Genomic DNA, 113426 nt, shown 5'->3' on the forward strand with positions numbered 1-113426 from the left:
ATTACTTTGACACGCTGTGTGTGGAAGTGGCTGATAAAGCTGCGGTACTGGCGCGTGCGGAAGCGGCGGAGATCAATCTGCGCAGCGATATTCATAACGCGGTAGGTATCACCCTTGATGAAACCACCACCCGTGAGAATGTGGCGCAGTTGTTCAATGTTTTGTTGGGCGACAGTCACGGTCTGAACATTGAAACACTGGATAAAGACGTGGCGCTTGATAGCCGTTCCATTCAGCAAAGTATGCTGCGCGACGATGCGATTCTGACGCATCCGGTATTTAACCGTTTCCACAGCGAAACCGAGATGATGCGCTACATGCACTCGCTGGAGCGTAAAGATCTGGCGCTGAATCAGGCGATGATCCCGCTGGGTTCCTGCACCATGAAGCTGAACGCCGCCGCCGAGATGATCCCTATCACCTGGCCGGAATTCGCTGAACTGCACCCGTTCTGCCCGCCGGAACAGGCCGAAGGATATCATCAGATGATTAGCCAGCTTTCTGACTGGCTGGTGAAACTCACCGGGTACGACGCCGTCTGTATGCAGCCTAACTCCGGCGCACAGGGGGAATACGCGGGGCTGCTGGCGATTCGTCACTATCACGAAAGCCGCAACGAAGGGCATCGCGATATCTGCCTGATCCCGGCCTCTGCTCACGGCACTAACCCTGCTTCTGCACATATGGCAGGAATGCAGGTGGTGGTAGTCGCCTGTGATAAGAACGGCAACATCGACCTGGACGATCTGCGGGCAAAAGCAGAACAACATGCTGCGAATCTTTCTTGCATCATGGTGACCTATCCGTCTACGCACGGCGTCTATGAAGAAACGATCCGTGACGTGTGTGACATCGTTCATCAGTTCGGTGGTCAGGTTTACCTTGACGGCGCGAACATGAACGCCCAGGTCGGCATCACCTCACCGGGTTTTATTGGCGCGGACGTTTCGCATCTGAATCTGCATAAAACTTTCTGCATTCCGCACGGCGGCGGCGGCCCAGGCATGGGACCGATCGGCGTGAAAGCGCATCTGGCACCGTTTGTACCGGGTCACAGTGTGGTGCAAATTGAAGGCATGTTAACCCGCCAGGGCGCGGTGTCTGCGGCACCGTTCGGCAGCGCCTCCATTCTGCCGATTAGTTGGATGTACATCCGCATGATGGGCGCAGAAGGCCTGAAGCAGGCAAGTCAGGTCGCGATTCTTAACGCTAACTACATTGCCAGTCGTCTGAAAGACGCGTACCCGGTACTGTATACCGGTCGCGATGGCCGTGTGGCGCACGAATGTATTCTTGATATTCGCCCATTGAAAGAAGAAACCGGCATCAGCGAGCTGGATATTGCCAAGCGCCTGATCGACTATGGTTTCCATGCGCCGACGATGTCGTTCCCGGTCGCGGGCACGCTGATGGTAGAGCCGACGGAATCTGAAGGTAAGGCCGAGCTGGATCGCTTTATCAATGCGATGCTGGCGATTCGCGCGGAAATCGATCGCGTGAAAGCCGGTGAGTGGCCGCTGGAAGATAACCCGCTGGTGAACTCGCCGCACACCCAGAATGAGCTGGTAAGCGAGTGGAATCACGGTTATAGCCGCGAAATCGCTGTCTTCCCGGCAGGTGTGGCGAACAAATACTGGCCGACGGTGAAACGTCTGGATGATGTTTATGGCGACCGTAACCTGTTCTGCTCCTGCGTACCGATGAGCGACTACCAGTAATCCGGCATTAACAATCTGTAGGCCGGGTAAGGCGCAGCCGCCACCCGGCCATATTTACTACAGATTCTCGCCGTTGCTGGCGATCACCTCTTTGTACCAGTTGAAGCTTTTCTTACGCGAACGCGACATATCGCCCGTACCGTCATCGTGCTTGTTCACGTAGATGAAGCCGTAGCGCTTGCTGTACTGACCGGTGGTAAACGAGACGCAGTCGATGCAGCCCCACGGCGTGTAGCCCATGAGATCTACGCCATCCCAGGTCACTGCTTTCATCATCTCTTCAATATGGGCGCGTAGGTAGTCAATGCGATAGTCGTCGTTGATGCTGCCATCGTCTTCTACTTTGTCGTAAGCACCAAAACCGTTTTCGACAATAAACAGCGGCTTTTGATAGCGTTCGTACAGTTCACACAATGAATAACGCAGGCCCACCGGGTCAATCTGCCAGCCCCAGTCAGAGGCTTTAACATAGGGGTTCGGTACGCTGCCTTCAAAACCGGAAATCGCATCGCCGCTACCGCCTTCGGCTTTGACCGCGTTGGTCATGTAATAACTGAAACCAAGATAATCGCAGGTGCCTTCGCGCAGCACTTCAAGATCACCATCTTCCATTTTGATGTTAAATCCGCGGCGCTCCCACTCGTTCAATACATAAGACGGGTAATAGCCGCGTAGCTGGACGTCGGTAAAGACATAGCGTTCACGCATCGACTCCTGAGCAAACATCACATCTTCTGGTTTACAGGAGAAAGGATACAGCGCGACCATCGCCAGCATACAGCCCACTTTCATCTGCGGGTTAATGCGACGTGCCGCTTTTACCGCCAGCGCGCTGGCGACAAACTGATGATGTAAGACCTGATACATGGTTTCTTCTGGATTCTCATGCTCGGTATACACCACGCCGGAACAGCAGTAGCCAAACAGCGGCGCGCGCCAGTTTCGCTGGTTGTTAATTTCGTTGAAGGTCATCCAGTATTTGACCTTATGTTTGTAGCGTTCAAACACGACTTCAGCAAAACGGACAAAGAAATCAACGACCTTACGATTGGTCCAGCCGCCGTAGTGCTGTACCAGATGTAATGGCATTTCAAAGTGGGAAAGGGTGATGACCGGTTCGATGTTGTATTTGAGCAATTCATCAAACATGTCGTCGTAGAATTTCAGACCGGCCTCGTTTGGCTGGGATTCGTCGCCATTCGGGAAGATACGCGTCCAGGCAATAGAGGTACGGAAGCATTTGAACCCCATTTCGGCGAAAAGACGGATGTCTTCTTTGTAATGTCCGTAAAAATCCACCGCCTCGTGGTTCGGATAGTATTTGCCAGCAACGACATCCTGGGTGATTTCGCGTGGCACGCCGTGTGCGCCGCCGGTTAGCACGTCGCAGATGCTGGGGCCTTTACCTCCTTTATTCCAGCCGCCTTCAACCTGGTGTGCAGCAACCGCGCCGCCCCATAAAAAATCTTTTGGCAAGGTGAGTTTTCTCATTGTTGCATAATCTCAATTTATTTAGATCCTATCTCATTAGGGCTATTTTACTTGCCATTTTGGACCTGGACAGTGCTCAAAATCCTCACGTACTACGTGTACGCTCCGGTTTTTGCGCGCTGTCCGTGTCCAAACTGGCTGCGCCAATAACGCCTACTGGGATAGGCTCTTAGTCTGTTATCATTCATTCTGCACCAAATGACATGTAAAGCGTACGCAAAATTCCATGGTGCTCGCGTGTCGGGGCAAGAACACATTCAGATCGTAACATCCACTTCAAGGGGCCATATTCAGGGGATAACCACATGCAGCCAAACGACATTACTTTCTTTCAACGTTTCCAGAATGACATTCTGGCAGGGCGTAAAACCATTACTATTCGTGATGCCTCCGAATCCCACTTTAAAGCAGGCGATATGCTACGCGTGGGGCGGTTCGAAGATGATGGCTATTTTTGCACAATCGAAGTGACAGGAACGTCAACTGTGACGCTGGATACGCTGAACGAAAAACATGCGCAACAGGAAAATATGTCACTTGATGAGCTGAAACGGGTCATTGCCGAAATCTATCCCAACCAGACGCAATTTTATGTGATTGATTTTAAATGCCTTTGATAAACATGAACGCGTGTTAGTTGAGTTTTTGTAATTAAGATATTGAATAATATAGAAAATTTAATTTTGCGAATTTATTTTGGCTAACATGTGTTCACTGGAACCATTCTCAGTTACGCTAGAGGCGCAGTTCATCGTTATGAACGTTTCTCCGGAGTAAGTTATGGTGCAAAAACCATTGGTGACGCAGGGATATTCGCTGGCTGAGGAAATCGCCAACAGTATTAGCCACGGCATTGGATTGGTATTTGGTATTGTTGGCCTGGTGCTGTTGTTGGTTCAGGCGGTAGAGGCGAATGCGGGTATGACGGCTATCGCCAGCTACAGTTTATATGGCGGGAGCATGATCCTGCTTTTTCTAGCCTCAACGCTTTATCATGCCATTCCTCATCAGCGGGCAAAAATCTGGTTAAAGAAATTTGATCACTGCGCTATCTATCTGCTCATTGCCGGAACCTATACGCCATTTCTGCTGGTAGGTCTGGATTCGCCGCTGGCGCGCGGGCTAATGATTGTGATCTGGAGCCTGGCGCTACTCGGTATCCTCTTTAAGTTGACGATTGCGCACCGATTTAAAGTGCTTTCACTGGTTACGTATCTGGCAATGGGCTGGCTGTCGCTGATAGTGGTTTATCAGTTGGCGATTAAGCTGGCGATAGGCGGCGTGACGCTGCTGACGGTAGGTGGCGTCGTTTACTCTCTGGGCGTAATTTTCTATGTTTGCAAACGCATACCTTATAACCACGCCATCTGGCATGGCTTTGTGCTGGGCGGCAGCGTGTGCCACTTCCTGGCCATCTATTTGTATGTGGGACAGGCGTAACTCCCGGATGCCCGTGCCGGATGGCGGCACTGTCGCATCTTATCCGGCCTACGACAACAGCACGTGCGAGCCTGATGGCGTTGCGCTATCAGGCTATCCGGCTTTTAACGTGATATCACTCTTCCAGCGAGTAGGGCAGCGGGACGATATGCAGGGTGTTGGCATTGTCGCGAACGCGGAAGACGCTTTCGGCTTCTAAATCGTTATTCATGACGGCCTGAACCAGTAACTGACCATCGTCCAACTGCGTCGCCGCCAGAATAGCGCCCGTACGACGCCAGTTCTCGCCCATCTGTAGCTCCAGATCTTCTCCTGCTTCCGGTACCCGGCTGGCTTTGCCCGCCAGCAACCAAAGCGCGCGTTTATTGGCGCCGCGGAATTTTGCTCGTGCGACCATCTCCTGTCCGGTGTAGCAGCCTTTCTTGAAGCTGATGCCGCCCAGCGCCTGTAGGTTAGTCGCCTGGGGGATAAACTGACCGCTGTTCGCCGCGTCAATCACCGGAATGCCTGCTTCAATATCCAACGCCAGCCACTGTTGACTGTTATTCAGTTCGGCTTCGCCATGCAACTTCTCCGTTAACATGTTGGCCGTCGCGACATCGGTGACAAGCAGGAATCGTTCCGCAGGATGTTCAAACCATAGCAGCGTAGAGGCGCCGTCTCTGACCACCTGATTTTCGCTATTGGGCAGTACGCTAAAGACATTAGCCAGCGCCGCGCGGGCCTGAAAACCTGCCACGCCAAGCAATACGCGTTCGTCATCCGGCGCGATGACCACTTTGGAAAATACGGCGTACTTTTTCAGCTCCGTTAATTGCGCTTCACGCACGCTACGGCGTTCAATCCAGGCGAAACCGTCGCGCTCACGGAACAGGCGCAGAGTGCTCCACATCTTACCTTTAGCATCGCAGTGGGCGGCGAGAAGGTGTTGCTGTTCAGTCATCTGGCTTACGTCAGCGGTGACCTGGCCCTGAATATACTTTTCACTGTCTACGCCGGTAATGGTCGACAGCGCCCAGTCGTCAAGCGCGATCAGCGTCAGCGGCAGGCGGGCTGACGATGAAGGATGACGTGGTGGAAAGGAGATAAAAGCCATAAATAATGTCCTGGTTAGCTGCAACAATAATGGTTAATGGTAAAAGAGCCATCGGTCATTGCAAGTGCTTTAAATAGCCCATTGAGAGCGGATTGATCGTTTTGCGAGGCGGTATCCAAAATGGATGAACATATTGATTCCCAGCCTTTTATTTCGCGATCGCGTTCCAGATTACTGAGATTCCCGTAAAACAACGCCAAAAACACGTTACAATAGCCCGGTACTTCATTTTCGCGAGGCAGGAAGAACATGGATATTCACAATAAAGCACGTATTCACTGGGCATGTCGTCGCGGTATGCGCGAACTTGATATTTCCATCATGCCGTTTTTTGAACATGAGTACGATAGTTTAAGTGATGAAGAAAAGCGTATTTTTGTCCGTTTGTTGCAGAGTGATGACCCGGATTTATTTAACTGGTTAATGAATCACGGTAAACCGGCTGACGCTGAACTGGAACAGATGGTCCGACTCATTCAGACACGGAATCGGGAACGTGGTCCTGTGGCAATCTGATTTACGCGTCTCATGGCGCGCTCAGTGGATCTCATTGCTCATTCATGGGCTGGTTGCCGCGGTGATTTTATTGATGCCCTGGCCGCTGAGTTATACCCCGTTATGGATGATACTACTGTCGCTGGTCGTGTTTGACTGTGTACGTAGCCAGCGCAGGATTAATACCTGTCAGGGAGAGATCAAGCTACTCATGGACGGGCGCTTACGCTGGCAGGGGCAGGACTGGACGCTCTTGCGTCCGCCCTGGTTACTGAAGAGCGGGATGGTGTTGCGTTTACGCGCAGAGTCTGGACGTCATCAGCATTTATGGCTGGCGGCGGATAGCATGGAAGAAGCGGAATGGCGTGAGTTGCGTCGGATACTGTTACAGCAGCCGATATCAGGCCAACACTGACGGAACGGCGTAAACGCGGTTCCGTCGAGAGGGAAATACAGCGAGTAAGGTTTCAGGCGTAGTGTTCGGCCATTTCGCCGAGAATTTGTTCACACCAGGTCTGTATACGCTCATCGCTGAGATCGTACTGGTTCGTTTCATCCAGCGCCAGGCCGACAAACAGTTGCCCATCCGCAATGACCGGTTTATTGCTGGTAAATTCGTAGCCTTCTGTGGGCCAGTAGCCGACAAATTTAACGCCTTTGAGGGCAAGTTTGTCATGCAACATACCCAGCGCATCCAGGAACCACTCACCGTAGCCGAGTTGGTCGCCCATACCGTAAAGCGCAACGATTTTGCCTTCCAGATTGAGATCGTCCAGTTGCTCCCAGACGGCTTCCCAGTCCTCCTGAATTTCGCCAAAATCCCAGGTGGGGATGCCTAAAATGAGCACGTCGTACTGCTCCATTAAGGCGGGGGCGTCATCCTTGAGGTTATGTAATGTCACCAGCTCCGGGCCGAGGATATCGCGAATTTTCTCTGCGGCCATCTCGGTGTAGCACGTGCTGGAACCGTAAAAAAGACCCATGTTCATTACGTTACATCTCGATTCTGCTATAGCGTTGCGGGTAGTGTAACAGAATCGCTGCATTCACGGCACAATGAGGCATAATGCACCAAAAGTAAGCGTGAAGTAGGGAGCGCGAATGGAACAGGATTTAGCGCGTATTGAGCAGTTTCTGGATGCCCTGTGGCTGGAACGAAATCTGGCGGAAAATACATTAAGCGCGTATCGTCGCGATTTATCGATGGTCGTTGCGTGGTTGCATCATCGCGGAAAAACGCTTGCGACGGCGCAGGCTGATGATTTACAAACGCTGCTGGCTGAACGGGTGGAGGGCGGATACAAAGCGACCAGCTCCGCACGCCTGTTAAGCGCTGTGCGGCGCTTTTTCCAGCATCTGTACCGTGAAAAGTATCGTGAGGATGATCCGAGCGCGCAGTTGGCCTCGCCTAAGCTTCCGCAGCGTTTACCGAAAGACCTTAGCGAGGCGCAGGTTGAACGGCTCTTGCAGGCGCCGCTTATTGATCAACCTTTGGAGTTGCGCGATAAAGCTATGTTGGAAGTGCTGTATGCCACCGGTTTGCGCGTGTCGGAACTGGTGGGGCTGACAATGAGCGATATCAGTCTGCGGCAGGGCGTGGTGCGGGTTATCGGTAAAGGCAATAAAGAGCGGTTGGTGCCGTTAGGCGAAGAGGCGGTATATTGGCTGGAAACGTATCTGGAGCATGGGCGTCCCTGGTTACTCAATGGCGTATCGATTGACGTATTGTTCCCCAGCCAGCGTGCGCAGCAGATGACGCGGCAGACCTTCTGGCACCGTATTAAACATTATGCGGTACTGGCTGGAATCGATAGCGAAAAACTATCGCCGCATGTTTTACGTCACGCTTTCGCCACGCATTTGCTGAATCACGGCGCCGACTTGCGCGTTGTACAAATGCTACTTGGGCATAGCGATCTTTCGACAACACAAATTTATACGCATGTCGCAACGGAGCGTTTGCGTCAACTTCATCAACAGCACCATCCGCGGGCATGAGTGCTGACAGGAAAGGATAGTTTATGAAAAAGCGTTTTATGATGTTCACTTTACTGGCGGCGGCGTTTTCAGGCGTGGCCCATGCGGATGATGCGGCTATCCGTCAGTCGCTGGCTAAGCTGGGCGTTCAGAGTACGGAAATTCAGGCCTCGCCAGTGGCAGGGATGAAAACCGTCCTCACTCACAGCGGCGTACTGTACGTCACTGATGACGGCAAACATATTATTCAAGGGCCGATGTATGACGTGAGCGGCGCGCATCCGGTAAACGTGACGAACAAACTGCTGATGAGCCAGCTAAATGCGCTGGAAAAAGAGATGATCGTCTATAAAGCGCCGGATGAGAAACATGTCATTACTGTTTTTACCGATATCACCTGCGGCTATTGTCATAAGCTACATGAAGAGATGAAAGATTATAACGCGCTGGGGATCACGGTACGTTATCTGGCCTTCCCGCGCCAGGGGCTGGAAAGCCAGGCGGAGCAGGATATGAAATCTATCTGGTGCGCCAAAGACAAAAACAAAGCGTTTGATGACGCCATGGCAGGTAAGGGCGTGAAACCGGCAAGCTGTGACGTGAACATTGCTGATCATTATGCGTTGGGCGTGCAGTTGGGCGTTAGCGGTACGCCAGCCATTGTATTGAGTAACGGCTATGTGGTGCCTGGCTATCAGGGACCGAAAGAGATGAAAGCGTTTCTTGATGAGCATCAAAAACAGACCAGTGGTAAATAATACGCGTGAAACAACAGAGACAACTTCGTCGGCGCGAGGCTGATGAGACGGCGGAACTCCCCGCCGATCTTCCTCCATTACTACGACGTTTATATGCCAGCCGGGGCGTTCGTAGCGCCCGCGAACTGGAGCGCAGCGTGAAAGGAATGCTGCCCTGGCAACAGCTTAGCGGCATAGATAACGCGGTGGAGATCCTCTACAACGCCTTTCGCGAAGGTACCCGCATTATTGTTGTTGGCGATTTTGACGCCGACGGCGCGACCAGTACTGCGCTAAGCGTATTGGGAATGCGTGCGTTGGGATGTGACAACATCAGTTATCTGGTGCCTAATCGCTTTGAAGACGGCTACGGTTTAAGCCCGGAAGTGGTCGATCAGGCGAAGGCGCGCGGCGCGCAGCTTATCGTCACCGTAGACAACGGCATCTCATCCCACGCCGGCGTAGCGCATGCAAAGACGTTGGGGATTCCGGTGATCGTGACCGATCACCACCTGCCTGGCGACACGTTGCCGGAGGCCGAAGCGATTATTAATCCCAATCTGCGCGACTGCGAATTCCCGTCTAAGTCGCTGGCGGGCGTCGGCGTGGCGTTTTACCTGATGCTGGCGTTGCGAACATTTTTGCGCGACAAAGGATGGTTCGACGAGCGCAACATCGCGCCGCCGAATCTGGCGGAGCTGCTGGATTTAGTGGCGTTGGGAACGGTAGCAGACGTTGTGCCGCTGGACGCTAACAACCGTATTCTGACCTGGCAAGGGCTAAGTCGTATTCGTGCCGGGAAATGCCGTCCGGGAATTAAAGCGTTGCTGGAGATATCGAATCGCGATCCGCAGCAGCTTGCCGCCAGTGATTTAGGCTTCGCGTTGGGGCCTCGCCTGAATGCCGCCGGCAGGCTGGATGATATGTCCGTTGGCGTGGCGTTACTGTTATGCGATAACCTCGGCGAAGCGCGTGTTCTGGCCAGCGAGCTGGATGCGCTTAACCAGACGCGCAAAGAAATAGAGCAGGGGATGCAGGCGGAAGCGCTTATCCTGTGCGAAAAGCTTGAGCGCAGTAGTGAAACGCTTCCGGGCGGTCTGGCGATGTATCATCCTGAATGGCATCAGGGCGTGGTCGGAATTCTGGCGTCGCGCATTAAAGAGCGTTTTCACCGCCCGGTGATCGCCTTTGCACCTGCGGGCGACGGCACGCTAAAAGGCTCAGGCCGTTCGATTCAGGGGTTGCATATGCGCGATGCGCTGGAAAGGCTGGATACCCTTTACCCTGATCTGATGATCAAGTTCGGCGGTCATGCGATGGCGGCGGGATTGTCGCTGGAAGAGCATAAATTCGAGCAGTTTCAGCAACGTTTTGGCGAGCTGGTGACGGAATGGATCGATCCTGCCCTGTTGCAAGGCGAGGTGATCTCCGATGGTCCATTAAGCGCGGCGGAGATGTCTATGGAAGTGGCGCAACTGTTGCGGGATGCCGGACCGTGGGGGCAAATGTTCCCGGAACCGTTATTCGATGGTCGTTTCCGTCTGCTACAACAGCGTCTGGTGGGCGAGCGCCACCTCAAGGTGATGGTGGAGCCCGTCGGCGGCGGCCCGCTGTTGGATGGCATCGCATTTAATATTGATACGACCTGTTGGCCGGATAACGGCGTGCGGGAGGTAGAACTGGCTTATAAACTGGACATTAACGAGTTTCGCGGCAACCGTAGTTTACAGATTATTATCGATGATATTTGGCCGCTATGATCGGGGCGATTTAACAACACTTTCGCTGTAATTAAGGGGCGAAATCCGCTAATATTTCGCCCTTATAACCGCATTTTGACAAGTCAAATAAAAGAAATCAGACCATGTTTGAAATTAACCCGGTGAATAACCGCATTCAGGACCTCACGGAACGCACCAACGTTCTTAGGGGGTATCTTTGACTACGATGCTAAGAAAGAGCGTCTGGAAGAAGTAAACGCCGAGCTGGAACAGCCGGATGTCTGGAACGAACCTGAGCGCGCGCAGGCGCTGGGAAAAGAGCGCTCATCGCTCGAAGCGATCGTCGATACGCTTGATCAAATGACTCAGGGGCTGGACGACGTTTCCGGGCTGCTGGAACTGGCGGTAGAAGCTGACGATGAAGAGACGTTTAACGAAGCCGTCGCGGAACTGAATACGCTGGAAGAGAAACTGGCGCAGTTGGAGTTCCGCCGGATGTTTTCCGGCGAGTACGATAGCGCCGATTGCTATCTCGATATTCAGGCCGGTTCTGGTGGTACTGAAGCGCAGGATTGGGCCAGCATGTTGCTGCGTATGTATCTGCGTTGGGCGGAAGCGCGCGGCTTCAAGACGGAAGTCATTGAAGAGTCGGAAGGGGAAGTCGCCGGCATTAAGTCCGCGACTATCAAAATCTCCGGCGAATATGCCTATGGCTGGCTGCGCACTGAAACCGGCGTACATCGTCTGGTGCGTAAAAGTCCGTTCGACTCCGGCGGTCGCCGTCATACCTCGTTTAGCTCCGCGTTTGTGTACCCGGAAGTGGACGACGATATCGATATCGACATTAACCCGGCGGATCTGCGTATCGACGTCTATCGCGCGTCTGGCGCAGGCGGTCAGCACGTTAACCGTACGGAATCCGCAGTGCGTATCACCCATATTCCCACCGGGATCGTGACGCAGTGCCAGAACGACCGTTCGCAGCACAAAAACAAAGACCAGGCCATGAAGCAGATGAAAGCGAAGCTTTATGAACTGGAGATGCAGAAAAAGAACGCTGAAAAACAGGCGATGGAAGACACTAAGTCCGATATCGGCTGGGGAAGCCAGATTCGTTCCTATGTCCTGGACGATTCCCGCATTAAAGACCTGCGTACTGGGGTGGAAACCCGCAATACACAGGCGGTACTGGACGGTAGTCTGGATCAATTTATCGAAGCAAGTTTGAAAGCAGGGCTATGAGGAATCAACATGTCTGAACAAAACGCACAGGGCGCTGACGAGGTAGTCGATCTTAACAATGAAATGAAGGCACGTCGCGAGAAGCTGGCTGCACTGCGTGAGCAGGGTATCCCGTTCCCGAACGATTTCCGTCGTGACCGTACCTCAGACCAACTGCACGCAGAGTTTGACGCGAAAGAAGCTGAAGAACTGGAAGCGCTGAATATTGAAGTGTCCGTCGCGGGCCGTATGATGACTCGCCGTGTTATGGGTAAAGCCTCTTTTGTTACCCTGCAAGACGTAGGCGGCCGCATTCAGCTGTATGTGGCGCGCGATGATCTGCCGGAAGGCGTTTACAACGAGCAGTTCAAGAAGTGGGATCTTGGCGATATCCTCGGCGCGAAAGGTAAGCTGTTCAAAACCAAAACCGGCGAGTTGTCTATCCACTGCACCGAACTGCGCCTGCTGACGAAAGCGCTGCGTCCGTTGCCGGATAAATTCCACGGCCTGCAGGACCAGGAAGCGCGCTATCGCCAGCGTTATCTGGATCTCATCTCTAACGATGAATCCCGTAACACCTTCAAAACCCGTTCGAAGATCCTGGCCGGTATTCGCCAGTTTATGGTTGCTCGCGGCTTTATGGAAGTCGAAACGCCGATGATGCAGGTGATCCCTGGCGGCGCGTCTGCCCGTCCGTTTATCACCCATCACAACGCGCTGGATCTGGACATGTACCTGCGTATCGCGCCGGAACTGTACCTCAAGCGTCTGGTGGTTGGCGGCTTCGAACGCGTATTCGAAATTAACCGTAACTTCCGTAACGAAGGCATCTCTGTGCGCCATAATCCTGAGTTCACCATGATGGAACTCTATATGGCGTATGCGGACTACAAAGACCTGATCGAGCTGACGGAGTCTCTGTTCCGTACGCTGGCGCAGGATGTTCTGGGCACCACCCAGGTTCCGTACGGTGATGAAGTGTTCGACTTCGGTAAGCCGTTCGAAAAACTGACCATGCGTGAAGCGATCAAGAAATATCGTCCGGAAACGGATATGGCTGATCTGGACAACTTCGACTCCGCGAAGGCGATTGCTGAAAGCATCGGCATTCACGTCGAGAAGAGCTGGGGTCTGGGCCGTATCGTCACCGAGATCTTTGACGAAGTCGCTGAAGCGCATCTGATTCAGCCGACCTTCATCACCGAATATCCGGCTGAAGTGTCTCCGCTGGCGCGTCGTAATGATGTGAACCCGGAAATCACTGACCGCTTCGAGTTCTTTATCGGCGGTCGTGAAATCGGTAATGGCTTTAGCGAGTTGAACGATGCGGAAGACCAGGCGCAGCGTTTCCTGGATCAGGTTAATGCAAAAGCGGCGGGCGACGACGAAGCCATGTTCTACGACGAAGACTACGTGACGGCGCTGGAACACGGTTTACCGCCGACAGCGGGTCTGGGAATTGGTATCGACCGTATGGTGATGCTGTTTACTAACAGCCACACGATTCGCGACGTTATTCTGTTCCCGGCGATGCGTCCGGTGAAATAAGATGTAAATTGCCGGATGGGGCATTAGCCGCCATCCGGCATCTCTTCGTTCAGGCGTAGCACCATCAGGCAATCTTTAACGCTGGCAGTAATTGAGCAGTCGTTCACGCGCTTGTTCGTCTGACGCTTGCATGACCATCCACGGGCTAAATGCCCACGGCGTAGCGAGAAGGCTTTTCCATACGCTTTTAAATTCGCTCCACTGATAGTCCATCACCTCTTCGCTGTTAACCTGTAACACACTGGTTGCCCGCGCGGCAAATACCGGACAGACTTCATTTTCCACAATACCGTTTGGATCTGTCGCCCGATAGCTGAAGTGCGGATAGACGGGGGTGAGATCGGTAATTTCCACGCCGAGTTCGAACCGACAACGGCGGATGATCGCCTCTTCGGTGGTTTCGCCTTGTTGCGGATGACCGCAAACCGAATTCGTCCACACGCCTGGCCAGGCTTTCTTGCTCAGCGACCGTCGTGTTACCAGCAACTGGCCATCTTCGTTAAATAGCCAGCAGGAGAAAGCCAGATGCAAAGGCGTATTAAGCGTATGAGCCGCATACTTTTCCAGTGTGCCGGAAGGCTTATCCTGCTCATCCAATAAAACGACATGTTCCTCAGTCATGAAAGCTCCTGAAAATTAAAATGACCCGGCAGCATGGCCAGGCCATATACTCAGACGATCAGCGTAGCGCATAACAGAAAGAAAGGCATTACCAAAACAGGCCCTGACAGAACGCAGACGAGCGCCATTGTGCCGTGAGTCGATATTATGCTGGCATATCGGATATTCGCGGCATCATCATCCACGCGGCCCCTTTCCGGCGTCAATGGATTGGGCATACGGCATTTGGCTGCTATCATAAGGCGTCTGTCAATAGAGTGAGGAATGGTTTTGAGCGCAGGACGCCTGAACAAAAATAGCCTGGGTATTGCGGTGCTGTTATGCACAGGGCTGCTGCTGGCAGGGTGTTCCAGTAATTCCGGCTCAGGAACGTATTCCGGCTCCGTCTATACCGTTAAGCGCGGCGATACGTTGTATCGTATATCGCGCGCTACGGGAACCAGCGTGAAAGAACTGGCCCGACTGAATGGCATTTCTCCGCCTTATACTATTGAGGTGGGGCAGCGAATTAAAGTGCGCGGCAGCGCAAAGAGTAGCAGTTCAGCACGCAAAACCAGCAATAAAACAGCAACAAAAACTGCTGCGGTCAGACCGTCATCTTCGGTGCCAAAATCCTCCTGGCCGCCGGTGGGGCAGCGTTGTTGGGTATGGCCTGCTAACGGTAAAGTGATTTTACCTTATTCCACCGCGGAGGGCGGAAATAAGGGGATCGATATTGCGGGCGCGCGCGGAACGCCTGTTTATGCGGCGGGAGCGGGTAAAGTTGTCTATGTCGGGAACCAGCTGCGCGGTTACGGCAATCTCATCATGATTAAGCACAATGAAGATTACATTACGGCTTACGCTCATAATGACACCATGCTGGTTAATAATGGGCAAAGCGTTAAAGCGGGGCAAAAAATCGCTACGATGGGCAGCACGGATGCCGCATCCGTAAGACTACACTTCCAGATTCGCTACCGGGCGACGGCCATCGATCCGCTGCGTTATCTGCCGCCGCAGGGGAGTAAACCGAAGTGCTGACGGTGAATTAATCGCCAGTCAGCCAGTAAGTCTCTTGCCAACCAGAGCGTAAGGTTTATAATGCCTTACGCATCTCAAAGCGGGCGTAGTTCAATGGTAGAACGAGAGCTTCCCAAGCTCTATACGAGGGTTCGATTCCCTTCGCCCGCTCCAGACAAATATCTTCTAGTATTTACTAACTCCACGAATTTACAGCAATTTTTCCTGTCGGCCCCACAGTACACAGGGTTTCAATACCTATGTCGGACGGCTATTATCAGCTGGCGACTCCGGTAATGACTTTATCATTCAGCCCGCAGCACAACGATGCCCGGTCTGGAATGCATGTATTCCATAAACGGTGTGTCCACCACTTTTCTGTTTGCGGCCAATGAGGAGGCGTTCCTGAACCACACCTGTTCATCATGGCGAACTACGATACCCACATGTGAAACGTCCAGCCCGTCAAGCGGGGAGTAGACACCGATATAATCCCCGTTTTTTAGGTGGTTCATGACCTGCTGGTTGATGGCTCTTCCGGGAATGTAATTTATTTTACGAGGATGGATGCCCAGACCAGGAATGTACTCGCCGCCATCAGGTTTATGGTTAAGCTGCTTGACAACAACGACATAATCAGGGCTGATATCCGGCGTTACATCCCGTGCATTACGCGGTGCTGCGGCGAACCAGTCAGAGAAGAAGTGCCGGCGGCTGAGATAAGCAACTTTGCCCGCGGCGTAGCGAGTCCTGGCAAGATTATGCAGAAACGATTTCTGATTATCGCTGCGGGCCAGGGCCTCAACGTAATCAGCCAGGGTAAAGCAGTCCACGCCGTTGAAATTCGCTACAAGGACTTCGGGGATGCCGGGCCCACCGATGAGCGTATTTGCCTGATAAGGTGTTCCGAGAAAAGCAGACGATACGCGGCTGATAACTTCTCCATGGTTTTCGCCTTTATAAGGAATGACATCCGACTGGATAATCCGGCTTACTTTTTCTGCCGTAACGCTGTCCATGCTGGTCTGATATTTTTCTGTGCCAGGGACGGTACAGGCCGTCAGATACGCCGATATAAGCAAAATTGTCCATGCATTTACCTTCATTATCATCTCCGGAAAGGTTCAAATCCTTTTTTACCTTTGCCGGAAATGGTTGTGATGGATACAGAAAAACGCCAGAGGTTGATTACAGGTTGAGTAATATGAACGCTGATGATGATAAATGTGAAGATCATCATACGACTTTATTCGCAGTTGTTTTTTGCCTGATCGTCAAAGCCAACATGCCCCTTCAGGCAGCGATACATACCGGTCAAATCCGTGCCGAACTGGCCCGCAAGGGAACACCTGTCGGGCCTTATGACCAGATGATTGCTGGCCATGTCCGTAGCCGCGGACTGGTCGTCGTCACAAACAATCTCCGCGAGTTTGAACGCATTCCGGGTATCCGAATCGAAGACTGGTGCTAATTTCTGCATCAGATGTTATCCCCGGATTCAAACTCTTTTCCGGATTTAGTGGCACAGTCAGTTTGGTTACCTGCTTAATGGTGGTTTGCATCACATTTTTAGCTGGTGGTATTTTTTTATGTTGACTGGAGATACCTGCCAACAGCATAACTTTTACGGCCAGATAATAAATAAAAGAGTACCAAAATGTCGTATTCTGACATGTTTACGAAGGGAGTACCGCTCCCTTCTTTTTTTGTTTCCTGGATACTCACTGAACAATGCCGTTACTGCCCGATAACTGCCGCATCCCCTCACCATAGCCGTTTCCTGCAACTTAAATCACAGACGTTGATTTACCAGGCCCATATGGCTTCTTTCCCGTTATATACCCTTCATACTTCAAGTTGCTTATGTGTTGGCTACGGATTACTCGGTCCATCCATGGGCCTCGCCCTGACGGGCCGTCGCACGCGACGTTAAAATCTGCTCCCGGCAGATTTGTCGCTCACCCCAGTCACATCGTTATCTATGTTCCTGGGGACTCACTCCCTTGCCACCTTTAAGCAACTCGAATTATTTTGGGTATATATCAGTGAACTTCTATTTTTGTCAGTTTTTATTTTTCAGTTTATTTATTATTAAATACTGTTTCTGGCCTGGATATATTTTCGTGAATAGCCTCCCGACAGCCGGAGATAAAGGTATTTGCTGGCGTAACAGCGCTCATAATTTAAAAGATTTATTTATAGTTTGTTATCACGGAAAGATTTTAACTTAATACATGCCAGTAAGGCATCAGGTAAAAATAACCGGAGAGAAGAAGATGAACAAAATGCTATTAGCCGGAAGTGCCGGTATTGTTCTGCTGTCTGCTGCAGCCAGTCCGGTATGGGCAGACGATAATGCCAGTACATTTTCACTTGGATACGCCCAGTCCCATACTAATCACGCCGGGACGTTGCGTGGGGTTCGGCTGGCAAACAACTATGAAATGTCACCGGACTGGGGGCTGACAACCTCATTTGCCTGGCTAAATGGAAGCCAGCGCTATTCCGATGAAAGCAGTAATGGTCGTGTAACAACCCGTTATTACTCCCTACTTGCAGGCCCTTCATGGAAAATAAATAACCAGTTAAGCCTGTATAGTCAAGTGGGCCCCGTATTATTGCATCAGCGTGATCACGGAATAAATGAGTCTGACAGTAAGGTCGGATATGGTTATTCTGCAGGCGTGGCTTATACCCCGGTCAGTAATGTCGCTATAAATCTGGGTTATGAGGGTGCGGATTTTGATGCTACCCATAACAGCGGAAGCCTTAATAGCAACGGCTTTAATCTTGGTGTGGGTTACCGGTTCTGAATAGGATAACCCGATAAAAAATGTTACTTTGTGGAGATGATGGATTATGAAAAGCCATATTATACCGGGCGTTGCGCTGATGGTTATCCTGTTTTCAGGAAATATTATGGCCGCAACAAACATGACTGATAACGTTACTCTGAATAATGACAAGATATCCGGACAGGCCTGGCAGGCCATGCGTGATATCGGAATGTCGCGATTCGAGTTGTTTAATGGTCGAACCCAAAAGGCGGAACAACTGGCTGCGCAAGCAGAAAAACTCCTGAACGATGACAGCACTGACTGGAATCTGTATGTCAAATCAGATAAAAAAGCCCCAGTTGAAGGAGACCGCTATATTCGGATAAATTCATCGATTACGGTAGCAGAAGATTATCTCCCTGCGGGGCAGAAAAATGATGCTATTAATAAAGCAAACCAGAAAATGAAAGAAGGAGATAAAAAAGGGACTATAGAGGCCCTGAAACTAGCAGGCGTCAGTATGATTGAAAATCAGGAACTCATTCCTCTTCAGCAAACCCGTAAGGATGTGACCACAGCGCTTTCCTTGATGAGCGAAGGAAAATACTATCAGGCAGGTCTGATACTGAAATCAGCTCAGGATGGCATAATTGTGGATTCTCAGTCAGTTCAGGAATTACCCACGGCCCCCGTGCAGCACGATTCCGCGCATTAATATCCCCAGCCTGCTGTAGATATTACAGCAGGCAGCATTATGTCTGACAGCTATTACCAGTTTGTTCTTTGCTGTCGGCATTGTTTTTAAATTTCATCCGTGAAGTTCAGTAATGTCAGGGTACCTACATTTATATCTATTGTGATGCTCATCACAAATACAGAAGAATATTATTTCATTTATTATTTTTTATCTCTTCCACTTATGGTGGTTCATAATGATTTATTAAGTTAATGTTTTGGAATTAAACTCCTTTTACTTGCGCTATATCTAGTTTTTTATGCTGCCAGTAATTTCATTGTTATATATGATTAGTATTATGTTTTGTAAATATCCAGTGTGATGGAAAAGCAAAACATACATTCCCGATAACATATTACAAAATATTTCATGTCCGCTGCGAATATCTGTCTGTTAGGTATTCACCCGCTTATAATTACATTAAAAAGTATTTCTTTGATGATTATTCTTAAATTACGATCATAATCATCGATCGTATCGATCTATTTTTATTGTTTTAATTTGAATAAGAATTTTCTTACAACTGATTAGGCATTAGCTGAAATCAATATTTTTCGATGGAAAGTTCAGGTGCTTCGTTTAACACCAGGCGTTTATTATTCATGCGAATCTTTTCTGAACGCTTTCATTAATACCCTCAGATTTGTTTTCAGCCTTTGCAAAATAATTCTCATTCACCCAAAGGACATATTATCTATGCGTAATAAAATAATACTTGCCATGGCGGCTGCCGGTATGATGTATGGCGCTTCTGTATATGCAGTCGATCCACCAACAGCAGGCCCGTTCGGCTCAGGTAAAATTACCTTTACTGGCACCATCACCAACTCCCCCTGTGATATCGCGCCGGGTGACGATGCGATCACCGTTCCGTTTGGACAGATTTCTTACCGTAAACTGAATACCGCCGACGCAACTACGGAATCAAAACCGTTCACTATTCATCTGCAGAACTGTGCTTTCGATCCGAATATCCCGGACACAGCTGGCTCCGCAGGGAAAATGTCCAAAGTGACCGTCTCTTTCTCTGGCGGAGCCAATGTCGCGAAAAAGGCTTACACCACCAGCGGCAGCGCACAGCATGTTGGTGTCCAGCTACTGAAGAGTGACAACACCGCAATTATCGAGCCCAACACCCAGATGCTGGATGGCGACGCTCAGCAACTGCAGGCCGGAAACAACGAACTCAACTTCTATGCCCGGCTAATAGCACTGGATAATGGCGTCACGCCCGGTGACTTCACCGCATCTGTCACCTACACCCTGAGATACCTGTGATTTTACGCGGTAAATAACGACAGGGAGAAGCCGTCCACGGAGGGGTTCGGACGGCTTTTATATCTGACCATGCCTGCGGGCTGTCTGTTACACGGACGACAACACGAAAGCGCCATGCCATGAAAATTACCCGGCTTGCCATTCTGATTACCCTGACATTTTCCGTCCTGAAGTCGCAGGCCACGGAGTTCAATGCCAGCCTGCTGGACAGCGGGAACCTGTCTAACGTGGACCTCACGGCCTTCAGCCGCGAGGGGTATGTGGCGCCCGGTAACTATATTCTCGATATCTGGCTCAATGACCAGCCGGTACGGGAACAGTATCCGGTCAGAGTTGTACCGGTTGCCGGACGCGACGCGGCCGTCATCTGTGTGACAACAGACATGGTGGCCATGCTGGGTCTTAAGGATAAGATTATTCATGGCCTGAAACCCGTTACCGGTATCCCGGACGGGCAATGCCTTGAGCTGCGCTCCGCTGACAGTCAGGTACGGTACAGCGCTGAAAATCAGCGTCTGACCTTCATTATCCCCCAGGCCTGGATGCGTTATCAGGACCCGGACTGGGTGCCGCCTTCACGCTGGAGCGACGGCGTCACCGCCGGCCTGCTCGATTACAGCCTGATGGCCAACCGCTATATGCCGCAGCAGGGGGAGACCTCTACCAGCTACAGCCTCTACGGCACCGCCGGGTTTAATCTCGGTGCCTGGCGGTTGCGGAGCGATTACCAGTACAGCCGTTTTGACAGTGGGCAGGGCGCATCACAGTCCGATTTTTATCTGCCGCAGACGTATCTGTTCCGTGCCCTGCCAGCACTGCGCTCAAAACTGACGCTCGGACAGACGTACCTCAGCTCCGCTATTTTTGACTCCTTCCGCTTTGCCGGGCTCACTTTGGCCAGCGATGAGCGCATGCTACCGCCCTCTCTTCAGGGGTATGCCCCGAAAATCAGCGGCATTGCGAACAGTAATGCACAGGTTACCGTCAGCCAGAATGGCCGCATTCTGTACCAGACCCGGGTGTCACCGGGGCCTTTTGAGCTTCCCGACCTGAGCCAGAATATCAGCGGCAACCTGGATGTCAGCGTCCGGGAAAGCGACGGTAGCGTCCGGACATGGCAGGTCAACACGGCCAGCGTCCCCTTTATGGCACGCCAGGGACAGGTTCGCTATAAGGTGGCCGCCGGACGTCCGCTGTACGGCGGGACGCATAACAACAGCACGGTCAGCCCTGACTTTCTGCTCGGGGAGGCCACCTGGGGAGCATTTAACAACACGTCGCTGTATGGCGGCCTCATTGCCTCCACCGGCGACTACCAGTCCGCGGCGCTCGGGATCGGCCAGAATATGGGGCTGCTGGGCGCTCTGTCTGCGGACGTCACCCGCTCAGATGCGCGGTTGCCGCATGGGCAGAAGCAGTCCGGTTACAGCTACCGTATCAACTATGCCAAAACGTTTGATAAAACCGGCAGTACCCTGGCGTTCGTCGGATACCGCTTCTCGGACCGCCATTTTCTGTCCATGCCGGAGTACCTGCAGCGTCGGGCCACCGACGGCGGCGATGCATGGCATGAAAAACAAAGCTACACCGTGACTTACAGCCAGTCCGTTCCGGTACTCAATATGAGCGCGGCCCTCTCGGTAAGCCGGCTCAATTACTGGAATGCGCAGTCCAACAATAACTACATGCTCAGCTTCAACAAAGTGTTCAGTCTCGGCGACCTTCAGGGGCTCTCGGCCTCGGTGTCGTTTGCCCGTAACCAGTACACCGGCGGGGGGAGCCAGAACCAGGTCTACGCCACCATCAGTATCCCGTGGGGCGACAGCCGCCAGGTGAGCTACAGCGTGCAGAAGGATAACCGGGGCGGCCTGCAGCAGACCGTGAATTACAGCGATTTCCATAACCCGGACACCACATGGAACATCAGCGCCGGCCATAACCGTTATGACACCGGCAGCAACAGCAGCTTCAGCGGCAGCGTGCAGAGCCGTCTGCCGTGGGGCCAGGCGGCAGCGGACGCCACCCTGCAGCCCGGACAGTACCGCAGTCTGGGCCTGAGCTGGTACGGCTCGGTGACGGCCACCGCCCACGGCGCCGCTTTCAGCCAGTCGATGGCCGGGAATGAGCCTCGCATGATGATAGATACCGGAGACGTGGCCGGTGTGCCGGTGAACGGCAACAGCGGGGTGACTAACCGCTTCGGGGTGGGCGTGGTGAGCGCCGGCAGCAGCTATCGGCGCAGCGATATTTCGGTTGATGTGGCCGCCCTGCCGGAGGACGTGGACGTCAGCAGCTCCGTCATCAGCCAGGTGCTGACGGAGGGCGCGGTGGGCTACCGGAAGATTGACGCCAGCCAGGGGGAGCAGGTGCTCGGTCATATCCGACTGGCTGATGGCGCCAGTCCGCCGTTTGGCGCCCTGGTGGTGTCCGGGAAAACCGGCAGAACCGCAGGGATGGTCGGGGATGACGGTCTGGCTTACCTGACCGGACTCAGCGGGGAAGACCGCCGGACCCTGAACGTGTCCTGGGATGGCCGGGTGCAGTGCAGACTCACCCTGCCGGAAACGGTGACACTCAGCCGGGGGCCGCTGTTACTGCCCTGCAGATAAAAATATCCCTGTCACAGAGCAGGACTAAAGGAGAAAACAGGTGAAAAACAGCAGAAGAAGCCGTGTGATTTTACTCGCACTGGCGGCAGCATGGAGCCAGTGCAGCCCGGCGGCCGTCAATGTCGACCGGACCCGTATTATCATGGATGCATCGCAGAAAACGGTGGCCATCACGCTGAATAACGATGACAAAACCACGCCGTTTCTGGCGCAGTCCTGGGTGACGGACGTTGACGGGGTGAGAACCGATGCGCTGATGGCGCTGCCGCCGCTGCAGCGTATTGATGCCGGACAGAAATCCCAGGTCCGTATCACCCAGGTTCGTGGGCTGACAGATAAGCTCCCCCAGGACAGGGAAACACTGTTCTGGTTTAACGTGCGGGGCGTTCCCCCGAAGCCGGAAGACGACAACGTCCTGCAGCTGGCCATGCAGAGCCAGCTGAAACTGTTTTATCGTCCGAAAGCCATTATCAGAAGCAGCAGTGACCAGCCGGAAAGAAAGCTGACTGCTGAGCGGAATGCGGGACACCTGACCCTCAGAAACCCGACGCCGTACTACATCACTGTGGCGTGGCTGGGAGCAGACCGTAGCCACAGGCTCAGCGGTTTCCGCGAGGGCGTGATGGTGCCGCCCTTGGGGAGCCTGCCTTTAAAGGCTGTTCTGCCGGCAGAAACCCGGACGCTGTGGGTGGGGTATATTGATGATTACGGTGGACTGCAGATGAACCGCTACGCCTGCGATGCCCTGAACTGCGCGTTTAAGGACGCAGGGGCAACATCATGACAGAATGGATTTTTAATCTGAAAACAAAACTGACCGTGCTGGTGATGATGTTGTGCTCTTTATGTGTGACTAAAGTGTATGCGGTTGAGCCAAGCCTGAATGAATGTATCATTACCTCTGGTCAGAATATTAATTTTAAAAACATAAATATAACAAACGATAATTACACCCCGGGTCCGGGGACAGTTGTCAGCACAATAACTCAGAAGTTCACTTATTCGTGTAATATATCATCTTTGATTTCAGGTAAACCACCTTTACTGTTATTAAATCAGCCTTATTTCAGAGATTTTACCAAAAAGTTAGACAGTATGGGCCTGGGTTTTCAGGTGTCCGTTACCGACGCTCCTGTCTTAACCTGGGACGATATTAAAGGGATATCGCAGGGAGGAAATGAGCCTAAAGTGGAATTTGGACAGCCTTTACCTCCAGGGCTCACGACACGAACAGCAACTGTAAAAATGGACTTCTTATATCTGACAGCCTACAAAGAGAGCAGTGCTGTGTACACTTTTTCCGGTATAAATAATGTGATGAATGTTGTTCCGGCAAATTATGCTCAAAGAAACAACGGATTTGTTTTATCTGGTTTTAATGTGAGAATTCTCAGAAACGGATTGGGTAAAGTTGACATTGTTCCATTACAGGTCAACTTTGGGCATATTTATACGACTTATGAACCTTCACAGACCAGACAGGCAAATTTTACAGTGATCGCCAGGCAGGTTTTACGACCGGCTATGGGACAGGAATTCACGATCCCGCTGGCCATCACCTTCGGGAAAGGTGCGCTGACACAGGATACCGGGCAAACTCTGAATCTTGTCAGTCTGGATGGCCCCAACAAAGGTCAGCCTAATGGACTCCGGCTTTCAATAAAAGATGATAAAGGAAAAGAGATTACTTTTGATAAACAAGAAGTACTGGGGGATATTACTATTACAGGAACTGTCACCGGTAATGTGTCGAAGGTATATACTGCAGTAATAACCCCGACCCCGGGGGGAAGTGTAAAGACAGGAAAGTTTTCTGCTGCAATACCCGTTACTGTTACCTATAACTAATCGGGGGTGACAGATAATAAAAATAAAAGAGCTGACTGAGTTATCGGGGAACTAATCCCGAATAAACCCACATTAATAATAAATACTATTTAAGAGCTGTTCTTCACCTCCGGAAAATTATTTACCCAGTTATGGAGAGGTTTTATGTGCCCTGATAATACACACGCAAAAAAGCAGTACCTTATCCCAGGTAACGATATTCATTATCCCGGACAGACCAACCATGATGCCTGTTTTATTCCGGTAAGTGTCCGCCAGTATGCCGGCGAGCCCCTGTATATCATCGTGGCACACTGGTGCCTGTTGCAGCAGAACTGGGTTCAGCGTAACCAGATAGCAGAGGCGTTTCACATCACGGCCAGACGAGCCAGCTACCTGATTGCCTATCTGCGGAGCAAAACATCGCGGGTGGTCAGCATCTGCCGTCACCAGACCCTGCCCAATAAAGCACGACGCTATGAGATTTATGTTATCCGGGTTCTTGGCAGTCCCACCCCGTCCACGCGCCGTGAAAAAGCCGGACCGCCGCTGGTATCAAAACGCCGGGTCGGTAATGGTGACAGGTCGATGGCAAATGAACTGTGGAACCGGCTGTGCAGTAACAGAAATGCGGGAAAGATCCTGAAAAAGAAGGAGGATGAGGATGACGGAACATAACCGGATGCCGGCCCGGCAGATTATCGTTTACGGTGACTGCTGGCCGGTGACGATCGCCGTGGCACACCTGGTCCGAAGATTTCTGCCGGGCTGCAACTGTGAAACCGCATACAGGCTGCCTGTTCTGTTGCAGCAATTACGTCGGAAACCGGAGGCCATACTGATACTGTGTCTGCGTCCCCGTGAACATCTCTTTTTGTTCTATTCGCTGAGGCAGATACTGCCGGACTACCCGGTTATGATTATCAGCGATGAGCTGTTTTTCAGCGACCGGGTGGTACTGAAGGTATACGGCGGCATCCCGGCGCTGCTGGAGCAGGAACTGGCGGAGATACTTATTCGGTGGCGGCGGGATGAACAGTGGGCCGGGGGCGCACGCCTGCGCAGGACAGGAGCGCTGGACGCCTTTTTGTTATCTCTGGCTCCGGTGACGGGCTTTCTGGAGGTGCCAGCGATATTTAACAATCCGAAGCGGTTGATGAACTATATGGACCAGTTGATGCACCGGGAGATACTGGCATGCGGAGTGAGCCTGGCCCAGTTACGCTTGCTTCAGGAAGTTTACCGTGGACGGGGAAGGTTGTCAGCGTTGTGTGGAAGGCTGAATACGCAGGAGAAGCAAATCTGGCAGGACAAATACCGGTTACTGGTGAAGCTGGGAATGCGGAACCGATTACGGGAACTGCTGTTTGGTACCCGGTTTTGTAAATCACTGCAGCGAACTCCGTTTATCGCTCCGCAATAACCCGCCTCCGGCGACCCTATCCAGAAACCCTGAAACGCCGGCTAAACCCGGTGGCGGTGGGGTATGTTTTGCCTGTGGTGTATGGAGTAAAATACAGAATTCAGGCGGGACGCTGAGTGTATGGCCTTTCATACCGTTTGATAAGTAAAAACGCTTCTGGAATGAAACCCGACGTGAATGATACGTCCTGAGCAGAAGCGTTACATATTTACTGTATGATCCCGGTATAGCCATGAATTCCCATATACACGCCGACCAGACCAATCAGAATGCTCGAAAAATAGGGCGCCCGCCGGGCAAGCGTCGAAAAACCACTCCAGCGCTTTGCTGCCTGTTGAACGCTTATCGCCGCGCCCACGCCTACCGTCACCAGCGTTAATGCCAGGCCAAGACTAAAGCTCAGCACCATCGTGGCGCCCAGCGTAAACGCTTTAAGCTGGATACAAATCAGTAAAACGGTGATCGCAGCCGGACAGGGGATAAGCCCTCCGGTCAGGCCGAACAGCAGGATCTGTCCATTAGTCACTGTTTGACCATCAAAACGGCGTTGAATATCAGCAGCATGGGCGCGTTCATGGGCATCCTGATACGCTTTTGACGTTGCGCCTTCCGGATGTATGTGACCATGATGGTCGTGGTCGTGGTCGTGGTCGTGGTCGTGGTCGTGATGATGATTTCCCGCCAGCCACTGCTGCTCGCCTCGCCATGTCCGCCAGAACATCCAGCACGCGGTGCTCAGAATAATAATCGCAGAAATTAACTGCAGCCATGGTTCCACTGATTGTGCGGTGAATGCCCGGCTAAGATACATCCCACCCAGCGCGATTAACCAGACGATCGCGGTATGAGAAAGCGTTGCTGCCAGACCGAGCATGACGGCCTGTTTAACCGTACCTTTAATGGCAATGATAAAAGCCGCCATCATAGTTTTGGAGTGCCCTGGTTCAAGCCCGTGCAAAATACCTAATAAAATGGCGCTGGGAATGAAGAACCAGCCGTTTCCTTGCTGAAGAAGTGTCGAAAATTCACCCATGAGAATGATTCTTAGTTGTTTTATGTGGGCGTCATTCTACTCCCCCCTAGTATGCAATACTACCCCCCAGTAGCCTCGTAATGCTATAATTTGTATTTGTTAATGTTAGTGAGGTGTTGCAATGTCACATACCATCCGGGACAAACAAAAGCTTAAAGCCAGAACCAGCAAGATTCAGGGACAGGTGATAGCGCTAAAAAAAATGCTGGATGAACCGCATGAATGCGCGGCCGTGTTACAACAGATCGCGGCGATTCGCGGCGCGGTAAATGGCTTAATGCGCGAGGTGATTAAAGGGCATCTGACCGAGCATATCGTTCATCAGAGTGATGAAGCCAGACGTGAAGAAGATCTGGACGTCATATTAAAGGTGCTGGATTCTTATATAAAATAGCCGGGAGTTATATCCCGGCTATCTTTTACTTTAGCCGAAAAACATCACTGATACGCAAAGTAAACCGACGACCAACGTAATGAAATTACCTACTGATCGGTAGGGTTTTAATGCCGGTATCAGGTACGTTGACAACGTGGGCATAATAAACAGAATCATCGCAATGAGCGGGCCGCTAATGGCATAAATCATAGAGATGGCATTCGGGTTAATACAGCAAATAATAAACGTAATCCCGGAAACCAGCATGATAGACAGCGCGCGATTGAACGCCCGGCTTTTTTTCACGCCAACCTGCTGTAGGGTGGTTCTTACCATTTCGGTTGCGCCCTCAATGACGCCGAAATAGGTACCGAGGAAAGATTTCGACATGGCCACGACGGCAACGATAATACCGGAAATAGAGAGCCAGGCCGGCGCATTGGGCATCATCGAGAGCGCGGAAAGGATGGTAACGCCTTCGTTGCGCGCGTCTTCAATGTATGACGGCGGAATGGAGAGCAGGCAGCTAAAGACAAAGAACAGCACGCTCAGACAGATAATCAGATAGGCGACCTTCATGATCTTTCTGCATTTATCCATGGCCTGATCGCCAAAATTTTCCCGTCTGTCGATGGCAAACGTCGAAATAATGGGCGTATGGCTAAAAGCAAAAACCATCACCGGAATAGAAATCCATACCTGGTGCAACGTGTGACTATCCAAAGACATCTGCCCGGTCAGTAACGAGGGTTGCCAGCTTCCGGTTAAGTAGAGCGAAAGGAACAAGAAGTAAGCGATAAGTGGAAAGACTAAAAAGCCCATTACGCGAAGAGTGGCATGTCTTCCCATTAAGAAAATCATATTCAGGATAAGTACTACGCCGAAGCTAACTGCCATCCGGATGCGAATATCTATCTGAATATGCTTCGCTAATTGCTCTGTCAGGGAATTGGTAATCGCCACAGCATAAATTAATACCACGACAAAAAACGCAATGAAATAAAGCGTGGTAATAATACTGCCGATTTTCTTGCCGTAATAATGAGTAACGGCGCCAGTAATTCCCTCACCGGCAGATGTCTTTGAGGAAAGAATAAACTGACACAGCGCCTTATGCGGCCAGTATGTTAGAGGCCAGGCGACCAGCGCGGTAATAAATAGCACGATTGCGCCTGCCGATCCCAACTGGATGGGAAGGAAAAGAGTGCCTGCGCCTACAGCCGTTCCGTATAATGCAAAACTCCAGAGAGTCTCATCTTTTGACCAAATTTTAGACATTATTTGAATTTATCAACTATAAAACCCACAAAAAGAAGCGCAATTTACCATAAATAGCGTCAGTTGGGGGCGTTTTAAGCAGATGGATGTCGTGGAGGAAGGGGGCCGGGAGCGTTGCGATCCCGGCAAAAAAGCGCAATATCATGCACTAACGCGCTGTTGGCGGCGGGTCACTATTCGCTGGCGTAAAACATCGTATGCCCAGTTGTACAGCATCGTGTACGGCAAAAAGAACAGGAAGAAACCAATTTCCAGGGTGAATGCTTGTAGCAGGCTGACATTCAGTACCCAGGCGACAATACTCACGCCAATGACAATAAACCCACTTTCAAATCCTAACGCATGGAGTGCGCGCACTTTGGCGGTTCGTCTCACCTGATGCGCGGGCCACAGTCGATCAAACAGAGCGTTATAAATGATATTCCAGATCATGGCCGTCGTTGCCAGCAATATCGTCAGGCCGCCCATCTCCAGCACCGAGCGCTGCATTAGCCAGGCGGTCGTTGGCGCCAGTATTGCAGTCGCAATACCTTCAAAACAGACAGCATGGAAAATACGCTCCGGCAGCGAGCGACGTTGTATGGCGTCATGTTGCATAAACGAAAAAACCTTACTCTTAATCAAGCTAAAGAAATTTCCGCTATTTTATCGTTTAATGTGATACCTAAAAGATAACATCCATCGATAAAGTAGATAGGTTATGCGTTACTCACCTGAAGCGTTAATGGCATTTGTTGAGACCGTCTCTTGCGGTTCGTTTTCTGCGGCGGCGCGCCGCCTGCGTAAAAGCCAGTCCACCATTAGTACCGCCATTGCGCATCTGGAGGCGGATCTGGGATTTTCATTATTTGATCGATCATCGCGCCAGCCCGTTCTGACCGAAGAAGGAAAACGGGTGCTTAGCTATGTTCAGGCTATTTTATCGGCGAGCGACCGTCTGGATGAGGTGGCGCTGACGTTATCCGGCGAGACGGAGACAAGACTCACGTTCGTCCTCTCTGATACCCTGCACCCTGACAGTCTGGAAGAGTTAATGGCGCAGTTTGATCGTCAATTTCCGCATACCGAGTTTGAATGCTTGATCGGAGAAAATGATGATGTCATCGACCTGCTGCAAAAAGGGCGCGCCCAGATAGGCCTGATTGAAGCGCGTGATGACTATCCCACAAACATTGGCGCGACGCGTCTGCCTGTTCAAAGCTGGATGGGGGTTTATGTGGCGACCACGCATCCGTTGGCGTCGCAGACGAACCTGCAATGGGAGCAACTGCATACCTGGCGCGAGCTGCGTCTGAATACCTACCTTGACTCTAACGCCAACATTACGCGCGGCCCGGCCTGGTCAGCGCCAAACTATTTATTGCTGTTGAGCATGGCGGTTCAGGGATTTGGCTGGTGCGTATTGCCCTGCGCGCTGGTGGAAGAGTTTGCGGCGGAAAAACCGCTGGCGCAGCTGGATGTTCCTGGCTGGCCGAGGGCGATTGCTATTGATTTGCTATGGAACAAGAAGACGCCGCCCGGAACGGCGGGGAACTGGCTTCGCTACCATCTGCAGCAGAAATAAGCTGCGCCACCGTCAAATCAGCGTCATTTCCTTTGTGATAAAACTCACTTTTTTTAAACAATCAAGATAACTAATTTTAACAATGCTCTACTATGGCGGTGTCATTTTGCGCTGAGGTGGTAATGAAAGAGGTTGTGATAGTGGGGGCTTTACGGACACCCATCGGCTGTTTTCAGGGAACGCTGGCCCGTCATTCCGCCGTCGAGCTGGGGAGCATGGTCGTAAAAGCGTTAATTGAGCGCACCGGCGTGGACGCTAATGCTATCGATGAGGTCATCCTCGGTCAGGTGCTGACGGCTGGCGCCGGGCAGAATCCGGCGCGCCAGTCAGCCATCAAAGGAGGGCTGCCGACTACCGTTTCCGCCATTACCATTAATGACGTTTGTGGTTCCGGTTTAAAAGCGTTGCACCTGGCGACGCAGGCTATTCAGTGCGGCGAAGCGGACATTGTTATTGCGGGCGGGCAGGAGAATATGAGCCGTGCGCCGCATGTCCTCAATGACAGCCGTAGCGGCGCGTTGCCTGATGCCGACAATCTGGTGGATAGTCTGGTACATGATGGCTTATGGGATGCCTTCAACGATTATCACATTGGCGTGACGGCAGAAAACCTGGCGCGGGAATATGGCATCAGCCGCGAGTTACAGGATGCTTATGCGCTCAGTTCGCAGCAAAAAGCCAGGGCCGCGATTGATACCGGGCGTTTTAAAGATGAGATTGTCCCCATCGTCACGCAACGTAATGGGCAGACCGCAATTGTCGATACGGATGAACAACCGCGGGCCGACGCCAGTGCGGAGGGGTTAGCCCTGCTGCATCCGGCGTTTGATAGTTTAGGTTCGGTGACGGCGGGTAATGCCTCCTCAATCAACGATGGCGCCGCCGCGGTGATGATGATGAGCGAGACGAAAGCCCAGGCGCTGGGGCTGCCGGTGCTGGCGCGCATCCGCGCGTTTGCCAGCGTCGGCGTCGATCCTGCGCTAATGGGGATTGCGCCGGTATATGCTACCCGGCGCTGTCTGGAGCGTGCCGGCTGGCAACTGGCGGAGGTCGACCTTATCGAAGCCAACGAAGCGTTTGCCGCCCAGGCGTTGTCGGTAGGAAAAATGCTGGAATGGGATGAGCGACGGGTAAACGTTAATGGCGGCGCGATTGCGCTGGGGCATCCCATTGGCGCTTCCGGCTGTCGAATTCTGGTTTCACTGGTGCACGAAATGGTTAAACGCGACGCGCGAAAAGGCCTGGCGACGCTGTGTATCGGTGGCGGTCAGGGCGTTGCTTTAGCCATTGAACGCGACTGATCCTGCGCCAGTTATCCTTTTCCTGCTTTAGTATTCCTGTCATAAAAATCCCTCTATCACGAGGGCAAAGCCAGTGACAGAACCCCCTTTTTCGTTATAGCGCAGAACGTGTTACCGCGTCGGGCATTGCAGACGCGTACCGCTTTTAATTCAATTCGCACATAAAACAAGCTCCAATTTTTATCTGAGTAACCGCATACAGCATCTGGCGCACATGTCTGAAAATCAGACATGTGTGTAAGTTTTAGCGCCGATCGTGATCGCTACAGCAGTTTTAAAAATAACCAACCATATAAATGAAACGTTGTTTTATTTATTGTTGAAAACCTTCATCCAGGCGACTATGATGCCGTTAAATAAATCAAAACAGTGTTTTGATTTTATGCCGTTGCGATCGATTTATCATTGGAGGGAAAGGTGGACGTAAGGCAAAGCATCCATAGCGAACACGCTAAAACGCTGGACACCCAGGCGCTGCGACGCGAGTTTTTAATAGAAAATATTTTTGTCGCTGATGAATATACGATGGTCTACAGCCATATCGACCGTATTATTGTCGGCGGCATTATGCCCGTCAGCCATCCCGTTGAAATTGGCGGAGAGGTGGGTAAACAGCTTGGCGTTTCCCGGTTACTGGACCGCCGCGAGCTGGGCGTCATTAATATTGGCGGCGCGGGCGCCATTATCGTTGACGGGCAGCGCCATGACATTGGCCATCGTGATGCTCTGTATATTGGTAAAGGGGCGAAAGAGCTGGCCTTCGTCAGCAATGAGGCGAGCAGACCGGCGAAGTTTTATTACAACTGCGCGCCAGCGCATACCGCTTATCCGACGAAAAAAGTGTCGCCTGCCGACGTTGCGCCCGTCACCTTAGGCGATAACCTCACCAGTAACCGTCGCACCATCAATAAATACTTCGTACCGGATGTACTGGAAACCTGTCAGCTCAGTATGGGACTCACCGAACTGGCGCCCGGCAATCTATGGAACACCATGCCATGCCATACCCATGAGCGCCGTATGGAAGTGTACCTCTATTTCAATATGGAAGAGGACAGTTGCGTTTTCCATATGATGGGGCAGCCTCAGGAAACCCGTCATATTGTGATGCGTAATGAACAGGCGGTTATTTCCCCAAGCTGGTCAATACATTCCGGCGTTGGCACCAAAGCCTATACGTTTATTTGGGGCATGGTGGGAGAAAATCAGGTCTTCGATGACATGGATCACGTTGCGGTACAAGATCTGCGCTAGTCGCGACCGGTGATAACGCCTGTGCGTGACAGGCATGACAAAAATAAGGATTAACAATGATTTTGAATGCATTTTCTCTTGAAGGTAAAGTCGCGGTTGTGACGGGGTGCGATACCGGATTGGGGCAGGGGATGGCGTTAGGACTGGCGGAAGCGGGCTGTGACATTGTCGGTATTAACATTGTTGAACCGACGGAAACTATTGCGCGCGTCACCGCTCTGGGACGTCGTTTTTTAAGCCTGACAGCCGATCTGCGTCAAATCGATGGTATTCCGGCGTTACTGGAACGGGCGGTGGCGGAATACGGTCATATTGATATTCTGGTGAATAACGCGGGTTTGATCCGTCGTGAAGATGCGATTGATTTCACGGAAAAAGACTGGGATGACGTCATGAACCTGAACATCAAGAGCGTGTTCTTTATGTCTCAGGCGGCGGCAAAACATTTTATTGCCCAGGGCAACGGCGGCAAAATTATTAATATCGCGTCTATGCTCTCCTTCCAGGGCGGTATTCGCGTTCCGTCTTATACCGCGTCGAAAAGCGGCGTAATGGGAATAACGCGTCTGATGGCGAACGAGTGGGCGAAACACAATATCAATGTAAACGCCATCGCGCCGGGCTATATGTCCACGAATAATACCCAGCAATTGCGCGCTGATGCACAACGTAGCGCCGAAATTCTCGACCGTATTCCGGCTGGACGTTGGGGGCTACCGGGCGATTTAATGGGCCCGGTAGTCTTCCTGGCATCCAGCGCCGCTGATTATATTAACGGCTATACCATAGCGGTAGATGGCGGTTGGCTGGCGCGTTAATCCGCTACCGACAAATACGTTTCTGGGAAAGTCGACTCCTGGACCGAAAAACTGATAAAGCCCTGTCCTCGTACAGGGCTTTTTTATGATCTCATTAGCATAGTCCATATTGTGGGTTTAACTTAATCCATATATCGTTAAACAATAGTCATGACCAATGCTTTAATTCATTGAAATATTGGTGGTTTGAAAAAATACCCGGCAACGGTGTTAAATTTAAAAAGTGTAATATCCATCACATATCGCTATAGCGTAGCCATTTAATCCATATTTATGCCGTTTCCAGCCTGACACTTGTGGAAGAGTATCCCGTACTTTCAGGCTATGTCTTACTCTGTTGTGGCAGGAAAATATGGTCTCTATTAATGACTCTGCTTTAACGCCGCGTTCGCTTCGCGATACACGACGTATGAATATGTTTGTTTCGGTTTCTGCAGCGGTAGCGGGGCTGTTATTTGGTCTGGATATCGGCGTTATCGCTGGGGCGCTGCCTTTTATTACCGACCATTTCGTACTGACCAGCCGGCTGCAGGAATGGGTCGTCAGCAGTATGATGCTTGGCGCGGCAATTGGCGCATTATTTAACGGCTGGCTTTCATTCCGGCTGGGGCGTAAGTATAGCCTGATGGCCGGCGCGATTTTGTTCGTGCTCGGCTCGCTGGGGTCGGCGTTTGCTTCCAGCGTGGAAGTATTGATTGGCGCCCGCGTGATACTGGGCGTAGCAGTAGGGATTGCGTCCTATACCGCGCCGCTTTATCTCTCTGAAATGGCAAGTGAAAATGTTCGCGGCAAAATGATCAGTATGTATCAACTGATGGTGACGTTAGGCATTGTGCTGGCTTTTTTATCCGATACGGCATTCAGCTACAGCGGCAACTGGCGCGCGATGTTGGGCGTGCTGGCGTTGCCTGCGGTGTTGCTCATTATTCTGGTGGTATTTCTGCCGAATAGTCCGCGCTGGCTGGCGCAAAAAGGTCGCCATATCGAAGCGGAAGAGGTGCTGCGTATGCTGCGCGATACCTCGGAAAAAGCCCGTGATGAACTGAATGAGATTCGGGAAAGCCTCAAACTCAAGCAGGGCGGGTGGGCATTATTTAAAGCTAACCGCAATGTTCGCCGCGCCGTGTTCCTCGGTATGTTGCTACAGGCAATGCAGCAGTTCACCGGCATGAACATCATTATGTACTATGCGCCGCGCATTTTTAAAATGGCCGGCTTTACCACCACGGAACAGCAAATGATCGCGACGCTGGTGGTCGGACTGACCTTTATGTTCGCGACTTTTATCGCCGTCTTTACGGTCGATAAGGCCGGGCGTAAACCGGCGTTAAAAATCGGTTTTAGCGTAATGGCGTTAGGGACATTGGTGTTGGGCTACTGCCTGATGCAGTTTGATAACGGTACGGCATCAAGCGGCCTCTCCTGGCTTTCCGTTGGGATGACGATGATGTGTATCGCCGGTTACGCGATGAGCGCCGCTCCGGTGGTGTGGATATTATGTTCGGAAATCCAGCCGCTGAAATGTCGTGATTTTGGCATTACCTGTTCAACCACGACAAACTGGGTATCGAACATGATCATCGGCGCGACATTCCTGACTCTGTTGGACAGCATTGGCGCGGCAGGTACATTCTGGCTCTACACCGCGCTGAATATCGCTTTTATCGGCATCACTTTCTGGCTGATTCCGGAAACCAAAAATGTCACCCTGGAGCACATCGAACGCAAGCTGATGGCGGGCGAGAAGCTAAAAAATATTGGCGTGTAATCACCTCACCCATGCCGGATGACGCCTGTTATCCGGCATGATGAAAAATAGACTGGAAACGGATGTGTAAGTTTGCTTCACTGCCATAATGCTTTAAAAAAGGAGAGCGCAGTGAAAACGATCGGGCTGTTGGGGGGGATGAGCTGGGAATCGACTATCCCTTATTACCGTTTAATCAATGAAGGCATTAAACAGCAGTTGGGAGGCCTGCACTCGGCGAGCTTACTGCTGCATAGCGTAGATTTCCACGATATTGAAGTATGTCAACGCCGCGGCGAATGGGATAAAGCGGGCGATATCCTGGCGCAGGCCGCGCAGGGGTTACAGCAGGCGGGCGCAGAAGGCATTGTGCTGTGTACCAACACCATGCATAAAATCGCGCACATTATTGAATCTCGTTGTTCTCTGCCTTTCCTACACATCGCGGATGCTACCGGGCGAGCCATCGCCCGTCAGGGGTTGCATCGCGTGGCGCTATTAGGGACTCGCTATACGATGGAGCAGGATTTTTATCGCGGGCGGCTGGAACAGCAATTTGCGATTGAGACCATCGTGCCGGAGGCGGACGATCGGGCGCGTATCAATCAGGTCATTTTTGACGAGCTCTGTCAGGGGACATTCACTGACGCGTCGCGCCACTATTATTTACAGGTGATCGAACAACTGGCTGCGCAAGGCGCGCAGGGCGTTATTTTTGGCTGCACTGAAATAGGTTTGCTTGTTCCCCAGACGCAAAGCGCGCTACCGGTTTTCGATACTACGGCAATTCATGCCGCAGATGCCGTGAGCTTTATGCTTTCGTCATCGGCCCCAGAATAACCTCCAGCGGTTCGACCAGGCGCGAAAGATGCGTTTGTAAATGCTTACTGAAGGCGTCAACCAGCGCGGAGGCGGGGCGGTGTAGCGGGCGAATCAGGCTGACGGTAAAGGGCACGTCAATGCTGAAGCGGCGAACGGTGACGCCGCTGGCGGCATAGTCCAGCGCGGTCAGCGGGTTAACTATCGAAACGCCCGCCCCGGCGCGCACCATCGCGCAGACGGAGGCCGCGCTATGCGTTTCCACCACCATTCTGCGCTTCACCTGATGTTCGGCAAATAACGTATCCAACAACTGTCGATAGCTGTCCAGGCGGGAGAGGCTGATAAAGTTTTCCCCCTGAAAATCGTCTGGCGTCAGTACCGTTTTAGCGGCAAGCGGATGGTCGCAGGGCAGTACGCACACTTCATTTAGCGTTAGTAACTCGGTACGGGTTGTTCCTGCCGGGGCATGAAGCGTCTCCGTCAGCCCTAAGTCGTGGCGCTGAGCGGAGAGCCACTCTTCCAGCAACGGCGACTCCTGCGGCACAATATTCAGGCTGACATCCGGATAACGCGCCAGAAAAGGCGGTAGTAGCGGCGGCAAAAAGGATTGTGAAAAGACCGGCAGGCAGGCGACAGAGAGCTCGCCCTGACGGAACTCGCGCAGACTTTCCGCCGCGCTGACGATGCGATCCAACCCATACCAGGAGCGTTGTACCTCTTCGAACAGGCGTAGCCCTTGCACCGTCGGATGCAAGCGCCCGCGTGTGCGCTCAAACAGCGTTAATCCCAGCACTTTCTCAAAACGCGCCAGCTCGCGACTGACGGTAGGCTGCGAGGTATGCAGCAGCCGCGCCGCTTCGGTGAGATTTCCGGCGGTCATTACGGCATGAAAAATTTCAATGTGACGTAAATTAACGGCAGCCATACGTTTCCCTGAATCATTTATCCCATATCATTTTTGCATAGACTGACAATAAAACGATATTTTTTATTCTTTCTAAGGTATGGCGTAATCGTTAAAAAGCCCGTTCCGGAGTTTGTTATGTCATTGCCGCATTATCACGCTGAAACTGACCTTAACGCTGAAAATTTGCTCAGATTGCCTGCTGAATTCGGTTGTCCGGTCTGGGTCTATGACGCGCACATTATTCGCCGTCAGATAGCCGCCCTGCAGCAGTTTGACGTCGTGCGTTTTGCGCAAAAAGCCTGTTCGAACATTCATATCCTGCGCTTAATGCGCGCGCAGGGTGTCAAGGTGGATTCTGTTTCATTGGGGGAGATCGAACGTGCGCTGGCGGCGGGCTACGATCCGCAAACGTGCCCTGATGATATCGTTTTTACCGCCGATGTGATTGACGCCGCCACGCTGGCGCGCGTCAGCGAACTGCATATTCCGGTCAATGCTGGCTCGGTAGATATGCTGACGCAGCTTGGTCAGGTTTCGCCTGGGCATCGCGTCTGGTTGCGCGTGAATCCTGGCTTTGGTCACGGCCACAGCCAGAAAACCAACACCGGGGGCGAAAACAGCAAGCACGGCATCTGGCATAGCGATCTTCCGGCGGCGCTGGCGGTAATGCAGAAATACCGACTGAAACTTGTCGGTATCCATATGCACATTGGTTCCGGCGTCGATTATGGCCATCTGGAGCAGGTTTGCGGCGCGATGGTACGTCAGGTGCTGGAATGTGGCCAGGATGTGGAGGCGATTTCGGCAGGCGGCGGACTCTCGATACCTTATCGTGAGGGAGAAGAGCCCGTTGATACGCGCCATTACTATGGTTTGTGGAACGCGGCGCGCGAGCAAATCGCCCGCCATCTGGGACATGCGGTCAAACTTGAGATCGAACCCGGACGTTATCTGGTGGCGCAATCGGGCGTGCTGGTGACGCAGGTGCGTAGCGTAAAACAGATGGGAAGCCGCCATTTCGTGCTGGTAGATGCGGGTTTTAACGATCTGATGCGCCCGGCGATGTACGGTAGCTATCACCGTATTTCGGCGCTGGCGGCGGATGGTCGCGCGCTTGAAAATGGCCCGTGGGTCGAGACGGTGGTCGCCGGGCCGCTATGCGAATCAGGCGATGTTTTTACGCAGCAGGAAGGGGGAATGGTTGAAACACGCGCCTTACCTGCGGTCATCCCCGGCGATTACCTCGTATTGCACGATACCGGCGCGTACGGCGCGTCTATGTCATCGAATTACAACAGCCGCCCGCTCCTGCCGGAAGTGCTGTTTGACAATGGACAGGCGCGGCTGATCCGCCGTCGTCAAACCATTGAAGAGCTGTTAGCGCTGGAGATGCTCTGAAGCGCATCATTAGGCCGGACGTTGAAAAAACGGGCCTGCGGCGACGGACTCGCGCAGAATCAGCGTGCCGGTAAAGGGCGGGATCGGGGCGACCGGCTCGCTGTTCGCCAGACGAACGGCCTGATCGATCGCGGTGGCTATCATATCCTCGATGGGTAAATAGACTGTTGAAAGCCCCGGTTCAAGCCAGGTTGCGCCCGGCGCATCGTCAAAACCAAACAGCGACACATCCTGCGGGATGCGTAATCCGGCCTGGCGCAGCGCTTTTGCCGCGCCCAGCGCCGTGTCATCATTACAGGCGAATAGCGCGCTAAACGTGACGCCTTCCTCCAGTAATTCCCGGCAGGCGTCATAGCCGCGCGTCAGCGTGTAATCGCCGTATTTCACTTTTGCCGGTTGCCAGGGAATGCCATATTTTTCCAGCGCCTTGCGATAACCCGCTACGCGTGATGTGCCGGTGGGAGTATGAACAGGCAGCGTAATACAGGCGATATCGCGATGGCCCTGCGTAATCAGATATTCCACCGCCTGGAATGCCGCCGTCTCCTGCTCGAAGAAAATAGCGCGATCGCGGGCCTGAGTGACGTTGCGATTAATAATCACCAGCGGCATTTCCGTGGCGTCAATCAACGACAAAATCGCCGGCTCATCCATATAGCGAGTGTAAAGAATAATAGCGTCGCACTGTCTGTCGGCCAACATTTGTACGGCTTTCTGCTCTCGTTCCGGCGTATCGTGACCATCGGTGACGACCAACTGCTTGTTATGAGACTCCGCCTGGCGCGACGCCCGGCGCAACAAACTGCCAAAATAGAAGCCGTCAAACGTAGAGACGACCAGACCGATGCTGCTGCTGGTGCGATTCGCCAGCGAGCGTGCCAGCAGGTTGGGGCGATAGCCCAGAGCCTGCATCGCCGTAAACACTTTCTGGCGCGTACTTTCTTTTACCTGTCCCGTTCCATTCAGCACCCGTGAGACGGTGGCCTTTGATACGCCCGCATGGCGGGAAACATCCAGCATTGTCGCCATCATGCTACCCTGATTAATCGGTTGTCGACAGGTGTCCGGTATCCGTCGGCGTGGACACCGAATGTCGGCGTACCAGTGTCGGACTAAATACATGGGTCACTTCCGGCGTAGGGCATTTCCCTGCCAGCGCTAACGCCAGCTCCGCCGCCTGTGTCGCCATGGTGACGATCGGATACCGAATGGTGGTCAGTCGGGGACGCACATAGCGTGAGACCAGTACGTCATCAAAACCGATGAGCGATACTTCGCCCGGCACCCCCACGCCATTATCATTTAATACTCCCATCGCGCCGGCCGCCATCGAGTCGTTATAGCAGGCCACTGCGGTAAAATGTCTGCCGCGACCTAATAACTCTGTCATCGCCTGCTCGCCGCCGCTTTCATCCGGTTCGCCGAACGTCACCAGCCGATCGTTAGCCGGGATATGGCTTTCCGCCAGCGCATCGTAATAGCCCCTCAGGCGATCTTCGGCATCAGAGATAGTGTGATTGGAACAGATATACCCAATACGCGTATGACCTTGCTGGATCAGATGCCGGGTCGCCAGCCATGCCCCGTAACGGTCATCCAGCGCGACACAGCGATGTTCTAACCCCGGTAAAATGCGGTTAATCAGCACCATGCCGGGGATTTGCTTCATTAATGAGGCCAGGTCCGCATCCGGAATCATTTTGGCGTGTACCACTAACGCTGCGCAACGATGACGAATCAACTGTTCAATAGCCTGACGCTCTTTTTGTTCGTTATGATACCCGTTGCCAATCAGTAAAAAATTGCCGGTGTGATACGCCACCTGTTCAACGGCTTTCACCATCGCGCCGAAAAAAGGATCGGAAACGTCGCCGACCACCAGACCGAGGGTTTCCGTTGCCTGCTGTGCCAGCGCGCGCGCGTTGGCGTTAGGGTGATAGCTCAGGGACTCCATTGCGCTGGTTACCGCCAGCCGGGACGCTTCGCTGGCTTTTGGCGAATCGTTAATAACGCGAGAAACGGTGGCGACTGAAACACCGGCCAGTCGGGCTACATCTTTTATGGTCGCCATGATAATACCTATAGTGGGTAAACGCTTACATTACGCCAGTTTTACGGAAAATGAACCTCTGTTCAAGCCTCTTGCCCCGCCGTGTCGGGCAAATGTGACCTGCACGGGAGAAATGCGTCTGTAAAGTGACAATACAAATCTTTCGTTACAGTTTGCGAAGCGCTGTTGCGATTGTCTGCTGGCAGGCCAGCGAGTCAGGTTGATAGAGTGGTGATCCCAGAGGTATTGATAGGTGGAATCAACGTCATTGTTGATCACACGAATTACACCAACCTGCGTAGAGATGCGCAGGTTTTTTTTTGTTTCGCCTGAACCTGTAACAGTAACGGATAATTTACACAACTCGTTGCATTTCCGTTTATTCCTTTGCGTTTTCGGACTGGCGATGCAGACGCGCGAAGCCCACAATCAAGATCCCAGAGGTATTGATTGGTGAGATTATTCGGTACGCTCTTCGTACCTGTCTCTTGCACCAACCTGCGCGGATGCGCAGGTTTTTTTTCGAACCTATTTTGCTATCGCTCCTGTTACGCAACTCGTGTAATCTGCCACAATTCATGTTTTAGCGAATTGTCGGCCAAAGGGAGTTGAAATGCTGTTTGGATTTTTCCGTAACCTGTTTCGCGTGCTTTATCGTGTGCGCGTCACTGGCGATGTCCGGGCGCTACAGGGGAACCGGGTCTTAATTACCCCCAATCACGTTTCATTTATCGATGGTATGCTACTGGCGCTGTTTTTGCCGGTACGGCCTGTCTTTGCGGTATATACCTCCATCAGCCAGCAATGGTATATGCGCTGGTTAACGCCGCTGATCGATTTTGTACCGCTCGATCCCACTAAACCCATGTCCATTAAACACCTGGTGCGTCTGGTGGAGCAGGGGCGTCCAGTGGTGATTTTCCCGGAAGGGCGGATTTCCGTGACCGGTTCGCTGATGAAAATTTATGACGGCGCAGGCTTTGTGGCGGCAAAATCGGGCGCAACCGTCATTCCGCTCCGCATTGACGGCGCGGAGCTTACCCCTTTCAGTCGCCTGAAAAGTCTGGTTAAACGGCGCTTATTCCCCCGCATTCAGCTTCATATTTTACCGCCGACGCAAATACCGATGCCGGAAGCGCCGCGCGCGCGCGACAGGCGTAAGATAGCGGGTGAGATGCTGCACCAGATCATGATGGAAGCGCGTATGGCGGTGCGCCCACGCGAGACGTTATACGAATCGTTGCTGGCGGCGCAATATCGTTACGGCGCGGGTAAAAACTGTATTGAGGACATTAACTTTACGCCGGATACGTATCGTAAGTTACTGACCAAGACGCTTTTTGTTGGCCGGATTCTGGAAAAGTACAGCGTTGAGGGCGAGAAAATCGGTTTAATGCTGCCGAATGCCGCCATCAGCGCGGCGGTGATTTTCGGCGCGGTTTCTCGTCGCCGCATTCCGGCCATGATGAACTACACAGCGGGGGTAAAAGGGCTGACCAGCGCGATTACCGCGGCGGAAATTAAAACGATTTTTACCTCCCGCCAGTTCCTCGATAAAGGTAAATTGTGGCACCTGCCGGAGCAGCTAACGCAGGTTCGCTGGGTTTACCTGGAAGATTTAAAAGCGGACGTCACACCCGCCGACAAGCTGTGGATTTTTGCCCACCTCCTGGCGCCGCGACTGGCGCAGGTAAAACAGCAGCCGGAAGACGCGGCGATCATTCTTTTTACCTCCGGCTCGGAAGGGCACCCGAAAGGGGTGGTGCACAGCCATAAAAGCATTCTGGCGAACGTCGAGCAGATAAAAACGATTGCGGATTTCACCGCCAATGACCGTTTTATGTCGGCGCTGCCGCTCTTTCACTCGTTCGGTTTGACGGTGGGCCTGTTTACGCCGTTGTTGACCGGCGCGGAAGTGTTTCTTTATCCAAGTCCGCTGCACTATCGCATTGTGCCGGAACTGGTCTATGACCGTAACTGTACCGTGCTGTTTGGTACGTCAACCTTCCTCGGCAACTATGCGCGCTTTGCCAATCCGTATGATTTTTATCGCCTGCGCTATGTGGTGGCCGGTGCGGAAAAACTTCAGGAGAGCACCAAACAACTGTGGCAGGATAAATTCGGTCTGCGCATTCTTGAGGGCTACGGGGTAACGGAATGCGCGCCAGTAGTCTCGATTAACGTGCCGATGGCGGCTAAGCCTGGCACTGTTGGCCGCATTCTGCCTGGCATGGACGCGCGTCTGCTGGCGGTGCCCGGTATTGAAAACGGCGGTCGGCTACAGCTGAAAGGGCCGAATATCATGAATGGCTATCTGCGCGTGGAAAAACCGGGCGTGCTGGAGGTGCCGTCGGCGGAAAACGCCAGAGGCGAAACCGAGCGCGGGTGGTACGACACGGGCGATATTGTACGCTTCGATGAAAATGGTTTTGTGCAGATTCAGGGGCGCGCGAAACGCTTTGCGAAAATTGCTGGCGAAATGGTCTCGCTGGAGATGGTCGAGCAACTGGCGCTTGGCGTTTCGGCGGACAAAATGCACGCTACCGCCATTAAAAGCGATGCCAGCAAAGGTGAAGCGCTGGTATTGTTTACGACTGACAGCGAACTCACCCGAGAAAAATTACAGCACTATGCCCGTGAACACGGTATTCCGGAACTTGCCGTCCCGCGTGATATCCGTTATCTGAAACAGCTTCCCTTGCTTGGCAGCGGGAAACCCGATTTTGTGACGCTGAAAAGTTGGGTGGATGCGCCGGAACAACATCATGAGTGAGTCAGTACGTACTAACACCTCCATCTGGTCGAAAGGGATGCTGTCGGTGATTGTCGCGCAGTTTCTCTCGGCTTTTGGCGATAATGCGCTGCTGTTCGCGACGCTGGCACTGCTGAAAGCTCAGTTTTACCCGGACTGGAGCCAGCCTGTTTTGCAAATGGTGTTTGTGGGCGCTTACATTCTTTTTGCGCCGTTTGTCGGCCAGATAGCGGACAGCTTTGCCAAGGGCCGGGTGATGATGGTCGCCAATGGTCTTAAACTGGCGGGAGCGGCAGGTATCTGCCTCGGCGTAAATCCTTTTGTCGGTTATACGTTGGTCGGGATTGGCGCGGCGGCTTATTCTCCGGCGAAATACGGTATTCTGGGCGAACTGACGACGGGTGATAAGCTGGTGAAAGCCAATGGCCTGATGGAAGCCTCTACGATTGCGGCGATTTTGCTCGGTTCCGTCGCGGGCGGCGTATTGGCCGACTGGCATGTCATCGCCGCGCTGGTTGCCTGCGCGTTGGCCTACGCTGGCGCAGTGGCGGCGAACCTGTTTATCCCGAAGCTTGTGACGGCGCGTCCAGGACAATCCTGGCGGTTGTCGGCGATGACGCGTAGCTTCTTCTGCGCTTGCGTTGTCCTTTGGCGTAACGGTGAAACGCGTTTTTCGCTGGTGGGGACCGGGCTATTCTGGGGCGCAGGCGTGACGCTGCGTTTTCTGCTGGTGCTGTGGGTGCCGGTGGCGCTGGGCATTACGGATAACGCCACGCCAACTTACCTGAACGCCATGGTGGCGGTAGGCATTGTGGTCGGCGCGGGTGCGGCGGCAAAACTGGTGACGCTGGAGACCGTATCGCGCTGTATGCCCGCCGGGATTTTGATTGGCGTTGTGGTTGCGATCTTCTCATTACAGCACGCATTGCTGCCTGCTTATGCCTTGTTGCTGTTGATAGGTATGCTGGGCGGCTTTTTTGTGGTGCCGCTCAACGCCTTGCTCCAGGAGCGCGGTAAGAAGAGCGTTGGCGCCGGGAATGCCATTGCCGTACAAAATCTGGGCGAGAATAGCGCCATGCTATTAATGCTGGGACTGTACTCGCTCGCGGTGCTGGCTGGCGTTCCGGCAGTGGCGATAGGTATCGGCTTTGGCGTGCTGTTCGCGCTGGCGATCGCGGCGCTGTGGATCTGGCAGCGCCGGCAGGCATCATACTGAGTGAATATGCCGGGCGGCGAGTGCGCGTTATCCGGCTTACATTGTCTCTGTAAGCCCGGAAGCGTAGCGCCACCGGGCACTGACTATCACGGCGCCGGGTAGGTATAAACCTGATGCGCCGCCTCAATCTCCGCCAGGACCTCTTTGCTTAACGTCAGATGCAGACTTTCCACATTCGTCTTGAGCTGCGCCATCGTGGTTGCGCCCAGTAACGTACTGGCGACAAACGGCTGGCGGCGAACAAAGGCCAGCGCCATCTGCGCCGGATCAAGATTGTGACGCTTCGCGATATCGACGTAGGCGGCAACGGCTTTTTGCGCCTGTTCGCCGCTGTAACGTGTGAAGCGGCTGAACAAGGTATTCCGCGCGCCTGCGGGTTTGGCCCCGTTCAGGTATTTACCGGTTAATGTGCCAAACGCCAGACAGGAATAGGCGAGCAATTCAACACCTTCATACTGGCTGACTTCCGCCAGGCCGACCTCGTAGCTGCGGTTTAACAGGCTATAGGGGTTCTGGATCGTGACAATACGCGGCAGGTCATGTTTTTCCGCCAGATGCAGATAGCGCATAACGCCAAACGCTGTCTCATTTGAAACGCCAATATAACGAATCTTACCCGCTCGCTGAAACTCACTTAGCGCGTCTAACGTCTCCAGTAGACTTACTACTGGCGTGGAGTCTGTCCAGTTATAGCCGAGTTTACCGAAGCAGTTAGTGGGGCGCTGCGGCCAGTGCACCTGATACAAATCCAGATAGTCGGTCTGCAACCGGGTCAAACTGTCGTGTAGCGCTTCGCGAATATTTTTACGATCCAGCGCCTGATGAGGCCGGATGCCTTGATCATTATTACGTGCCGGTCCGCTAACTTTGCTGGCGATGATCAGTTTTTCACGGTTGCCGCGTTTGGCGAGCCAGTTACCGATATAGGATTCCGTCAGCCCTTGTGTTTCCGGGCGCGGCGGTACCGGATACATCTCGGCGGCGTCGATAAGGTTAATGCCATTTGCGATGGCATAGTCGAGCTGTGCGTGAGCGTCGGCTTCGCTGTTTTGTTCACCAAATGTCATTGTGCCCAGCCCTAGCGTACTTACTTCGAGCGAGCTGTGGGGTATACGGTGATAGTGCATAGCCGTTTCCTTTTTATTATGAAGTCAGAAATTCCCGACAAAGGACAATAAAAATGGCAGAGGGAAGGCAAAAGGGAAAGTAAAATTGCAGGCTGCGCGGTGTAATGGTTACCGGGCGTGGTCGCCACGCACCGTTACGGGACGCAGCCTGAAGGCTTGCAGAACGCTGACCTCGATCACAGGCCACCGCTTAACGTTCGATGATTTGAGACACTTCGTCACGGTTGATTTGCATCTCGTTTCCCTGTGCATCGGTATAGCTGACCAGACCGGTATCATCGTCAACTTGTGGTTTTCCATCGGTCAGGATCATACGACCATCTTTCGTTGCCATTACATAATCGCTGCTGCATCCGGATACCGCAAAAGCCAACCCTACTGCGGAAATTACAACTGCCCACTTTTTCATCCGTTTGTCCTCACATAGCCTGCATCTGATAATAGTCTGTTAATCATATGTCTGATAATAGTCTAGTAATAACGCGCAGCTCTGCATGTCGGAAGCAGCAAAATCTTAATCTGTGAGAAGAAAGGAAATAAAGTGAGTATTCGCTCCCCGGCGGGGGAGCGAGACAGGATTACAGCGGATTCTTTTTATTACGCAACAGGTTCAGGCTCTCTACTGCGATAGAGAAGAACATGGCGAAATAGATATACCCTTTCGGAACGTGAACGTCGAAACTTTCCAGAATCAGGGTAAAGCCAACCAGGATCAGAAAGGAGAGCGCCAGCATTTTTACCGACGGATGGCGATCGACAAACTCGCCGATGGGCCGTGCCGCAAACATCATGACGCCCACGGCAATAACGACTGCCGCCATCATAATAAACAGATGATCGGAGAGGCCAACCGCTGTGATAACTGAATCAAGGCTGAAAATAATATCCAGCAGCATAATCTGTACTATTGCGCCCAGGAAAGAAGAAACCCGGGTTTTTAACCCTTCTTCTTCGCCTTCGATGGACTCATGGATCTCCTTGCTGGCTTTCCAGATTAAAAATAACCCGCCCAGTAACAGAATGAGATCGCGGGCGGAAATCGCTTCGCCGAAAAGCTCAAACAGCGGATTAGTCAGCCGAGTGACCCAGGCGATTGACGCCAGCAGCGCCAGGCGCATGACCATCGCTGCCGCCAACCCAAGCCGCCGTGCGTGGTTTCGTTGCGCCGTAGGAAGTTTTGCTACCACCAGAGAAAGAAAAATAATGTTGTCGATCCCAAGTACAATCTCCAGCAGCGTCAGCGTACCGAGCGCCAGCCAGGCATTAGGATCGGTTATCCATGCAAATAACATCGAACAAAGTCCTGCCAAAAAAAGAAGCGGTAATTATAGGCCCGTCGAGTGACGGGCGAAAGCCCAGGCTGAATTTGCGCAACCAGGAACGGTGTAAAATAGCGGCGACAATACGCTTACGTTTATCCGGCGCTGGCCCGATGCGTAGCCATAGCGGAGGCGCATTTGCGTGTAATGGACGTTACGGATTCTGCAATAAAAAATGGCGAGCCAGCAGCGCCTGCGTAAAATTTTTTTTCAGATAAAATCCACGCGGTAGCGTCAAAATAGGTTCCCCGCGCGCGCCGATAGCCTCGGTGAGCGCCCTGGCATTGGCGGCTTTGGGCCGCAGTTGCAAGACTTCGCCATGACGGGCGGTAATGCGTTCCACCTGGCCCAGCACTATCATGTCCATCAGCTCTTCCCAGTCGAGGCGTAGCTGCCTGTCCTCTTCTTCACTCGGACTCCAGAGTAGCGGCGAACCTACGCGGCGTTCGGCTAACGGTATGCTGCGCTCGCCTTCGACCGGCATCCATAGCACGCGCTTCAATTTATGCCGTACGTGGCTTGTCTCCCAGGTCACGCCGCTGTTACCGGTTAACGGCGCCACGCAAACAAAGGTTGTTTCCAGAGGACGACCCAAACTATCCACCGGGATGGTTTTCAGTTCTACGCCTAACGCGGCGAAATCCTGCTCCGGCTTGCTCCCGGCGCTGGCGCCGAGCCAGATCTCCAGCAAGACGCCGATCCAGCCTTTGTCTCGCTTCAAATCTTTAGGCGTGGTAATGCCGGCCATCGCCGCCAGCTCGCCTAACGTATAGCCGGAAAGCTGCCGCGCCTGGGCTAACAGCAATGCTTCCGAAGCAGGCGGAGTCAGTAGCGGACAAAGAGCGGACATGACAATTACCTTAGGTTAAAAAATGAGCAGTGATTTTATACCGTATGGGCAGAGTTTATCTTTTTCTGTGTCTTATATTCAATAGACTGATTTTTATTGCCTTTTTTGTGTTGTTTCTTCGTGTTGCGCAACGCTGAAGCGGGTTTTCCAATTCTGGTCACTGACAATAAACAGGATCTTACACTATGTTATCCACAGAAAGTTGGGATAACTGTGTAAAACCACCACTACTGTTTCCATTTACAGCCTTGACGTGCGACGAAAATCGAAAATTCAGACAAATAGTGCGTAAGTTATTGGCACAATCTGTGGATAAAACCGACGCTGGTTGATCTTTCATCAGCATAAGGATCTTAGATGTGATGCTGGTCACGCTTTATGAAGGTGGTATGTAAGATTTGTCTATAACACAATGAATATAAGGCACTATTTTTACTGTTTTCCGTATGAGGAATTCAGACTGTTGTGGGTTTTCCCGTGGTAATTCCATACTTCTTCACAACTATATCCACAGAAAAGGTGAATAAAATGGCGCAAGGGCGTCATCATCTGTTTATAACTCGGCTATTTACTGTGAGTTATTCAATTGTTATTAGGCTGTGTCACTATTACAGAGTGGTTTACCGCCTCACTGGAGTATGAAACAATCGTTCATATATAAGGTTTATGTTGAGGTAGTCCGGTGATTGATGACGATGGCTACCGCCCAAATGTAGGTATCGTAATTTGTAATCGTCAGGGGCAGGTGATGTGGGCCCGGCGATTTGGTCAGCACTCCTGGCAGTTCCCGCAGGGCGGGATAAATCCAGGGGAGTCGGCAGAACAGGCGATGTACCGGGAACTGTTTGAAGAAGTTGGGTTAAGCCGTAAAGATGTGCGGATCCTTGCTTCTACTCGCAACTGGTTGCGTTACAAGTTACCAAAACGTTTGGTGCGTTGGGACACAAAGCCGGTATGTATCGGCCAGAAACAAAAGTGGTTTCTTTTGCAGTTAATGAGCGCCGACGCCGAAATCAATATGCAAACCAGCAGTACGCCGGAGTTTGACGGCTGGCGCTGGGTAAGTTACTGGTATCCGGTTCGACAAGTGGTGTCATTTAAACGCGATGTCTACCGCAGGGTAATGAAAGAGTTTGCAAGTGTTGTCATGGCGCTTCAGGATAATCCCCCTAAGCTACAAAGCGCGCCTGCTTATCGACGTAAAAGAGGTTAAGCCACGCAAATTATGCTCACTCGCCTGCGCGAAATAGTCGAAAAAGTGGCCAGTGCGCCGCGTCTGAACGAGGCGCTGAATATTCTGGTCACGGATATCTGTCTTGCGATGGATACAGAGGTTTGCTCGGTTTACCTGGCCGATCATGACCGACGCTGTTATTACCTGATGGCGACGCGGGGGTTGAAAAAACCGCGTGGTCGAACCGTTGCGCTTGCGTTTGATGAGGGGATCGTCGGTCTGGTGGGCAGACTGGCGGAACCCATTAACCTTGCCGATGCGCAAAAACATCCCAGCTTTAAATACATTCCTTCGGTAAAAGAGGAGCGTTTTCGCGCGTTTCTCGGCGTGCCGATCATTCAGCGTCGCCAACTTCTCGGCGTGCTGGTCGTACAGCAGCGCGAATTGCGCCAGTACGATGAAAGCGAAGAGTCTTTCCTCGTCACGCTCGCTACGCAGATGGCGGCTATCCTGTCACAGTCGCAGGTCACAGCGCTGTTCGGGCAATACCGGCAGACGCGAATCCGCGCGCTTCCTGCGGCGCCGGGCGTGGCTATCGCAACGGGCTGGCAAGACGCGACCATGCCGCTGATGGAACAGGTTTACGAAGCGTCTACGCTGGATACCTCTCTTGAACGCGAACGATTGACCGGCGCGCTGGAAGAGGCGGCGAACGAATTCCGACGATACAGCAAACGCTTTGCCGCCGGCGCGCAAAAAGAGACGGCGGCCATTTTCGATCTGTACTCACACCTGCTTTCAGACGCCAGACTGCGTCGCGAACTCTTCGCCGAGGTCGACAAAGGCGCTGTTGCAGAGTGGGCCGTTAAAAAAATCATCGAAAAATTTGCTGAGCAATTTGCGGCGCTAACCGATAACTACCTCAAAGAACGTGCGGGAGACTTACGCACGCTGGGGCAGCGGCTGTTATTCCACCTTGATGATTCAGTTCAGGGGCCAAACGCCTGGCCGGAGCGTTTTATTCTGGTCGCGGATGAACTGTCGGCGACCACCCTGGCGGAGCTGCCGCAGGACAGGCTGGCGGGCGTTGTGGTGCGCGACGGCGCGGCAAACTCGCATGCGGCGATTATGGTGCGCGCGCTCGGTATCCCGACCGTCATGGGCGCTGATATCCAGCCTTCGGTGCTACATCGCCGTACGTTGGTGGTGGATGGCTATCGCGGTGAATTACTGGTCGATCCTGAACCCGTGCTTATTCAGGAATATCAGCGACTCATTAGTGAAGAGATAGAACTCAGTCGTCTGGCGGAGGACGACGTCAATCTCCCCGCCCAACTGAAAAGCGGCGAGCGAGTCAAAGTGATGCTGAATGCCGGGCTCAGCCCCGAGCATGAGGAAAAGTTAGGCAGTCGGATCGACGGTATCGGCCTGTACCGTACTGAAATTCCCTTTATGCTGCAAAGCGGGTTTCCCTCGGAAGAAGAGCAGGTGGCGCAGTATCAAGGGATGCTGCAAATGTTTAACGATAAGCCGGTGACGCTGCGGACCCTGGATGTGGGAGCGGATAAGCAACTGCCCTATATGCCGATCAGCGAGGAGAACCCGTGTCTGGGCTGGCGCGGGATCCGCATTACACTGGATCAGCCGGAGATCTTTTTGATCCAGGTCCGCGCGATGCTGCGCGCCAATGCGGCGACAGGCAACCTCAGCATTTTGTTGCCGATGGTCACCAGTATTGATGAAGTCGATGAAGCGCGGCGTCTGATCGAACGCGCCGGGCGCGAGGTCGAGGAGATGATCGGCTATGCGATCCCGAAACCGCGTATCGGCATTATGCTGGAAGTACCATCAATGGTATTTATGCTGCCGCATCTGGCTAACCGGATCGACTTTATCTCGGTCGGCACCAACGATTTAACGCAATATATCCTGGCGGTAGATCGCAACAATACCCGCGTGGCCAGTATTTACGACAGTCTGCATCCGGCTATGCTGCGCGCACTGTCCATGATCGCGCAGGAAGCCGAAAAAAATGGCCTCGATCTTCGCTTGTGCGGCGAGATGGCGGGCGATCCGATGTGCGTGGCGATTCTTATCGGTCTGGGATATCGCCATCTTTCGATGAATGGCCGTTCGGTAGCGCGTGTGAAATATCTGCTGCGGCATATCGATTTTGAAGACGCGCAAACCCTTGCCAGACGCAGCCTTGAGGCGCAGATGGCGACCGAGGTGCGTCATCAGGTGGCGGCGTTTATGGAGCGCCGTGGGATGGGGGGATTGATTCGCGGAGGGTTGTAACGACTGGAGCGGGAAAAAGTGACTGTGGATTCACGGCGCAGACAACACGCCGGCAAGATGAAAGACAATGCGTATACATATCTTTTAACGGTAATCGGCATCTCGCTTTTAACCCTTGTGCTATTATTCGCACCTTTGGAGCGTCTGCAACGCGCAGGCGCGCTTATCAATCGCTATCTCTTCAGCGAAATAACAAGAAATTGTGGTGACAGATGACCAGTAGCTATCTGCATTTTCCGGACTTTGATCCGGTCATTTTCTCAATTGGGCCCGTCGCGCTTCACTGGTATGGCTTGATGTATCTGGTGGGGTTCGTTTTCGCGATGTGGTTGGCGGTGCGTCGCGCTAACCGTCCGGGAAGTGGTTGGACCAAAAACGAAGTTGAAAATTTACTCTATGCAGGTTTCCTGGGGGTCTTTCTGGGGGGGCGTATTGGCTATGTCCTGTTTTATAACTTCCCTCTGTTTCTGGATAACCCGCTCTATTTATTCCGCGTCTGGGACGGCGGCATGTCCTTCCACGGCGGGCTTATCGGCGTGATACTGGTGATGATTATCTTCGCCAGGCGCACGAAGCGCTCGTTCTTTCAGGTGTCTGATTTTATTGCGCCGTTAATTCCGTTCGGCCTGGGCGCCGGGCGTCTGGGCAACTTTATCAACGGTGAATTGTGGGGGCGCGTCGATCCTGACTTCCGGTTTGCCATGCTCTTTCCTGGCTCACGCGCGGAAGATATTGCGCTGCTGCCGTCACATCCGCAATGGCAGCCTATTTTTGATACCTACGGCGTATTGCCGCGCCACCCTTCCCAGTTGTATGAACTGGCATTAGAAGGCGTGGTGCTGTTTATCATCCTTAATCTCTTTATTCGCAAACCGCGTCCGATGGGCGCAGTCTCCGGATTATTCCTGATTGGCTATGGCGCGTTTCGTATCATTGTTGAATTCTTCCGCCAGCCGGACGCGCAATTTACCGGCGCGTGGGTACAGTACATCAGCATGGGGCAGATTCTCTCTATCCCGATGATTATCGCTGGCGCGATCATGATGGTTTGGGCATATCGCCGCCGCCCGCAGCAACACGTTTCCTGAGGAACCATGAAACAGTATTTAGAACTGATGCAAAAAGTGCTGGATGAAGGCACACAGAAAAACGACCGTACCGGCACCGGCACGCTTTCCATTTTTGGCCATCAGATGCGTTTTAACCTGCAGGAAGGCTTTCCGCTGGTGACGACAAAACGCTGCCATTTACGTTCAATTATTCACGAACTGCTATGGTTTTTGCAGGGCGATACCAACATCGCTTACCTGCACGAAAATAATGTCACCATCTGGGACGAATGGGCCGATGAGAACGGCGATTTAGGCCCGGTTTATGGTAAGCAGTGGCGTGCATGGCCAACACCGGATGGCCGCCATATCGATCAGATCGCCGCGGTCTTAAACCAGCTTAAAAACGACCCGGACTCTCGTCGTATTATCGTTTCTGCGTGGAACGTCGGCGAGCTGGATAAGATGGCGCTGGCGCCGTGTCACGCCTTTTTCCAGTTTTATGTCGCAGATGGAAAGCTCTCCTGTCAGCTTTATCAACGCTCCTGCGATGTGTTCCTCGGTCTGCCGTTCAACATTGCCAGCTACGCGTTACTGGTGCATATGATGGCGCAACAGTGCGACCTGGACGTCGGCGATTTTGTCTGGACCGGCGGCGACACGCACCTGTACAGCAACCATATGGAGCAGACGCACCTGCAATTAAGCCGTGAACCGCGCGCGCTGCCGAAATTGGTGATTAAGCGTAAACCCGATTCGCTTTTTGACTACCGGTTCGATGATTTCGAAATTGAAGGCTATGATCCGCACCCCGGTATTAAAGCGCCGGTCGCTATCTAAGCGTTGACGATCCTGCCATAACCGACGTCATCGCGCGTCGGTTTTTTTTACCCTTTGTCTCAATCTTCGGCGCGGATTCCTGAAATTTTGCAACGCGCTGCAAGACATGAACTTTTTTCCGTAGCGCGCCGAACAATTTGTATTTGGCGCTCGTTATTTTTCTTCCGCCCGCCATACTGCCGACATGAAAAAACAACAGGGCTATACGCTCATTGAAACGGTGGTCGCGATGTCGCTCATTATCATTCTCAGCGCCACAGGACTTTATGGCTGGCAACGCTGGCAGCAGCAACAGCGCCTGTGGCAAACCGCATGTCAGGTGCGGGATTACCTGCTGCAACTTCGTGAGGACGCTCACTGGCATAACCGCGATCACATTCTTCGCGTGGTCAGCGAAGGCGGTTCATGGTGCTTTGTCAGCTCTGTTGCTACGCAAACATCGTGTACGCCATCTTCCCCCTTTGTGTTTACGCCCGACTGGCGTGATGTCGTCCTTGCCGATATCACGCCGTCGTTAGCCTTCTTTGGCCTGCGCAATACGGCATGGGCAGGGCACATCGTACTGAAAAACGCTGCCGGAGAGTGGCGTCTGGTCGTCTCCTCCTGGGGGCGAATCAGGCTATGCGAGCGTAACGAGGCCGCCACGTGTCAATAACCACGCGGGGGTTCTCGCTACTGGAGGTTGTGCTGGCGATGGCGATAGGTTCCATTTTACTGCTTGGGTCCGCACGATTTTTACCGGCGCTACAGCGTGAGATCTGGCACAACACGCGACAGTTATCGCTGGAAGATGAAATCTGGCAGCGAACCTATACCGTAGCGAAGCATCTTCAGCGTGCGGGTTACTGCCATGGCCACTGTACTGGCGAAGGGTTACATCTTGCCGAACAGGGGCAATGCGTCATCGTTCAGTGGGACGGGAATAATAACGGTGTCTGGGATACCATACCGGCGAAAGAGGCCGACCAGACCGGGTTTCGTATGAAGGATAACGTTCTGGAAACATTACGCGGAGCAACATCTTGCCAGGGGAAGGGATGGGAAAAAATGACCGATCCCAATACGGTACTCATCACGGCGTTTACCGTTGAGCGCCGGGATATAACGGGATTCTCTCCAGTGCTCATGCTGCATTTGCGCGGCGCCAGCAAAGCCGAGCCTCAGACGGTTATTGACGCGCAATACAGCGTAACGGGATTTAATCTGTGAATCGGGAACGTGGCGCTTCTTCGCTAATACTGGCGCTTTTAATACTGATTCTGGGTAGTCTGCTACTGCAAGGTGTAAATCAGCAGCAGGCCAGCTATGCCGCCCGCGTGACGACGCAGAGCCTGGCGATACAACGCCAGGCGCTCGTACAGTCGGCGCTGGAATGGGGGCGGGGGCAGCTATGGTCAGGCGTAACCGAAATGGAATGTCGGCGCTATTCCCCTTCAGGAGCGAGGGTCTGTTTGCGGAGATTATCGGGGGATGAAGTGGTGATGGCGGCGCAAGATGACGGCATGACATTATGGCGTTTGGGCAACGTCATTCAGGGAAGCATTGTCTTTTCTCCCCACGGCTGGAGTGATTTTTGTCCGTTAAAAGAGGTAGCGTTATGTCGCATCCCCTGAATTTACAACGCGGGTTTAGCCTCCCGGAAGTTTTAGTGGCGATGGTTCTAATGGTAATGATCGTCACCGCGCTGTCAGGCTATCAGCGGGTATTAATGCACAGTTTTGCATTACGACACCAGTATCTCCAGATCTGGCGGCAGGCGTGGCAGCAAACGGCGCTGTATCCATTTTCGCCTGCTGAAGGGTGGAAGGCCAACCGGATGCAGACAACGCAATCGGGATGTGTCAGCATCAGCGTCACGATGGTTTCACCCTCTGGCAGGCAGGGGCAGATGACGCGCTTGCATTGTCCAAATCGTTAATCGTCAGGAGTAATTATGTTAAGGGTCTACCACTCCAATCGTCTGGATGTGCTGGAAGCGTTGATGGAATTCATCGTCGAACGCGAGCGGCTGGATGAACCCTTTGAACCAGAAATGATTCTGGTACAAAGCACGGGTATGGCGCAGTGGCTGCAGATGACCCTTTCACAAAAGTTTGGTATTGCGGCGAATATCGCTTTTCCGTTACCGGCGAGTTTTATCTGGGAGATGTTTGTCCGCGTGTTGCCGGATATCCCCAAAGAAAGCGCTTTCAGCAAACAAAGCATGAGCTGGAAACTGATGACCTTGCTGCCGCAGTTGCTGGATAAGGATGAGTTTGTACTGCTGCGCCATTATCTGACCGACGACACCGATAAACGCAAACTCTTTCAGCTTTCCGCGCGCGCCGCCGACCTGTTCGATCAGTATCTGGTTTATCGGCCTGACTGGCTTACGCAGTGGGAAGCGGGAAAAACCGTGGAAGGTCTGGGGGAGGCGCAAAACTGGCAGGCGCCGCTGTGGAAAGCATTGGTGGAATATACCGCCGCGCTGGGGCAGCCGCGCTGGCATCGCGCCAATCTCTACCAACGCTTTATTCAAACGCTGGAGAGCGCGACCGCCTGCCCGCCAGGGTTGCCGTCCCGCGTTTTTATTTGCGGCATTTCCGCGTTACCGCCAGTGTATCTCAGAGCATTGCAGGCGCTGGGTAAACATATTGAAATCCATCTCCTTTTTACTAATCCGTGTCGGTATTACTGGGGGGATATTAAAGACCCAGCCTGGCTGGCAAAACTCATGGCTCGCCAGCGTCGTCACAGTTTTGAAGACCGTCATTTACCGCTGTTCCGCGAAAATCAGAATCCGGAAGCCTTATTTAACAGCGACGGCGAACAGGATATCGGTAATCCGCTACTGGCCTCATGGGGAAAACTGGGGCGGGATTATATCTACCTGCTATCTGAACTGGAAAACAGCCAGGAGCTGGATGCGTTTGTTGATATTACGCCAGATAATCTTTTGCATCGGATTCAGGCGGATATTCTTGAACTGGAAAGCCATGCGGTGGCGGGCGTAAATCTTGAGGAGTATTCGCGCAGCGACAATAAGCGTCTGCTCGATCCCAAGGATAACAGCCTCTCTTTTCACGTTTGTCACAGCCCGCAGCGCGAGGTGGAAATACTGCACGATCGCCTGCTGGCGATGCTGGAAGCCGATCCGACGCTAACGCCGCGCGACATTATCGTTATGGTGGCTGATATTGACAGCTATAGCCCGTTTATCCAGGCGGTATTTGGTAGCGCGCCAACGGAGCGCTATCTGCCTTATGCCATTTCCGATCGGCGGGCGCGTCAGTCACATCCGGTGTTACAGGCATTTATCAGCTTACTTTCGTTACCGGACAGCCGCTTTGTCTCCGAGGATGTTCTGGCGTTGTTAGACGTACCGGTATTGGCTGCCCGCTTTACGATCAACGAAGAAGGGCTGCGTTATTTGCGCTTGTGGGTCAATGAGTCAGGTATTCGCTGGGGAATTGACGATGACAACGTGCGCGAGCTGGAACTTCCTGCCACGGGGCAGCATACATGGCAATTTGGCCTGACGCGTATGCTGCTGGGGTATGCGATGGAAAGCGCCCAGGGCGAGTGGCAGTCGGTTCTGCCTTATGACGAATCCAGCGGTCTGATTGCTGAGCTGGTCGGGCATCTGGCTTCTCTGCTGATGCAGCTTAATATCTGGCGGCGCGGTCTGGCGCAGGAGCGACCGCTGGAAGAGTGGTTGCCCGTTTGTCGCGATATGCTCAATGATTTCTTCCTGCCCGATGCGGACACGGAAGCGGCAATGACATTGATTGAACAGCAGTGGCAGGCCATTATCGCCGAAGGCGTCGCGGCGGAATATGGCGACGCGGTACCGATTTCGCTACTGCGGGATGAACTGGCGCAGCGTCTGGATCAGGAACGTATTAGCCAGCGTTTCCTGGCGGGCCCCATCAATATTTGTACGCTGATGCCGATGCGTTCCATTCCGTTCAGAGTCGTTTGCCTGCTGGGAATGAACGACGGCGTATACCCGCGCCAGCTTGCGCCGTTGGGTTTTGACCTGATGAGCCAAAAACCCATGCGCGGGGATCGTAGCCGTCGCGACGATGACCGCTACCTGTTTCTGGAAGCGTTAATCTCGGCGCAGCAGACGCTGTATATCAGCTACATCGGTCGCTCCATCCAGGATAATAGCGAACGCTTTCCCTCTGTACTGGTGCAAGAATTGGTGGATTACATCGGGCAAAGCCACTATTTGCCGGGCGACGAAACGCTGACCTGTGATGAGAGCGAAGCACGAGTTAAAGCGCATATTACGCGTCTGCATACCCGTATGCCTTTTGATGCGCAAAATTACCAACCCGGCGAACAGCAAAGTTATGCCAGAGAGTGGTTGCCTGCGGCGAGTCAGTCGGGGAAAGCGCATTCTGACTTTGTGCAGCCGCTTCCTTTTACGATGCCGGAAACATTGACTCTGGAAAGTCTGCAGCGTTTTTGGGCCCATCCGGTACGCGCATTTTTTCAGATGCGGCTTCAGGTTAATTTCCGCTCGGAAGAGAGTGAGATTCCTGATGCGGAACCGTTTGAATTAGAGGGGTTGACGCGATATCAACTTAACCAACAGTTGCTCAATACGCTGGTTGAAGAAGACGACGCCGAACGCTTGTTCCGCCGTTTCCGGGCTGCGGGAGAGTTGCCTTACGGCGCGTTTGGCGAAATATTCTGGGATGCGCAATGTCAGGAGATGCAGCAACTGGCAAGCCGGGTTATCGCCTGCCGTAAGCCGAGCCAAAGCCTGGAAGTGGATCTGCTTTGCAATGGCGTTCAGCTAACCGGCTGGCTACCGCAGGTACAGGAGGATGGATTATTGCGCTGGCGTCCCGCTTTAATCAGCGTTGCGCAAGGTGTGCAACTTTGGCTGGAACACCTTGTCTATTGTGCCAGCGGCGGGAGTGGTGAAAGTCGCCTGTTTTTGCGCAAAGAGGGAGAATGGCGATTTCCGCCTCTTGATAAAACGCAGGCAATGGCTTACCTGGCGCAACTGATTGAAGGCTACCGGGAAGGCATGTCTTCTCCGCTATTGGTACTGCCGGAAAGCGGCGGCGCATGGATAAAAGCCTGTTATGACGCTGAAAATGATGTCATGTTAGACGACGATGATACCTTACAGAAGGCCAGGACAAAGTTTTTACAGGCTTATGAAGGCAACATGATGGTGAGCGGCGAAGGCGAAGATATCTGGTATCAACGTCTTTGGCGTCAGCTGGAATCTGAAACGTTGCAGGCTATCATTGCGCAGTCCCGACATTACCTGTTACCGCTGTTTCGTTTTAATCAGTCTCGTTGATTGTATGAAAATCGCGCAATTAAAAGGCTTCGACTATGATGCGCTCTTCGTCACGGACTGATTACTGATAAAAAGATGCTGCCTGGTTCAGTACAATAATATCCCGTTCTGCTCAGGTCGATGGTTTATGTGGCCATACAGATGAGTGGGAATGAAAGTTAATGATGAGGTCCGTGAATGCCCCGCAGCACCTGGTTCAAAGCGTTATTGTTATTGGTCGCCCTCTGGGGGCCTGCAGTTCAGGCGGATATCGGTTGGCAACCGCTGCAAGAAACTATCCGTAAAAGCGATAAAGATACCCGGCAGTATCAGGCGATACGTCTTGATAATGACATGGTGGTGTTGCTGGTATCCGATCCGCAGGCTGTAAAGTCGCTTTCTGCGTTAGTGGTGCCCGTTGGAGCGCTTGAAGATCCTGAGACTCATCAGGGGCTTGCTCATTATCTTGAGCATATGTGCCTGATGGGGTCAAAAAAATATCCGCAGGCGGATAGCCTTGCCGAATATCTTAAAAGACATGGTGGTAGCCACAACGCCAGCACCGCGCCTTATCGAACAGCCTTCTATCTGGAGGTTGAAAACGACGCGCTTCCAGGCGCCGTAGATCGCCTGGCCGACGCCATTGCCGCGCCATTGCTCGATAAAAAATACGCCGAACGCGAACGAAACGCGGTGAATGCCGAGCTGACGATGGCGCGCACCCGCGACGGTATGCGTATGGCGCAGGTAAGCGCCGAAACCATTAACCCGGCGCATCCAGGCTCGCACTTTTCTGGCGGCAATCTGGAAACGCTAAGCGATAAGCCGGGAAATCCGGTGCAACAGGCGTTGATCGCTTTTCATGAAAAATACTATTCAGCTAATCTGATGAAGGCGGTGATTTACAGTAATAAACCCTTGCCGGAACTGGCGCGTATTGCCGCCGCAACCTATGGTCGCGTGCCGAATAAACAGATTAAAAAACCGGAAATTACCGTACCTGTCATCACCGAGGCGCAGAAGGGCATCATTATTCATTACGTGCCGGCGCTACCGCGTAAAGTGCTGCGCGTGGAGTTTCGTATTGATAACAATAGCGCGCAGTTCCGCAGCAAGACCGATGAACTGGTCTCTTATCTGATTGGCAATCGTAGCCCAGGGACGCTCTCTGACTGGCTGCAAAAACAAGGACTGGTCGAAGGCATTAGCGCGGATTCCGATCCGATTGTTAATGGTAACAGCGGCGTATTTGCCATTTCGGCAACGCTGACCGATAAAGGTTTGGCCAATCGTGATGAAGTCATCGCAGCTATCTTTAGCTATCTCAACACGTTACGTGAAAAAGGGATAGATAAACGTTACTTTGACGAGCTGGCGCATGTGCTGGATCTCGACTTCCGCTATCCGTCGATTACCCGCGATATGGACTATGTCGAGTGGCTGGCGGACACTATGATCCGCGTCCCGGTAGCGCATACGCTGGATGCGGCGAATATCGCCGATCGTTACGATCCTGCCGCTATCAAAAATCGCCTGGCGATGATGACGCCGCAGAATGCGCGCATCTGGTACATCAGTCCCCAGGAACCCCATAATAAGATTGCGTATTTTGTGGATGCGCCTTATCAGGTCGATAAGATTAGCGAACAGACGTTTAAAAACTGGCAGCAAAAAGCACAGGGCATTGCGTTGTCGCTGCCGGAGTTAAACCCCTATATTCCTGATGATTTTACGCTTGTTAAGAATGACAAAAACTACGTACGGCCAGAACTGATTGTCGATAAAGCGGATTTGCGCGTGGTTTATGCGCCGAGTCGTTATTTCGCCAGCGAGCCAAAAGCCGACGTGAGCGTGGTATTGCGTAACCCGCAGGCGATGGACAGCGCCCGCAATCAGGTACTGTTCGCCCTTAATGATTATCTGGCGGGAATGGCGCTAGATCAGCTTAGCAACCAGGCGGCGGTGGGCGGCATTAGCTTTTCCACTAACGCCAACAATGGTCTGATGGTCACTGCGAACGGTTATACCCAGCGTTTGCCGCAGCTTTTCCTGGCGTTGCTGGAAGGATATTTTAGCTACGACGCCACGGAAGAACAGCTGGCGCAGGCGAAATCCTGGTATACGCAGATGATGGATTCTGCGGAGAAGGGAAAAGCCTACGAGCAGGCGATTATGCCGGTGCAGATGATTTCGCAGGTGCCTTATTTTTCCCGAGATGAACGTCGCGCTTTGCTGCCGTCCATTACGTTGAAAGAGGTGATGGCCTATCGTAATGCGTTAAAAACGGGCGCTCGTCCGGAATTTCTGGTTATAGGAAATATGAGCGAAGCCCAGGCGACCTCTCTGGCGCAAGATGTCCAAAAACAGCTCGCGGCGAACGGAACGGCGTGGTGTCGCAACAAAGACGTGGTGGTTGAGAAAAAGCAGTCCGTAATATTTGAAAAAGCGGGCAGTAGCACCGACTCCGCGTTAGCCGCGGTCTTTGTCCCGGTCGGCTACGACGAGTACGTCAGCGCCGCCTACAGCGCGATGTTAGGTCAGATTGTTCAACCGTGGTTTTACAATCAGCTACGAACCGAAGAGCAACTGGGATACGCCGTTTTCGCCTTTCCGATGAGCGTTGGCCGTCAGTGGGGAATGGGATTCCTGCTACAGAGCAACGATAAACAGCCCTCTTACCTGTGGCAACGCTATCAGGCATTTTTCCCTGACGCCGAGGCGAAGCTGAGGGCGATGAAGCCGGAAGAGTTCGCCCAAATTCAGCAGGCGATCATTACGCAAATGCGCCAGGCGCCGCAAACGTTGGGCGAAGAAGCATCCCGTTTAAGCAAGGATTTCGATCGGGGTAATATGCGCTTTGACTCGCGTGATAAAATCATCGCTCAGATAAAATTGCTGACGCCACAAAAGCTTGCCGACTTCTTCCACCAGGCGGTGGTGGAACCACAAGGTATGGCAATATTGTCACAGATTGCTGGTAGCCAGAATGGAAAAGCAGAATACGTGCATCCGACAGGCTGGAAAGTGTGGGATAACGTCAGCGCATTGCAGCAAACGTTACCTCTAATGAGCGAAAAGAATGAATGATGTCGCCGAGACTCTTGATCCGCTGCGCTTGCCCCTGACAGGCGAGCGTCTGATTGAAGCATCAGCGGGCACAGGCAAAACGTTTACTATCGCGGCGCTGTATCTGCGGTTATTGCTCGGTTTAGGCGGCAGTGCCGCATTTCCCCGCCCGTTGACCGTTGAAGAACTGCTGGTGGTAACCTTTACGGAGGCCGCCACTGAAGAGCTGCGTGGGCGAATCCGCAGTAATATCCATGAGTTGCGCATCGCCTGTCTGCGGGAAAGCACGGATAATCCGCTGTATGCCCGCTTGCTGGAAGAAATTAGCGACAAAAAGCAGGCCGCGCAGTGGTTATTACTGGCGGAACGACAAATGGACGAGGCCGCGGTCTTTACCATCCACGGTTTTTGCCAGCGTATGCTCAGCCTGAACGCTTTCGAATCCGGTATGTTGTTTGAGCAACAGCTTATTGAAGACGAATCTTTGTTGCGTTATCAGGCCTGCGCCGATTTCTGGCGGCGTCATTGCTATCCGCTGCCGCGCGACATCGCGCAGGTGGTGTTTGACGTATGGAAGGGGCCGAAGGCGCTCTTAAAGGATATCGATCGTTATCTGCAGGGCGAAGCGCCGGTCATTAAAGCGCCGCCATCGCAGGAGGAGACGCTGGCATCGCGTCATGAACAGATCCTGGCGCGCATCAACCAGGTGAAGCAGCAGTGGTGTGAGGCGGTTAGCGAGCTGGACGCGCTAATCGAATCATCCGGTATCGATCGCAGAAAATTCAACCGCGGCAATCAGGCGAAATGGATCGAAAAGATCACCGCGTGGGCGCAAGAAGAGACCAAAAATTATCAATTACCCGAGGCGTTGGGAAAATTTTCACAGCGTTTTTTAGCTGAGCGCACCAAAGCTGGCGGCGTGACCCCCCAGCACCCATTGTTTGTCGCCATTGATAACCTGTTGGGCGAACCGCTATCGATTAAAGATCTGGTTCTTACCCGAGCGCTCTCAGAGATCCGTGAAACGGTGGCTCAGGAAAAACGCCGGCGCGGCGAGCTGGGGTTTGACGATATGCTCAGCCGTTTAGATACCGCGCTGCGTAGTGAAAGCGGCGAGGCGCTGGCTACGGCGATTCGTACCCGTTTTCCGGTGGCGATGATCGATGAATTTCAGGATACCGACCCACAACAGTACCGTATTTTTCGCCGTATCTGGCGACATCAACCCGATACGGCGCTATTGCTGATTGGCGATCCTAAACAGGCGATTTATGCGTTTCGTGGCGCGGATATTTTTACCTACATGAAGGCCCGCAGCGAAGTGAGCGCGCACTATACGCTTGACACTAACTGGCGCTCCGCGCCGGGGATGGTGAATAGCGTTAACAAGCTGTTCAGTCAGATGAACGACGCCTTTATGTTCCGCGATATTCCCTTCAGTCCGGTAAAGTTTGCGCCCAGAAACCAGTCGCTGCAATTTAAAGTGAATGACGCGCCTCAACCGGCGATGACCCTGTGGCTAATGGAGGGGGAAAGCTGCGGTTCGGGCGATTATCAAAGTTATATGGCGCAGGTGTGCGCCACGCAAATTCGCGACTGGCTGCGTGCCGGGCAAACGGGCGACGCGCTGCTGACGAACGGCGATTCGTCGCGGCCCGTTCGTGCCTCGGATATCAGCGTGCTGGTGCGCAGCAGGCGGGAAGCCGCGCTGATACGGGATGCGCTGACCTTACTGGCGATCCCCTCCGTCTATCTTTCTAACCGCGACAGCGTATTCGAAACGCTCGAAGCGCAGGAAATGCTGTGGGTGTTGCAGGCGGTGATGGCGCCCGAACGTGAGAATACGCTGCGTAGCGCTCTGGCGACATCAATGATGGGCCTTACCGCGCTGGATATCGAAACGCTTAACAATGATGAAAATGCGTGGGATGCGGTTGTCGAAGAGTTTGATGGCTACCGACAGATTTGGCATAAACGCGGCGTGATGCCGATGCTGCGTGCGCTAATGTCGGCGCGCAATATTGCTGAAAACCTGCTGGCGACGGCGGGAGGCGAACGTCGGCTGACGGATATTCTGCATATTAGCGAACTGTTACAGGAAGCCGGTTCGCAGCTGGAAAGCGAACATGCCCTGGTGCGTTGGCTGGCGCAGCATATCCTTGAACCCGATAGCAATGCTTCCAGCCAGCAACTACGTCTGGAAAGCGATAAGCATCTGGTGCAAATCGTCACCATTCATAAATCGAAAGGTCTGGAATACCCGCTGGTCTGGTTACCTTTTATCACCCATTTCCGCGTGCAGGACCAGGCTTTTTATCACGACAGGCACTCCTACGAGGCGGTGCTGGACCTTAGTCACGCCGAAGAGAGCATAGCACTGGCGGAAGCCGAACGCCTGGCGGAAGACCTGCGCCTCCTTTATGTCGCGCTGACCCGTGCAGTGTGGCATTGCAGCCTCGGCGTCGCGCCGCTGGTACGGCGTCGCAGCGATAAGAAAGGCGAGACGGATGTGCACCAAAGCGCGCTTGGGCGACTCCTGCAAAAAGGCGAACTGATGGATGCCGCAGGCCTTCGCGCCTGTATTGAGGCGCTATGCGACGAGGATATCGTGTGTCGAACGCCAGGCAATACGGATAACGACCGCTGGCAAATTGCCGCTGCATCGCACGCGGAACTCAGCGCCAGAACGCTGCAACGCCTGCTTTATGATAGCTGGCGCGTCACCAGTTATTCCGGTTTGCAGCAGCGGGGACATAGCGTGGCGCAAGATCTTATTCCTCGTTTCGACATTGACGCCGCAGGCGTTGGCGAAGCGGCGGAAGCGCCGACAATGACGCCGCATCACTTTCCTCGCGGGGCATCGCCGGGAACATTTTTGCACAGCCTGTTTGAAGAGCTTGATTTTACTCAACCGATAGACCCCCAATGGGTACAGGAAAAACTGGAGCTGAGTGGTTTTGAGACGCGATGGGAGCCCGTACTTACCCGCTGGCTGGACACCGTGTTGCACGTTCCCCTTAACGAGACGGGCGTTAGTCTGAGCGTGCTGACCGAGCGTGAAAAACAGGTCGAAATGGAGTTTTATCTGCCGATTGCCCAGCCGCTTACCGCCGGAGAGCTGGATGCGTTGATTCGTCGATACGACCCGCTTTCAGCAGGTTGCCCTGCGCTGGATTTCATGCAGGTTCGCGGCATGTTAAAGGGCTTTATCGACCTGGTGTTCCGTTATGAGGGGCGCTATTACCTGCTCGACTATAAATCTAACTGGCTGGGCGAGGATAGCGCCGCTTATACCCAGACGGCGATGGCTGCGGCGATGCAGGCGCATCGCTATGATTTGCAGTACCAGCTTTATACGCTGGCATTGCACCGTTACCTTCGTCATCGAATAGCGAATTACGACTATGAACGCCATTTCGGCGGCGTCATCTATCTCTTTTTACGCGGGGTGGATAGCGAACGTCCGCAGCAGGGTATTTTTACCACTCGCCCTGCGGCGGCGTTAATTAACCAACTGGATGATATGTTTGCAGGTGAAATAAGTGAGGAGGCGCAATGACAATCCAGGAGCGGTTGCTGGAGGCCGTTGAACAAAAACTCTTACGGCCCATTGATGCCCAGTTTGCTTTAACCGTCGCCGGTAACGACGATCCCGCCGTGACGCTGGCGGCAGCGCTGCTTAGTCATGACGCAGGTGAAGGTCACGTGTGTCTGCCGTTATCGCGTTTAACGTTAACGGAGGAGGCGCATCCCTTACTGGTCGCCTGGATAAGCGAAACGGCTACGCCAATCGACTGGAAAAAGCGGTTACTGGCGTCTGCGGCGGTTAGCTGTGGCGATAGCCCCGCGCCGTTAATTCTGTGCGGCGATCGCCTCTACCTGAATCGCATGTGGTGCAACGAGCGTACGGTTGCGCGCTTTTTTAACGAGGTTAACCAGGCCATCGCCGTAGATGAAGATCAGTTATCCCGTATTCTGGACGCGCTATTCCCTCCGACAGACGAGGTGAACTGGCAAAAGGTGGCCGCCGCCGTAGCGCTAACTCGCCGTATCTCCGTGATTTCAGGCGGTCCCGGCACCGGTAAAACCACCACCGTCGCGAAGCTGCTGGCGGCATTAATTCAAATGGCGGATGGCGAACGTTGCCGTATCCGGCTGGCGGCGCCGACCGGGAAAGCGGCCGCACGCCTGACGGAGTCGCTCGGCGCGGCGTTGCGTCAGCTTCCACTTACCGATGCGCAGAAAAAGCGTATACCGGAGGACGCCAGTACGCTGCACCGACTGCTAGGTGCACAGCCCGGCAGCCAGCGATTACGCCATCATGCGGGCAACCCGCTGCATCTGGACGTGCTGGTGGTCGATGAAGCATCAATGATTGATTTGCCGATGATGTCACGTTTGATTGACGCTCTGCCGCCGCACGGGCGGGTCATTTTTCTTGGCGATCGCGATCAGTTGGCATCCGTTGAGGCGGGCGCTGTGTTGGGCGATATTTGCGCCTATGTCAACGCAGGGTTTACGGCGGAACGTGCCCGACAACTAAGTCGACTAACAGGGAGCGCCATTCCGGCGGGGGCCGGAAGGCAAGCCGCCTCTTTACGCGATAGCCTCTGTTTGTTGCAAAAGAGCTACCGTTTCGGCAGCGATTCTGGCATCGGCAAGCTGGCGGCGGCGATTAACTGCGGCGACAGGTCGGCAATCCAGGCTGTTTTTCAGCAGGGGTTTAGCGATATAGAGAAGCGTACATTGCAAAGCAGCGACGATTATGCCGGGATGCTGGATGAAGCGCTGGCGGGCTATGGTCGCTACCTGCGGTTGCTGCATGAGAAAGCGACGCCGGAGGCAATCCTTCAGGCTTTCAATGAGTATCAACTGCTTTGCGCGCTGCGCGAAGGCCCATTTGGCGTGAGGGGACTGAATGACCGCATTGAGCAGGCGATGGTGCAGCAACGAAAAATTCAGCGGCATCCGCATTCTCGCTGGTATGAAGGGCGTCCGGTAATGATTGCGCGCAACGATAGCGCGTTGGGGTTATTTAACGGCGATATTGGTATTGCGCTCGATCGCGGGCAGGGGTTACGCGTCTGGTTTGTGATGCCGGACGGCACGATCAAGTCCGTTCAGCCCAGCCGTCTGCCGGAACATGATACAACCTGGGCGATGACGGTACATAAATCACAGGGGTCTGAATTTGATCACGCCGCGCTGATTTTACCCAGCCAGCGTTCGCCGGTCGTGACGCGGGAGCTGGTGTATACCGCTGTTACGCGGGCGCGGCGGCGGTTATCGCTGTATGCCGATGAACGGATCCTGGCAGGCGCGATTGTGACGCGTACAGAACGGCGCAGCGGATTAGCCACCTTATTTGATGAAGTCAGTCGTACCGGATAAGACGAGTTCTCGCCGGATGGTGACGCGTAGCGTCTTATCCGGCCTCCAAATGATGCTTTCGAACGTAGGCCTGATAAGCGCAGCGCTATCAGGCCCTCCTTGTTATCCTAAATCCGCCATCAGCACCTTTGAACGTCGCTGATAGTTATACATTTTTTTCTTGCTCTCAGGCAGTAACTCAATATCGACAGGCGTGAAACCGCGCTCCTGGAACCAGTGAATACTGCGCGTCGTCAACACAAACAATTTACGCAGCCCCATTTGCCGCGCCTGGGTGGCAACCCGCTCCAGAAGCACTTCTCCACGCGATGAGCTGCGATAATCCGGATGTACCGCTACGCAGGCCATTTCGCCTATTTTCTCTTCCTCAAAAGGATACAGCGCCGCGCAGGCGATAGTCATATTATCGCGCTGAATAATGGTAAACTTATCGATCTCCATCTCCAGTTGTTCACGGGAACGGCGTACCAGAATGCCCTGCTGTTCCAGTGGGCGGATAAGCTCCAGAATACCGCCAATATCGTTGATGGTGGCGCGGCGGATCTGTTCGGCGCTCTCCATGACGATCTGCGTACCGATACCATCACGCGAGAACAATTCCTGTAATAGCGTGCCATCTTCCTGATAGCTGATCAGATGGCAACGACGAACGCCGCTACGACAGGCTTTTACCGCGCCGCGCAAAAAACGTACGGTTCCGGAGTTGTAATCGCCCTGCGCTTCCAACTCTTCCACCCGCGCCTGCGCTTCATTCGGGAAGAGTTCAGAAATGATGCCGCCCTCGCTATTGGTAACGCCCTGAGAAGAACAGAAACCGATCATTTTTTCCGCTTTCAATTTAACGGCGAGTTGAGTGGCAATCTCTTCTGAGGTCAGATTAAAACTTTCGCCGGTCACTGAGACGGCGACCGGCCCCATCAGAACGATCGCGCCGTTATCCAACTGGCGGTTGATCGCATCTTCATCAATGCGCCGGATACGGCCGCTATGACAGTAGTCCACGCCATCATCAACGCCCAGCGGCTGCGCAATGGTGAAATTGCCACTGACGACATTAATGTGCGCGCCCTGCAACGGCGTATTGTTCAGACTCATCGACAGACGGGCGGTAATATCAAGCTGGAGTAAACCGGCGGCCTGTTTCACCAGCTCCAGTGCTTTGGCGTCCGTCACCCGCGTGTTTTTGTGGTAAATCGGTTCATGATGATGCGCGGCCAGATTGGCGTCGATTTGCGGTCGCGCGCCATACACCACGACAAGGCGAATACCGAGGCTATGCAGTAGCCCGATATCGTTAACGATGCTGGAAAAATTGTCATGCTCAATGGCTTCGCCGCCGAGCATAATGACAAAGGTTTTTCCGCGATGGGTGTTGATATAGGGAACTGAATGGCGAAACCCTTCTACCAGTTCGGTTTTACGTTCCTTTATCATTGCGCGCCCCACTAGTGAATTATTATTCGAAATTAGTGTATTTTTATTCTGTTTTTGTCCTATGTGCAAGCGTAAATTTTATGCGGTCCGATCGCTTTTCTTAGTAATGCCGTGAATATAAAAAGAATGTTTACCCTTTTATAGATGACAGATTATGCGTCATTCGCTAAAGTTTCCGGTCAATTTGGATGAACTTTGTATGATCTCTATTTAGTTTTTGCTCGGGAGAAGCATGTCGGGAGCCAATTCAGCAATCAGCCGTCGCCGTTTACTACAAGGCGCGGGCGCCATGTGGCTATTAAGCGTGAGCCAGGTCGGGCTGGCTGCCGTAAGCCAGGTCGTTGCGGTGCGTATCTGGCCTGCGTCCAGCTATACCCGCGTCACGGTAGAGTCGAATCGTCTGCTGAAATATAAACAATTTGCCTTAAGTAACCCGGATCGCGTGGTGGTAGATATTGAGGATGTGAATCTGAACTCGGTGCTTAAAGGCATTGGCGCGCAGATTCGCAGCGACGATCCGTATATCAAATCCGCAAGGGTAGGGCAGTTTGATCCTAAGACTGTGCGTATGGTCTTTGAGCTAAAACAAAACGTGAAGCCGCAGCTATTTGCGCTGGCGCCTGTGGCAGGCTTTAAAGAACGTCTGGTGATGGATCTTTATCCTGCCAATGCGCAGGATATGCAGGATCCGCTGCTGGCGCTGCTGGAAGACTACAATAAAGGCGATCTGGATAAACAGGTGCCGCCTTCGCAAAGCGGGCCGCAGCCCGGTAAAGCGGGGCGCGATCGTCCCATTGTCATTATGCTTGATCCGGGACACGGCGGCGAAGACCCCGGCGCGATAGGCAAATACAAAACGCGTGAAAAAGACGTGGTGCTCCAGATAGCGCGCCGCCTGCGCGCGTTGATCGAAAAAGAAGGCAACATGAAGGTCTATATGACGCGCAATGAAGACATCTTCATTCCGTTAAAAGTCCGGGTGGCGAAAGCGCAGAAACAGCGCGCCGACCTGTTTGTCTCTATTCATGCGGATGCCTTCACCAGCCGGCAGCCTAGCGGTTCATCCGTATTCGCGCTATCGACCAAAGGCGCCACCAGTACCGCGGCGAAATATCTGGCGCAAACGCAGAACGCCTCGGACTTAATTGGCGGCGTGAGCAAAAGCGGTGACCGTTATGTCGACCATACGATGTTCGATATGGTGCAATCGCTGACCATTGCCGATAGTTTGAAATTCGGTAAAGCGGTGTTGAAGCAGCTTGGTAAAATTAATGACCTGCATAAAAACAAGGTCGAGCAGGCGGGGTTTGCGGTGTTAAAGGCGCCCGATATTCCGTCTATTCTGGTCGAGACGGCGTTTATCAGTAACATTGAAGAAGAACGCAAGCTCAAGACCGCGACGTTCCAGCAACAGGTCGCAGAGTCGATTCTGGCGGGCATTAAAGCGTATTTTGCCGATGGGGCGACGCTGGCGAGAAGAAGTTAACCTGAGATGACGGCGAGTTTATTGCGCGGGTAGGTAGGATGGATGCTGCCCGCACTGTCGTTGCGGACCAGACGACAGATACAAAAAAACACCCGTAAGGGTGTTCATTAAGTTGGTTGCGGGGGCCGGATTTGAACCGACGACCTTCGGGTTATGAGCCCGACGAGCTACCAGGCTGCTCCACCCCGCGTCCGTGGATGCGCACTATACTCCGCTGAGCTTTTGTTGCAACCCTTTTTTCATATAAATCGCTAATTTCTCATGAATTGCGCAAATACACCGCAGATAGCGCGATTTTTAAACGAATTTACATAATGAGATCGCGATCGCATTTCATTACTCCGGACGGTTTGTTATCTTCACCGGGCACTTTCGATTACGCAGAAGACGAGACACCATGAAAGGACGTTGGGCAAAATATGTGGCGACAGGCGTAATGCTGGCAATGCTGGCTGCCTGTTCATCAAAACCGACCGATCGCGGTCAGCAATATAAGGACGGGAAATTTACCCAGCCCTTCTCCCTGGTAAACCAGCCGGACGCGGTGGGCGCGCCGATTAATGCTGGTGACTTTGCCGAGCAGGTCGACCAGATCCGTTCCGCGTCGCCACGTTTATACACCAATCAAAGCAACGTCTATAACGCTGTCCAGAACTGGTTACGTTCCGGAGGCGATACGCGCACTATGCGCCAGTTTGGTATCGATGCCTGGCAGATGGAAGGCACCGACAACTACGGTAACGTCCAGTTCACGGGCTACTATACGCCCGTCGTTCAGGCTCGCCATACGCGCCAGGGCGCGTTCCAGTACCCTATCTATAGTATGCCGCCAAAACGCGGACGCTTACCGTCCCGCGCTCAGATCTACGCAGGCGCGCTGAGCGATAAGTACATCCTGGCCTGGAGTAATTCGCTGATGGATAACTTTATTATGGATGTCCAGGGCAGCGGCTATATTGATTTCGGTGACGGTAGTCCACTGAACTTCTTTAGTTATGCCGGTAAAAACGGCTGGCCTTATCGCAGTATTGGTAAAGTGCTTATCGATCGCGGTGAAGTGAAAAAAGAAGATATGTCGATGCAGGCTATACGCGAATGGGGAGAGAAGCACAGCGAAGCGGAAGTGCGTGAATTACTGGAGCAGAACCCGTCGTTCGTCTTCTTTAAGCCGCAATCTTTTGCGCCGGTCAAAGGCGCCAGCGCCGTACCGCTGATTGGGCGAGCATCCGTCGCCTCCGACCGCAGCATCATTCCGCCTGGCACGACCTTGTTGGCGGAAGTACCGTTGCTGGATAACAACGGTAAATTTAGCGGTCAGTATGAGCTACGTTTGATGGTCGCGCTGGATGTCGGCGGAGCGATTAAAGGCCAGCACTTTGATATTTACCAGGGAATTGGCCCGGATGCCGGGCATCGTGCCGGATGGTATAATCACTATGGTCGCGTCTGGGTGTTAAAAAGCGCGCCGGGCGCCGGTAACGTGTTTAGCGGCTGATTGTGGTATTCTGCGACAACCGGATTGCCCGATAACGCGATCGCTATCGGGCCTGAAAATAGTGAGCAGGGGTGAGGAATAACCTCACCTTTTTTTATTCTGAGGTCATATGTCAGTGGTGATAAGTGATGCCTGGCGCCAACGCTTTGGCGGCACCGCGCGTCTGTACGGTGAAAAAGCGCTGCAGCGGTTTGCTGAGGCGCATATCTGCGTCGTGGGAATCGGCGGGGTGGGATCATGGGCGGCAGAGGCGCTGGCGCGTACGGGCATCGGCGCGATTACGCTGATTGATATGGACGATGTCTGCGTGACCAATACGAACCGTCAGATCCATGCGTTGCGTGATAACGTTGGGTTGGCGAAAGCGGAAGTGATGGCCGAACGGATTCGGCAAATTAACCCGGAGTGCCGGGTAACGGTTATCGATGATTTTATTACGCCGGATAATGTGGCGGGTTATATGAACGCGGGTTTTACCTATGTCATTGACGCCATTGACAGCGTTCGTCCAAAAGCCGCGCTGATTGCGTACTGTCGCCGATATAAGGTTCCTTTAGTGACCACTGGCGGCGCGGGCGGGCAGATCGATCCGACGCAAATCCAGGTCGCTGATTTGGCGAAAACCATCCAGGATCCGCTGGCGGCAAAACTGCGTGAGAGATTGAAACATAATTTTGGCGTAGTGAAGAACAGTAAAGGTAAACTGGGCGTGGACTGCGTTTTTTCCACCGAAGCGCTGGTTTACCCACAGGCGGACGGTTCCGTATGCGCGATGAAAGCTACCGCAGAAGGGCCAAAACGGATGGATTGCGCCTCTGGCTTCGGCGCGGCGACGATGGTGACGGCAACGTTCGGTTTTGTCGCCGTTTCCCATGCGCTGAAGAAGATCATGGCTAAAGCGGCGCGACAAGAATAAAAGGACGGGGCGGAGTGTCACGCAGACGCGTATCCGGCCCTGCGCCCTTTGTTAGCGAAAGAAGCGCTGTACCCTGCCGAACACCGGTTTCAGACGGGCGCGGAGATAATGGGAATATAAATTTTCAGATATGCATAGAAACAACCCGAACCATACCGCACAAAAGCAGAGCAGTTCCGCGTAATTAATGTGCTCGCCAAATATCATAATGGCAAGTAAGAACTGTAAAGACGGCTCTATATATTGCGCCAGTCCGGTGACAATCAACGAGGTGTGATTTAACGCGATGGCAAATAATACCAGTGGAATGATTGTCACTGGCGCCGTCATGACATACAAAAAGAAAGGAGTATTAGCGGATATAATTGGTCCGGTATCGCTAAAGAGAAAGATTAATAGTGAGACAGGCAATGCCCATAATGTTTCAATCGTTATCGATGTCATCACATCATAATGTATAAACTTTCGCGCCAGGCCATATAGCGCAAATGATAATCCCATGGTTAGCGCCAGCGCCGGGAAATGCCGTAGCATGATAATTTGAAAAGTCAGGCCACAGACACCGGAAAAAACGGCGATGGCCTGAAACAACGACAGTTTTTCTTTAAGAAAAATGCATCCCAGCGCAATAACAAATAGCGGGTTGATAAAATAGCCGAGGCTGGCATCAAGTACCAGATGATGGGTTAGCGCATAAATAAAAGATGACCATGAGACAATCATCAAAAGTCCGGCGATCATGCAGAAGAAAAAAGATTTTTTATCTTTCCAGGCATCATGAAATCGCGTTCGCTGCCGAAATAACAATCTTACTGCCAGTAATAATGGAATTGACCAGAACACCCGGTATATCAATATTTGTGCGAGATTTCCCCCTGATAAATATTGATAGTATAAAGGTGTTAACCCCCATAATATAAATGCCAGCACCACAAACATGGTACCGTTACGCAGATATTTTTCCACTTATCCATATCCTGTTATAACTTCACCCGATGCGTATGAATTTTCCAGTTCTCCTGCTACGCTACATCGAGTGGCTTTATTTACTCTAAAATCTTCACGCCGTTTTAACATGGATTCTAACATTGTAATTTCATTGTGATAGCTGATAAAAATCAAAAGAATGTTTATCAGGGAAATCTGATGCAGAAACTAATAAAGTGACTGGATTATTTTATCTGCATCGCCTGACCGCCGCGGACGGCGCTGTCAGGCGACAGAATATTTACGCTATTTCAACCCTTATGCGTTGCGGTAACAATCGCTTCGCTCAGCGCGTTCAACCCCTGACTACGTGAGGCGCTAAGCTGGGCGCGTAAACCCAGCTCATCAAACAGCGCCAGCGGTGAACGAGCCTGTAATTCGGCGGCGTTTTTTCCTTCCACCGCGGTGAGCAATACCGCCAGCAGGCCGCGGACAATCCGCCCCTCACTGTCGCCGAAAAAGTGCATCGTTCCGTTATCTGATCGGGTAAAGCCCAGCCAGACGCGGTTCTCGCAGCCGGCTATCTCCTTCGCCTGCGCTTTGCATTCATCCGGCAGAGCGGGGAGCTGTTTTCCTAACAGAATCAACTGACGATATTTATCCTCCCACTGGGTCAGCGGGAGAAAGATAGCGCGTAACGTCTCTTCCGTTACCGTTGTGCCGAACGGGTGTCCGGTATAAAGAGGGTTTGTCATTAATCCACCAGCAGTTCCAGCGCTCGGTCAACGGCGTTAACCAACGCATCCACATCATGTTGGGTATTATACGGCGCAAAAGAGGCGCGCAGAGTCCCTGTGACGCCAAGTTCCGCCAGCAATGGCTGGGCGCAATGTTGCCCGGCCCGGAGCGCAATACCGTATTCCGCCAGCAGCGTCACCATATCGCCGTGGTGCACGCCGACAAAATCAAAGGCCAGCAGGCTGGAGTCCTGGCAGCGGAACGAACGAAAGCCCGGGCGTTTCGCCAGTGCGTCTTCCGCCAGCGTCGCCAGCCCCCGGCTCCAGTTTTCGGCCTGTTCAATATCGATATCGGACAGCCATTCCAGCGCAGCGCTCAGGCCGATGACCCCGGCGACGTTCGGCGTCCCCGCTTCCAGCTTCCAGGGAGCGCTTTGAGTGGTGAAGCCTTCAAAGCTAACGTCACGGATCATCTTGCCGCCGCCGAGCCAGGGCGACATCGCCTCAAGAAGCTCCGGCTTACCGTACAGCACGCCGATACCGGTCGGGCCATACAGTTTGTGAGCGGAAAAAGCATAAAAATCGATATCAAGCTGCTGAACATCCGCCGGGAAGTGTACCGCGCCTTGCGCGCCATCCACCATCACTACCATTCCCGCCGCGTGAGCGGCGCTGATAGCGCTTGCGAGATCCGGGCAGCCGCCCGTTACGTTCGACATTTGCCCCAGCGCCAGAATCCGGCTGCGCGATGTGATCAGTTCCGGCAGACGCTCAACATCAGGAAGACGTCGGTCACTAAGCGGCAGTTTTATGACCTGCGCGCCGGTTTGTTGCGCCACCATCAGCCAGGGCACAAGGTTGGCGTGATGCTCGGCGACGCTAACGATAATTTCATCGCCGGGGCGCAGACGAGGACGGGCGTAACACTGCGCCACCATGTTGATCGCTTCGGTGGTGCCGCGTGTCCAGACGATACTTTTTTCATCGGGCGCGTTTAACAGCCGCGCTGCTTTTGCTCTGGCCGCTTCATATTGCGCCGTCAGGCGCTGCGCCTGCGCAAACTGGCTACGATGAACGTTACCGGCGCTCAAACAATAAAACTGGTGCGTGGCGTCAATGACTGCCTGTGGCTTTAATGCCGTGGCGGCGCTATCGAGATAAACACCCGCATCGGCTAGCGCGGGAAACTGCGCGCGAAACTGCGTGGGATTAAAAGCGTTCATGATATTCCTCGGTTCAGTTTACCGATCGTGGCGTAAAAGCGCGGCTGATACAAGGTTTGTCCTAACCATCGGAATCGTCTGTATATCCTGGCGAATTATGTAAAGGAGGTTATGCTGAATAATGTTAGGCGAATGTTTAAGCCTGTTACGGAGTCCGCTTTAAATAGCACAAACAGCTTTAAGGAGAAGAAGATGAAAAAGACTGCCGCAATTATCTCTGCATGTATGCTGACTTTTGCCCTGAGCGCCTGTTCCGGTTCTAATTACGTTATGCACACCAATGATGGACGCAGCATTGTGACCGACGGTAAACCCCAGACCGATAACGATACCGGTATGATTTCGTATAAAGACGCTAATGGCAACAAACAGCAGATCAATCGTACTGACGTGAAAGAGATGGTGGCTCTGGAAAACTAACCGTTTATTATACAAAAAAAAGCACCGCAATATGGCGGTGCTACATTAATCACTATGGACAGACAGGGTAAATGTACAGGAAGTGAAAAAGGGTAGTCTCGCTACCGTGGTCTGAATCGCAGACCAATTGCAAACACAACAACACAACATCACAACCGTAAGCCAAAAGCCCATCAGAACACGCATTCCGATAAAACTTTTCGTTCCGGCTCAGGAAGTGCCGCCACTATAGGTATTTGCTGGTAGAACCTCAACGGACAATTTATAATGTCTCAGATTAAAAAAACTAATAGGTTACATGTTGTTACCTATTTGTTAAATTCATTCGACATTAAGTCCAGAGGCCATGTCAAAACGATTACCTCCTTTAAATGCGTTACGCGTTTTTGATGCTGCCGCGCGCCATTTGAGCTTTACGCGAGCAGCGGAAGAACTTTTTGTGACGCAGGCCGCAGTAAGCCACCAAATTAAGTCACTTGAGGATTTTTTGGGGCTAAAACTGTTCCGCCGCCGCAATCGTTCGCTGCTGCTGACGGAAGAAGGCCAAAGCTATTTTCTCGATATTAAAGAGATATTTTCCCAGCTCACGGAAGCAACGCGTAAGCTCCAGGCGCGCAGTGCCAAAGGGGCGCTGACGGTGAGTTTACCGCCCAGTTTTGCCATCCAGTGGCTGGTGCCCAGGCTCTCCAGTTTTAACTCAGCTTATCCGGGAATTGACGTTCGGATACAAGCCGTTGACCGTCAGGAAGATAAACTGGCAGACGATGTCGATGTCGCGATTTTTTATGGCCGGGGAAACTGGCCGGGCTTGCGCGTCGAAAAATTATACGCAGAATATTTACTGCCCGTCTGTTCTCCTTTATTACTCACAGGCGAAAAACCGTTAAAAACGCCGGAAGATCTGGCGAAACACACGTTATTACACGATGCCTCCCGGCGTGACTGGCAGGCCTATACTCGTCAGTTAGGGCTCAACCATATTAACGTTCAGCAAGGGCCGATATTTAGCCACAGCGCGATGGTGCTACAGGCCGCTATTCACGGACAGGGGATCGCTCTGGCGAATAATGTTATGGCGCAGTCTGAAATTGAAGCCGGGCGACTGGTGTGTCCATTTAACGATGTTCTGGTGAGTAAGAATGCTTTTTATCTGGTTTGTCATGACAGCCAGGCAGAACTGGGTAAAATAGCCGCCTTCCGTCAGTGGATTTTGGCGAAGGCGGCGACGGAGCAAGAAAAATTCCGTTTTCGTTACGAACAATAATTAACTTAGGGTATGACCATGACCAGCCGTTTTATGCTGATTGTCGCCGCTATCAGCGGTTTTATTTACGTTGCTCTGGGCGCGTTCGGGGCGCATGTTTTGAGTAAAACCCTGGGCGTGGTTGAAATGGGCTGGATTCAGACCGGCCTGCAATATCAGGCGTTCCATACGCTGGCGATCTTTGGCCTGGCGGTGGCGATGCAGCGCCGTATCAGCATCTGGTTTTACTGGAGCAGCGTTTTTCTGGCGCTGGGCACGGTGCTGTTTAGCGGCAGCCTGTACTGCCTTGCGCTTTCGCATCTGCGCCTGTGGGCGTATATCACGCCTGTCGGCGGCGTCAGTTTCCTGGTGGGCTGGGCGCTATTGCTGATTGGCGCCATTCGTATGAAACGTAAGGGCGCGAGCCATGAATAAAGTTGTATTGCTCTGCCGTCCGGGGTTTGAAAAAGAGTGCGCTGCAGAAATTACCGATAAAGCGGGAAAACGGGAAATATTTGGTTTTGCACGCGTAAAAGAGAACGCAGGCTATGTCATTTATGAATGCTACCAGCCGGAAGATGGCGAAAAGCTGATTTCAGAACTGCCGTTCAGTTCGCTGATTTTCGCCCGCCAGTGGTTTGTGGTGGGTGAACTGCTGCAACATTTACCGCCGGAAGACAGAATTACGCCGATTGTCGGCATGTTGCAGGGCGTAGTGGAAAAGGGCGGCGAGCTGCGGGTTGAAGTCGCCGACACCAATGAAAGTAAAGAACTGATGAAGTTCTGCCGCAAATTTACGGTGCCGCTGCGCGCGGCTTTGCGTGATGCGGGCGTATTGACGAATTATGAAACGCCGAAGCGTCCGGTCGTTCATGTCTTTTTTATCGCGCCAGGATGTTGCTATACCGGTTATTCGCTCGCGCATAACAATTCACCGTTTTATATGGGCATCCCGCGTTTGAAGTTTCCGTCTGATGCGCCGAGCCGCTCAACGCTGAAACTGGAAGAGGCGCTCCACGTTTTCATCCCGGAAGATGAGTGGGATGAACGTCTGGCGAACGGCATGTATGCGGTGGATTTGGGCGCCTGTCCCGGCGGATGGACGTACCAGTTAGTGAAGCGCAATATGTGGGTCTACTCCGTAGATAACGGCCCGATGGCGCAAAGCCTGATGGACACCGGACAGGTGACCTGGTTGCGTGAGGATGGCTTCAGGTACCGTCCGAACCGGAATAATATTTCATGGATGGTCTGCGATATGGTGGAGAAGCCGGCCAAAGTCACCGCGCTAATGGCGCAGTGGCTGGTGAACGGCTGGTGTCGGGAGACGATTTTTAACCTTAAACTGCCGATGAAAAAACGCTATGAAGAGGTATCGCATAATCTGGCGTATCTTCAGGCGCAGTTGGATGAGCATGGCGTTAATGCGCAGATCCAGGCACGTCAGCTTTATCACGATCGCGAAGAAGTGACGGTGCACGTGCGTCGGTTGTGGGCGGCTGTTGGCGGACGTCGCGACGAGCGATAAAAACGCGCTGCCGTCATCCGGCGCGTCATCAGCGCTGGATGGCGCACGCTTATCCGGCCTATGACTGCGGCGCATCTGAAACAATATGCGTCACGTCATCCAGATGGCCGATGCGCGCCTCTCCTGAACGATTAAATTTACTTTTATCAATCAATAATAAAGACTGCGAGGCGCGTCTGAGCAGGATAGATTTAAAATCGGCGTTGATCGCATTGGAGTCCCACAGATCGCCGCCGCTGTCGATCCCCTCGCAGGAAAAGATGAACAGATCGATATCAAGCGATTTTAGCTGTGAGATAAGCGACGGATTAACGTAACAGCCATATTTACGTTCAAGCTGGCCGCCGGAACTTATCAGCGCAATGCGTTCGCGTTTTCCCAGCTCCTGGCAGATAGGATGGCTATTGGTAAAAACCTGAATGGGAATATCCGGCAACTGGCGGGCCAGATACCAGCAGGTTGAACTGGCATCCAGCGCAATCGTCATTCCTTCTTCTATCCACGCTAACGCTTCACGGGCAATATCGGCTTTATGCGCATAATGGCTTTTCAGGCGGATATGGAATGGATCGCCGCTGTCCTGATTTTCACGATGAATATATTTAGCTCGTCCGTGATTACGCAGCACTTTTCCCTGCGTCTGTAGTTCACTGAGATCGCGGCGGATGGTCTCTTTACTGACGTTAAGCCGGGTGGCCAGCGCTTCGGTGGTCAGACTTTTATGATTGATCAGCAGATCGACTATCGCTTGTTGGCGTGCCGCTTTCATTTTTCTCACCCCATCATTCGATGAACGCCCGCGTCATGCGGGCGCACCGGCAAGAGATTACGGCGTTACCCCTTTTTTTAAAAGAATATTTCCGTACTTCGCGCACTCACCTGTGATAACGATCGCAAACGCTTTTTGCGCCCGCTCATAAAACGCATAGCGGTCGATACGAACGATATCCGGGCACGGCGCTTCTAATGACAAAGCATCGCGATAACGCGCTTCAACGCTGGGATCGAGCGTGTCGCCTTCCACGGCGGCCATCATCACCAGCGGCGGGGCGTAGCTATCCAGCTCAAAGAGCGGAATAATTGCCCGCAGTAGATCGCTGACGCTAAGACCATCGGCGCGAATCACCTGCGGGCCCAGGCTATGCGCGGGAAAGTGAGCGTCGGAAAAAATGATTTCGTCCCCGTGGCCCATCTCGGCCAGCACTTTGAGCAGTGTCGGGGAAATTAACGGTGAAATGGTTTTTAGCATTTCATACTCCCTCAATAATTTCAGGTTCGGTTTGCGGCCAGAAATAGCGATACTGATAATTGACCTGCGCGCGCGCCTGTTCCGGGCTACTAAATTCGCCTACGCCGTACCAGCCAAACATGGCAGCGCCGGCCACGGTGGTTTCCGCGTCGTCCAGCACTTTGATAGGGATATCAAGCTGATTCGCTTTAATTTGATTCCATAAAGCGTTGCGACTGCCGCCGCCAACCAGTAACAGTTCTGTGGCGTTAAAATGGCCGATTTTCTCCAGCGTGCGCAGATTACGCTGAAGTTGCGCCGTCAGGCCTTCCAGCGCGGCGCGATAGAAATGGCCGCGGGTGGTATTGAGCGTCACGCCCTGCCAGCCTGCATTTTGGCAGGCGAGCAGATCGCACTGCATCCGCACGCCTTCCGCGCCAGCGGGAATAGCGCGCGCTTCGTCGATCAGCGTTTGCCATGGCGTTTCCGGCGTCCACAGCAGTTTTCGTACCCATTCGAGTACGCCGGAGGCCAGCCACTGCATTCCGGGGTTATAAAGCCCCGACTGACTGTCCAGTTCACAGGTCGAGCCTGGATACTGGCTGAGCAGCGAGGTATCCACCTGACCGCTGCGCACCATCAGAATCTCCCAGGTTCCTGAGGAGAGCACCGGTTCACCTTGCTGCGCGCCAGCGCCGAATAACGCGAACTGAGTATCGTGTCCGGCAGAGATCACCGGCACACCCGCCGGGAGACCGAGTAGCCTGGCCGCGTCTGTCTGTAGCGTGCCTATCTGGGCGCCCGCTTCCACGATACGCGGGAACAGGCGGCGCGCCAGGCCCGTCGCCTGCAGGATTTCCGGACTAAAGTCGCGCTGATGGATATCCAGTAGCTGGCTGGTGCCTGCCATAGTGATATCGGTCGTAAACTCGCCGGTCAGACGGTGGTTAATCAGCGACGAGATAAACAGCCAGCAGTGAGCTTGTTCCAGCAGGCGCGGATGATTCTCTTTAAGCCAGACCAGTTTATACAGCGTGTTAAAGCTGAACGCGCCGACGCCGGAGAGCGTCTGCAATTGCCGGGGCGAGATAAAGCGCCCAATCGTTTCCATCACGGCAGCGGTTCGCGGGCATTTCCAACTGATGACCGGGTAGAGCAGCTCGCCCTGCGCATCGACCAGCGCGCCATCGACGCCGAACGTAGTCACCGTAATACCGCGAACAACACACTCCGACAGGGCGCTGGAAAGTGACCTGCAACAATCGGCGAAACGTTGCAGGATGGCGTCCAGCGACCACTGATGCCAGGTGCTATTTTCTGCGGCAATGTCGCTGGCGTTAGCGGTTGAGGCGCGGGCGACAATTTTCCCCAGGCGATCAACGGCGATCGCCCGAACGTTAGTCGCACCGCAGTCGAGAACCAGGATAACGTCTTGTTTCATAGATAACTCCATAAACGCCGCCCGATGGCGCTACGCTTATCCGGCCTACGGTTCACGCGCCCGTAGGCCCGGTAAGCCTGCGCCACCGGGCTAAGCCGCATTAACGTTTATACAGCGGGCCATAATTCTGGCAGGCACGATAATCCTGGCCTTCGATATCCATACCGTGAGCCGCCCAGGCGGAAGGACGGTAGATCTTCGCCTCCTCCACGTTGTGCATACATACCGGGATACGCAGCATCGCGGCGAGAGTAATAAAGTCCGCCCCTACATGGCCGATGGTGAGTACGCCGTGGTTAGCGCCCCAGTTCGCCATCACCGAATAGACATCGGTAAACGGGCCTTTGCCGGTAAGACGCGGCGCAAACCAGGTGGTAGGCCAGGTAGAGTTGGTGCGGGCATCGAGCTGATCGTGCATCGCTTTCGGCAGTTCGACGCTCCAGCCCTCGGCGATTTGCAGTACTGGTCCCAGGCCTTTGATGATATTCACGCGGGTCATGGTGAATGGCACGCCGCCTTCGGTCAGGAAACGGGATGAGTAGCCGCCGCCGCGGAAGTATTCGTGAATCGCCGGGCACCATTCAGTGGCCGCCAGACACGCATCCGCCTCTTGTTGGCTGATTTCCCAGTGTGGTTTCATGGTCGGCTTGCCTTCGCTGTCGCGCTGTTTACAGGCACCGTCCAGAGCGGCAGAACCGGAGTTAATCAGGTGAATAATGCCGTGTTCCGCCAGGCCGCTGAGCGCCTGGCCAGTGACGCGTTCTACGGCTTCCGGCGACCAGTAGGTTCGCACGTCGGCGAATATCTGCGCGGTACCGGTGAGTTGATGGCCAAACAGCATCGCTACGCCGTTCAGACTGTCATTTTCGGTGGCGACGACAAACGGTTCGCGTACGCCGTTCCAGTCAAAAGAGCTATTGAGCAGCGCTTCGGCGGTATCGCCGTTCGGGTATTGATCGGTCCAGTGGCGCTGGCCCTGGAAGCCGGCGGCAATGGCGTTGTAGCCCAGCGATTCTTCAACTAACCCTTTGTCTGCCAGCGTCTTGTTGCCCTGCATCATGTCGCGAATACACATCGCCATCAGCAGGCTCTCTTTTAACACCGCGCGGTTCTGGGCTTCATTGCGCTTATACTGCGAGGCGTTCTGATCTTCGCCGTAGCGGAAGTTTTTATCCGCCCACGCCAGCGCCATCTCCAGTTCGGCCTCATCATAAATTTTTTGATCGATACGGCGGCGCAGTTCGGTCATATCTACCGCTTGCACCTTCATGCCCAGCCAGGATTCAAAGAAGTTATGATCGACAATGGAACCCGCGATCCCCATCGACACGCCGCCGACGGAGAGGTAGCTTTTGCCTTTCATACTGGCTACCGCTAACCCTGCCCGCGCAAAACGCAGCAGTTTTTCTTCGACGTCGGCGGGAATGGAGGCATCGTCGGCATCCTGCACGTCATGGCCATAAATGGAGAACGCCGGAATGCCTTTCTGGCTGTGCGCCGCCAGCGCCGCGGCAAGGTAAACCGCCCCGGGACGCTCTGTGCCGTTAAAGCCCCAGATGGCTTTCGGACGCATCGGGTCCATATCAATGGTCTCGCTGCCATAGCACCAGCACGGCGTAACGGTAATGGTCACGCCCACGTTCTGGCTACTGAATTTTTCTTCACAGGCGGCGGATTCCGCCATTCCGGCAATACAGGTATCCGCAATGACGCACTCCACCTGTGCCCCACAGGCGTGGCGGATTTTCTCGGTGATGAGCGCCGCCGTCGCTTTCGCCATGTTCATGGTTTGCTCTTCGAGCGACTCGCGTACGCCCATACGACGTCCATCAATCACCGGGCGGATACCGATTTTCGGTAAGCTGATTTTTTTCATGACAGATTCCTCACGTTATTCGGATAAATGTTCAGTTTGTCGCCGCTTGTGAACGGAAACGGGCAAAAATGAAGATGACGGCAAAGCACAATGCCGGAACCAGTTCGGCGGTCGGGATTTTGCCTGCGGCGTCGCTAACGAAGCCCATTACTGGCGTGACAATACCGCCGCCAATGATGGTCATGACGATAAAAGACGAGCCGTACTTAGTGTCCTGTCCCAGATTTTTGATACCCAGCGAGAAGATGGTCGGGTACTGGATTGACATAAATGCGCTACACAACGTCAGCGCCAGCAGGCCGATATGTCCGCCGCTAAAGGCGGAAATCAGACACAGGAGCATGGCAAACAGGGCGTAGGCGGCCAGCACTTTATGCGGCGCGAAGCGGCTGATAAGCCAGGTCCCGGTGAAACGGCCGATAAAGAAGCACACCATCGTGCCGGTCAGGTAGTTGGCGGCGAAACCGGGCGTCATTCCAGGGATCTCCTCAATGGCGTAGCGGATCAGATAGCTCCAGCAGGCGGTTTGCGCCCCCACGTAGCAGAACTGCGCCAGCACCGCCCAGCGCCAGTGGCGGATACGGATGAGTCGGGAGAGAGAAGATAAGAAAGAGCTTTGTTTAGCATCGCTATGATCGTCACTTTGCAGGGCCGGAAATTTGGTCAGCATAATCAGCAGCGCAACTACTAATACGATGGCGACGATAATCATGTATGGCGTTTGTACCGATAACACCAGGCTGTGTTTATAGGCGCTAAGCTGATCCGGCGTCATTTTATCAAGCGCTTCTTGCGATTGATGCGGCACGTTAGACAAAATAAGGCTTTGCCCAAACACAACGGCGATAATAGCGCCAAAGGAGTTAAAAGTTTGCGCCAGATTAAGCCGGAAATGCCCGCCGCTTTCTGGACCTAATACCGTAACAAAAGGGTTGGCCGCAGTTTCAAGGCAGCCTAAACCGGCGGCGATGATAAACAGGCCAATTAAAAATAATGTGTAATTCATTATCTCGGCGGCAGGCCAGAATAATGCGGCGCCAACAGCATACAAAAAAAGCCCGGTGATAATCCCTGCTTTATAACTGAGTTTTTTCATCAAAATCCCAGCGGGAATTGGAATGACGAAATAACCGAAATAAAAGGCTGACTGAATAAGCCCGGCCTGAAAGTTAGTTAGCGTAAAAGCTTGTTGAAACTGCGGTAATAAAATGTCATTCAGATTATTGGCGACGGCCCACAGAAAAAATAGCGAGCAAAGTAAGGCGAATGGAATAATGTAGCGCTTGCTCTTGCTTTGCTCTGCATCCACAGCACGAAAACTCTGCGTTTGTATTGTTGTGTTTCCCATAGCATCCTCATCGGTTCAGAAGCTTTTGCGTGCGGTCGGTTCTGGTCACCAGACCGTAAAATTAGGTGAGTTCGCTTTTCTTACCGGTAATAAATTGGCGTCCGGAATGAACTCATGGAGTCATTTTCAAATAAAAAAGGCCTTTTAATATGATGGCGGTCACATTTATACCTGAGAGCAGAGCGTTCTGTGATTATCATCACTTTAATTTTCATAAAAAAATGACCGTTTGAGATGTTTAATTTAAAAAACCACAGACTGAATGCCCGAATTAAATTATTGCCACGAAAACGGGCAGTAGTAACTTATTCTTCATCTTTGCCCGTTTTAAAAAATATTATTAAGAGCGGGCATTTATCGGCGAGAGAAACGGTAGTCGTCTGGTTTATCGTGGCGAATTAATTGATGTGAATCACAAAATATCGTTATTTAAATTCCCTTCTCTTTATTCAGTATGATGATAGTTGCTAACTATTCGATTATTTCAACAGGACAGCAGCGCGATGCGAAAGGCGGTTTTGTTGTCTCATTTTGAATCACAGAGAGAGGTAAATAATGGAACGAAATAGACTGGCGCGGCAGATTATTGATACCTGTCTGGAAATGACGCGGTTAGGGTTAAATCAGGGGACGGCAGGTAACGTGAGCGTACGTTATCAGGGCGGAATGCTGATTACGCCGACGGGGATCCCCTACGAGAAGCTGACAGAGTCGCACATTGTCTTTATTGATGCAGACGGTCAGCATGAGCAGGGCAAGCTGCCTTCCAGCGAGTGGCGTTTTCATATGGCGGCATACCAGACGCGCCCTGATGCCAATGCCGTGGTACATAACCACGCGGTCCATTGTACGGCAGTCTCGATCCTCAATCGCCCGATTCCGGCGATTCACTACATGATTGCCGCCGCGGGTGGAAACTCTATTCCCTGTGCGCCCTACGCCACTTTTGGCACCCGCGAACTTTCTGACCATGTTGCCGTGGCGCTTAAAAATCGTAAAGCGACGCTGTTACAGCATCACGGGCTTATCGCTTGTGAAGAAAATTTAGACAAAGCGTTGTGGCTGGCGCATGAAGTGGAAGTGCTGGCGCAGCTCTATTTAAGTACGCTGGCCATTGTCGATCCGGTACCGGTACTGGATGACGAGGCGATCGCTATCGTACTGGAGAAATTTAAAACTTACGGATTACGTATTGAAGAGTGATGTCAGGAGACAGGCGATGGCGAACAGAATGATTTTGAATGAAACGGCATGGTTTGGCCGGGGAGCGGTGGACGCATTAACCGATGAGGTGACGCGCCGCGGTTATCATAAAGCGCTGATTGTTACCGATAAAACGCTGGTGCAATGCGGTGTGGTCGATAAAGTGACAAGCAGAATGGATGCCGCAGGGCTGGCGTGGGAGATCTATGCGGGCGTGATCCCTAATCCTACGATTTCTGTTGTCCAGGAAGGGCTTAAGGTCTTTACCCAAAGTGGCGCGGACTATCTCATCGCCATTGGCGGCGGTTCTCCGCAGGATACCTGCAAAGCGATCGGTATTATCAGTAACAATCCGGAATTTGCCGATGTGCGCAGTCTGGAAGGGCTATCGCCGACCCGTAAACCCAGCGTGCCGATTATGGCGATCCCGACAACGGCGGGAACCGCGGCGGAAGTCACTATCAATTATGTGATTACCGATGAAGAGAAACGGCGCAAATTCGTTTGTGTCGATCCGCATGATATTCCGCAGGCGGCATTTATCGATGCCGATATGATGGACGGTATGCCGCCCGCGCTGAAAGCGGCAACGGGCGTGGATGCGCTAACCCATGCTATTGAAGGCTATATTACCCGGGCCGCATGGGCGCTGACGGATGCCTTACATATCAAAGCCATTGAGATTATTGCTGGCGCGCTACGCGGCGCCGTAGCCGGAGAAAAAGAGGCCGGTGAGGCGATGGCGCTGGGGCAATACGTTGCCGGGATGGGGTTTTCCAATGTGGGGCTGGGGCTGGTGCATGGGATGGCGCATCCGCTGGGCGCGTTTTACAACACGCCGCATGGCGTCGCGAATGCTATTTTGCTTCCGCATGTGATGCGTTTTAATGCCGGGTCTACCAACGAGAAATTCCGTGATATCGCCCGGGCGATGGGGGTGAAGGTAGAAGGATTGAGTCTTGAAGAGGCGCGTAATGCCGCAGTGGAAGCCGTATTTGCGCTAAATCGCGATGTGGGAATTCCGCTGCATTTGCGTGATGTCGGCGTTCGAAAAGAGGATATCCCGGCGCTGGCCCAGGCGGCATTCGATGATGTCTGTACGGGCGGCAATCCGCGTGAAGCGAGTCTGGCGGACATTGTCGAACTGTATCATATCGCCTGGTAATTTTGCCGGATGGCGCTGCGCTTATCCGCTCTACATTTCGTGCAGTCCTGTAGGCAGGATAAGGCGTTCACGCCGCCATCCGGCAACAAAACTACCGCGCCAGCCGTAGCTGCTGTAAGTTTCCGTCGATATGTAAATCGGTTTGCAAACGTGCAATATCGCGGCAGAGAAATGCCATTTCTTTATGCGTCTCAAGCTTTTTGCGCCACTTTTCCGGCACCTCGTCCAGATGGGCGTAAATTCCCTCCAGATTTTGAAACTGAATCAACAGCTGGGTCGCGCTTTTGGGGCCGATACCGGCAACGCCGGGGACTTTCGAACTACTGATTCCTGCCAGACCCCAGTAATCCGGCAACTGCCGGGGAAGTACGCCAAACTCTTTTTCAATAAACGGCGCGTCCAGCCAGCGTTTCTGGAAGTAGTCGCGAATGCGCAATCCCGGAGAGAGCAACTGGCAATAGCCTTTATCGGTTGACACAATGGTTGCCTGGTGTCCGGCTTCGGTAACTTTTAGCGCCAGCGTCGCCGCCAGATCGTCCGCTTCGTTACCGTCTGATGCCCAGCAGCGTACGCCGCGCTGTTCAAACGCGGCGCGTAGGGCGGGCATTTCATTATGTAAATCGTCAGGCATCGGCGGACGTCCTGCTTTGTAGTCCGGCAAACGCTGGTGACGCCAGCCGCTGCTGCGCGCGTCGTCATCAAATACCGCGACGGCATGGGTTGGCTGGCTGTGGATAATCAATTGATCGAGCGCGTGTTGGCAGGTTTTCACACAGGGCGATCCCTGAACGGCGTGAATACGGCGAATCAAATTGAGCGCGTCGATGATAAGCAGATGAGCAGCCACGGTGTTCTCCCTTACAAACCTGCGCGTAGGGTAACATTCACGGCGGGGGGAGGCGAGCATTGCGAAATAGCGCTATCCGTAGGCCTGATAAGCGAGGCGCCATCAGGCAACAAAAGCCGGATGGCGGCGAGCGCCTTATCCGGCCTACAGATCCTAAAATGTGCTGAGAATTAATCGCAGGTAACGATCTTCATCGCCAGGCCGCCGCGCGAAGTTTCGCGGTACTTAGCGTTCATGTCTTTACCGGTTTCGTACATGGTCTCAATCACTTTATCGAGGCATACGCGCGGTTCGCTGGTACGGCGCAGCGCCATACGCGCGGCGTTGACCGCTTTGACTGAAGCAATCGCGTTACGCTCAATGCAGGGAACCTGTACCTGACCGGCAACCGGATCGCAAGTTAACCCCAGATTATGCTCCATGGCGATTTCTGCGGCGATACACACCTGCGCCGGACTACCGCCCAGCAGCTCGGCCAGACCCGCTGCCGCCATGGAACAGGCCACGCCGACCTCTCCCTGACAACCCACTTCGGCGCCGGAAATAGAGGCGTTCATCTTATACAGCGAGCCAATCGCACTGGCGACCAGCATATAGCGAGCAAGCGAGTTAGCATTTACTTCGCGGATAAACTTGTCATAGTACGCCAGCACCGCCGGAACAATACCACATGCGCCGTTAGTCGGCGCAGTGACTACTCGTCCGCCTGCGGCATTCTCTTCGTTCACCGCCAGCGCGAACATATTGATCCAGTCGACGACCGCCATCGGATCGGTGGTGGTCTTATCCTGACTGACCAGCACCCGACGCAGCGCCGCCGCGCGACGCGGAACGCGCAGTTTGCCCGGCAATACGCCCTCGGTGGTGATACCGCGCTCAATACCGCTGCGCATCACCTCCCAGACCCTGGCGAAGTGCTGCTCCAGCGCTTCTTTACTGTGCAGGGCCAGTTCGTTTTGCATCATCAGACCGGAGAGCGACAGACCCGTCTCCTGGCAGTGGCGCTGTAAATCCGCGGCGGTTTTATAAGGGTACGGTACGTTAACGGGTTCGCTATTCGTCAAACCAAAGTGCTCTTCATCGACGATAAAGCCGCCGCCAATGGAGTAGTAGGTTTGGCTGTAGAGCACCTTATCGCCCGCCAGCGCGGTAATACGCATCCCGTTTTCATGCAGAGACAGGTTGTCGGCGTGGAAATTCATGCACTTATTGACCGGAAATTCGACTTCATGCTGCCCATTAGCCAGTAGTAAACGCCCATGGGTGTTCACATCCTGGATAAAGGACGGAATGGCGTCGATATCGACGGTGTCCGGCAGATTCCCCGCCAGGCCCATAATAATGGCGATATCAGTGTGGTGGCCTTTACCCGTCAATGACAGAGAGCCGTAGACATCCACCACGACGCGGGTGACATCTGTAAGGATATGGCGGGCAATCAGATCGTCCGTGAACTGCTTGCCTGCTTTCATTGGTCCGACGGTGTGAGAACTGGAAGGGCCAATGCCGATTTTAAAAATATCGAATACGCTAATCATAGGGCATCCATTGCGGTTGTATCATAGAGAAGCGCCGCGGTAAGCGGCGCTAAAGGACTTAGCTGAACAGTGAGTAGAAAATAGCGGAGATGGCAATCAGGCCCATAATCACAACGAATACGTTGCTGATATGACCGCTGTACTTACGCATTGCCGGTACTTTCTGGATGGCATACATCGGCATCAGGAACAGAATCATCGCGATGATCGGGCCGCCCAGGGTTTCAATCATGCCCAGGATGCTGGGGTTCAGCGTCGCCACAATCCAGGTGGTGACCAGCATGAACAGCGCGGTAATTTTATTCAGTTTGTTGATTTCGATGGATTTACCTTTACCACGCAGCGATTTAATCACCATCCCGTTAAAGCCTTCACGCGCGCCCAGGTAGTGGCCGAGGAAGGATTTGGTGATAGCAATCATCGCAATGATCGGCGCCATCCAGGCGATGATCGGCGCGTTAAAGTGGTTTGCCAGGTAAGACAGAATAGAGATGTTCTGCTCTTTTGCCGCTGCCAGATCTGCCGGCGTCAGGCTCAGCACGCAGCTGAAGACGAAGAACATCACGGTCAGCACCATCATGATGTGGGCGAAGGCCAGAATTTTAGAACATTTCTTCTCTGCGCCTTCACCGTACTCTTCACGCTTCGCAACCGCGAAGGAGGAGATGATCGGGGAGTGGTTGAAAGAGAAAACCATCACCGGAATCGCCAGCCACAGCGTCATCCACAGACCGTTACCGGTAGACGCGGCGGAATCAAAGGACAGCGTTTCCAGCGCCGCGCCGTTCCACTGCGGGATCAGGTACAAGGCCAGCAGCATCAGCGCAGCGACGAACGGGAATACCAGGATACTCATCGCCTTAACGATCATTTGCTCGCCGAAGCGCACGATAGTCATCATGCCAACAATCAGGATCAGGGAAAGAATCGCCCGCGGCGGCGGATTAATCGCTAACTGGTGGGTCAGGAAGCTTTCCACGGTATTAGTAATCGCCACGCTGTAAACCAGCAGGATGGGGTAAATCGCGAAGAAGTAAAGCAGGGTAATCAGTTTACCTGCGCCGATACCGAAGTGTTCCTCAACGACTTCAGTGATGTCTTCACCCGGGTTTTTACCGGACAGCACGAAGCGGGTTAAACCACGGTGTGCGAAAAAGGTCATCGGGAAAGCGAGAATCGCCATGATGATGAGCGGAATCATGCCGCCGACGCCTGCGTTGATCGGCAGGAACAGAACGCCCGCGCCGATTGCCGTGCCGTAAAGGCCCAGCATCCACATGGTATCCGTTTTGCGCCATGCGCTTCGAGAGTCAATCGAAGCAATCGTGCTGGTCTGAGTGGTTTCCATCTATTTCTCCTGGAGGATGCTAAAAATCAGGTTGCTGGTCTAATCCAATGAAAAAAGACCTGATCGTAAAATGAAATCTGCTTAGGGACGCTTTTTATATAATTTTTCGCCGTAATAATTTTCGGGCGGAAAGATACATTTAAGTGATGAATCTATCAGTGATCCCGATCTCAAATGCAATAATCCGCTTCTTACATGGATAAATTTGGACCATTAATCTATTAAAAAAACGTCATAACGAATTTCCGGGCGCGAAGGCTACCATTAACGATATAAGGCCGGAAAGATTGGGGCGCAAGATACGGAGGTTTGACTATAAAAATCAAGGTTTTTAGTGGATTCTGGCGAAGAATAAGAGTTTGGACCGATAAATCACGGTAAGAGGAGTGAAGTAAACGTTTGCCTGGCAATCTATTTATGATGAATTATAAATGGTGTTTATAAAACAATGCGGGCTATGCCTCTGATGATCATCATAAAAAATGAAGGCATGCGTTAATTGCCATACCGCAATGAAAGGAATGGGAGAAGCGCCCGGCTGCTGGCGGCAACCGGGCATAAGCGCTAAGCGCAGATCTCGTAACAGGGGATGTAGGCGGAACCCGGCAATTTCATACGATGCTGCGCGACGAATCCCTGCAGCAGATCGTCCATGCGACGCATCATCTCTCGATCGCCGTGGATTTTATACGGACCATTAGCTTCAATGGCGCGTATCCCGACCTCCTTCACGTTCCCCGCGACAATACCGGAGAAGGCGCGCCGCAGATCCGCCGCCAGAATCTCAACCGGCTGATCCGGGTACAGTTTCAGGTTGGCCATATTCTCATGCGACGGTTCAAACGGTACCTGCAGATCCGGTGCAATACGCATCGACCAGTTAAAACTATAGGCGTCGCCGGTATCGCGGCGATTCTCTTTCACTTGCGGCATCGCTTTCTTCATCAGCCGCGCTACCTCCGCCGCATCGTCAATGATGATGCGGTAATGACGGCGGGCCGCTTCGCCCAGCGTATGGGTAATAAATTCATCCAGCACGCGGAAGTAATCGGCGCTCTCTTTTGGTCCGGTCAGGATCAGCGGCAGCACCTGATTTTTATTGGCTGGATTCATCAGAATCCCCAGCAAGTAAAGCAGCTCTTCCGCCGTACCCACGCCGCCCGGGAAGATGATGATACCGTGTGCGATACGGACGAACGCTTCCAGGCGTTTTTCGATATCCGGCATGATGATCAGTTCGTTCACCAGCGGGTTAGGCGGTTCAGCCGCAATAATGGAAGGCTCAGTCATGCCGATAAAGCGGCTGTCTTTATAACGCTGTTGCGCGTGACCGACCGCCGCGCCCTTCATGGGGGCTTCCATCGCCCCAGGGCCGCAGCCGGTGCAGATGTTCAGCTCGCGTAATCCCAACTGCGTGCCGACGCGACGGGCATACAGGTACTCGTTTTCGTTAATTGAGTGGCCGCCCCAGCATACCACCATGTTTGGCGCTTCGCCGACGTGCAGCGCCCGGGCGTTGCGCAAAATGGAGAACACCAGATTGGTGATATGTGTTGAGCTTTCAAGATCCAGATGCTGGAAACGGCCGGCATTGTGGATCTGCCCATTCACAAAGAGAATGTCGCGCAGCACCGCGAACAGGTTAGCCTGTAGCGCACGAATAATCCGCCCGTCAACAAAGGCGTCTTCAGGCGGATTAATCAATTCCAGCTTCACGCCGCGCTCGCGGCGCAGTACGTTAATATCGAAATTTTCAAAGCGGGACAGCAGCTCTTTGCTGTTGTCGGTCAGGCTGCCGGAGTTAAGAACGGCAAGTGAACAGTTACGAAACAGTTGATACAGGTCGCTACTGGCCGTGCGTTTCAGCATGTCCACTTCCAGTTGCGACAACATATCCATTGAGCCAAGCGGGCTAATATGTGTAATCAAGTAAACTCCTTATGGGACGCAACACGCCATTCCCTGTTGATTACAATAGCCCTGGCTGATGACCTTTCACAACCTTACATGCGCAATCCGGCACGCAAAATTGACAAAAAAAATTACTGTCGCGCCAGCCTGCCTGTGGCGGGCACGAAATCGGTATTGCTGCGCCAGGGATTAATGTCCAGCCCGCCGCGGCGGGTATAGCGCGCATAAACGCTTAACGTTTCCGGCTGGCAGAAGCGCAGAATGTCATTAAAAATACGCTCTACGCACTGCTCGTGAAATTCATTATGGTGACGGAAGGAGACCAGATAACGCAGCAGTTTTTCCCTGTCGATTTTGCGCCCGCGATACTGAATTTGTATCGAGCCCCAGTCCGGTTGGTGGGTGATCAGGCAGTTGGATTTCAACAGATGACTGACCAGCGTCTCCTCTACTTGCTTCTCGCCGCTGACCGCATGTTGCAGATAGTCGGTAGTAAACTGGTAGTTGTCGATACTGATATCCTGATCGTCAATACAGGTGCCGTGGAAATGGGCGACAGGCTGTCCTTCCAGCTCATCAAGACGATGAAGCCTCACGCTAACGTTGCCCTGCGCGCAGGCGCGCAGATCGCGCTCCAGCGTCTGGCGCACCGTCTCCCAGGTGTCAAAGCGCGTCTGGTTAAAGCTGTTCAGATACAGTTTAAAGCTTTTGGATTCGATTAAATTAACGCTGGTGTAATCCAGTTCGACATGCCCGACGGCGACCTGCGGAAGACCCTGGCTGTTAAGCCAGGAAAGTTCATACAACGTCCAGATATCCGCGCCGTGGAACGGCAAATTATCGGCTGTTAATCCGAGCGGGTCGCGATTCAAACTGCGCGGTACGCCCTGCAGCAGGCTGGCGTCATAATTGTCCCGGTAATCCGTTGATTTTCCGAGAGTCAGGCCATCGAGAGCCTGATGGTTTTCATAAGAAGACATGTTTCACCGTCATAAACCAGATACACTATGCGTCAAGTGTATCCTGGCTTTTATGAAGAGAGAAACTGGTGGACGAACTGACAGCGCAGGCGTTAAAAGCCTTTACGACGCGTTACTGCGACGCGTGGCAAGAAAAACACGGTAGCTGGCCGTTGAGCGAAGAACTGTATGGCGTACCTTCTCCGTGCATTATTTCTTCAACCCGCAATGCCGTTTACTGGCAGCCGCAACCTTTTGAAGGCGAAGAAAATGTAAACGCGGTTGAACGCGCCTTTGATATTATGGTACAACCTGCGCTCCACGCGTTTTACACCACGCAGTTTGCTGGCGACATGCCAGCGCAGTTTGCGGATGAAAAGCTTACGCTACTGCAAACCTGGAGTCAGGATGACTTTCGGCGCGTGCAGGAAAATCTGATAGGCCATCTGGTCACGCAAAAGCGGCTCAAGCTTCCTCCCACGCTTTTTATTGCGACGCAGGAAAATGAGCTTGAGGTCATTTCGGTCTGTAATCTGTCCGGCGAAGTGATTAAAGAAACGCTGGGCACCCGCAATCGTACCGTTCTTGCCGCAACGCTTGCGGAATTTCTTACGCAACTTAATCCTCTTCTGTAATCGTTTGCCCTAACGGGTGTGAGAGATCTCTTACAAAGTCTGTAGGAGATCGCCAGGATATCAGCGGGTACTGAGTCCCGTCTTTTTGTATAAGTCCATATAAAACAACCTATTAAAATGTTCTTACGCACTTTCATATGAAAATTTACTTAAGGTATTGTCTGTAAGCGTCTTGTAAGACAAGGTGAAACAGGCGATTCTATCTTCGTCGACAGGGAGTCGTACAACGAAGCGAACGTCAGGATGATGACGCTTCAGCAGGACACGCCAGGATGGTGTTACAAGGAAAGGCTTCAGGATGAAGCAAAGTGGAAAGCGCAGGATGCGTTAAAGGACACCTCCAGGACGGAGAACGAGAGCCGATCAGGATGTTTGGCGGGTCTGGATGACCAGGGACGCTTCAGGATGAAGCTATCACATCGGGGCGATGTGCGCAGGATGCAAACGTTCAGGATGAACAGGCCGTAAGGTCACAGGAAAAGTTGTCACGGATGAGCAGGGAGCATGAAAAGTAGCTGGAATGCTGCGAAACGAACCGGGAGCACTGTTTACACAGTGCTCCCTTTTTTTTGTTATTCTGCGCGCCAGATTTTCATCATTGAGGTTTTTAACATGACGACTCATGACCGTGTGCGTCAGCAGTTACATGCGCTTGAAACGCTGCTGCGCGAGCATCGCCACTGGCGGCTGGATGCGCCGCAGGCGCACCTGTTTACCAGCACTCAACCATTTTTTATGGATACCATGGAACCGCTGGAATGGCTGCAATGGGTATTGATCCCACGTATGCATACCCTACTTGATAATGCGCAGCCGCTGCCCGAAGCGTTCGCCGTCGCCCCTTATTATGAAATGGCGCTGGCGGCGGATCATCCGCAGCGGGAGGCGATCCTGGCGGTTTTGCAGGATCTGGATGCGCTATTCGTTCGCGATAAATCCTGATGCTGGAGATCCTCTATCAAGACCCGTGGCTGGTTGCCGTGAATAAACCCGCAGGCTGGCTTGTTCACCGGAGCTGGCTGGATCGCGACGAAAAAGTCGTGGTCATGCAAACGGTGCGCGACCAAATCGGCCAGCATGTTTTTACCGCCCACCGTCTCGACAGACCCACGTCTGGCGTACTGTTAATGGGGCTGTCCAGCGAAGCGGGGCGCCGCCTGGCGCAGCAGTTCGAGCAGCACCACATCCGTAAACGCTACCATGCCATTGTGCGCGGCTGGCTGATGGATGACGCAGTACTGGATTATCCGCTGGTGGAAGAGCGCGATAAAATTGCCGATAAATTCGCCCGCGAAGATAAAGCGCCCCAGCCGGCTGTAACGCAGTATCGCGGACTGGCGACAGTCGAAATGGCGGTGCCGACCGGGCGTTATCCCACCACGCGTTATGGCCTGGTTGAGCTGGAACCAAAAACGGGACGCAAGCACCAGCTCCGTCGTCATCTGGCGCATCTGCGTCATCCTATCATCGGCGACAGTAAACATGGCGATTTGCGACAAAACCGCAGCGCGGCGGAGCATTTTGCCTGTCGTCGCCTGATGCTTCATGCCAGCCGGCTTGAACTGACGCACCCCTTCACCGGACAGCCGTTGATGATTCAGGCCGGGTTGGATGAAACCTGGATGCAGGCGCTGACACAGTTTGGCTGGCGTGGACTTCTCCCTGACAATGAAAGGGTTGAGTTTACGGTGGCGTCCCGGCAGGATGAGACTCATCAGGCATAATTCAGGGAGATACGCATAATGGCGGAAATTGGTATTTTTGTCGGGACCATGTATGGCAACTCACTGCTGGTGGCGGAAGAAGCGGAGGCGATCCTCGCCAGACAGGGCCACAGCGCGACCGTGTTTGAAGATCCTGAACTGTCCGACTGGCAGCAATATCAGGATAAGGTAGCGCTGGTCGTTACCTCGACGACCGGGCAGGGCGATCTACCGGATAGCATTGCGCCGCTCTTTCACGGCATTAAAGATACAGTAGGTTTTCAACCAAACCTGCGTTACGGGGTGATTGCGCTAGGTGATAGCAGCTACCCCAATTTCTGTAATGGCGGCAAACAGTTTGATGCCCTGTTGCAGGAGCAAAGCGCGCAGCGGGTGGGGGAGATGTTATTCATTGACGCCAGCGAACATCCGGAGCCGGAGAGCCAGTCCAATCCCTGGGTTGAAAACTGGGGAACTTTACTTTCCTGAGGTAAATCCCTCCCCCCTACGGGAGGGTACCTTTTCGTTTGCTTGCATTGCCAGTAAGCAAATAACGACCTGTACGCAGTGTAAAGTAACTGAATCGTGTTAGCTTTGTGCATATGCCCGTAAAAGCGGCAGTTTTTTACGGGCGTTTTCATGTAATCAAGCGACCTGTTTCACATTCTTCTCTTTTTATTCCTCCTGCGTTGACGCCTGACGCCTTCTGATTTCATTTCCGTGAAGTGGCTTCCACTGTCCTGGGCTTTTGCCATAAACAGGCGTAATTCATCGCCAAAATACTGTGTTGTTGCACGGTGAGTGTGTGTGGCGCGCTTTTTATACTTTTCCTGCCAGTGAATAAAAGCATGCAGCGTGCAAAGCAAACGACCTAATAAAAGCTGCAACAAGGAAACGTTATCTCTGATTCCCTACCGGTTGTGCAGTTCAGAGTGAGCGTAGCTAACGCGAAATTTCAGGAGTGCAACAATGAGTTCATTAAGTCATGCGGCGAGCAGTGCGGAGAAACGCACGAACGCCCGCTATTGGATAGTGGTGATGCTGTTTATCGTCACATCCTTCAACTACGGCGACCGCGCCACATTGTCCATTGCCGGTTCAGAAATGGCCAAAGATATCGGCCTTGATCCGGTAGGCATGGGCTACGTCTTTTCTGCTTTTTCATGGGCCTATGTTATCGGGCAGATCCCGGGCGGTTGGCTGCTGGACCGCTTTGGTTCCAAACGCGTCTATTTCTGGTCTATTTTCATTTGGTCAGTCTTCACCCTGTTGCAGGGTTTTGTCGATACCTTTAGTGGTTTCGGCATTATTGTCGCCCTCTTTACGCTTCGTTTCCTGGTCGGTCTGGCGGAATCGCCTTCTTTTCCGGGCAACAGTCGCATCGTTGCGGCCTGGTTCCCGGCGCAGGAGAGGGGAACGGCGGTGGCCATCTTTAACTCCGCGCAATACTTTGCCACGGTTATTTTCGCGCCAATTATGGGCTGGCTGACGCACGAAGTGGGCTGGTCGCATGTCTTCTTCTTTATGGGCGGGTTAGGGATCATCATCAGCTTTATCTGGATGAAAGTTATCCATGAACCAAATAACCATCCGGGCGTAAATAAGAAAGAATTGGAGTACATCGCAGAAGGCGGCGCGCTGATCAATATGGATCAGAAAGACACGAAAGCGAAAGTACCGTTTAGCGTCAAATGGGGCCAGATCAAACAGCTGCTGGGCTCTCGTATGATGATTGGCGTTTACATCGGCCAGTACTGCATTAACGCATTGACCTATTTCTTTATTACCTGGTTCCCGGTCTATTTGGTCCAGGCGCGCGGCATGTCGATTCTCAAAGCGGGTTTTGTCGCCTCGGTTCCTGCGGTCTGCGGCTTTATCGGCGGCGTGTTGGGCGGCATCATTTCCGACTGGCTGATGCGTCGTACTGGCTCCCTGAATATCGCGCGCAAGACGCCGATTGTGCTGGGGATGTTGCTGTCAATGGTTATGGTGTTCTGTAACTATGTGAACGTGGAATGGATGATCATCGGCTTTATGGCGTTGGCTTTCTTCGGTAAAGGTATCGGCGCGTTGGGCTGGGCAGTAATGGCGGATACCGCGCCGAAAGAGATCAGCGGTCTTTCCGGCGGCTTGTTTAATATGTTCGGCAATATTTCCGGTATTGTGACGCCAATCGCGATTGGTTACATCGTTGGCACCACCGGTTCCTTCAACGGCGCGTTGATCTATGTCGGCGTTCATGCCCTGGTGGCCATTATCAGCTATCTGGTGCTGGTAGGCGATATTAAGCGTATTGAACTGAAACCTGCCGCAGGACAATTATCATGACAACGCAATCCAGTCCCGTTATTACGGACATGAAGGTCATTCCGGTTGCCGGACATGACAGTATGTTACTCAACATCGGCGGCGCGCATAACGCCTGGTTCACCCGTAACATCGTCGTCCTCACCGATAACGCCGGGCATACTGGCGTCGGCGAGGCGCCGGGCGGAGAAGTGATTTATCAGACGCTGGTCGATGCTATTCCGATGGTATTAGGCCAGGAAGTCGCCCGCCTGAACAAAGTGGTGCAGCAGGTGCATAAAGGCAACCAGGCCGCTGATTTTGACACCTTTGGTAAAGGCGCATGGACGTTTGAACTGCGGGTTAACGCGGTGGCAGCTTTGGAAGCGGCGCTGCTTGATCTACTGGGACAGGCGCTTAATGTGCCGGTCTGTGAGCTGTTAGGACCTGGTAAACAGCGCGATGCCGTCACCGTGTTGGGCTATCTCTTCTATATTGGCGATCGCACTAAAACCGATCTGCCGTATCTGGAAAGCACGCCGGGCAGTCATGAATGGTATCGCCTGCGCCATCAGGAAGCGCTGAACAGCGACGCAGTCGTGCGGCTGGCGGAAGCGTCTCAGGATCGCTACGGCTTTAAAGATTTTAAACTTAAGGGCGGCGTGCTGCCGGGCGAACAAGAGATTGATACCGTTCGCGCGCTAAAAAAACGCTTCCCGGACGCGCGTATTACCGTAGATCCGAACGGCGCCTGGCTACTGGATGAAGCCATTGCGTTGTGCAAAGGGCTGAATGATGTACTGGCCTACGCGGAAGATCCGTGTGGCGCGGAGCAAGGATTCTCTGGTCGTGAGGTCATGGCGGAGTTCCGCCGCGCTACAGGACTGCCGGTGGCGACCAATATGATTGCCACCAACTGGCGTGAAATGGGACACGCGGTGATGCTCAACGCGGTAGACATTCCTCTTGCCGACCCGCATTTTTGGACTCTCACCGGCGCCGTTCGCGTGGCGCAACTGTGCGATGACTGGGGGCTAACCTGGGGCTGCCATTCGAATAACCATTTTGATATTTCACTGGCGATGTTTACCCATGTTGGCGCGGCGGCGCCAGGCAAACCCACCGCTATTGATACGCACTGGATCTGGCAGGAGGGCGATTGCCGCCTGACTAAAAATCCGCTGGAAATTAAAAACGGCAAAATTGCCGTTCCGGATGCGCCAGGACTGGGCGTGGAGCTTGACTGGGAACAGGTGCGAAAAGCGCATGACGCGTATAAAACGCTGCCAGGTGGCGCGCGTAATGATGCAGGCCCAATGCAATACCTGATCCCCGGCTGGACTTTTGACCGCAAACGCCCTGTTTTTGGTCGTCACTAATTCTGAATAAGGACACAGTTATGAGTACTCAATTTACGACGCCTGTAGTGACTGAAATGCAGGTTATCCCGGTTGCGGGTCATGACAGTATGCTGATGAACCTGAGCGGCGCGCACGCCCCGTTCTTTACGCGCAACATCGTCATTATTAAAGATAACTCCGGTCATACCGGGGTTGGCGAGATTCCGGGCGGCGAAAAAATTCGCAAAACGCTGGAAGATGCGATCCCATTGGTGGTGGGAAAAACGCTGGGTGAATATAAAAATGTCCTGACCGCCGTTCGCAACCAGTTTGCCGATCGCGATGCGGGCGGACGCGGTTTACAAACGTTCGATCTCCGTACCACTATCCATGTGGTGACTGGCATTGAAGCGGCAATGCTTGACCTTTTGGGCCAACACCTGGGCGTCAACGTCGCTTCGCTGTTAGGCGACGGTCAGCAGCGCAGCGAAGTCGAAATGCTGGGTTATCTGTTCTTTGTCGGCAATCGCAAGGCTACGCCGCTGCCGTATCAGAGCCAGCCGGATGAGCAATGCGACTGGTATCGTCTGCGCCATGAAGAGGCGATGACGCCGGAAACGGTAGTGCGCCTGGCGGAAGCCGCCTATGAAAAATACGGCTTCAACGACTTCAAACTGAAAGGCGGCGTGCTGGCGGGCGAAGAAGAGGCCGAGTCAATCGTGGCGCTGGCGAAACGTTTCCCACAAGCGCGCGTCACGCTCGATCCAAACGGTGCCTGGTCGCTGAACGAAGCGATCAGCATTGGTAAATACCTGAAAGGTTCTCTGGCCTATGCAGAAGATCCGTGCGGCGCGGAGCAGGGTTTTTCCGGACGTGAAGTGATGGCGGAATTCCGTCGCGCGACCGGATTACCGACGGCCACCAATATGATAGCGACCGACTGGCGTCAAATGGGGCATACGCTGTCGCTGCAATCCGTCGATATCCCGCTGGCGGACCCGCACTTCTGGACTATGCAAGGCTCTGTACGCGTGGCGCAAATGTGTCATGAGTTCGGTCTGACCTGGGGCTCGCACTCTAACAACCACTTTGATATTTCGTTGGCGATGTTTACCCATGTTGCCGCGGCGGCGCCGGGTAAGATCACCGCGATCGATACCCACTGGATCTGGCAGGAAGGCAACCAACGTCTGACTAAAGAACCGTTTGAAATTAAAGGCGGCATGGTGCAAGTACCGACCAAACCGGGTCTGGGCGTTGAGCTCGATATGGATCAGGTGATGAAAGCGCATGAGCTCTATCAAAAACATGGCTTAGGCGCGCGTGACGACGCGATGGGAATGCAGTACTTAATTCCTGGCTGGACGTTTGATAATAAGCGCCCTTGCATGGTGCGTTAAGTCAGAGCCGGTTCCGTAAGGAACCGGTCCTTCTCTGGGTGTATGCTTAACAGGATCAACATGCGTAAGGACGACTTATGAAAATAGTGATCGCACCAGACTCGTATAAGGAAAGTTTGAGTGCTCTTGAGGTAGCGACCGCCATTGAACAAGGATTTCGCGAGATCTGGCCTGATGCCGATTACCTGAAATTGCCGCTGGCTGATGGCGGAGAAGGTACTGTCGAAGCGATGGTTGAAGCGACGGCGGGTCGAATCGTGCATGTTGAGGTCACCGGGCCGTTGGGGCATCGCGTCAATGCGTTTTATGGGCTTTCCGGCGATGCGCGTTCCGCGTTCATTGAAATGGCGGCCGCCAGCGGGCTGGAGCAGGTGCCGCCCGCGCAACGCGATCCGTTGAAGACCACATCATGGGGAACCGGCGAGCTGATCCGTCATGCGCTGGATGCGGGCGTTGAGCATATCATTATTGGTATCGGCGGTAGCGCCACCAACGATGGCGGCGCGGGGATGGTACAGGCGCTGGGGGCCAGGCTACGGGATGCGCAGGGCAATGATATTGCGCAAGGCGGCATTGGGCTGGAAACACTCGCCAGCATTGATATCAGCGGTCTGGATAAGCGTTTGTCGGCGTGTCATATAGAGGTTGCCTGCGATGTCACGAATCCCCTTACCGGCAAAGAGGGCGCGTCTGCGGTTTTTGGTCCGCAAAAAGGGGCGACGCCGGAAATGATTGAACGCCTGGATACGGCATTGACTCGCTATGCGCATTTGATTGCCCGCGATCTGCATGTCGATGTGTTGGATCTGGCAGGCGGCGGAGCGGCAGGCGGCATGGGGGCGGCGTTATACGCGTTTTGCGGCGCGCAGCTACGGCGTGGTATTGAAATTGTCACCGATGCGCTTCATCTGGAAGCGTGTCTTGCGGATGCTGATTTAGTCATCACTGGCGAGGGACGCATCGACAGCCAGACCATTCACGGTAAAGTCCCTATTGGCGTGGCAAACATCGCCAAACAGCATAACAAACCGGTAATTGGTATAGCGGGTAGCCTGACGGCTGACGTTGGCGTGGTTCATGAACATGGGCTTGATGCTGTTTTCAGCGTGATTTATACCATCTGCACGCTGGAGGATGCGCTGGAGAATGCCGCCGAAAATGTGCGTATGACGGCGCGAAACGTGGCCGCCACGCTGAAGATAGGGCAACTTTTACGCTGAGTTGTAGGCCGGATAAGGCGGTCACGCCGCCATCCGGCGAATATCAGCCCAATATTTTCTTCGCTTCACGCGCGACATTATCCATCTCATCCAGCAGCTCCAGAAACTCAGGCTCCAGCTCCTCTTCGTGGACGCCGCTGCGGAGCTGTTGCTCAATAAGCTGGCAAAGGTTCTTCATCCGCGGTACGCCGCTATAGCCGCAGCTCCCGTGTAGCTTATGGACCAGATCGACCAGACCGTTGGGATTTTCTCCCACCAGTTGTTCTTCAATTTTGTTGCGCACTTCCGGCAGGAAATCAATCAGCATTTGCAGCATATCCCGCGCCAGATCGGGCTTACCGGCAGCCTGGCGGAGCGCAAGCTGCCAGTCGAGCGTCGCATTCGGATTGAAGATAAACTCAGCCGGTTCCGGCGCCATCAGACGCGCTGCTACGTTGGCGCCGGGTTTATAGCGCAGCAACAGATTATGCAACTTCTCTTCTTCTATCGGTTTAGCCAGATAGTCGTTCATGCCCGCGCTGAGCAACTTCTCTTTTTGCCCGGCCATCGCATGTGCCGTAACGGCAATAACCGGTGTTTGCTGCTGATGAGGAAGCTGGTGAATCAACTCGCAGGCGCGTATGCCGTCCATATCCGGCATCTGGATATCCATCAAAATCAGATCAAACTGCATTTGTTTCGCCCGATCTACCGCCTGATGTCCGCTATCACAAAGCTCTACGTGCTGGACTTTATCTTCCAGTAACGCGCCGATAAGTTTCAGATTGGCGGGATTATCATCAACCGCCATAACCGTCATGGCGATTTTACTGGTATCCATTAGCAGCGGTTCAGGATGGTGATTCAACTGGCAATATTCCGTCAGCGCTGGCAACAGACGCGTTGACGTCAATGGTTTTAACAGACAGGCCGCCGCGCCTCCTTGTTTCAGCTTTTCTGCGTTAATTTGCGCATGGCAAGGTAGCGCCAGCAGTAGAAAGTTCGTCATTGACGCCGCTTTCGCCAGACGTTCATGCTGCATGGTGAGCGGCTCGCGGAAGGTCACCGGAACGCTCAAAATCATAATATCGTAGTGCGCTAACGGCAGCGCGGAGAAGGTCGGGCTGTAAATCACTTCCACCGGCGTGTCGCTCAGCAGATCCAGGGTACATTGCGCGGCGGTAGCATTCGGTTCGACATAAGCCAGCCGTTTTCCGGCCAGACACTCGGTCGACGGCCCGTCAATAATGACATTTGGGTTAAGATCAAGATTAATATGAAACCAGAAGGTTGAGCCGCGATTAGGCTGACTGTGGAAAGAGATATCCCCGCCCATTTCGTTGACCAGCTTTTGCGTAATCACCAGCCCAAGCCCGGTGCCGCCGTGACGGCGAGAAATACTGGCATCGGCCTGGCGAAACGCCTGAAATAGTCGCGACTGGTCGCGTTCCGGAATGCCGATCCCCGTATCGCGGATCTGCACTTCAATCTGTACTTTGGTGTTACTGAGCGCCCGCTTTTCTACCAGAATATCGATATTGCCACTCTCGGTGAACTTAATGGCATTACCCACCAGATTAGTAATGACCTGTTGCAGGCGCAGCGGGTCGCCAATCACATTATCCGGGACGTCGTTTTTAATATTTAACGTCAACTCCAGCCCTTTATCATGCGACGAGTGGGCCAGCAGCGTAACCACTTCATCCAGCGTGTTGCGCAGTGGAAAAGGGATACTTTCCAGAATGAGCTTACCAGCTTCCAGCTTGGAGAAGTCGAGCACGTCATTAATGATCGCCAGCAGATTATTCGCGGAACGCTCAATGGTGTTCAGATGGTCGCGTTGGGTGGGGTTCAGCTCCGTTTTTAATGTCAGGCGGGTAAAGCCAATGACGCCGTTCAGCGGCGTTCGCAGTTCGTGCGACATGTTCGCCAGGAACTCCGACTTAATACGCGCCGCTTCCTGGGCACGCTTTTTCGCCAGATCCAGCTCAACGTTTTGGATTTCCATCTGCTCAAGGGTTTCACGCAGGTCCGAGGTGGCCTGATCGATATTATGCTGCATCTCTTCGTGATAGGCGGCAAGCGACATCGCCATGGAATTAATGCCGTTTTTCAGCATATCCAGTTCGCCCAGCATGAAACCTTCCACACGGCTATCCAGTTGTCCGCGGCGAATGCGGTCAACGGTATTCACCATATTACGGATAGGTCCGGTGACATCGCGCATAAGCCGCCAGCCAAAGATTAACGCAATGCCAATACAAAAAAGCATCATCACGCTGGAGATAAAAATCTCTTTGTATTGCTGTAGCCTTACCGACTTGAGATCCAGTTCAAGCGCCACATATCCCAGCATATTTTTGGTATTTTTCGCGTCGGCAATCGCTGACTCGTCCGGCGAATAGCTCTCCGAGATAATCGGGGTGCGCAGAATCATGATATCGCCGTGGCGATCGACGCTCAGACGACGTGGAAACGGCGCTCCGGCGGGAAGCTGCATCTGTGAGGGGTCCAGATGGAAATTAGACGTTACAAACAGACGGTTATGATCGTCATAAACGGAAATCGCCCGCACAATATCAGAGTGTCTGCGGTGCAGGACGCTGATAAGTTGGCCGATAGACTCCCGGTTTTGTAAGTTCATACCATATTCGCTGGAGACGGCGAGCGGTTCAATAATACTGGCGCCGGCATCTTCCAGTTGACGCTGCAGGTCGTTATAGCGGTGCACTACAAAAAAGATACTGAGCAGCAAACCTATCAGGACGGTCGGGGCCAGGATCAGAATCATCATGCGTGCGCGCAGGCTGTAGTTGGTCATGGAGTTCCGTTATGGGACAATTAGGGTCACACTGTTAAATTGAGAAAAAGCTGGTCGATGGCGCAATTCTACTCTGCAAAACGGCGCGTGACGACGCGTCAGATCATAACCGTTAAAGTCAGTGACCTCGATTCATTTGGTCAGGGCGTAGCCCGTCATAACGGAAAGGCGCTGTTTATCCCCGGTTTATTGCCTGAGGAAAGCGCAGAAGTCATTCTTACAGAAGATAAAAAGCAATTTGCCCGCGCACGCGTTTCGCGCCGTTTGAATGATAGCCCGGAACGAGAAACGCCGCGCTGCCCGCATTTTGGCGTCTGCGGCGGTTGTCAGCAACAGCATGTCAGCATCGCCCTGCAACAACGCAGCAAAAGCGCGGCGCTGGCGCGTTTGATGAAACACGAGGTGAATGACATCATCGCCGGCGCGCCCTGGGGTTATCGGCGTCGTGCGCGGTTAAGTCTGAATTGCCCGCCGGATAAACCGCTGCAAATGGGATTTCGCAAAGCGGGTTCCAGCGATATCGTCAATATCGAACAGTGCCCCGTTTTGGCGCCCCAGCTTGCAGCATTGCTGCCCCGAATCAGGGCGTGTCTGGCGAGTTTACACGGCACCCGACATCTTGGGCATGTCGAGCTGGTACAGGCGGGAAGCGGTACGCTGATGATTCTGCGCCATACCGCGCCATTAAGTGCGGCGGATAAAGAAAAACTGGAACGCTTTTCGCATTCTGAGGGATTGTCTCTGTTTCTGGCGCCGTTTAGCGAGATACTGGAAACGGTATCTGGCGAAGCGCCCTGGTATGATTCGCACGGCTTACGTTTAGCCTTCAGTCCGCGAGACTTTATTCAGGTTAATGAGGCGGTAAACCAGCAAATGGTCGCCCGCGCGCTGGAGTGGCTTGATGTGCGCGCCGAGGATCGTGTCCTGGATCTGTTCTGCGGAATGGGGAATTTTACGCTGCCGCTGGCAACGCGCGCGGCAAGCGTGGTAGGGGTTGAGGGCGTTCCGGCACTGGTAGAAAAAGGCCGTGAAAACGCCATCCGCAATGGTTTACATAATGTGACATTCTTCCATGAGAACCTGGAGGAAGATGTCACGAAGCAGCCGTGGGCGAAAAACGGCTTTGACAAAGTCTTACTCGATCCTGCGCGTGCGGGGGCTACAGGAGTGATGCGACATATAATAAAATTAAAACCTATTCGCATTGTTTATGTATCCTGTAACCCGGCGACGCTGGCGCGCGATAGTGAAGCGCTGGTCAATGCGGGATATGAGGTTACGCGTTTAGCGATGCTCGACATGTTCCCGCACACAGGACATCTGGAATCAATGGTTCTGTTCGAGCGCATGTAATGATTACCGGCTTACCGACTTCGGTAGGCCTGGTCCCTTAAGGAGAGGACGATGGTCGCGGTAAGAAGTGCACATATTAATAAAGCTGGTGAATTTGATCCGAAGAAGTGGATCGCAAGCCTGGGAATTTCCAGCCAGCAGTCGTGTGAGCGCTTAGCCGAAACCTGGGCGTATTGCCTGCAACAGACACAAGGACATCCGGATGCGGATCTGTTGCTGTGGCGTGGCGTGGAGATGGTAGAAATTCTTTCCACGCTGAGTATGGATATCGACACGCTGCGGGCGGCGCTACTGTTCCCTCTGGCCGACGCCAACGTAGTCAGCGAAGATGTGCTGCGCGAAAGCGTCGGCAAATCTATCGTTACCCTGATTCATGGCGTGCGCGATATGGCGGCGATCCGCCAGTTAAACGCCACTCATAACGACTCTGTTTCTTCGGAGCAGGTTGATAACGTCCGTCGAATGTTATTGGCGATGGTGGATGATTTCCGTTGCGTGGTGATCAAACTGGCCGAGCGAATCGCTCATTTGCGCGAAGTGAAAGAGGCGCCGGAAGATGAGCGCGTGCTGGCGGCGAAAGAATGTACCAACATCTATGCGCCGCTCGCTAATCGTCTGGGCATCGGGCAACTGAAGTGGGAACTGGAAGACTACTGTTTCCGCTACCTGCATCCGGCGGAATACAAACGCATCGCCAAACTGCTGCATGAGCGCCGTCTCGATCGCGAACATTACATCGAAGAGTTTGTTGGACATCTGCGCGCCGAAATGAAAAACGAAGGCGTGCAGGCGGAAGTCTACGGACGACCAAAACATATTTATAGCATCTGGCGCAAAATGCAGAAAAAGCATCTGGCGTTTGATGAACTCTTTGACGTGCGCGCCGTGCGTATCGTCGCTGAACGTCTGCAGGACTGCTACGCCGCGTTGGGGATAGTGCATACGCACTATCGCCACCTGCCGGATGAATTCGATGATTATGTCGCTAACCCGAAACCGAACGGTTACCAGTCTATCCACACCGTGGTCCTGGGGCCGGGCGGTAAAACCGTTGAGATCCAGATCCGTACCAAACAGATGCATGAAGACGCCGAACTGGGCGTGGCGGCGCACTGGAAGTATAAAGAAGGCGCCGCGTCCGGCGGCGTGCGTTCCGGCCATGAAGACAGAATTGCGTGGCTGCGTAAGCTGATCGCCTGGCAGGAAGAGATGGCCGACTCCGGCGAAATGCTGGATGAAGTGCGCAGCCAGGTGTTTGACGATCGGGTCTACGTTTTTACGCCAAAAGGCGACGTGGTTGACTTGCCTGCCGGATCTACGCCGCTCGATTTTGCTTACCACATCCACAGCGATGTCGGGCACCGCTGCATCGGCGCGAAAATCGGCGGCCGTATTGTGCCATTCACCTATCAGTTGCAGATGGGCGATCAGATTGAAATTATCACTCAGAAGCAGCCGAATCCCAGCCGCGACTGGCTGAATCCAAACCTGGGCTATGTGACGACCAGCCGCGGACGCTCGAAAATTCACGCCTGGTTCCGCAAGCAGGATCGTGACAAAAATATCCTGGCTGGACGGCAGATCCTCGACGATGAGCTGGCGCATTTAGGGATTAGCCTGAAAGAGGCCGAGAAACATCTGCTGCCGCGCTACAACTTTAATGAGCTGGAAGAGTTGCTGGCGGCGATAGGCGGCGGCGATATCCGTCTTAATCAGATGGTGAATTTCCTGCAATCGCAGTTCAATAAGCCGAGTGCAGAGGAGCAGGATGCAGCGGCGCTGAAACAGCTTCAGCAAAAAACATACGTGCCGCAAAATCGTCGTAAAGACGACGGGCGCGTGGTGGTAGAAGGCGTGGGTAATTTGATGCACCACATTGCCCGCTGCTGCCAGCCGATTCCGGGGGATGAAATTGTCGGCTTCATTACTCAGGGGCGGGGGATTTCCGTGCACCGTGCCGATTGTGAACAGTTAGCTGAACTGCGCTCACATGCGCCGGAGCGGATCGTAGAGGCGGTATGGGGCGAAAGCTACTCGGCGGGATATTCGCTGGTGGTGCGCGTCCAGGCCAACGATCGCAGCGGTTTATTGCGTGATATCACCACCATTCTGGCTAACGAAAAAGTCAACGTGCTGGGCGTCGCAAGCCGCAGCGACATTAAACAGCAGATCGCCACCATTGATATGACCATCGAGATCTATAACCTGCAGGTGCTGGGCCGCGTGCTCGGTAAGCTGAACCAGGTGCCGGATGTGATTGATGCCCGTCGTTTGCACGGGAATTAATAACGTGTACGCCATCTGGCGTTTTTCGCCCGATGGCGCGTTGCTCATTGGGCCTATGTTTTCAGGATATTTTAATGAATCAAATTGACCGTCTGCTGAATATCATGCAGCGCCTGCGTGACCCGGAAAACGGTTGCCCGTGGGATAAAGAGCAGACCTTCGCCAGCATCGCGCCTTATACGCTGGAAGAAACCTATGAAGTACTGGATGCAATTGCGCGTGAGGATTTTGACGATTTGCGCGGCGAACTGGGCGACCTGTTGTTCCAGGTAGTGTTTTACGCGCAGATGGCGCAGGAAGAAGGCCGCTTCGATTTTAATGATATCTGCGCTGCCATCAGCGACAAGCTTGAACGCCGGCATCCGCATGTTTTTGGCGAGCTTTCTGCGGATAATAGCGAAGAAGTCTTAGTTCGCTGGGAGCAAATCAAAACGGAAGAGCGCGCGCAAAAAGCGCAGCATTCCGCTCTGGACGATATTCCGCGCAGCTTACCGGCCTTAATGCGCGCGCAAAAAATCCAGAAACGGTGCTCAAACGTGGGCTTTGACTGGACGACGCTGGGACCGGTCGTCGATAAGGTCTATGAAGAGATCGATGAGGTGATGTTCGAGGCGCGGCAGGCGGTTGTTGATCAGGCTAAACTGGAAGAGGAAATGGGCGATTTGCTCTTTGCCACGGTCAACATGGCGCGTCATTTAGGTACGAAAGCGGAGCTCGCTTTGCAAAAAGCGAACGATAAATTTGAACGTCGTTTTCGCGAAGTTGAACGTATTGTCGCCGCCAGAGGCCTGGAAATGACCGGGGTGGACCTGGAAACAATGGAAGAAGTTTGGCAGGAAGTAAAACGCCAGGAAATTGATCTCTAAAGGTTTTAGGCGGTCAAGAGCGATTTGTGTGATTTTTTAAATAACAAGCGCTTGATTTACGTCAAAAACATTTACCTCAAAGGGGCTATTTTCTCCCTCCCTGTGTGAATGTCAGCCTGACGAAGAGGAGGAATAATGAAAGTTTGTGGCGTAGGTCATGTTCGGGTATACTGCTTTCCCGTCCTGGTTATTCCATCGTCTTTTAAACCTAACTTCTCAGGTTCCGCATGACAACGAACTATATTTTTGTGACCGGCGGGGTCGTATCCTCTCTGGGTAAAGGCATTGCCGCAGCCTCCCTCGCAGCCATTCTGGAAGCCCGTGGTCTCAACGTGACCATCATGAAACTGGATCCGTACATCAACGTCGATCCGGGTACTATGAGCCCAATCCAACACGGGGAAGTGTTCGTTACTGAAGACGGCGCTGAAACCGACCTGGACCTGGGGCACTACGAGCGTTTCATCCGCACCAAGATGTCTCGCCGCAACAACTTCACGACTGGCCGTATCTACTCCGACGTTCTGCGTAAAGAACGCCGTGGCGACTATCTGGGCGCAACCGTACAGGTAATCCCTCACATCACTAACGCGATTAAAGAGCGCGTGCTGGAAGGCGGCGAAGGCCACGATGTGGTACTGGTGGAAATCGGCGGTACCGTCGGTGATATCGAATCGCTGCCGTTTCTTGAGGCGATTCGTCAATTGGCGGTAGATATCGGTCGTGAACACGCGCTGTTTATGCACCTGACGCTGGTACCTTACCTGGCGGCTGCGGGCGAAGTGAAAACTAAACCGACTCAGCACTCCGTGAAAGAGCTGCTGTCTATCGGTATTCAGCCCGATATTCTGATTTGTCGTTCCGATCGCGCGGTTCCTGCCAACGAGCGTGCAAAAATTGCATTGTTCTGTAATGTGCCGGAAAAAGCCGTTATTTCAATGAAAGATGTCGATTCCATTTATAAAATTCCGGGCCTGTTGAAATCTCAGGGGCTTGATGATTATATTTGTAAACGATTCAGCTTGAACTGTCCGGAAGCAAACCTGTCTGAATGGGAACAGGTCATTTACGAAGAAGCGAACCCGGCAGGCGAAGTGACTATCGGCATGGTCGGCAAATATATTGAACTGCCGGATGCCTATAAGTCAGTGATCGAAGCGCTGAAACACGGTGGTCTGAAAAACCGCGTTACCGTCAACATCAAATTGATCGATTCGCAAGATGTTGAAACGCGCGGCGTCGAAATTCTGAAAGATTTGGACGCTATCCTGATCCCCGGCGGCTTCGGCTATCGTGGCGTTGAAGGTAAAATCGCCACTGCGCGCTATGCGCGTGAAAACAATATTCCTTATCTGGGCATTTGCCTGGGGATGCAGGTTGCGTTGATTGAGTTCGCTCGTAACGTGGCCGGCATGGACAACGCCAACTCAACGGAATTTGTGCCAGACTGTAAGTACCCGGTTGTGGCGTTAATTACCGAGTGGCGCGATGAAGACGGTAACGTTGAAGTCCGTAGCGAGAAGAGCGATTTGGGTGGCACCATGCGCCTGGGCGCGCAGCAGTGCCAGCTTAGCGATGACAGTCTGGTACGTCAGTTGTACGGCGCGTCGACGATTGTTGAACGTCATCGCCATCGTTACGAAGTCAACAATATGTTGTTGAAACAAATTGAAGCAGCGGGTCTGCGTGTCGCAGGCCGTTCCGGTGATGATCAGTTAGTCGAGATCATTGAGGTACCGAATCATCCGTGGTTCGTGGCCTGTCAGTTCCATCCGGAATTTACTTCCACGCCGCGTGATGGACATCCGTTGTTCGCTGGCTTTGTTAAAGCCGCCAACGAGCATCAGAAACGTCAGGCGAAGTAAAAAAGTTAGAACGGCGGTGCACCCTCAGCGGTGCACCGTTTGTCTGAAGTTTTAGTTTAACTAGTGACTTGAGGAAAACCTAATGTCCAAAATCGTTAAAGTCATCGGTCGTGAAATCATCGACTCCCGTGGTAACCCGACTGTTGAAGCTGAAGTACACCTGGAAGGTGGTTTCGTAGGTATGGCGGCGGCTCCGTCAGGTGCTTCTACTGGTTCCCGCGAAGCGCTGGAACTGCGCGATGGCGACAAATCCCGTTTCCTGGGTAAAGGCGTAACCAAAGCTGTTGGCGCGGTTAACGGCCCGATCGCTCAGGCTATTCTTGGCAAAGACGCTAAAGACCAGGCTGGCATCGACAAAATCATGATCGACCTGGACGGTACTGAAAACAAATCTAACTTCGGTGCAAACGCTATTCTGGCTGTCTCTCTGGCTAACGCCAAAGCAGCTGCTGCCGCTAAAGGTATGCCGCTGTACGAGCACATTGCTGAACTGAACGGCACTCCGGGCAAATACTCCATGCCGGTTCCGATGATGAACATCATCAACGGCGGCGAGCACGCTGACAACAACGTCGACATCCAGGAATTCATGATCCAGCCGGTTGGCGCGAAAACGGTTAAAGAAGCCATCCGTATGGGTTCTGAAGTTTTCCATCACCTGGCAAAAGTGCTGAAAGGCAAAGGCATGAACACCGCGGTGGGTGACGAAGGCGGCTATGCGCCGAACCTGGGCTCCAACGCGGAAGCACTGGCTGTTATCGCTGAAGCGGTTAAAGCGGCTGGTTACGAGCTGGGTAAAGACATCACCCTGGCGATGGACTGCGCAGCATCTGAATTCTACAAAGACGGTAAATACGTTCTGGCTGGCGAAGGCAACAAAGCGTTCACCTCCGAAGAATTCACCCACTTCCTGGAAGAACTGACCAAACAGTACCCGATCGTTTCCATCGAAGATGGTCTGGACGAGTCTGATTGGGACGGTTTTGCATACCAGACCAAAGTACTGGGCGACAAAATCCAGCTGGTTGGTGACGACCTGTTCGTAACCAACACCAAAATCCTGAAAGAAGGCATCGAGAAAGGCATCGCTAACTCCATCCTGATCAAATTCAACCAGATCGGTTCTCTGACCGAAACTCTGGCTGCGGTCAAAATGGCGAAAGACGCTGGCTACACTGCTGTCATCTCTCACCGTTCTGGTGAAACTGAAGACGCTACCATTGCTGACCTGGCTGTTGGTACCGCTGCAGGCCAGATCAAAACCGGTTCTATGAGCCGTTCTGACCGTGTTGCTAAATACAACCAGCTGATTCGTATCGAAGAAGCTCTGGGCGAAAAAGCACCGTACAACGGTCGTAAAGAGATCAAAGGCCAGGCGTAATCCTGCTTTTACCTCTTAACGTATAAACCCGCTTCGGCGGGTTTTTTTGTATCGGTTCAATAGCGCAGCCGCTGTGCATGACCGGGCAGACGAAATCTGCAATAATTAACGATTATCCCCTTAACAGAGAACGCTATGCAGTACCCGATTAACGAGATGTTCCAGACCCTACAAGGCGAGGGTTATTTTACCGGCGTCCCCGCTATTTTTATTCGTTTACAGGGATGTCCGGTCGGCTGTGCCTGGTGTGATACTAAGCATACCTGGGATAAACTGAGCGATCGGGAAGTGTCTCTGTTCAGCATTCTGGCAAAAACCAAAGAGAGCGACAAATGGGGTGCTGCGAGCAGTGAAGATCTGCTGGCGGTGATTAATCGTCAGGGCTATACCGCGCGTCACGTTGTCATCACCGGTGGCGAACCCTGTATTCACGACCTCATGCCGCTCACCGATCTGCTTGAAAAGAGTGGTTTTAGTTGTCAGATTGAAACCAGCGGGACGCACGAAGTGCGCTGTACGCCTAACACCTGGGTAACGGTTTCACCAAAAGTGAATATGCGCGGGGGATATGACGTGCTTTCCCAGGCGCTGGAGCGCGCCAATGAAATCAAGCATCCCGTTGGGCGAGTTCGTGATATTGAGGCGCTGGATGAACTGTTAGCCACGTTGAGCGATGATAAACCGCGCGTGATTGCTTTGCAGCCCATTAGCCAGAAAGAAGACGCGACGCGTCTGTGTATTGAAACTTGTATTGCACGTAACTGGCGACTGTCTATGCAAACGCATAAATATTTAAATATCGCCTGATGCGCTATCAATTTTACGGACGGCCTGCCGATGCCGTCTGTGACTCATCCATTACCTTGCATTGTTTATTTTCTCTATGCGAATTTCGATGAGTGTATAAAAGCGCTGATAAATTTTTCCATAGCGATGCACGGATCACGCTATTTTGGTAAATTTAAAGAAAAAATCATTCTATGAACTTTTTTGCATCAAAATCAGTAAATTAGCTGTTCTTTAATAATTTAAATTGTTGCAATTATGTTGGTAGAATGTGGTGCTGATAAAAAGTATTTTATAAACAATGGCATACGTTTAGTGTGTTCCCCGCGCCAGCGGGGATAAACCGAATTGATACAACGGGCAAATTTGCATGGAATGGTGTTCCCCGCGCCAGCGGGGATAAACCGCGTCGGTGTCTGGGGTTTCAGTGAAATCGTCTGTGTTCCCCGCGCCAGCGGGGATAAACCGGTGGAATAGCTGAATATCAACAATGGATTTTAGTGTTCCCCGCGCCAGCGGGGATAAACCGTTTATGCATGGTGCAGTCTCCGTGAGGACTTTGTGTTCCCCGCGCCAGCGGGGATAAACCGTCAACTCAATA

The 113426-nt window shown here is 53.0% G+C and carries 95 protein-coding genes, 2 tRNA genes, 1 pseudogene and 1 CRISPR repeat array (1 of these 99 cut by a window edge); of the genes and pseudogenes, 66 read left to right on the forward strand and 32 right to left on the reverse strand.

Annotated features, from left to right (window positions below):
* Positions 1-1718 carry the 3' portion of an aminomethyl-transferring glycine dehydrogenase gene (gene gcvP, locus ACLD11_RS06210; protein WP_411014682.1) on the forward strand. The gene continues 1156 nt to the left of window position 1, outside the view, so 1718 of the gene's 2874 nt are visible here — the last part of the coding sequence; its start codon lies beyond the left edge, outside the window; the stop codon is at positions 1716-1718.
* Positions 1719-1775: 57 nt separating this feature from the next.
* On the opposite strand, the gene bglA is transcribed toward gcvP, so the two are convergent.
* The gene (gene bglA, locus ACLD11_RS06215) at positions 1776-3209 is read right to left on the reverse strand and encodes a 6-phospho-beta-glucosidase BglA (RefSeq protein ID WP_411014683.1); all 1434 of its coding nucleotides are present in this window, start codon (positions 3207-3209) and stop codon (positions 1776-1778) included.
* 305 nt (positions 3210-3514) lie between these two features.
* On the opposite strand from bglA, the gene yqfB reads away from it, so the two are divergent.
* Both yqfB and trhA read left to right on the forward strand, forming a co-directional pair.
* Entirely contained in the window at positions 3515-3826 is a 312-nt protein-coding gene (gene yqfB / locus ACLD11_RS06220) for a N(4)-acetylcytidine aminohydrolase (protein ID WP_001182972.1), read from the forward strand.
* 163 nt (positions 3827-3989) lie between these two features.
* Positions 3990-4649 carry a PAQR family membrane homeostasis protein TrhA gene (trhA, locus tag ACLD11_RS06225; protein ID WP_411014684.1) on the forward strand — a complete coding sequence of 220 codons (660 nt, stop codon included), beginning with the start codon at positions 3990-3992 and terminating at the stop codon, positions 4647-4649.
* 115 nt (positions 4650-4764) lie between these two features.
* On the opposite strand, the gene ygfZ is transcribed toward trhA, so the two are convergent.
* Positions 4765-5745: a tRNA-modifying protein YgfZ gene (gene ygfZ, locus ACLD11_RS06230; protein ID WP_369531949.1), complete on the reverse strand. Its 981-nt coding sequence runs from the start codon at positions 5743-5745 to the stop codon at positions 4765-4767.
* 249 nt (positions 5746-5994) lie between these two features.
* Between ygfZ and sdhE the strand changes: the two genes are divergently transcribed.
* Together sdhE and ACLD11_RS06240 are read left to right on the forward strand one after the other, a co-directional pair.
* A complete protein-coding gene (sdhE, locus tag ACLD11_RS06235) occupies positions 5995-6261 on the forward strand; it encodes an FAD assembly factor SdhE (protein WP_000351186.1) in 267 nt (88 codons plus the stop codon).
* Complete coding sequence (locus tag ACLD11_RS06240; RefSeq protein WP_000244756.1) at positions 6242-6655, forward strand: protein YgfX; 414 nt, start codon at positions 6242-6244, stop codon at positions 6653-6655. The genes sdhE and ACLD11_RS06240 overlap by 20 nt, the downstream gene beginning before the upstream one ends.
* Before the next feature lie 52 nt (positions 6656-6707).
* Here ACLD11_RS06240 and fldB read toward each other — a convergent pair whose 3' ends face one another.
* Positions 6708-7229 (reverse strand): flavodoxin FldB, encoded by a 522-nt coding sequence (fldB, locus tag ACLD11_RS06245; protein ID WP_001055885.1) that lies wholly within the window; start codon positions 7227-7229, stop codon positions 6708-6710.
* A gap of 112 nt (positions 7230-7341) precedes the next feature.
* On the opposite strand from fldB, the gene xerD reads away from it, so the two are divergent.
* From xerD to lysS, 5 genes are all read left to right on the forward strand, one after another.
* Positions 7342-8238: a site-specific tyrosine recombinase XerD gene (gene xerD / locus ACLD11_RS06250; RefSeq protein ID WP_411014685.1), complete on the forward strand. Its 897-nt coding sequence runs from the start codon at positions 7342-7344 to the stop codon at positions 8236-8238.
* A 23-nt stretch (positions 8239-8261) separates the two neighbouring features.
* Positions 8262-8975 (forward strand): bifunctional protein-disulfide isomerase/oxidoreductase DsbC, encoded by a 714-nt coding sequence (gene dsbC, locus ACLD11_RS06255; RefSeq protein ID WP_000745614.1) that lies wholly within the window; start codon positions 8262-8264, stop codon positions 8973-8975.
* Between the two features lie 5 nt (positions 8976-8980).
* The gene (gene recJ / locus ACLD11_RS06260; protein WP_411014686.1) at positions 8981-10714 is read left to right on the forward strand and encodes a single-stranded-DNA-specific exonuclease RecJ; all 1734 of its coding nucleotides are present in this window, start codon (positions 8981-8983) and stop codon (positions 10712-10714) included.
* A 104-nt stretch (positions 10715-10818) separates the two neighbouring features.
* A protein-coding gene (gene prfB / locus ACLD11_RS06265; RefSeq protein WP_010989230.1) for a peptide chain release factor 2 occupies positions 10819-11917 on the forward strand; the annotation gives its coding sequence in 2 pieces (ribosomal slippage) (positions 10819-10893 and positions 10895-11917; 1098 coding nt in all).
* Positions 11918-11926: 9 nt separating this feature from the next.
* Positions 11927-13444, forward strand: coding sequence for a lysine--tRNA ligase (gene lysS / locus ACLD11_RS06270; protein ID WP_108408309.1), 1518 nt, complete (start codon positions 11927-11929; stop codon positions 13442-13444).
* A 75-nt stretch (positions 13445-13519) separates the two neighbouring features.
* On the opposite strand, the gene idi is transcribed toward lysS, so the two are convergent.
* Positions 13520-14065, reverse strand: a complete 546-nt coding sequence (gene idi / locus ACLD11_RS06275; RefSeq protein ID WP_000133994.1) for an isopentenyl-diphosphate Delta-isomerase — start codon at positions 14063-14065, stop codon at positions 13520-13522.
* A 264-nt stretch (positions 14066-14329) separates the two neighbouring features.
* On the opposite strand from idi, the gene actS reads away from it, so the two are divergent.
* Positions 14330-15088, forward strand: coding sequence for an amidase activator ActS (gene actS, locus ACLD11_RS06280; protein ID WP_000244325.1), 759 nt, complete (start codon positions 14330-14332; stop codon positions 15086-15088).
* Positions 15089-15167: 79 nt separating this feature from the next.
* Positions 15168-15241: transfer RNA gene (locus tag ACLD11_RS06285), tRNA-Gly, on the forward strand.
* Positions 15242-15372: 131 nt separating this feature from the next.
* Here the strand turns inward: ACLD11_RS06285 and ACLD11_RS06290 are convergent.
* On the reverse strand, positions 15373-16179 hold the full coding sequence (locus ACLD11_RS06290; protein WP_411014687.1) for a DUF1460 domain-containing protein: 807 nt from the start codon (positions 16177-16179) through the stop codon (positions 15373-15375).
* A gap of 182 nt (positions 16180-16361) precedes the next feature.
* Between ACLD11_RS06290 and vapC the strand changes: the two are divergent.
* The 9 genes and pseudogenes from vapC to ACLD11_RS06335 all read left to right on the forward strand — a co-directional run.
* A pseudogene (gene vapC / locus ACLD11_RS06295) lies at positions 16362-16538 on the forward strand (tRNA(fMet)-specific endonuclease VapC); the annotation flags it as partial.
* Between the two features lie 805 nt (positions 16539-17343).
* Positions 17344-17880: an STM3031 family outer membrane protein gene (locus ACLD11_RS06300; RefSeq protein ID WP_001038499.1), complete on the forward strand. Its 537-nt coding sequence runs from the start codon at positions 17344-17346 to the stop codon at positions 17878-17880.
* 46 nt (positions 17881-17926) lie between these two features.
* Positions 17927-18559 (forward strand): YfdX family protein, encoded by a 633-nt coding sequence (locus tag ACLD11_RS06305; protein WP_000835257.1) that lies wholly within the window; start codon positions 17927-17929, stop codon positions 18557-18559.
* A gap of 717 nt (positions 18560-19276) precedes the next feature.
* Positions 19277-19858, forward strand: a complete 582-nt coding sequence (locus ACLD11_RS06310; RefSeq protein ID WP_079943929.1) for a fimbrial protein — start codon at positions 19277-19279, stop codon at positions 19856-19858.
* Between the two features lie 119 nt (positions 19859-19977).
* On the forward strand, positions 19978-22467 hold the full coding sequence (gene stdB / locus ACLD11_RS06315) for a fimbrial outer membrane usher protein StdB (protein ID WP_064000872.1): 2490 nt from the start codon (positions 19978-19980) through the stop codon (positions 22465-22467).
* Between the two features lie 40 nt (positions 22468-22507).
* Positions 22508-23251: a fimbrial biogenesis chaperone StdC gene (stdC, locus tag ACLD11_RS06320; protein WP_079944917.1), complete on the forward strand. Its 744-nt coding sequence runs from the start codon at positions 22508-22510 to the stop codon at positions 23249-23251.
* Positions 23248-24315: a hypothetical protein gene (locus ACLD11_RS06325; RefSeq protein ID WP_411014688.1), complete on the forward strand. Its 1068-nt coding sequence runs from the start codon at positions 23248-23250 to the stop codon at positions 24313-24315. The genes stdC and ACLD11_RS06325 overlap by 4 nt, the downstream gene beginning before the upstream one ends.
* A 144-nt stretch (positions 24316-24459) precedes the next feature.
* The gene (locus ACLD11_RS06330) at positions 24460-24972 is read left to right on the forward strand and encodes a CaiF/GrlA family transcriptional regulator (RefSeq protein ID WP_411014689.1); all 513 of its coding nucleotides are present in this window, start codon (positions 24460-24462) and stop codon (positions 24970-24972) included.
* Complete coding sequence (locus ACLD11_RS06335; RefSeq protein ID WP_411014690.1) at positions 24959-25717, forward strand: transcriptional regulator; 759 nt, start codon at positions 24959-24961, stop codon at positions 25715-25717. Before ACLD11_RS06330 ends, ACLD11_RS06335 begins: the two co-directional genes overlap by 14 nt.
* A 208-nt stretch (positions 25718-25925) precedes the next feature.
* On the opposite strand, the gene ACLD11_RS06340 is transcribed toward ACLD11_RS06335, so the two are convergent.
* Positions 25926-26750, reverse strand: coding sequence for a nickel/cobalt efflux protein RcnA (locus tag ACLD11_RS06340; RefSeq protein WP_411011930.1), 825 nt, complete (start codon positions 26748-26750; stop codon positions 25926-25928).
* A gap of 121 nt (positions 26751-26871) precedes the next feature.
* Here ACLD11_RS06340 and rcnR point away from each other — a divergent pair, with 121 nt between their 5' ends.
* Entirely contained in the window at positions 26872-27144 is a 273-nt protein-coding gene (rcnR, locus tag ACLD11_RS06345) for a Ni(II)/Co(II)-binding transcriptional repressor RcnR (protein WP_000019953.1), read from the forward strand.
* Positions 27145-27174: 30 nt separating this feature from the next.
* Here the strand turns inward: rcnR and ACLD11_RS06350 are convergent, their stop codons facing one another.
* Both ACLD11_RS06350 and ACLD11_RS06355 read right to left on the reverse strand, forming a co-directional pair.
* Positions 27175-28404: an amino acid permease gene (locus ACLD11_RS06350; protein ID WP_000036841.1), complete on the reverse strand. Its 1230-nt coding sequence runs from the start codon at positions 28402-28404 to the stop codon at positions 27175-27177.
* A 141-nt stretch (positions 28405-28545) separates the two neighbouring features.
* Positions 28546-29001: a multidrug/biocide efflux PACE transporter gene (locus ACLD11_RS06355; RefSeq protein ID WP_001519547.1), complete on the reverse strand. Its 456-nt coding sequence runs from the start codon at positions 28999-29001 to the stop codon at positions 28546-28548.
* A gap of 103 nt (positions 29002-29104) precedes the next feature.
* Between ACLD11_RS06355 and ACLD11_RS06360 the strand changes: the two genes are divergently transcribed.
* From ACLD11_RS06360 to ACLD11_RS06385, 6 genes are all read left to right on the forward strand, one after another.
* The gene (locus ACLD11_RS06360) at positions 29105-29968 is read left to right on the forward strand and encodes a LysR family transcriptional regulator (protein WP_368372229.1); all 864 of its coding nucleotides are present in this window, start codon (positions 29105-29107) and stop codon (positions 29966-29968) included.
* Between the two features lie 122 nt (positions 29969-30090).
* Positions 30091-31269, forward strand: a complete 1179-nt coding sequence (locus tag ACLD11_RS06365; RefSeq protein WP_080108162.1) for an acetyl-CoA C-acetyltransferase — start codon at positions 30091-30093, stop codon at positions 31267-31269.
* A gap of 417 nt (positions 31270-31686) precedes the next feature.
* Positions 31687-32523 carry a 5-dehydro-4-deoxy-D-glucuronate isomerase gene (gene kduI, locus ACLD11_RS06370; RefSeq protein ID WP_411014691.1) on the forward strand — a complete coding sequence of 279 codons (837 nt, stop codon included), beginning with the start codon at positions 31687-31689 and terminating at the stop codon, positions 32521-32523.
* Positions 32524-32579: 56 nt separating this feature from the next.
* The gene (gene kduD / locus ACLD11_RS06375) at positions 32580-33341 is read left to right on the forward strand and encodes a 2-dehydro-3-deoxy-D-gluconate 5-dehydrogenase KduD (protein ID WP_000602490.1); all 762 of its coding nucleotides are present in this window, start codon (positions 32580-32582) and stop codon (positions 33339-33341) included.
* Positions 33342-33693: 352 nt separating this feature from the next.
* Positions 33694-35109, forward strand: coding sequence for an arabinose-proton symporter AraE (araE, locus tag ACLD11_RS06380; RefSeq protein ID WP_183058801.1), 1416 nt, complete (start codon positions 33694-33696; stop codon positions 35107-35109).
* A gap of 111 nt (positions 35110-35220) precedes the next feature.
* Positions 35221-35928, forward strand: a complete 708-nt coding sequence (locus ACLD11_RS06385) for an aspartate/glutamate racemase (protein WP_000848629.1) — start codon at positions 35221-35223, stop codon at positions 35926-35928.
* Here the strand turns inward: ACLD11_RS06385 and ACLD11_RS06390 are convergent.
* On the reverse strand, positions 35900-36835 hold the full coding sequence (locus tag ACLD11_RS06390; protein WP_115198352.1) for a LysR family transcriptional regulator: 936 nt from the start codon (positions 36833-36835) through the stop codon (positions 35900-35902). The two genes, ACLD11_RS06385 and ACLD11_RS06390, sit on opposite strands and share 29 nt — an antisense overlap.
* A gap of 117 nt (positions 36836-36952) precedes the next feature.
* Here ACLD11_RS06390 and lysA point away from each other — a divergent pair, with 117 nt between their 5' ends.
* Positions 36953-38215 carry a diaminopimelate decarboxylase gene (lysA, locus tag ACLD11_RS06395; RefSeq protein ID WP_000056589.1) on the forward strand — a complete coding sequence of 421 codons (1263 nt, stop codon included), beginning with the start codon at positions 36953-36955 and terminating at the stop codon, positions 38213-38215.
* Positions 38216-38224: 9 nt separating this feature from the next.
* Here lysA and ACLD11_RS06400 read toward each other — a convergent pair whose 3' ends face one another.
* Positions 38225-39247 (reverse strand): LacI family DNA-binding transcriptional regulator, encoded by a 1023-nt coding sequence (locus tag ACLD11_RS06400; protein WP_411014700.1) that lies wholly within the window; start codon positions 39245-39247, stop codon positions 38225-38227.
* A 10-nt stretch (positions 39248-39257) separates the two neighbouring features.
* Positions 39258-40286: an HTH-type transcriptional regulator GalR gene (gene galR / locus ACLD11_RS06405; protein ID WP_000201028.1), complete on the reverse strand. Its 1029-nt coding sequence runs from the start codon at positions 40284-40286 to the stop codon at positions 39258-39260.
* A 592-nt stretch (positions 40287-40878) separates the two neighbouring features.
* On the opposite strand from galR, the gene aas reads away from it, so the two are divergent.
* Together aas and lplT are read left to right on the forward strand one after the other, a co-directional pair.
* A complete protein-coding gene (aas, locus tag ACLD11_RS06410) occupies positions 40879-43038 on the forward strand; it encodes a bifunctional acyl-ACP--phospholipid O-acyltransferase/long-chain-fatty-acid--ACP ligase (protein ID WP_411014692.1) in 2160 nt (719 codons plus the stop codon).
* The gene (lplT, locus tag ACLD11_RS06415) at positions 43031-44233 is read left to right on the forward strand and encodes a lysophospholipid transporter LplT (RefSeq protein ID WP_411011936.1); all 1203 of its coding nucleotides are present in this window, start codon (positions 43031-43033) and stop codon (positions 44231-44233) included. The genes aas and lplT overlap by 8 nt, the downstream gene beginning before the upstream one ends.
* 86 nt (positions 44234-44319) lie before the next feature.
* On the opposite strand, the gene ACLD11_RS06420 is transcribed toward lplT, so the two are convergent.
* The 4 genes from ACLD11_RS06420 to mutH all read right to left on the reverse strand — a co-directional run bounded on the left by ACLD11_RS06420 (position 44320) and on the right by mutH (position 47529).
* Positions 44320-45360: an NADP(H)-dependent aldo-keto reductase gene (locus ACLD11_RS06420; RefSeq protein WP_411011937.1), complete on the reverse strand. Its 1041-nt coding sequence runs from the start codon at positions 45358-45360 to the stop codon at positions 44320-44322.
* A 190-nt stretch (positions 45361-45550) separates the two neighbouring features.
* Positions 45551-45769 (reverse strand): YgdI/YgdR family lipoprotein, encoded by a 219-nt coding sequence (locus tag ACLD11_RS06425; protein WP_000758662.1) that lies wholly within the window; start codon positions 45767-45769, stop codon positions 45551-45553.
* A gap of 169 nt (positions 45770-45938) precedes the next feature.
* The gene (locus ACLD11_RS06430) at positions 45939-46652 is read right to left on the reverse strand and encodes a TerC family protein (RefSeq protein WP_000895635.1); all 714 of its coding nucleotides are present in this window, start codon (positions 46650-46652) and stop codon (positions 45939-45941) included.
* A gap of 181 nt (positions 46653-46833) precedes the next feature.
* Complete coding sequence (gene mutH, locus ACLD11_RS06435; protein ID WP_183058803.1) at positions 46834-47529, reverse strand: DNA mismatch repair endonuclease MutH; 696 nt, start codon at positions 47527-47529, stop codon at positions 46834-46836.
* A 682-nt stretch (positions 47530-48211) separates the two neighbouring features.
* On the opposite strand from mutH, the gene rppH reads away from it, so the two are divergent.
* The 12 genes from rppH (at position 48212) to recD (ending at position 66631) form a co-directional block, all read left to right on the forward strand.
* Positions 48212-48742, forward strand: coding sequence for an RNA pyrophosphohydrolase (gene rppH, locus ACLD11_RS06440; RefSeq protein WP_000564481.1), 531 nt, complete (start codon positions 48212-48214; stop codon positions 48740-48742).
* 12 nt (positions 48743-48754) lie between these two features.
* Positions 48755-51001, forward strand: a complete 2247-nt coding sequence (gene ptsP / locus ACLD11_RS06445; RefSeq protein WP_000957888.1) for a phosphoenolpyruvate--protein phosphotransferase — start codon at positions 48755-48757, stop codon at positions 50999-51001.
* A 212-nt stretch (positions 51002-51213) separates the two neighbouring features.
* Positions 51214-52089 (forward strand): prolipoprotein diacylglyceryl transferase, encoded by an 876-nt coding sequence (gene lgt, locus ACLD11_RS06450; RefSeq protein WP_000204645.1) that lies wholly within the window; start codon positions 51214-51216, stop codon positions 52087-52089.
* A 6-nt stretch (positions 52090-52095) separates the two neighbouring features.
* On the forward strand, positions 52096-52890 hold the full coding sequence (gene thyA, locus ACLD11_RS06455; protein ID WP_411014693.1) for a thymidylate synthase: 795 nt from the start codon (positions 52096-52098) through the stop codon (positions 52888-52890).
* A gap of 184 nt (positions 52891-53074) precedes the next feature.
* Positions 53075-53545, forward strand: coding sequence for a prepilin peptidase-dependent protein (locus ACLD11_RS06460; protein WP_000744668.1), 471 nt, complete (start codon positions 53075-53077; stop codon positions 53543-53545).
* Entirely contained in the window at positions 53536-54099 is a 564-nt protein-coding gene (locus ACLD11_RS06465; protein WP_000029156.1) for a prepilin peptidase-dependent protein, read from the forward strand. The genes ACLD11_RS06460 and ACLD11_RS06465 overlap by 10 nt, the downstream gene beginning before the upstream one ends.
* Positions 54096-54503, forward strand: a complete 408-nt coding sequence (locus ACLD11_RS06470; RefSeq protein ID WP_001078528.1) for a DUF2509 family protein — start codon at positions 54096-54098, stop codon at positions 54501-54503. Before ACLD11_RS06465 ends, ACLD11_RS06470 begins: the two co-directional genes overlap by 4 nt.
* Positions 54488-54808 (forward strand): prepilin-type N-terminal cleavage/methylation domain-containing protein, encoded by a 321-nt coding sequence (locus ACLD11_RS06475; RefSeq protein WP_000019294.1) that lies wholly within the window; start codon positions 54488-54490, stop codon positions 54806-54808. Before ACLD11_RS06470 ends, ACLD11_RS06475 begins: the two co-directional genes overlap by 16 nt.
* Before the next feature lie 15 nt (positions 54809-54823).
* Positions 54824-58195 (forward strand): exodeoxyribonuclease V subunit gamma, encoded by a 3372-nt coding sequence (recC, locus tag ACLD11_RS06480; protein ID WP_411014694.1) that lies wholly within the window; start codon positions 54824-54826, stop codon positions 58193-58195.
* A gap of 177 nt (positions 58196-58372) precedes the next feature.
* Positions 58373-61261 carry a pitrilysin gene (ptrA, locus tag ACLD11_RS06485; protein ID WP_411011941.1) on the forward strand — a complete coding sequence of 963 codons (2889 nt, stop codon included), beginning with the start codon at positions 58373-58375 and terminating at the stop codon, positions 61259-61261.
* On the forward strand, positions 61254-64799 hold the full coding sequence (gene recB, locus ACLD11_RS06490) for an exodeoxyribonuclease V subunit beta (RefSeq protein WP_411011942.1): 3546 nt from the start codon (positions 61254-61256) through the stop codon (positions 64797-64799). Before ptrA ends, recB begins: the two co-directional genes overlap by 8 nt.
* Complete coding sequence (recD, locus tag ACLD11_RS06495; RefSeq protein WP_411011943.1) at positions 64796-66631, forward strand: exodeoxyribonuclease V subunit alpha; 1836 nt, start codon at positions 64796-64798, stop codon at positions 66629-66631. The genes recB and recD overlap by 4 nt, the downstream gene beginning before the upstream one ends.
* 102 nt (positions 66632-66733) lie before the next feature.
* Here the strand turns inward: recD and argA are convergent, their stop codons facing one another.
* Entirely contained in the window at positions 66734-68065 is a 1332-nt protein-coding gene (argA, locus tag ACLD11_RS06500) for an amino-acid N-acetyltransferase (protein ID WP_183058809.1), read from the reverse strand.
* Positions 68066-68297: 232 nt separating this feature from the next.
* Between argA and amiC the strand changes: the two genes are divergently transcribed.
* Positions 68298-69551: an N-acetylmuramoyl-L-alanine amidase AmiC gene (gene amiC, locus ACLD11_RS06505; protein WP_000011919.1), complete on the forward strand. Its 1254-nt coding sequence runs from the start codon at positions 68298-68300 to the stop codon at positions 69549-69551.
* A 113-nt stretch (positions 69552-69664) separates the two neighbouring features.
* Here the strand turns inward: amiC and ACLD11_RS06510 are convergent.
* Positions 69665-69741, reverse strand: a tRNA-Met gene (locus ACLD11_RS06510).
* A gap of 207 nt (positions 69742-69948) precedes the next feature.
* Here ACLD11_RS06510 and mltA point away from each other — a divergent pair.
* Both mltA and tcdA read left to right on the forward strand, forming a co-directional pair.
* A complete protein-coding gene (gene mltA, locus ACLD11_RS06515) occupies positions 69949-71046 on the forward strand; it encodes a murein transglycosylase A (protein ID WP_000678621.1) in 1098 nt (365 codons plus the stop codon).
* Positions 71047-71155: 109 nt separating this feature from the next.
* Entirely contained in the window at positions 71156-71962 is an 807-nt protein-coding gene (tcdA, locus tag ACLD11_RS06520; RefSeq protein ID WP_000117748.1) for a tRNA cyclic N6-threonylcarbamoyladenosine(37) synthase TcdA, read from the forward strand.
* 51 nt (positions 71963-72013) lie between these two features.
* On the opposite strand, the gene rarD is transcribed toward tcdA, so the two are convergent.
* The 3 genes from rarD to csdA form a co-directional block, all read right to left on the reverse strand.
* The gene (gene rarD, locus ACLD11_RS06525; protein ID WP_014343890.1) at positions 72014-72901 is read right to left on the reverse strand and encodes an EamA family transporter RarD; all 888 of its coding nucleotides are present in this window, start codon (positions 72899-72901) and stop codon (positions 72014-72016) included.
* A gap of 299 nt (positions 72902-73200) precedes the next feature.
* Positions 73201-73644, reverse strand: a complete 444-nt coding sequence (gene csdE, locus ACLD11_RS06530; RefSeq protein ID WP_156010469.1) for a cysteine desulfurase sulfur acceptor subunit CsdE — start codon at positions 73642-73644, stop codon at positions 73201-73203.
* Entirely contained in the window at positions 73644-74849 is a 1206-nt protein-coding gene (gene csdA, locus ACLD11_RS06535) for a cysteine desulfurase CsdA (RefSeq protein ID WP_156010470.1), read from the reverse strand. The genes csdE and csdA overlap by 1 nt, the downstream gene beginning before the upstream one ends.
* Positions 74850-75041: 192 nt before the next feature.
* Between csdA and ACLD11_RS06540 the strand changes: the two genes are divergently transcribed.
* From ACLD11_RS06540 to rlmM, 4 genes are all read left to right on the forward strand, one after another.
* Entirely contained in the window at positions 75042-75269 is a 228-nt protein-coding gene (locus ACLD11_RS06540) for a YgdI/YgdR family lipoprotein (RefSeq protein ID WP_079963175.1), read from the forward strand.
* A gap of 346 nt (positions 75270-75615) precedes the next feature.
* Complete coding sequence (gcvA, locus tag ACLD11_RS06545; protein ID WP_000044409.1) at positions 75616-76533, forward strand: glycine cleavage system transcriptional regulator GcvA; 918 nt, start codon at positions 75616-75618, stop codon at positions 76531-76533.
* 18 nt (positions 76534-76551) lie between these two features.
* Complete coding sequence (locus ACLD11_RS06550) at positions 76552-76947, forward strand: DUF423 domain-containing protein (RefSeq protein WP_000203913.1); 396 nt, start codon at positions 76552-76554, stop codon at positions 76945-76947.
* Complete coding sequence (rlmM, locus tag ACLD11_RS06555) at positions 76940-78040, forward strand: 23S rRNA (cytidine(2498)-2'-O)-methyltransferase RlmM (protein WP_001045497.1); 1101 nt, start codon at positions 76940-76942, stop codon at positions 78038-78040. The genes ACLD11_RS06550 and rlmM overlap by 8 nt, the downstream gene beginning before the upstream one ends.
* Positions 78041-78098: 58 nt before the next feature.
* On the opposite strand, the gene fucR is transcribed toward rlmM, so the two are convergent.
* From fucR to fucP, 5 genes are all read right to left on the reverse strand, one after another.
* On the reverse strand, positions 78099-78809 hold the full coding sequence (gene fucR / locus ACLD11_RS06560; RefSeq protein ID WP_000642331.1) for an L-fucose operon activator: 711 nt from the start codon (positions 78807-78809) through the stop codon (positions 78099-78101).
* A 57-nt stretch (positions 78810-78866) separates the two neighbouring features.
* Positions 78867-79289, reverse strand: a complete 423-nt coding sequence (gene fucU, locus ACLD11_RS06565; protein WP_000920848.1) for an L-fucose mutarotase — start codon at positions 79287-79289, stop codon at positions 78867-78869.
* 1 nt (position 79290) lies between these two features.
* Positions 79291-80709, reverse strand: coding sequence for an L-fuculokinase (fucK, locus tag ACLD11_RS06570; RefSeq protein WP_411014695.1), 1419 nt, complete (start codon positions 80707-80709; stop codon positions 79291-79293).
* A 100-nt stretch (positions 80710-80809) separates the two neighbouring features.
* Positions 80810-82585 carry an L-fucose isomerase gene (fucI, locus tag ACLD11_RS06575; protein WP_115178873.1) on the reverse strand — a complete coding sequence of 592 codons (1776 nt, stop codon included), beginning with the start codon at positions 82583-82585 and terminating at the stop codon, positions 80810-80812.
* A gap of 31 nt (positions 82586-82616) precedes the next feature.
* Positions 82617-83933, reverse strand: a complete 1317-nt coding sequence (gene fucP / locus ACLD11_RS06580) for an L-fucose:H+ symporter permease (protein ID WP_000528622.1) — start codon at positions 83931-83933, stop codon at positions 82617-82619.
* Positions 83934-84488: 555 nt separating this feature from the next.
* Here fucP and fucA point away from each other — a divergent pair.
* Together fucA and fucO are read left to right on the forward strand one after the other, a co-directional pair.
* On the forward strand, positions 84489-85136 hold the full coding sequence (fucA, locus tag ACLD11_RS06585; protein WP_000440828.1) for an L-fuculose-phosphate aldolase: 648 nt from the start codon (positions 84489-84491) through the stop codon (positions 85134-85136).
* Between the two features lie 16 nt (positions 85137-85152).
* Positions 85153-86301, forward strand: coding sequence for a lactaldehyde reductase (fucO, locus tag ACLD11_RS06590; RefSeq protein ID WP_000013562.1), 1149 nt, complete (start codon positions 85153-85155; stop codon positions 86299-86301).
* 91 nt (positions 86302-86392) lie between these two features.
* On the opposite strand, the gene xni is transcribed toward fucO, so the two are convergent.
* From xni to queF, 5 genes are all read right to left on the reverse strand, one after another.
* Entirely contained in the window at positions 86393-87148 is a 756-nt protein-coding gene (xni, locus tag ACLD11_RS06595; protein WP_023201479.1) for a flap endonuclease Xni, read from the reverse strand.
* Positions 87149-87318: 170 nt separating this feature from the next.
* Positions 87319-88686 carry an L-serine ammonia-lyase gene (locus ACLD11_RS06600; RefSeq protein WP_000626392.1) on the reverse strand — a complete coding sequence of 456 codons (1368 nt, stop codon included), beginning with the start codon at positions 88684-88686 and terminating at the stop codon, positions 87319-87321.
* A 58-nt stretch (positions 88687-88744) separates the two neighbouring features.
* A complete protein-coding gene (gene sdaC / locus ACLD11_RS06605) occupies positions 88745-90034 on the reverse strand; it encodes an HAAAP family serine/threonine permease SdaC (RefSeq protein WP_000450462.1) in 1290 nt (429 codons plus the stop codon).
* Positions 90035-90598: 564 nt separating this feature from the next.
* Positions 90599-91963, reverse strand: coding sequence for a nucleotide 5'-monophosphate nucleosidase PpnN (gene ppnN / locus ACLD11_RS06610; RefSeq protein ID WP_000627973.1), 1365 nt, complete (start codon positions 91961-91963; stop codon positions 90599-90601).
* Between the two features lie 113 nt (positions 91964-92076).
* A complete protein-coding gene (queF, locus tag ACLD11_RS06615; protein WP_000100463.1) occupies positions 92077-92925 on the reverse strand; it encodes an NADPH-dependent 7-cyano-7-deazaguanine reductase QueF in 849 nt (282 codons plus the stop codon).
* 68 nt (positions 92926-92993) lie between these two features.
* On the opposite strand from queF, the gene syd reads away from it, so the two are divergent.
* From syd to ACLD11_RS06635, 4 genes are all read left to right on the forward strand, one after another.
* The gene (syd, locus tag ACLD11_RS06620; RefSeq protein ID WP_023215985.1) at positions 92994-93539 is read left to right on the forward strand and encodes a SecY-interacting protein; all 546 of its coding nucleotides are present in this window, start codon (positions 92994-92996) and stop codon (positions 93537-93539) included.
* Positions 93540-94151: 612 nt separating this feature from the next.
* On the forward strand, positions 94152-94481 hold the full coding sequence (locus ACLD11_RS06625) for a YqcC family protein (protein WP_000207010.1): 330 nt from the start codon (positions 94152-94154) through the stop codon (positions 94479-94481).
* Positions 94481-95263, forward strand: coding sequence for a tRNA pseudouridine(65) synthase TruC (truC, locus tag ACLD11_RS06630; protein WP_411014696.1), 783 nt, complete (start codon positions 94481-94483; stop codon positions 95261-95263). Before ACLD11_RS06625 ends, truC begins: the two co-directional genes overlap by 1 nt.
* A gap of 18 nt (positions 95264-95281) precedes the next feature.
* Positions 95282-95731 carry a flavodoxin gene (locus ACLD11_RS06635; RefSeq protein WP_000807739.1) on the forward strand — a complete coding sequence of 150 codons (450 nt, stop codon included), beginning with the start codon at positions 95282-95284 and terminating at the stop codon, positions 95729-95731.
* Positions 95732-95901: 170 nt separating this feature from the next.
* Here the strand turns inward: ACLD11_RS06635 and ACLD11_RS06640 are convergent, their stop codons facing one another.
* Positions 95902-96132, reverse strand: a complete 231-nt coding sequence (locus ACLD11_RS06640; RefSeq protein WP_109273339.1) for a hypothetical protein — start codon at positions 96130-96132, stop codon at positions 95902-95904.
* A gap of 79 nt (positions 96133-96211) precedes the next feature.
* Between ACLD11_RS06640 and gudP the strand changes: the two genes are divergently transcribed.
* The 4 genes from gudP to ACLD11_RS06660 all read left to right on the forward strand — a co-directional run bounded on the left by gudP (position 96212) and on the right by ACLD11_RS06660 (position 101488).
* Positions 96212-97570, forward strand: coding sequence for a galactarate/glucarate/glycerate transporter GudP (gudP, locus tag ACLD11_RS06645; protein WP_411011954.1), 1359 nt, complete (start codon positions 96212-96214; stop codon positions 97568-97570).
* Positions 97567-98907 carry an enolase C-terminal domain-like protein gene (locus ACLD11_RS06650; RefSeq protein ID WP_080207570.1) on the forward strand — a complete coding sequence of 447 codons (1341 nt, stop codon included), beginning with the start codon at positions 97567-97569 and terminating at the stop codon, positions 98905-98907. The genes gudP and ACLD11_RS06650 overlap by 4 nt, the downstream gene beginning before the upstream one ends.
* A gap of 20 nt (positions 98908-98927) precedes the next feature.
* Positions 98928-100268: a glucarate dehydratase gene (gene gudD, locus ACLD11_RS06655; protein ID WP_000107113.1), complete on the forward strand. Its 1341-nt coding sequence runs from the start codon at positions 98928-98930 to the stop codon at positions 100266-100268.
* Between the two features lie 77 nt (positions 100269-100345).
* Entirely contained in the window at positions 100346-101488 is a 1143-nt protein-coding gene (locus tag ACLD11_RS06660) for a glycerate kinase (RefSeq protein WP_183058818.1), read from the forward strand.
* Positions 101489-101531: 43 nt separating this feature from the next.
* On the opposite strand, the gene barA is transcribed toward ACLD11_RS06660, so the two are convergent.
* Complete coding sequence (barA, locus tag ACLD11_RS06665; protein WP_411014697.1) at positions 101532-104288, reverse strand: two-component sensor histidine kinase BarA; 2757 nt, start codon at positions 104286-104288, stop codon at positions 101532-101534.
* A gap of 57 nt (positions 104289-104345) precedes the next feature.
* On the opposite strand from barA, the gene rlmD reads away from it, so the two are divergent.
* The 6 genes from rlmD (at position 104346) to queE (ending at position 112846) form a co-directional block, all read left to right on the forward strand.
* Entirely contained in the window at positions 104346-105641 is a 1296-nt protein-coding gene (gene rlmD / locus ACLD11_RS06670; protein ID WP_411014698.1) for a 23S rRNA (uracil(1939)-C(5))-methyltransferase RlmD, read from the forward strand.
* A 51-nt stretch (positions 105642-105692) separates the two neighbouring features.
* Positions 105693-107927, forward strand: coding sequence for a GTP diphosphokinase (relA, locus tag ACLD11_RS06675; protein ID WP_411014699.1), 2235 nt, complete (start codon positions 105693-105695; stop codon positions 107925-107927).
* Positions 107928-108001: 74 nt separating this feature from the next.
* Positions 108002-108793, forward strand: a complete 792-nt coding sequence (mazG, locus tag ACLD11_RS06680) for a nucleoside triphosphate pyrophosphohydrolase (RefSeq protein ID WP_183058822.1) — start codon at positions 108002-108004, stop codon at positions 108791-108793.
* Positions 108794-109020: 227 nt separating this feature from the next.
* Entirely contained in the window at positions 109021-110658 is a 1638-nt protein-coding gene (gene pyrG, locus ACLD11_RS06685) for a glutamine hydrolyzing CTP synthase (protein WP_000210863.1), read from the forward strand.
* An 82-nt stretch (positions 110659-110740) separates the two neighbouring features.
* Positions 110741-112039, forward strand: a complete 1299-nt coding sequence (gene eno / locus ACLD11_RS06690; protein WP_411012370.1) for a phosphopyruvate hydratase — start codon at positions 110741-110743, stop codon at positions 112037-112039.
* Positions 112040-112174: 135 nt separating this feature from the next.
* On the forward strand, positions 112175-112846 hold the full coding sequence (queE, locus tag ACLD11_RS06695; RefSeq protein ID WP_001199961.1) for a 7-carboxy-7-deazaguanine synthase QueE: 672 nt from the start codon (positions 112175-112177) through the stop codon (positions 112844-112846).
* Positions 112847-113142: 296 nt separating this feature from the next.
* Positions 113143-113415: direct repeats of the CRISPR family, unit length 29 nt; unit sequence GTGTTCCCCGCGCCAGCGGGGATAAACCG.
* The last annotated feature ends 11 nt before the right edge of the window (positions 113416-113426 follow it).

It is taken from the genome of Salmonella sp. 741265116_PST (assembly GCF_046567715.1).
Taxonomy (GTDB): domain Bacteria; phylum Pseudomonadota; class Gammaproteobacteria; order Enterobacterales; family Enterobacteriaceae; genus Salmonella; species Salmonella enterica.

Excerpts from the sequence above, each read along its gene's own strand:
- bglA (WP_411014683.1), bottom strand. The coding sequence starts at position 3,209 with ATGAGAAAACTCACCTTGCCAAAAGATTTTTTATGGGGCGGCGCGGTT.
- yqfB (WP_001182972.1), top strand. The coding sequence starts at position 3,515 with ATGCAGCCAAACGACATTACTTTCTTTCAACGTTTCCAGAATGACATT.
- trhA (WP_411014684.1), top strand. The coding sequence starts at position 3,990 with ATGGTGCAAAAACCATTGGTGACGCAGGGATATTCGCTGGCTGAGGAA.
- ygfZ (WP_369531949.1), bottom strand. The coding sequence starts at position 5,745 with ATGGCTTTTATCTCCTTTCCACCACGTCATCCTTCATCGTCAGCCCGC.
- sdhE (WP_000351186.1), top strand. The coding sequence starts at position 5,995 with ATGGATATTCACAATAAAGCACGTATTCACTGGGCATGTCGTCGCGGT.
- fldB (WP_001055885.1), bottom strand. The coding sequence starts at position 7,229 with ATGAACATGGGTCTTTTTTACGGTTCCAGCACGTGCTACACCGAGATG.
- xerD (WP_411014685.1), top strand. The coding sequence starts at position 7,342 with ATGGAACAGGATTTAGCGCGTATTGAGCAGTTTCTGGATGCCCTGTGG.
- dsbC (WP_000745614.1), top strand. The coding sequence starts at position 8,262 with ATGAAAAAGCGTTTTATGATGTTCACTTTACTGGCGGCGGCGTTTTCA.
- lysS (WP_108408309.1), top strand. The coding sequence starts at position 11,927 with ATGTCTGAACAAAACGCACAGGGCGCTGACGAGGTAGTCGATCTTAAC.
- idi (WP_000133994.1), bottom strand. The coding sequence starts at position 14,065 with ATGACTGAGGAACATGTCGTTTTATTGGATGAGCAGGATAAGCCTTCC.
- actS (WP_000244325.1), top strand. The coding sequence starts at position 14,330 with ATGGTTTTGAGCGCAGGACGCCTGAACAAAAATAGCCTGGGTATTGCG.
- ACLD11_RS06290 (WP_411014687.1), bottom strand. The coding sequence starts at position 16,179 with ATGATAATGAAGGTAAATGCATGGACAATTTTGCTTATATCGGCGTAT.
- ACLD11_RS06300 (WP_001038499.1), top strand. The coding sequence starts at position 17,344 with ATGAACAAAATGCTATTAGCCGGAAGTGCCGGTATTGTTCTGCTGTCT.
- ACLD11_RS06305 (WP_000835257.1), top strand. The coding sequence starts at position 17,927 with ATGAAAAGCCATATTATACCGGGCGTTGCGCTGATGGTTATCCTGTTT.
- ACLD11_RS06310 (WP_079943929.1), top strand. The coding sequence starts at position 19,277 with ATGCGTAATAAAATAATACTTGCCATGGCGGCTGCCGGTATGATGTAT.
- stdB (WP_064000872.1), top strand. The coding sequence starts at position 19,978 with ATGAAAATTACCCGGCTTGCCATTCTGATTACCCTGACATTTTCCGTC.
- ACLD11_RS06325 (WP_411014688.1), top strand. The coding sequence starts at position 23,248 with ATGACAGAATGGATTTTTAATCTGAAAACAAAACTGACCGTGCTGGTG.
- ACLD11_RS06330 (WP_411014689.1), top strand. The coding sequence starts at position 24,460 with ATGTGCCCTGATAATACACACGCAAAAAAGCAGTACCTTATCCCAGGT.
- ACLD11_RS06335 (WP_411014690.1), top strand. The coding sequence starts at position 24,959 with ATGACGGAACATAACCGGATGCCGGCCCGGCAGATTATCGTTTACGGT.
- ACLD11_RS06340 (WP_411011930.1), bottom strand. The coding sequence starts at position 26,750 with ATGGGTGAATTTTCGACACTTCTTCAGCAAGGAAACGGCTGGTTCTTC.
- rcnR (WP_000019953.1), top strand. The coding sequence starts at position 26,872 with ATGTCACATACCATCCGGGACAAACAAAAGCTTAAAGCCAGAACCAGC.
- ACLD11_RS06350 (WP_000036841.1), bottom strand. The coding sequence starts at position 28,404 with ATGTCTAAAATTTGGTCAAAAGATGAGACTCTCTGGAGTTTTGCATTA.
- ACLD11_RS06355 (WP_001519547.1), bottom strand. The coding sequence starts at position 29,001 with ATGCAACATGACGCCATACAACGTCGCTCGCTGCCGGAGCGTATTTTC.
- ACLD11_RS06360 (WP_368372229.1), top strand. The coding sequence starts at position 29,105 with ATGCGTTACTCACCTGAAGCGTTAATGGCATTTGTTGAGACCGTCTCT.
- ACLD11_RS06365 (WP_080108162.1), top strand. The coding sequence starts at position 30,091 with ATGAAAGAGGTTGTGATAGTGGGGGCTTTACGGACACCCATCGGCTGT.
- kduD (WP_000602490.1), top strand. The coding sequence starts at position 32,580 with ATGATTTTGAATGCATTTTCTCTTGAAGGTAAAGTCGCGGTTGTGACG.
- araE (WP_183058801.1), top strand. The coding sequence starts at position 33,694 with ATGGTCTCTATTAATGACTCTGCTTTAACGCCGCGTTCGCTTCGCGAT.
- ACLD11_RS06390 (WP_115198352.1), bottom strand. The coding sequence starts at position 36,835 with ATGGCTGCCGTTAATTTACGTCACATTGAAATTTTTCATGCCGTAATG.
- lysA (WP_000056589.1), top strand. The coding sequence starts at position 36,953 with ATGTCATTGCCGCATTATCACGCTGAAACTGACCTTAACGCTGAAAAT.
- ACLD11_RS06400 (WP_411014700.1), bottom strand. The coding sequence starts at position 39,247 with ATGATGGCGACAATGCTGGATGTTTCCCGCCATGCGGGCGTATCAAAG.
- galR (WP_000201028.1), bottom strand. The coding sequence starts at position 40,286 with ATGGCGACCATAAAAGATGTAGCCCGACTGGCCGGTGTTTCAGTCGCC.
- aas (WP_411014692.1), top strand. The coding sequence starts at position 40,879 with ATGCTGTTTGGATTTTTCCGTAACCTGTTTCGCGTGCTTTATCGTGTG.
- lplT (WP_411011936.1), top strand. The coding sequence starts at position 43,031 with ATGAGTGAGTCAGTACGTACTAACACCTCCATCTGGTCGAAAGGGATG.
- ACLD11_RS06420 (WP_411011937.1), bottom strand. The coding sequence starts at position 45,360 with ATGCACTATCACCGTATACCCCACAGCTCGCTCGAAGTAAGTACGCTA.
- ACLD11_RS06425 (WP_000758662.1), bottom strand. The coding sequence starts at position 45,769 with ATGAAAAAGTGGGCAGTTGTAATTTCCGCAGTAGGGTTGGCTTTTGCG.
- ACLD11_RS06430 (WP_000895635.1), bottom strand. The coding sequence starts at position 46,652 with ATGTTATTTGCATGGATAACCGATCCTAATGCCTGGCTGGCGCTCGGT.
- mutH (WP_183058803.1), bottom strand. The coding sequence starts at position 47,529 with ATGTCCGCTCTTTGTCCGCTACTGACTCCGCCTGCTTCGGAAGCATTG.
- ptsP (WP_000957888.1), top strand. The coding sequence starts at position 48,755 with ATGCTCACTCGCCTGCGCGAAATAGTCGAAAAAGTGGCCAGTGCGCCG.
- lgt (WP_000204645.1), top strand. The coding sequence starts at position 51,214 with ATGACCAGTAGCTATCTGCATTTTCCGGACTTTGATCCGGTCATTTTC.
- thyA (WP_411014693.1), top strand. The coding sequence starts at position 52,096 with ATGAAACAGTATTTAGAACTGATGCAAAAAGTGCTGGATGAAGGCACA.
- ACLD11_RS06460 (WP_000744668.1), top strand. The coding sequence starts at position 53,075 with ATGAAAAAACAACAGGGCTATACGCTCATTGAAACGGTGGTCGCGATG.
- ACLD11_RS06475 (WP_000019294.1), top strand. The coding sequence starts at position 54,488 with ATGTCGCATCCCCTGAATTTACAACGCGGGTTTAGCCTCCCGGAAGTT.
- recC (WP_411014694.1), top strand. The coding sequence starts at position 54,824 with ATGTTAAGGGTCTACCACTCCAATCGTCTGGATGTGCTGGAAGCGTTG.
- ptrA (WP_411011941.1), top strand. The coding sequence starts at position 58,373 with ATGCCCCGCAGCACCTGGTTCAAAGCGTTATTGTTATTGGTCGCCCTC.
- recB (WP_411011942.1), top strand. The coding sequence starts at position 61,254 with ATGAATGATGTCGCCGAGACTCTTGATCCGCTGCGCTTGCCCCTGACA.
- recD (WP_411011943.1), top strand. The coding sequence starts at position 64,796 with ATGACAATCCAGGAGCGGTTGCTGGAGGCCGTTGAACAAAAACTCTTA.
- argA (WP_183058809.1), bottom strand. The coding sequence starts at position 68,065 with ATGATAAAGGAACGTAAAACCGAACTGGTAGAAGGGTTTCGCCATTCA.
- amiC (WP_000011919.1), top strand. The coding sequence starts at position 68,298 with ATGTCGGGAGCCAATTCAGCAATCAGCCGTCGCCGTTTACTACAAGGC.
- mltA (WP_000678621.1), top strand. The coding sequence starts at position 69,949 with ATGAAAGGACGTTGGGCAAAATATGTGGCGACAGGCGTAATGCTGGCA.
- tcdA (WP_000117748.1), top strand. The coding sequence starts at position 71,156 with ATGTCAGTGGTGATAAGTGATGCCTGGCGCCAACGCTTTGGCGGCACC.
- rarD (WP_014343890.1), bottom strand. The coding sequence starts at position 72,901 with ATGTTTGTGGTGCTGGCATTTATATTATGGGGGTTAACACCTTTATAC.
- csdE (WP_156010469.1), bottom strand. The coding sequence starts at position 73,644 with ATGACAAACCCTCTTTATACCGGACACCCGTTCGGCACAACGGTAACG.
- csdA (WP_156010470.1), bottom strand. The coding sequence starts at position 74,849 with ATGAACGCTTTTAATCCCACGCAGTTTCGCGCGCAGTTTCCCGCGCTA.
- ACLD11_RS06540 (WP_079963175.1), top strand. The coding sequence starts at position 75,042 with ATGAAAAAGACTGCCGCAATTATCTCTGCATGTATGCTGACTTTTGCC.
- gcvA (WP_000044409.1), top strand. The coding sequence starts at position 75,616 with ATGTCAAAACGATTACCTCCTTTAAATGCGTTACGCGTTTTTGATGCT.
- ACLD11_RS06550 (WP_000203913.1), top strand. The coding sequence starts at position 76,552 with ATGACCAGCCGTTTTATGCTGATTGTCGCCGCTATCAGCGGTTTTATT.
- rlmM (WP_001045497.1), top strand. The coding sequence starts at position 76,940 with ATGAATAAAGTTGTATTGCTCTGCCGTCCGGGGTTTGAAAAAGAGTGC.
- fucR (WP_000642331.1), bottom strand. The coding sequence starts at position 78,809 with ATGAAAGCGGCACGCCAACAAGCGATAGTCGATCTGCTGATCAATCAT.
- fucU (WP_000920848.1), bottom strand. The coding sequence starts at position 79,289 with ATGCTAAAAACCATTTCACCGTTAATTTCCCCGACACTGCTCAAAGTG.
- fucK (WP_411014695.1), bottom strand. The coding sequence starts at position 80,709 with ATGAAACAAGACGTTATCCTGGTTCTCGACTGCGGTGCGACTAACGTT.
- fucI (WP_115178873.1), bottom strand. The coding sequence starts at position 82,585 with ATGAAAAAAATCAGCTTACCGAAAATCGGTATCCGCCCGGTGATTGAT.
- fucP (WP_000528622.1), bottom strand. The coding sequence starts at position 83,933 with ATGGGAAACACAACAATACAAACGCAGAGTTTTCGTGCTGTGGATGCA.
- fucA (WP_000440828.1), top strand. The coding sequence starts at position 84,489 with ATGGAACGAAATAGACTGGCGCGGCAGATTATTGATACCTGTCTGGAA.
- fucO (WP_000013562.1), top strand. The coding sequence starts at position 85,153 with ATGGCGAACAGAATGATTTTGAATGAAACGGCATGGTTTGGCCGGGGA.
- ACLD11_RS06600 (WP_000626392.1), bottom strand. The coding sequence starts at position 88,686 with ATGATTAGCGTATTCGATATTTTTAAAATCGGCATTGGCCCTTCCAGT.
- sdaC (WP_000450462.1), bottom strand. The coding sequence starts at position 90,034 with ATGGAAACCACTCAGACCAGCACGATTGCTTCGATTGACTCTCGAAGC.
- queF (WP_000100463.1), bottom strand. The coding sequence starts at position 92,925 with ATGTCTTCTTATGAAAACCATCAGGCTCTCGATGGCCTGACTCTCGGA.
- ACLD11_RS06625 (WP_000207010.1), top strand. The coding sequence starts at position 94,152 with ATGACGACTCATGACCGTGTGCGTCAGCAGTTACATGCGCTTGAAACG.
- truC (WP_411014696.1), top strand. The coding sequence starts at position 94,481 with ATGCTGGAGATCCTCTATCAAGACCCGTGGCTGGTTGCCGTGAATAAA.
- ACLD11_RS06635 (WP_000807739.1), top strand. The coding sequence starts at position 95,282 with ATGGCGGAAATTGGTATTTTTGTCGGGACCATGTATGGCAACTCACTG.
- gudP (WP_411011954.1), top strand. The coding sequence starts at position 96,212 with ATGAGTTCATTAAGTCATGCGGCGAGCAGTGCGGAGAAACGCACGAAC.
- ACLD11_RS06650 (WP_080207570.1), top strand. The coding sequence starts at position 97,567 with ATGACAACGCAATCCAGTCCCGTTATTACGGACATGAAGGTCATTCCG.
- gudD (WP_000107113.1), top strand. The coding sequence starts at position 98,928 with ATGAGTACTCAATTTACGACGCCTGTAGTGACTGAAATGCAGGTTATC.
- ACLD11_RS06660 (WP_183058818.1), top strand. The coding sequence starts at position 100,346 with ATGAAAATAGTGATCGCACCAGACTCGTATAAGGAAAGTTTGAGTGCT.
- barA (WP_411014697.1), bottom strand. The coding sequence starts at position 104,288 with ATGACCAACTACAGCCTGCGCGCACGCATGATGATTCTGATCCTGGCC.
- rlmD (WP_411014698.1), top strand. The coding sequence starts at position 104,346 with ATGGCGCAATTCTACTCTGCAAAACGGCGCGTGACGACGCGTCAGATC.
- relA (WP_411014699.1), top strand. The coding sequence starts at position 105,693 with ATGGTCGCGGTAAGAAGTGCACATATTAATAAAGCTGGTGAATTTGAT.
- mazG (WP_183058822.1), top strand. The coding sequence starts at position 108,002 with ATGAATCAAATTGACCGTCTGCTGAATATCATGCAGCGCCTGCGTGAC.
- pyrG (WP_000210863.1), top strand. The coding sequence starts at position 109,021 with ATGACAACGAACTATATTTTTGTGACCGGCGGGGTCGTATCCTCTCTG.
- eno (WP_411012370.1), top strand. The coding sequence starts at position 110,741 with ATGTCCAAAATCGTTAAAGTCATCGGTCGTGAAATCATCGACTCCCGT.
- queE (WP_001199961.1), top strand. The coding sequence starts at position 112,175 with ATGCAGTACCCGATTAACGAGATGTTCCAGACCCTACAAGGCGAGGGT.